Source organism: Alteraurantiacibacter buctensis, from assembly GCF_009827655.1.
Classification (GTDB): domain Bacteria; phylum Pseudomonadota; class Alphaproteobacteria; order Sphingomonadales; family Sphingomonadaceae; genus Alteraurantiacibacter; species Alteraurantiacibacter buctensis.
Genome location: NZ_WTYV01000008.1, coordinates 55,669 through 143,061, shown reverse-complemented (window position 1 = coordinate 143,061; position 87,393 = coordinate 55,669). Strand labels below are relative to the sequence as shown.

At 67.6% G+C, this 87,393-nt stretch carries 83 protein-coding genes, 2 tRNA genes, 1 other RNA gene and 1 pseudogene; 37 read left to right on the top strand and 50 right to left on the bottom strand.

Annotated elements, in window-relative coordinates:
• Positions 1–523: pseudogene (locus GRI99_RS16885) on the bottom strand (hypothetical protein); the annotation flags it as partial.
• Positions 520–2,016 carry a glycosyl transferase family protein gene (locus GRI99_RS16880; protein WP_160773234.1) on the bottom strand — a complete coding sequence of 499 codons (1,497 nt, stop codon included), beginning with the start codon at positions 2,014–2,016 and terminating at the stop codon, positions 520–522. The gene GRI99_RS16880 and the pseudogene GRI99_RS16885, both read right to left, overlap by 4 nt.
• A gap of 111 nt (positions 2,017–2,127) precedes the next feature.
• On the opposite strand from GRI99_RS16880, the gene nhaA reads away from it, so the two are divergent.
• A complete protein-coding gene (gene nhaA, locus GRI99_RS16875; RefSeq protein ID WP_160773233.1) occupies positions 2,128–3,342 on the top strand; it encodes a Na+/H+ antiporter NhaA in 1,215 nt (404 codons plus the stop codon).
• On the opposite strand, the gene GRI99_RS16870 is transcribed toward nhaA, so the two are convergent.
• Together GRI99_RS16870 and GRI99_RS16865 are read right to left on the bottom strand one after the other, a co-directional pair.
• Complete coding sequence (locus GRI99_RS16870; protein ID WP_160773232.1) at positions 3,324–4,805, bottom strand: hypothetical protein; 1,482 nt, start codon at positions 4,803–4,805, stop codon at positions 3,324–3,326. The genes nhaA and GRI99_RS16870 overlap by 19 nt on opposite strands.
• An 88-nt stretch (positions 4,806–4,893) precedes the next feature.
• Positions 4,894–5,190, bottom strand: a complete 297-nt coding sequence (locus tag GRI99_RS16865) for a DUF3297 family protein (RefSeq protein ID WP_160773231.1) — start codon at positions 5,188–5,190, stop codon at positions 4,894–4,896.
• A gap of 167 nt (positions 5,191–5,357) precedes the next feature.
• On the opposite strand from GRI99_RS16865, the gene GRI99_RS16860 reads away from it, so the two are divergent.
• Both GRI99_RS16860 and tig read left to right on the top strand, forming a co-directional pair.
• Positions 5,358–5,442, top strand: a tRNA-Leu gene (locus GRI99_RS16860).
• A 59-nt stretch (positions 5,443–5,501) separates the two neighbouring features.
• Positions 5,502–7,067: a trigger factor gene (tig, locus tag GRI99_RS16855; protein WP_160773230.1), complete on the top strand. Its 1,566-nt coding sequence runs from the start codon at positions 5,502–5,504 to the stop codon at positions 7,065–7,067.
• A 118-nt stretch (positions 7,068–7,185) separates the two neighbouring features.
• Here tig and GRI99_RS16850 read toward each other — a convergent pair whose 3' ends face one another.
• Together GRI99_RS16850 and GRI99_RS16845 are read right to left on the bottom strand one after the other, a co-directional pair.
• Positions 7,186–9,309 carry a TonB-dependent receptor plug domain-containing protein gene (locus GRI99_RS16850; RefSeq protein WP_160773229.1) on the bottom strand — a complete coding sequence of 708 codons (2,124 nt, stop codon included), beginning with the start codon at positions 9,307–9,309 and terminating at the stop codon, positions 7,186–7,188.
• A gap of 117 nt (positions 9,310–9,426) precedes the next feature.
• Positions 9,427–10,947, bottom strand: a complete 1,521-nt coding sequence (locus GRI99_RS16845; RefSeq protein ID WP_160773228.1) for an amidase — start codon at positions 10,945–10,947, stop codon at positions 9,427–9,429.
• A 393-nt stretch (positions 10,948–11,340) separates the two neighbouring features.
• Between GRI99_RS16845 and GRI99_RS16840 the strand changes: the two genes are divergently transcribed.
• On the top strand, positions 11,341–11,847 hold the full coding sequence (locus tag GRI99_RS16840) for a winged helix DNA-binding protein (RefSeq protein ID WP_160773227.1): 507 nt from the start codon (positions 11,341–11,343) through the stop codon (positions 11,845–11,847).
• 15 nt (positions 11,848–11,862) lie between these two features.
• Here the strand turns inward: GRI99_RS16840 and GRI99_RS16835 are convergent, their stop codons facing one another.
• Positions 11,863–13,965, bottom strand: coding sequence for a TonB-dependent receptor plug domain-containing protein (locus GRI99_RS16835; protein WP_160773226.1), 2,103 nt, complete (start codon positions 13,963–13,965; stop codon positions 11,863–11,865).
• A 218-nt stretch (positions 13,966–14,183) separates the two neighbouring features.
• Here GRI99_RS16835 and GRI99_RS16830 point away from each other — a divergent pair, with 218 nt between their 5' ends.
• Positions 14,184–14,867, top strand: a complete 684-nt coding sequence (locus tag GRI99_RS16830; protein WP_160773225.1) for an ATP-dependent Clp protease proteolytic subunit — start codon at positions 14,184–14,186, stop codon at positions 14,865–14,867.
• 214 nt (positions 14,868–15,081) lie between these two features.
• The gene (gene clpX / locus GRI99_RS16825) at positions 15,082–16,350 is read left to right on the top strand and encodes an ATP-dependent Clp protease ATP-binding subunit ClpX (protein ID WP_160773224.1); all 1,269 of its coding nucleotides are present in this window, start codon (positions 15,082–15,084) and stop codon (positions 16,348–16,350) included.
• Between the two features lie 495 nt (positions 16,351–16,845).
• On the opposite strand, the gene GRI99_RS16820 is transcribed toward clpX, so the two are convergent.
• The 5 genes from GRI99_RS16820 to mtgA all read right to left on the bottom strand — a co-directional run bounded on the left by GRI99_RS16820 (position 16,846) and on the right by mtgA (position 21,195).
• Entirely contained in the window at positions 16,846–17,847 is a 1,002-nt protein-coding gene (locus GRI99_RS16820) for an inorganic phosphate transporter (RefSeq protein ID WP_160773223.1), read from the bottom strand.
• Between the two features lie 16 nt (positions 17,848–17,863).
• Positions 17,864–18,988 (bottom strand): DUF47 family protein, encoded by a 1,125-nt coding sequence (locus tag GRI99_RS16815; RefSeq protein ID WP_160773248.1) that lies wholly within the window; start codon positions 18,986–18,988, stop codon positions 17,864–17,866.
• A gap of 109 nt (positions 18,989–19,097) precedes the next feature.
• Positions 19,098–19,595: a GFA family protein gene (locus GRI99_RS16810; protein WP_160773222.1), complete on the bottom strand. Its 498-nt coding sequence runs from the start codon at positions 19,593–19,595 to the stop codon at positions 19,098–19,100.
• Positions 19,592–20,518: a cation diffusion facilitator family transporter gene (locus GRI99_RS16805; protein ID WP_160773221.1), complete on the bottom strand. Its 927-nt coding sequence runs from the start codon at positions 20,516–20,518 to the stop codon at positions 19,592–19,594. The genes GRI99_RS16810 and GRI99_RS16805 overlap by 4 nt, the downstream gene beginning before the upstream one ends.
• 5 nt (positions 20,519–20,523) lie before the next feature.
• Complete coding sequence (gene mtgA / locus GRI99_RS16800) at positions 20,524–21,195, bottom strand: monofunctional biosynthetic peptidoglycan transglycosylase (protein ID WP_160773220.1); 672 nt, start codon at positions 21,193–21,195, stop codon at positions 20,524–20,526.
• Between the two features lie 105 nt (positions 21,196–21,300).
• On the opposite strand from mtgA, the gene GRI99_RS16795 reads away from it, so the two are divergent.
• Positions 21,301–22,047, top strand: coding sequence for an SDR family oxidoreductase (locus tag GRI99_RS16795; protein WP_160773219.1), 747 nt, complete (start codon positions 21,301–21,303; stop codon positions 22,045–22,047).
• Between the two features lie 62 nt (positions 22,048–22,109).
• On the opposite strand, the gene rpoH is transcribed toward GRI99_RS16795, so the two are convergent.
• Together rpoH and GRI99_RS16785 are read right to left on the bottom strand one after the other, a co-directional pair.
• Complete coding sequence (rpoH, locus tag GRI99_RS16790) at positions 22,110–22,991, bottom strand: RNA polymerase sigma factor RpoH (RefSeq protein ID WP_160773247.1); 882 nt, start codon at positions 22,989–22,991, stop codon at positions 22,110–22,112.
• 144 nt (positions 22,992–23,135) lie between these two features.
• On the bottom strand, positions 23,136–24,089 hold the full coding sequence (locus tag GRI99_RS16785; protein ID WP_160773218.1) for an RluA family pseudouridine synthase: 954 nt from the start codon (positions 24,087–24,089) through the stop codon (positions 23,136–23,138).
• 82 nt (positions 24,090–24,171) lie between these two features.
• Here GRI99_RS16785 and GRI99_RS16780 point away from each other — a divergent pair, with 82 nt between their 5' ends.
• Entirely contained in the window at positions 24,172–24,840 is a 669-nt protein-coding gene (locus tag GRI99_RS16780) for a histidine phosphotransferase family protein (protein WP_160773217.1), read from the top strand.
• 9 nt (positions 24,841–24,849) lie between these two features.
• Entirely contained in the window at positions 24,850–25,572 is a 723-nt protein-coding gene (locus GRI99_RS16775; protein WP_160773216.1) for an N-acetylmuramoyl-L-alanine amidase, read from the top strand.
• Between the two features lie 18 nt (positions 25,573–25,590).
• Here the strand turns inward: GRI99_RS16775 and GRI99_RS16770 are convergent, their stop codons facing one another.
• Complete coding sequence (locus GRI99_RS16770; RefSeq protein WP_160773215.1) at positions 25,591–25,869, bottom strand: hypothetical protein; 279 nt, start codon at positions 25,867–25,869, stop codon at positions 25,591–25,593.
• 45 nt (positions 25,870–25,914) lie between these two features.
• Entirely contained in the window at positions 25,915–26,550 is a 636-nt protein-coding gene (locus GRI99_RS16765) for a hypothetical protein (protein ID WP_160773214.1), read from the bottom strand.
• A gap of 101 nt (positions 26,551–26,651) precedes the next feature.
• Between GRI99_RS16765 and rnpB the strand changes: the two genes are divergently transcribed.
• An RNA gene (gene rnpB / locus GRI99_RS16760) (RNase P RNA component class A) lies at positions 26,652–27,054 on the top strand.
• 19 nt (positions 27,055–27,073) lie between these two features.
• Here rnpB and GRI99_RS16755 read toward each other — a convergent pair.
• The gene (locus tag GRI99_RS16755) at positions 27,074–27,874 is read right to left on the bottom strand and encodes a metallophosphoesterase family protein (RefSeq protein ID WP_160773213.1); all 801 of its coding nucleotides are present in this window, start codon (positions 27,872–27,874) and stop codon (positions 27,074–27,076) included.
• A 296-nt stretch (positions 27,875–28,170) separates the two neighbouring features.
• Here GRI99_RS16755 and GRI99_RS16750 point away from each other — a divergent pair, with 296 nt between their 5' ends.
• The gene (locus GRI99_RS16750; RefSeq protein ID WP_160773212.1) at positions 28,171–28,902 is read left to right on the top strand and encodes a TorF family putative porin; all 732 of its coding nucleotides are present in this window, start codon (positions 28,171–28,173) and stop codon (positions 28,900–28,902) included.
• A 79-nt stretch (positions 28,903–28,981) separates the two neighbouring features.
• Here the strand turns inward: GRI99_RS16750 and GRI99_RS16745 are convergent, their stop codons facing one another.
• Positions 28,982–29,632, bottom strand: coding sequence for an SIMPL domain-containing protein (locus GRI99_RS16745; RefSeq protein WP_237438426.1), 651 nt, complete (start codon positions 29,630–29,632; stop codon positions 28,982–28,984).
• A gap of 223 nt (positions 29,633–29,855) precedes the next feature.
• Here GRI99_RS16745 and GRI99_RS16740 point away from each other — a divergent pair, with 223 nt between their 5' ends.
• The 3 genes from GRI99_RS16740 (at position 29,856) to GRI99_RS16730 (ending at position 32,151) form a co-directional block, all read left to right on the top strand.
• On the top strand, positions 29,856–30,275 hold the full coding sequence (locus tag GRI99_RS16740; RefSeq protein ID WP_160773246.1) for a VOC family protein: 420 nt from the start codon (positions 29,856–29,858) through the stop codon (positions 30,273–30,275).
• Positions 30,276–30,343: 68 nt separating this feature from the next.
• On the top strand, positions 30,344–31,867 hold the full coding sequence (gene der / locus GRI99_RS16735; RefSeq protein WP_160773210.1) for a ribosome biogenesis GTPase Der: 1,524 nt from the start codon (positions 30,344–30,346) through the stop codon (positions 31,865–31,867).
• Positions 31,868–31,944: 77 nt separating this feature from the next.
• The gene (locus tag GRI99_RS16730) at positions 31,945–32,151 is read left to right on the top strand and encodes a hypothetical protein (RefSeq protein WP_160773209.1); all 207 of its coding nucleotides are present in this window, start codon (positions 31,945–31,947) and stop codon (positions 32,149–32,151) included.
• A 16-nt stretch (positions 32,152–32,167) separates the two neighbouring features.
• Here GRI99_RS16730 and bfr read toward each other — a convergent pair whose 3' ends face one another.
• The 4 genes from bfr to GRI99_RS16710 form a co-directional block, all read right to left on the bottom strand.
• Positions 32,168–32,650 carry a bacterioferritin gene (gene bfr, locus GRI99_RS16725; RefSeq protein ID WP_160773208.1) on the bottom strand — a complete coding sequence of 161 codons (483 nt, stop codon included), beginning with the start codon at positions 32,648–32,650 and terminating at the stop codon, positions 32,168–32,170.
• Positions 32,651–32,789: 139 nt separating this feature from the next.
• Positions 32,790–32,981 carry a (2Fe-2S)-binding protein gene (locus tag GRI99_RS16720; protein ID WP_160773207.1) on the bottom strand — a complete coding sequence of 64 codons (192 nt, stop codon included), beginning with the start codon at positions 32,979–32,981 and terminating at the stop codon, positions 32,790–32,792.
• Positions 32,982–33,074: 93 nt separating this feature from the next.
• The gene (locus tag GRI99_RS16715) at positions 33,075–34,379 is read right to left on the bottom strand and encodes a DUF418 domain-containing protein (protein WP_160773206.1); all 1,305 of its coding nucleotides are present in this window, start codon (positions 34,377–34,379) and stop codon (positions 33,075–33,077) included.
• A 19-nt stretch (positions 34,380–34,398) separates the two neighbouring features.
• Positions 34,399–35,565, bottom strand: a complete 1,167-nt coding sequence (locus tag GRI99_RS16710; RefSeq protein WP_237438420.1) for an SPOR domain-containing protein — start codon at positions 35,563–35,565, stop codon at positions 34,399–34,401.
• Between the two features lie 261 nt (positions 35,566–35,826).
• On the opposite strand from GRI99_RS16710, the gene GRI99_RS16705 reads away from it, so the two are divergent.
• Genes GRI99_RS16705 through GRI99_RS16695 form a run of 3 tightly spaced genes read left to right on the top strand, consistent with a single transcriptional unit; the run spans position 35,827 to position 38,552 of the window.
• The gene (locus GRI99_RS16705) at positions 35,827–36,552 is read left to right on the top strand and encodes an AAA family ATPase (RefSeq protein WP_160773205.1); all 726 of its coding nucleotides are present in this window, start codon (positions 35,827–35,829) and stop codon (positions 36,550–36,552) included.
• A gap of 1 nt (position 36,553) precedes the next feature.
• On the top strand, positions 36,554–37,006 hold the full coding sequence (locus GRI99_RS16700) for a hypothetical protein (protein WP_160773204.1): 453 nt from the start codon (positions 36,554–36,556) through the stop codon (positions 37,004–37,006).
• A gap of 19 nt (positions 37,007–37,025) precedes the next feature.
• Positions 37,026–38,552 (top strand): SPOR domain-containing protein, encoded by a 1,527-nt coding sequence (locus GRI99_RS16695; RefSeq protein ID WP_160773203.1) that lies wholly within the window; start codon positions 37,026–37,028, stop codon positions 38,550–38,552.
• Positions 38,553–38,607: 55 nt separating this feature from the next.
• Here GRI99_RS16695 and GRI99_RS16690 read toward each other — a convergent pair whose 3' ends face one another.
• Both GRI99_RS16690 and GRI99_RS16685 read right to left on the bottom strand, forming a co-directional pair.
• Positions 38,608–39,837: a dihydroorotase gene (locus GRI99_RS16690; protein ID WP_160773244.1), complete on the bottom strand. Its 1,230-nt coding sequence runs from the start codon at positions 39,835–39,837 to the stop codon at positions 38,608–38,610.
• A complete protein-coding gene (locus GRI99_RS16685; RefSeq protein ID WP_202393154.1) occupies positions 39,834–40,871 on the bottom strand; it encodes an aspartate carbamoyltransferase catalytic subunit in 1,038 nt (345 codons plus the stop codon). Before GRI99_RS16685 ends, GRI99_RS16690 begins: the two co-directional genes overlap by 4 nt.
• Positions 40,872–40,958: 87 nt before the next feature.
• On the opposite strand from GRI99_RS16685, the gene sppA reads away from it, so the two are divergent.
• The 3 genes from sppA (at position 40,959) to GRI99_RS16670 (ending at position 43,388) form a co-directional block, all read left to right on the top strand.
• Positions 40,959–42,911 carry a signal peptide peptidase SppA gene (gene sppA / locus GRI99_RS16680; RefSeq protein ID WP_160773202.1) on the top strand — a complete coding sequence of 651 codons (1,953 nt, stop codon included), beginning with the start codon at positions 40,959–40,961 and terminating at the stop codon, positions 42,909–42,911.
• Positions 42,912–42,976: 65 nt separating this feature from the next.
• Positions 42,977–43,051: transfer RNA gene (locus tag GRI99_RS16675), tRNA-Val, on the top strand.
• 148 nt (positions 43,052–43,199) lie between these two features.
• Entirely contained in the window at positions 43,200–43,388 is a 189-nt protein-coding gene (locus tag GRI99_RS16670) for a YgaP family membrane protein (protein ID WP_160773201.1), read from the top strand.
• Positions 43,389–43,406: 18 nt separating this feature from the next.
• On the opposite strand, the gene GRI99_RS16665 is transcribed toward GRI99_RS16670, so the two are convergent.
• Genes GRI99_RS16665 through GRI99_RS16655 form a run of 3 tightly spaced genes read right to left on the bottom strand, consistent with a single transcriptional unit; the run spans position 43,407 to position 47,592 of the window.
• The gene (locus tag GRI99_RS16665) at positions 43,407–44,984 is read right to left on the bottom strand and encodes a DHA2 family efflux MFS transporter permease subunit (RefSeq protein WP_160773200.1); all 1,578 of its coding nucleotides are present in this window, start codon (positions 44,982–44,984) and stop codon (positions 43,407–43,409) included.
• An 11-nt stretch (positions 44,985–44,995) separates the two neighbouring features.
• Positions 44,996–46,150 carry an HlyD family secretion protein gene (locus tag GRI99_RS16660; RefSeq protein WP_160773199.1) on the bottom strand — a complete coding sequence of 385 codons (1,155 nt, stop codon included), beginning with the start codon at positions 46,148–46,150 and terminating at the stop codon, positions 44,996–44,998.
• Complete coding sequence (locus GRI99_RS16655; RefSeq protein WP_160773198.1) at positions 46,150–47,592, bottom strand: efflux transporter outer membrane subunit; 1,443 nt, start codon at positions 47,590–47,592, stop codon at positions 46,150–46,152. The genes GRI99_RS16660 and GRI99_RS16655 overlap by 1 nt, the downstream gene beginning before the upstream one ends.
• A gap of 96 nt (positions 47,593–47,688) precedes the next feature.
• On the opposite strand from GRI99_RS16655, the gene GRI99_RS16650 reads away from it, so the two are divergent.
• The gene (locus GRI99_RS16650) at positions 47,689–48,336 is read left to right on the top strand and encodes a TetR/AcrR family transcriptional regulator (protein ID WP_160773197.1); all 648 of its coding nucleotides are present in this window, start codon (positions 47,689–47,691) and stop codon (positions 48,334–48,336) included.
• Here the strand turns inward: GRI99_RS16650 and GRI99_RS16645 are convergent.
• From GRI99_RS16645 to GRI99_RS16605, 9 genes are all read right to left on the bottom strand, one after another.
• A complete protein-coding gene (locus tag GRI99_RS16645) occupies positions 48,312–49,742 on the bottom strand; it encodes an LVIVD repeat-containing protein (RefSeq protein WP_237438419.1) in 1,431 nt (476 codons plus the stop codon). The genes GRI99_RS16650 and GRI99_RS16645 overlap by 25 nt on opposite strands.
• A 71-nt stretch (positions 49,743–49,813) precedes the next feature.
• Positions 49,814–50,293, bottom strand: a complete 480-nt coding sequence (locus GRI99_RS16640; protein WP_160773195.1) for a DUF6644 family protein — start codon at positions 50,291–50,293, stop codon at positions 49,814–49,816.
• 13 nt (positions 50,294–50,306) lie between these two features.
• Positions 50,307–50,801, bottom strand: a complete 495-nt coding sequence (locus tag GRI99_RS16635; RefSeq protein ID WP_160773194.1) for a hypothetical protein — start codon at positions 50,799–50,801, stop codon at positions 50,307–50,309.
• Between the two features lie 34 nt (positions 50,802–50,835).
• Positions 50,836–51,240 carry a DUF6152 family protein gene (locus GRI99_RS16630; RefSeq protein WP_160773193.1) on the bottom strand — a complete coding sequence of 135 codons (405 nt, stop codon included), beginning with the start codon at positions 51,238–51,240 and terminating at the stop codon, positions 50,836–50,838.
• 69 nt (positions 51,241–51,309) lie between these two features.
• Positions 51,310–52,146 carry a hypothetical protein gene (locus GRI99_RS16625; protein ID WP_160773192.1) on the bottom strand — a complete coding sequence of 279 codons (837 nt, stop codon included), beginning with the start codon at positions 52,144–52,146 and terminating at the stop codon, positions 51,310–51,312.
• Positions 52,143–53,183 (bottom strand): MBL fold metallo-hydrolase, encoded by a 1,041-nt coding sequence (locus GRI99_RS16620; RefSeq protein ID WP_160773191.1) that lies wholly within the window; start codon positions 53,181–53,183, stop codon positions 52,143–52,145. Before GRI99_RS16620 ends, GRI99_RS16625 begins: the two co-directional genes overlap by 4 nt.
• On the bottom strand, positions 53,180–54,034 hold the full coding sequence (locus GRI99_RS16615) for a hypothetical protein (protein WP_160773190.1): 855 nt from the start codon (positions 54,032–54,034) through the stop codon (positions 53,180–53,182). Before GRI99_RS16615 ends, GRI99_RS16620 begins: the two co-directional genes overlap by 4 nt.
• Positions 53,961–54,242 (bottom strand): FecR/PupR family sigma factor regulator, encoded by a 282-nt coding sequence (locus GRI99_RS16610; protein WP_160773189.1) that lies wholly within the window; start codon positions 54,240–54,242, stop codon positions 53,961–53,963. Before GRI99_RS16610 ends, GRI99_RS16615 begins: the two co-directional genes overlap by 74 nt.
• The gene (locus tag GRI99_RS16605; protein WP_160773188.1) at positions 54,211–54,756 is read right to left on the bottom strand and encodes an RNA polymerase sigma factor; all 546 of its coding nucleotides are present in this window, start codon (positions 54,754–54,756) and stop codon (positions 54,211–54,213) included. Before GRI99_RS16605 ends, GRI99_RS16610 begins: the two co-directional genes overlap by 32 nt.
• A 95-nt stretch (positions 54,757–54,851) precedes the next feature.
• Here GRI99_RS16605 and GRI99_RS16600 point away from each other — a divergent pair, with 95 nt between their 5' ends.
• Positions 54,852–55,220, top strand: a complete 369-nt coding sequence (locus GRI99_RS16600) for a Rieske (2Fe-2S) protein (RefSeq protein ID WP_160773187.1) — start codon at positions 54,852–54,854, stop codon at positions 55,218–55,220.
• Positions 55,221–55,251: 31 nt separating this feature from the next.
• Here the strand turns inward: GRI99_RS16600 and GRI99_RS16595 are convergent, their stop codons facing one another.
• The 10 genes from GRI99_RS16595 to GRI99_RS16550 form a co-directional block, all read right to left on the bottom strand.
• Positions 55,252–56,745 carry an aldehyde dehydrogenase family protein gene (locus tag GRI99_RS16595; protein ID WP_202393153.1) on the bottom strand — a complete coding sequence of 498 codons (1,494 nt, stop codon included), beginning with the start codon at positions 56,743–56,745 and terminating at the stop codon, positions 55,252–55,254.
• Positions 56,746–56,752: 7 nt separating this feature from the next.
• Positions 56,753–57,790 carry a hydroxyquinol 1,2-dioxygenase gene (locus GRI99_RS16590; RefSeq protein WP_160773186.1) on the bottom strand — a complete coding sequence of 346 codons (1,038 nt, stop codon included), beginning with the start codon at positions 57,788–57,790 and terminating at the stop codon, positions 56,753–56,755.
• A gap of 26 nt (positions 57,791–57,816) precedes the next feature.
• Positions 57,817–58,311: a cupin domain-containing protein gene (locus tag GRI99_RS16585; RefSeq protein WP_160773185.1), complete on the bottom strand. Its 495-nt coding sequence runs from the start codon at positions 58,309–58,311 to the stop codon at positions 57,817–57,819.
• A gap of 148 nt (positions 58,312–58,459) precedes the next feature.
• Entirely contained in the window at positions 58,460–59,365 is a 906-nt protein-coding gene (locus GRI99_RS16580) for a helix-turn-helix transcriptional regulator (RefSeq protein WP_160773184.1), read from the bottom strand.
• 94 nt (positions 59,366–59,459) lie between these two features.
• The gene (locus tag GRI99_RS16575; protein ID WP_160773183.1) at positions 59,460–60,287 is read right to left on the bottom strand and encodes a dioxygenase family protein; all 828 of its coding nucleotides are present in this window, start codon (positions 60,285–60,287) and stop codon (positions 59,460–59,462) included.
• 5 nt (positions 60,288–60,292) lie between these two features.
• On the bottom strand, positions 60,293–61,357 hold the full coding sequence (locus GRI99_RS16570) for a maleylacetate reductase (protein WP_160773182.1): 1,065 nt from the start codon (positions 61,355–61,357) through the stop codon (positions 60,293–60,295).
• 22 nt (positions 61,358–61,379) lie between these two features.
• On the bottom strand, positions 61,380–62,633 hold the full coding sequence (locus GRI99_RS16565; protein ID WP_160773181.1) for an MFS transporter: 1,254 nt from the start codon (positions 62,631–62,633) through the stop codon (positions 61,380–61,382).
• Between the two features lie 138 nt (positions 62,634–62,771).
• Positions 62,772–63,980 (bottom strand): 3-oxoadipyl-CoA thiolase, encoded by a 1,209-nt coding sequence (gene pcaF, locus GRI99_RS16560; protein ID WP_160773180.1) that lies wholly within the window; start codon positions 63,978–63,980, stop codon positions 62,772–62,774.
• Position 63,981: 1 nt separating this feature from the next.
• Positions 63,982–64,629 (bottom strand): 3-oxoacid CoA-transferase subunit B, encoded by a 648-nt coding sequence (locus tag GRI99_RS16555; RefSeq protein WP_160773179.1) that lies wholly within the window; start codon positions 64,627–64,629, stop codon positions 63,982–63,984.
• The gene (locus tag GRI99_RS16550; protein ID WP_160773178.1) at positions 64,626–65,315 is read right to left on the bottom strand and encodes a 3-oxoacid CoA-transferase subunit A; all 690 of its coding nucleotides are present in this window, start codon (positions 65,313–65,315) and stop codon (positions 64,626–64,628) included. The genes GRI99_RS16555 and GRI99_RS16550 overlap by 4 nt, the downstream gene beginning before the upstream one ends.
• A 111-nt stretch (positions 65,316–65,426) precedes the next feature.
• Between GRI99_RS16550 and GRI99_RS16545 the strand changes: the two genes are divergently transcribed.
• Positions 65,427–67,067 carry an MBL fold metallo-hydrolase gene (locus GRI99_RS16545; RefSeq protein ID WP_160773177.1) on the top strand — a complete coding sequence of 547 codons (1,641 nt, stop codon included), beginning with the start codon at positions 65,427–65,429 and terminating at the stop codon, positions 67,065–67,067.
• Here GRI99_RS16545 and GRI99_RS16540 read toward each other — a convergent pair.
• Positions 67,064–68,161 (bottom strand): amidohydrolase family protein, encoded by a 1,098-nt coding sequence (locus GRI99_RS16540; protein ID WP_160773176.1) that lies wholly within the window; start codon positions 68,159–68,161, stop codon positions 67,064–67,066. The genes GRI99_RS16545 and GRI99_RS16540 overlap by 4 nt on opposite strands.
• A 96-nt stretch (positions 68,162–68,257) precedes the next feature.
• Between GRI99_RS16540 and GRI99_RS16535 the strand changes: the two genes are divergently transcribed.
• From GRI99_RS16535 to GRI99_RS16515, 5 genes are read left to right on the top strand one after another with little or no spacing between them, the layout of a single operon-like run.
• Positions 68,258–69,280, top strand: coding sequence for an amidohydrolase family protein (locus tag GRI99_RS16535; RefSeq protein ID WP_160773175.1), 1,023 nt, complete (start codon positions 68,258–68,260; stop codon positions 69,278–69,280).
• A gap of 49 nt (positions 69,281–69,329) precedes the next feature.
• Positions 69,330–70,604, top strand: a complete 1,275-nt coding sequence (gene serS, locus GRI99_RS16530) for a serine--tRNA ligase (protein ID WP_160773174.1) — start codon at positions 69,330–69,332, stop codon at positions 70,602–70,604.
• Positions 70,605–70,628: 24 nt separating this feature from the next.
• Positions 70,629–71,459 (top strand): TIGR00266 family protein, encoded by an 831-nt coding sequence (locus GRI99_RS16525; protein ID WP_160773173.1) that lies wholly within the window; start codon positions 70,629–70,631, stop codon positions 71,457–71,459.
• Between the two features lie 8 nt (positions 71,460–71,467).
• Positions 71,468–72,223, top strand: coding sequence for a 5'/3'-nucleotidase SurE (gene surE / locus GRI99_RS16520; protein ID WP_160773172.1), 756 nt, complete (start codon positions 71,468–71,470; stop codon positions 72,221–72,223).
• Positions 72,223–73,290 carry a potassium channel family protein gene (locus tag GRI99_RS16515; protein WP_160773171.1) on the top strand — a complete coding sequence of 356 codons (1,068 nt, stop codon included), beginning with the start codon at positions 72,223–72,225 and terminating at the stop codon, positions 73,288–73,290. Before surE ends, GRI99_RS16515 begins: the two co-directional genes overlap by 1 nt.
• Here GRI99_RS16515 and GRI99_RS16510 read toward each other — a convergent pair.
• Positions 73,283–73,693 (bottom strand): DUF1761 domain-containing protein, encoded by a 411-nt coding sequence (locus GRI99_RS16510; RefSeq protein ID WP_160773170.1) that lies wholly within the window; start codon positions 73,691–73,693, stop codon positions 73,283–73,285. The genes GRI99_RS16515 and GRI99_RS16510 overlap by 8 nt on opposite strands.
• Positions 73,694–73,765: 72 nt before the next feature.
• Between GRI99_RS16510 and rimO the strand changes: the two genes are divergently transcribed.
• The 9 genes from rimO (at position 73,766) to GRI99_RS16465 (ending at position 85,416) form a co-directional block, all read left to right on the top strand.
• A complete protein-coding gene (gene rimO, locus GRI99_RS16505) occupies positions 73,766–75,148 on the top strand; it encodes a 30S ribosomal protein S12 methylthiotransferase RimO (protein WP_160773169.1) in 1,383 nt (460 codons plus the stop codon).
• 228 nt (positions 75,149–75,376) lie between these two features.
• Positions 75,377–75,793, top strand: coding sequence for a secondary thiamine-phosphate synthase enzyme YjbQ (locus GRI99_RS16500; RefSeq protein WP_160773168.1), 417 nt, complete (start codon positions 75,377–75,379; stop codon positions 75,791–75,793).
• Positions 75,794–75,859: 66 nt separating this feature from the next.
• The gene (locus tag GRI99_RS16495; protein ID WP_160773167.1) at positions 75,860–76,678 is read left to right on the top strand and encodes a transglutaminase-like domain-containing protein; all 819 of its coding nucleotides are present in this window, start codon (positions 75,860–75,862) and stop codon (positions 76,676–76,678) included.
• A 164-nt stretch (positions 76,679–76,842) separates the two neighbouring features.
• Positions 76,843–78,273, top strand: a complete 1,431-nt coding sequence (gene zwf / locus GRI99_RS16490) for a glucose-6-phosphate dehydrogenase (protein ID WP_160773166.1) — start codon at positions 76,843–76,845, stop codon at positions 78,271–78,273.
• Positions 78,266–80,083 (top strand): phosphogluconate dehydratase, encoded by a 1,818-nt coding sequence (edd, locus tag GRI99_RS16485; protein ID WP_160773165.1) that lies wholly within the window; start codon positions 78,266–78,268, stop codon positions 80,081–80,083. Before zwf ends, edd begins: the two co-directional genes overlap by 8 nt.
• On the top strand, positions 80,080–81,066 hold the full coding sequence (locus GRI99_RS16480) for a glucokinase (RefSeq protein WP_337192946.1): 987 nt from the start codon (positions 80,080–80,082) through the stop codon (positions 81,064–81,066). Before edd ends, GRI99_RS16480 begins: the two co-directional genes overlap by 4 nt.
• 17 nt (positions 81,067–81,083) lie before the next feature.
• A complete protein-coding gene (gene eda, locus GRI99_RS16475; protein WP_160773164.1) occupies positions 81,084–81,683 on the top strand; it encodes a bifunctional 4-hydroxy-2-oxoglutarate aldolase/2-dehydro-3-deoxy-phosphogluconate aldolase in 600 nt (199 codons plus the stop codon).
• Positions 81,680–84,457: a phosphoenolpyruvate carboxylase gene (locus GRI99_RS16470; protein ID WP_160773163.1), complete on the top strand. Its 2,778-nt coding sequence runs from the start codon at positions 81,680–81,682 to the stop codon at positions 84,455–84,457. Before eda ends, GRI99_RS16470 begins: the two co-directional genes overlap by 4 nt.
• Positions 84,458–84,705: 248 nt before the next feature.
• Positions 84,706–85,416, top strand: a complete 711-nt coding sequence (locus GRI99_RS16465; RefSeq protein ID WP_160773162.1) for a L,D-transpeptidase family protein — start codon at positions 84,706–84,708, stop codon at positions 85,414–85,416.
• Here GRI99_RS16465 and tilS read toward each other — a convergent pair.
• Entirely contained in the window at positions 85,413–86,360 is a 948-nt protein-coding gene (gene tilS / locus GRI99_RS16460; RefSeq protein WP_160773161.1) for a tRNA lysidine(34) synthetase TilS, read from the bottom strand. The two genes, GRI99_RS16465 and tilS, sit on opposite strands and share 4 nt — an antisense overlap.
• The gene (locus tag GRI99_RS16455) at positions 86,344–87,327 is read right to left on the bottom strand and encodes a tetratricopeptide repeat protein (RefSeq protein ID WP_237438418.1); all 984 of its coding nucleotides are present in this window, start codon (positions 87,325–87,327) and stop codon (positions 86,344–86,346) included. The genes tilS and GRI99_RS16455 overlap by 17 nt, the downstream gene beginning before the upstream one ends.
• Between the last annotated feature and the right edge of the window lie 66 nt (positions 87,328–87,393).

The following is an 87,393-nucleotide window of genomic DNA, read 5'->3' as shown; positions in this document are numbered from 1 at the left end:
CGCCGCGCGCGGCGGCCAGCGCGGGTCCGCGCGGCGGCGGTGCAGCAGGGGCACCGGGCGTGCGGGGAGTGAAGTAGGCTGCCAGCTCGGCCGGCAATTGCATCGACCCGAAGCCCGCCGCCAGCAGCAGGGCGTGGCCCACGGCCATGCGCGGCGAGGCAGGTTGTCCGGTGCCGGTTGCTGCGCCAGACGCGGCGCTCGGGGCAATCGGCGCGGTGGCGGGAGCGACCGGCGGGGCCGAGGGTGCGGCCCCCAACGGTTCCAGTGTCGAGGGTGGCGCGGCCAGCGGCTCCCCCGGCTGGCGCTGCAACGGCAGCGCGTGCGGCGGCGCAGGCGAAGCTGTCACCGACGGCACAGCCGATGAGGATAGCGCGGCGGGGCCGGGCTGGTCCGGCACAGCCGCGCCTTCCCAGGTGGCCGCGCGCAGCAGGCTCCACCCGCCGACCACCAGCGCCAGCATGATTACCGGGCGGCCGCGCCTGCCGGTGTGCCGCGGTCCGGCGGCGGGCGGGCGCGGGCTCACTGCGACGACCCCAGGGCAATGTTAGCCGGCACGTCGAACGGCAGGTCCGCCAGCGAAACTCTGGCCACCAGCGGCACTTCCGGCAGCGGCTGCGCCGCCGGGTGACGGTCATGCCGGGTCTTTTCCCAGCGCGGGCGGCCACCCGCCAGCGTGTGGCAATAGGCCACAAAGGCGCGCCGGCCGGCCATGATGGCGATCACGTTGGTTACCGGAATGCGCAGCACGGCCAGCAGCCCTTGCCCCCAGCCATGTTCGCAGGCGGTGAAGCCGGCACGCCATACGGCCCGCCAGGCAAAGGCCAGCAGGTTGACCGTCACCAGCGCGCTCAGCAGTGGATCGGTTTGCCACGGGCGCGCCAGGCCAAGCTGGCCGATTAGCATCAGCACGCCGGAAAGTAAGAAGAAGCCGTAACCGCAGGCCAGCACCAGTGCCGCCAGCGGCCCGCGCCGGTCGCGCAGGCGCATCCAGCCTTCTGCCAGGCGATGGAGCCAGCCACGACCGCGCCGCTCGCCATCGGCCGCCCAGCCCAGCCGGTCCCACCCCTGAAGGGCGATCCCGTGGACCCAGCGCGCCTTCTGCCGCACGGCTTCGTCCAGCCGGGCGGGGAAATAGGCGCGGGTGGCGATCAGCGAACCGTCCTCGCCGCGCACCGGCAGGAAGCGCGAACGCCCTCCGAACTGCTGCATGCGCATGCCCAGCTCGTAATCCTCGGTCAGCGAATCGACCGCAAACGGCGTGCCGCCGCCGGCCACGGCAATCCGGCGCAGCATGTCGCGGGCCAGCGCGCAGCCCACGCCGGCGGCGGGCAGGCAGGTGCCCAGCCAGTCGCGCACCACCATGGTCTTGCCATGGGCCTCGGCAAATTCCTCGCAATAGTGGCTGCCCAGCCAGCGGCGGCCATGCTGCGGCAGCGGGACCACCGGCAGTTGCACGAATTCCGCCCGGTCCAGCGCCTTGTCCAGCAGGGCCAGGGCCGCCGGATCGACCATGTCCTCGGCATCGTGCAGCACCACCATGCGATGGGGCGCGCGCATCCGCTGCTCGTCCACCTCCATCGCGCGGTAGAGCCGGTTGAGGCAATCGGCCTTGGTGCTGGGGCCGTCGCAATCGTGGACCACCAGCCGCACCCGCCGGTCCATCCCCGCCCCGCGCATGGCCGCTTCCAGCGTCTTCATGTCATTGCGGTAAACGCCGACATAGATCACGAAATCGTCGTGCGGCCAGCTTGCCAGGGCGTGCTGCAGGGTGTGGGCGATCACGGCATCTTCATGCCAGGCGGGAATGAACACCGCCGCCCGGCCGCCCAGCCGGCGGGCCCGCACCTCGGTCCGGTCGAGCGACAGGCGCGGAGCCCGCCCGCTCAGCCGCAGCCACGACCACAGGCCATCGACCAGCAGCTCGTCCAGCGTACCGATCAGGAAGAAGACGCCGGCGAACAGCAGCAGCTCGCGCTCAACCAGCGCCAGCCATGACATGACTGTTCCCCCGTCCATGTGCCCCGTGCGTCCCCCGCGTATTAGTACCGAGGATTTACTTGGCATTTTGCAAAAGGCAACTGGCCGGTTTTGATTGCATTGCAGCGGGATATGCGTTTGGATCGATCCATGCCTGCCGTTCCTGTTTTCCGCGCGCTGAGCCGCCAGTTCCGCTCGCTCTTCGTCAGCGATGCCTTTGCGGGCGTATTGCTGATTGTCGTCGCTGTATCGGCAATGCTGGCCGCCAATTCCCCTTGGGCAGAAACGTATCACCACGTTTTCCACAGCGAATGGTTCAGCGCCGATACGTTCAAGCTCAACACCGCCCACCTGTGGATCAACGACGCGCTGATGGTGGTGTTCTTCTTCGTGGTGGGACTCGAGGTGAAGCGCGAGCTGGTCAGCGGCAACCTGGCGGATCCGGCACAGCGCAAGCTGCCCGTGCTGGCGGCGGCAGCCGGCATGGCGGTGCCCGCCGCCGTCTATCTGGCGATTGCCGGCACTGCGGCACCCCTGGGTGAAGGCTGGGCCATCCCGGCGGCCACCGATATCGCCTTTGCGATGGGCGTGGTTGGCCTGCTGGGCACCCGCGTGCCGTCGGTGCTCCGCCTGTTCCTGCTGACCGTGGCGATCGTGGACGATATCGGAGCGGTGCTGGTCATCGCGGTGGCCTATACCCCGGTGATCTATACCGAGTGGCTGCTGGCGGCTGTCGGCGTCGCGGCAGGGCTGCTTGCCTGCAACCGCGCCGGGGTCAGCCGCGGCTGGCCCTATGTGCTGGGGGCGGTAATGCTGTGGTATTGCGTGCTCCACTCCGGTGTCCATGCCACTATCGCCGGGGTGGTGGCCGCGCTGACCGTGCCGGTTACCCGCCGCGATGGATCCAAGCTGCTGGAGGATTTCGAACATGCCCTGGTGGGCTGGAACGCCTACCTGGTGGTGCCGCTGTTCGGCTTTGCCAATGCCGGCGTTGCGCTTGCCGGGCTGGGGTTGGGGGCCGTGCTGGACCCGCTGCCGCTGGCCGTGGGTGCGGGCCTGGTGCTGGGCAAGCAGGTGGGCATCTTCGGCTGCCTGTTCGCGGCCGACAAGCTGGGCATCGCCCCGCGCCCACCGGGCTGTTCGTGGGCCGAGATCTGGGGCGTATCGATCCTTACCGGCATCGGCTTCACGATGAGCCTGTTCATCGGCGAGCTGGCCTTCCCCGGCAACCGCGAACTGATCGACGAGGCGAAGATCGGCATCCTGGTCGGGTCGCTCGTTTCGGCCGTGCTGGGCTATACCGTGCTGCGGCTGGTCACGCGCGAGCGGACCGAGGCGGACGACCCTTACGACCCTGTGCTCTGAGCGGGCCGCGGCTGCGGCGGGCCCAGCTTCAGCAGCAGGCTGGCGGGCGTCCGGTGCAGCACCTGTGCCCCCGGCGGCAGGGCCGAAACCGGGTTGGTGCCGAAGTACCACAGGTAATCCGCCCGCCGCGCCGGGGCGAAGGCGGCAAGGTCGATCGTCTCGCCCCGCTTGGCCATGATCGTCTGCGATGGGCCGGTGAAGCCCTCCGCCGCCACCCGCAAACGCAGCATGTGCACCCCGGCAATAGCGAAATGGCTGTTGACCAGCGCATCGCGGTAGACGGTGGCATAGCTGGGGGCATGGGCGAGCGCGTGGCTGCCCCACTGGCCGGGATCGAGCGCCACGGCCCCGGCCACTCGGGCCCCTTCGGGGATCTGCTCCAGCCCCGCGAGGGCGGACTGCAATTGCGCCGATTCCTCGTGCCAGGCCACGCTGGTGACAGCCAGCCGCGCCAAGAACAGCACGGGTGCCAGGTAGAGCACCCAGCGCGGGGCCTTGAGGTCGATCGCCAGGCAGCCCAGCAGCAGGCCCACCGGCACCAGCCGCAGGTCGGCCAGATCACCCCCGCCAAAATGGCGCGGCAGCACCAGCGACAGCAGCGCCACGAACAGCGCCGCCCAGCCCAGCCGCCCGTCCAGCTTGCCTGCGCGCCAGGCGATCGCGATCACCGCGACAATCGCAATCACCGAAAGCATGTCCAGCCCCTGATGATGATCGGCTAGCGCCTTCAGCCAGATCGACAGCTTGTAGGCCAGCACGCTGTCGCCATAGCCGTTGCCGCTTGCCCCCTGCAGAGTGGCCGCGGTGATCGCGAATGGCAGCCACAGTGGCCAGGTGCGCAAGCCGGCTCGCCAGCCCTTGCTGCGGTGCCATTCATAACCGAAGACCATGACCCCCAGCACGCCCCAGCCCGCGCTGTGGCACAGCCACACCACCGCGCCGATCAGGATGAACAGCGGCGCACGCCAGCCCTTCCCCTCCAGCCGCACCCACAGGGCAAAGGCAAACAAGGCCGGCGCCAGCGCCAGGCAGAAGTTGGCAAAGCCCATCAGCTTGGCGGGCGACCAGACCAGCGTCAGGGCCAGCAGGGCCCCGGGGCCCACCTTGCGGCGCAGGGTCCATTCCACGCTGATGATGGCAAGGCCGGTGAAGGGTGGCAGCAGCAGGGCGATCAGCCAGGACGCCCGCTCCACCCCCAGCAGGGTGCCAAGGGGGACCATCAGCAGGTCCACGCCCAGGTTGCCGGTCAGGGCCCATCGGAAGTCGTAATAGCGGGCCAGGAAAGCACTGTCCGCCCCGTGCAGCATCACGTGATAGCGCGCCAGGTGGGCGGCATAGTCGGCCTGCTGCGGATGCACCGCCACCAGCACGGGCAGGGCCGCAAGCAGGGCCAGGACCAGGCCCAGCGCCAGCCCTTCGCGCGGGGCCGGCTGGCGTTTCAGCATGGCTATGGCTTGCGGCACCTGGAACCCCTTTGCGGGAAGTGTCCCGGCCACTAGCCAAAGATGGTTAACAAACCCGGTCCGTTGCCCGGCTTGCCAGCGGGCCTGCTCAGGCCTTCTTCGCCACCGGCGCGTCTTCGCCCAGGTCCTCAAACCAGGCTTCCACCGGGCCGGTCAGCTTGATCGTCAGCGGGCGGCCGCGGCGGTCCATCGCCTTGCCGGCCTGCACCCGCACCCATCCCTCGGAGATCGAGTATTCCTCGATATCGGTGCGCACCCGGTCCTTGAAGCGGATGCCGATGCCCCGACGCAGCTTCTCCTCGTCGAAGAAGGGGCTGGAGGGATCGACCGACAGGTGATCGGGCGGGGTGTCGGCAGCAGGTGCGGGGGTGTTGTCTTCGCTCATGGGCCAAGCGCTTAGCCGCAGCTTGCCCGCTGAATCAATCGGGCAATCGCCGGGGGCCGCCCAAATGCCGCTTGTCGCCCCCTTCCCCGCTTGCCCTTTCGGCCCTGCCACTCTAAGGGCGGCTCCCTGTTTGTCAGGCGCAGGCCTGGGAGAAGAAGTCACAGCTTGCGGGCGTGGCGGAACTGGTAGACGCAGCAGGTTTAGGTCCTGCCATCGCAAGATGTGGGGGTTCGAGTCCCTTCGCCCGCACCAGTGACCGCCGCCTGCTCCCGGGCTTGCCGCATAGAACCGTTTGAAAAGAAGGCAGTAGCATGCAGATTGTCGAGACCAGCAACGAAGGCCTGAAGCGCGCCTACACGCTGACCATTCCGGCCAAGGACATCGAGGCGCGGATCGATTCGGAAGTGAAGAAGATCGCTCCGCAGATCCGCATGCCGGGCTTCCGCCCGGGCAAGGTGCCGGCCAACCTGATCCGCAAGATGCACGGCGAGGCACTGCACGCCGATGCGTTGAACGTGGCCCTGCGCGAATCGGTCGAAGGCCTGATCCGCGAGAAGGCCCTGCGCCCTGCCCTGCAGCCGCGCGTGGACATGGCTGACGGCTATGCCCAGGGCAAGGATGCCGAGCTGACCGTGGAAGTGGAAGTGCTGCCCGAGATCAAGGCTCCGTCGATCGACGGCCTGGCGCTGGAAAAGCTGACCGTGCCGGTGTCCGACGCCGCGATGGACGAGGCGCTGGCCCGCATCGCCGAAGGGCAGAAGAGCTACAAGGACGCGCCCAAGAGCAAGAAGGCTGCCGCTGGCGACCAGCTGATCATCGACTTCGTCGGCTCCATCGATGGCGTGGAATTCGAAGGCGGCAAGGCCGAAGGCGCCCCGCTGGTAATCGGCTCCGGCCAGTTCATTCCCGGCTTCGAGGACCAGCTCACCGGCGTGAAGGCGGGTGAGGAAAAGACCATCACCGTCACCTTCCCGGCCGACTATCCCGCCGCCCACCTGGCCGGCAAGGACGCCCAGTTCGCCATCACCGTGCAGGCGGTGAAGGTGGAAGGCGAAACCAAGATCGACGACGACTTCGCCAAGAGCCTGGGCCTGGAAAGCCTGGAGAAGCTGCGCGACGTGCTGAAGATCCAGCTGGAGCAGGAAACTGCCGGCCTCACCCGCACGCAGATGAAGCGCCAGCTGCTCGACAAGCTGGCCGCCGACCACGATTTCGACGTGCCGCCGACCATGGTGGAAGCCGAGTTCGAGCAGATCTGGCAGCAGCTCCAGGCCGAAGCCGCCCGCGAGGCTGATCCCGAAGCCGCCCGCGCCGAGATCGAGGCCGAGAAGGACGACTATCGCCGCATCGCCGAGCGCCGCGTGCGCCTGGGCCTGCTGCTCAGCGAGATCGGCCAGGCCAACGGCGTGGAAGTGACCCAGCAGGAGATGTCCATGCTGATCACCCAGGCCGCCCAGCAGTATCGCCCGGAAGACCGCCAGCGCTTCGTCGACTATGTGCGCCAGGATGCCATGGCCCAGGCCCAGATCCGCGCCCCGCTGTACGAGGACAAGGTGGTCGACTTCCTGTTCGACAAGGCCGAAGTGACCGAACGGGAAGTGACCCGCGAGGAGCTGGAAGCCGCGATTGAGGCCGAGGAAACCCCGGCTGCTGACGCCAAGCCGGCCAAGAAGGCTGCGGCGAAGAAGGCCCCGGCCAAGAAGGCCAAGGCTGACGAGGCTCCCGCTGCCGAGGTAGAAGCAGAAGCCAAGCCCGCCAAGAAGGCCGCCGCCAAGAAGCCGGCAGCCGAGAAGGCCCCCGCCGCCGAAAAGGCTGCCGAGGACAAGCCGGCCGCTGCCAAGAAGGCTCCGGCCAAGAAGGCTGCCGCCAAGAAGTAAGGCCCGCGCCCCACTCGGGGCCCGGCACACGAAAAGGGCGGCCCTGCCACACGGCGGGGCCGCCCTTTTCGCGTCTGCACCTTCCCCGCATGCGGGAGAGGCCGGGGCGTGGGTGCGCCTAGAAGCTGCCCTTGATCGTCACGTTTGCCACCGGCCCCACGTAGCGGCGGCGGTGTTCGCTGAACAGCAGCGGGCTCGATCCGCGCGGGCCGGTGAACACGTAGCGGTCCAGTCCCAGCGGGCGGTCGAGCAGGTTGCTGAGGCGGAACTGCGCGGTCAGGCCGAACACGTCCTTGTGCTCGATGAAGAAGCCGGGGTTGTGGCGGAAGAACCGCTCGTGCCCGTATTCCGCCACGCGGTAATAGGGGTGCGCCGTCTGGTACTTGTATTCCGCCCCCAGCGCCCAGTCGCTGCCGGGAATGTCATAGCGGAAATCGATCTCCGCCCCGCGCGGCTGGGCGAACTGCACCGGCAGGAATCCCGGCTCCACCGGATCGGGAAAGCGCGAGCTGCGCCGGTCGAGCTGGAAGTCGATCTTGGCCCCGGGCACACCCAGCGGCGCGAGTTGCAGCGTGCCGGTGATGTCCAGCCCCATGATCCGCGACCACGGCACGTTGCCCCGCGCCTCGCCCCCGTTGGCGGTGGGAATGATCGTGATGTAGTCCTGGAACCGGCGGTAGAAGCCGCGCACGGTCAGGCTGCCCCAGGCACCGAAATCATGCGCCACGCGCACCTCGCCGCCCAGGCTCTGGTCCGGGCGCAGGTCGTTGTTGGTGGCGTTCTGGTTGTTGTCGTTGAGGTTCACCGCCGCCAGGAAGTCGGCAAAGTTCAACTGCCCCACCCGCTGTTCGATCTTGAACGAGATGTTCCAGCGCGGCCCCGGCACCCAGCCGATGGTGAGCGAGCCCTTGGGCCGCACGAAAGTGCGCGCGCGCGGATCGGTGCCGGTCTGGCGGATATTCGAATATTCGCCGCCCAGGATCAGCTGCATGGTCCAGCCGGGAGCCAGCGGGCGGCCATAGGAGACGAGCGATTCATACCGCTCCTCTCGTACGCCGCCGGTGCCGGCGGGGAACGGCAGGGGCACGAAGCTGCCGCCGCTCAGCCGGGCCAGTTCGCCCACCTGGTCCAGCCGGTTGAAGGCCCCTTCAACCGACCACTGCCAATCACCGCCCAGCATGGCCCACGAATATTCGCTGCGCCCGATCCGCTCGCCCTTGGTGCTCGCCAGGTTGAAGCGGCTGCCGAAGGGGGCCGTGCCGTCGGCGGGGTCAATCACCGTCTGGCTGGTCACGTCCAGCCGCGCCGAACTGTCGAGCACGATCAGCTTCAGGCGTCCGCCAGCCAGGGCAAAGTCGATATCGCCGCCCACCTCGCGGTCGTGCCCGCGGTTGCGCTGGTCGAAATCGTCGGTCAGCGGCGGGGTGCCGGCCGGGCCGGTGACGAATTCGTACTCGAACGACTTGAAACGGCGCAGCAGGTACGAGGCGTTGAAGTTGAGCAGCGTGCCGCCATGGGTGGTATAGGACACCGCGGTCGAGGCGCGCTTGTCATCGCCGTGGCTGCCGAATTCGTTGAAGCGCGTATCGAAGCTGCCATCGCCGAAGGTGACCACGTTGGGCCCGGCGTTGCCGTTGCGCACCGGGCGGCCTTCCAATGCCACGGTCCAGTCCAGCGCGCCCGAGGTGCCGGTGAGCGAGACGATGCCTTCCGCCCAGCGATCATCGGCATAGCGGGCGCCGAACTGCGGGCGCCATTCGAACTGGCCCTGCAGGCCATTCACGCTCTCGGCAATCACGTTGGCCACGCGGCCGGACAGGCCTGGAATATTGAGGGTGGATCCTTCCACCAGCTCAATCCGCACCACGCTGTCGGCGGGGATGCGGGCCAGCTCGTCACTGATGGAGCCCGCCTTGGTGACGATGCGCACACCGTTCAGCAGCACGTTGCCGCTGGCCTGGCCCAGGCCGCGGGCGGTGTTTGCGGTGTTGTTGTTGTTATTGCCGCCGCCACCGAAGCCCCCGTCGATGGAAAAGCCCGGGATCTGCCGCACCATGTCGAGCGCGGTGCGCGGGGCGAAGGCGGCGAAATCCTGCGGCACGAAGATGCGCGGGTCTTCCGCATGGGTGACCATTTCCGCCGGGTCCAGCGGGGCCGCCTCCTGCGCCAGCAGTGGGCAGGGCGCAAGCGCCGCCAGCCAGGCCGCAGCCAGAGCCTGTCGTCCTGCTCCGCGCAGGGCCATGTGCCGGTTAATCCGCAAGAAAATCAAGCCCACCCATTATCGGCGCTTAGATCGGCGCGCGTCCCGCGCTAGACGGCGGGGCCGGTCAGGACAACCGGGCAAGTGTATCCAATTGTCTTAGTCAACAGCCCAGGGGGCCAGGCGCGGCTGTGGCACCTGGGCACTGCGGGCACGCTCGTACGCGGCGCCGGCCTGCAACACGGCGTGATCCTGCCACCTGGCGCCAATCAGGGACAGGCCCACCGGCAGCCTTTCCACCGCGCCCATCGGCACCGACAGGTGCGGATAGCCGGCAATCGCCGCCAGGCTGCCCGCGCCCACCGAGGGGCTGACAAAGCGGTCACCCGCGATCAGGTCGATCGGCCAGGCCGGCCCTTCGGTTGGTGCGACCAGCAGCGACACGCCGTAATCGGCCAGCAGCCGGTCGATCCCCTCCGCTCCCGCCAGCCGCAGCGATGTGGCGCGCGCCTCGCGGTAGGCCGCCATATCGGTGGCTGCCAGGGATGCCTCGAAGATGTCCTGCCCGAACCAACGCAGCTCCGCAGCGGCATTGGCGCTGTTGAAAGCGATGACCTGTTCCAGCGAGCGCACGGGGATATCGGCGGGAGAGCCTTGAAGGTAGGCATCCAACCCCTCGCGCAGTTCGTAGAGCAGCACGGCATATTCAGCCTCACCCATGGCGGGATCGGGGGTGTAGTCGATCTCCACCAGCTCAGCCCCGGCGGCGCGCATGTCGGCCAGCGCCTGGTCGAACAGGGCGATCACGCGCGGGTCCCCGCCCGCCTGCCGCCGCAGCACGCCCACCCGCACGCCCTGCAATGAGGCGCTGGCCAGCCCGGCGGTAAAGTCGGTCACATGGGCCGCACCTTCGGCCGTGGCGGGATCGAGCGGGTCTGGCCCGGCCATGGCGGTCAGCAGCATGGCCGCATCGCGCACGCTGCGCGCCATCGGCCCGGCGGTATCCTGGCTGGAACTGATGGGCACCACGTGGGTGCGGCTGACCAGCCCCACGGATGGCTTGAAGCCGACAATGCCGTTGAGGCTGGCGGGGCAGGTGATGCTGCCATCGGTCTCGGTGCCGATCGCCGCCCACGCCAGGCCCGCCGCCACCGCCGCGCCGCTGCCGCTGGACGATCCGCAGGGGCTGCGGTCGGTCGCATGCGGGTTGCGCGCCTGACCGCCCACCGCGCTCCACCCGCTGGAACTGCGGCTGCCACGGATATTGGCCCATTCACTGAGGTTGGTCTTGCCCACGATCCGCGCCCCGTTGGCCCGAAGGCGGGCGACCAACGGCGCATCGCGGCCCGTTTCGTTATCCGCCAGCGCCAGGCTGCCTGCCGTGGTCGGGAACTCGCGGGTCTCGATGTTGTCCTTGATCAGCACGGTCCGGTCGGAAAGGATGCGTGCGGCAACGTGGGAATCGCTCAGCGCAAGGCGGTTGTAGGCAATGATCGCGTTGATCTGCGCATTGATCGCGGCAATGTCATCCTCGTGCATTCCGGTCGAGGGATCTGTCAGGCCGGGCCGCTGTGACGGGCCGACCTCCATCATCGGCGCCGCGTTTGCCTGGCCCTCCTGCGCCACGGCGGGCACGGCCAGTAGCAGGGCAAGGGCGGCAGAGGCGGGAATGCGTTTCATCGCCGTATCCTGTCGCTGCAAGGGGCTGCTGGCAAGAGCCGGCGGGCGCGGCGGTAACATGGCAGACATGTTCGGGCCGCGGGCACCCCTGCGGCGATTGATCGGGAAATGCATCCATTTCGGCAGCAGTTGTTGAACCGTCGATTTTGACAAAATGTTTGCCGAAATAAGTCGTTGATTCGGCAACATTCATCCCGCCTCAGGCATAGGAATTTTCCTACAATGCGAAGTCCCGTTACAAAAAATGTCCTGAAAAGCGACGGTTAGGGCACGTATCGATCCTGCGACCCGTTTGACAGGCACGGCCTTTTCCTGAGTATTGTCAGGCATAACTAGAACAGCGGTGCGCTTCGGGAAACACTCTTGGACAGTGGAGAAGAACGCGTGGGGCATATGTCGTCAAGCCGACAGGAGATCATCGACCGGCTGGCCACCGAGTGGAAGCCGGAAGCCATGCGCGACCTTGCCGCCATGCTGCTGCGGCTGGCGGATTCGATCGACCAGAACTGGCAACCTTCCAACGTTCGGTCGATCTACCGCTGGCCTTCCTCGCTTGCCCGGATAGAGCGCAACTCGGTGAACCTGGCGATGAAAGCCCGGGTGATCAGCACCCAGCGCGCCCGTCGCCGCGATTACGTCAGCACCAACCTGCTGGGCGAGCCGGCGTGGGACATGATGCTGGACCTGTTCGTGCAATATGCCGGCGGGGCCAAGGTCTCCACCACCAGCCTGTGCATCGCCTCGCAGGTGCCCACCTCCACCGCGCTGCGTTACATCGCGCTACTGGAGGAGACAGGATATGTCCAGCGCAGCCAGTCCGAGACGGACAAGCGGGTGACCTTCGTCAGCCTGACCGAACTGGGGGTGATGAGCATGGGCAACTACCTTGAGCAGTACTGAAAGCCGCCCCCTCGCTCAGAAATCGCCCTTCAGGCTGAACTGCACGATCGGCTGCACGCCCAGGTTGCGCCGTTCGGTGAACAGCAGCGGGCTGCGGTCGCGATAGCCGGCAAAGACGTTGCGATAGTACAGCGCGCGCCCGTTGGTGAGGTTGAACACGTTGAGGTTGGCGGTCATGCCCAGCACGTTCTTGTGCTCGATGAAGCCGAAAGTGTAGACCGGCCCTTCCCAGTCCTTGCTCACCTCGCCCGTGCGGTAGAACGGCCGGTTGTGGTTGTACTGCGCCCCCAGTCCCCAGGCCCACTGGCTGCCGGGCACATCGTGCCGCAAACTGACCTCGATATAGGTATCGTTGTCCCCGCTGATCTGGCGCCGCTCGCCGGTCAGCGGATCGCGCAGGCGGCTGGTGTTGTGGTTGACAGTGCTTTCCAGCCGCGCGCCGTTGAAGCCGATGCGGGCCAGTTCCAGTGTGCTGGTCCATTCCAGCCCCAGGATCGAGGCGCGCGGCACGTTGCCGTTGGTCTCCAGCCCGCCGGCCACGGGGATGATCTCGATCAGGTCTTCGATCCGGCGGCCATAGAGCTTCAGCCGGGTGGAGCCCCAGGGGCCCAGGCTCTCGCTCAGTTCCAGGTCCGCCTCCCAGCTTTGCGGGGGGACGAGCTGGACGTTGCCGGCATTCTCGTTGTCGCGGGCGAGCGAGACGCTGGCGAGGAAATCGCCGAACGAGAGCTGGCCCACGGTGCGCGCCACCTTCAGCGACAGGTCGGTGCCCTGGTGCGGGGTCCAGGCCAGCGACAGGCTGCCCTTGGGCCGCTGGAACCGGCGGGTGAGGCCGTTCGCCCCGGTCTGCGCCAGGGTGGAGAACTCCGCCCCGCCGCTGGCCTGCAGGGTGAAGCCGGTGGCCAGTTGCCGGTTGTGGCTGGCGATCACCTCGTAGCGGTCCTCGGTCACCCCGCCGGTGGCATCGGGAAAGGGCACGGGATCGAGCGAGCCCGAGGGCGTGAGCACGAACAGCGCGGCGCTCTGCCGCAGGCGGTTGAAGGCGGCCTCGCCATCCACCTGCCAGCCGCCGCCCAGCATGGTCCAGCTATATTCTGCCCGGCCGATCCGCTCCCCGGACCTGGTGGTGGCGGTGAAGCGGCTGCCCGCGTCGGGATCGCCATTGGCAAAGTCCAGCACACTGTCGGCCCGGCCAAAATTGTGGTTGAACCGCTCCTGCCCCACCAGCTTCAGGCTGCCGCCCGCCAGCGGCAGGGTCAGGTCGCCACCGACCTCGTAGTTGTAGCCCCGGTCGCGGTTGTCAAAATTGCGGAACAGGTCCGGGCCGGTCACCAGGTCGCGCAGCTCGTCATCGGAGAAACGCTCGTAGTGGCGGCCGTAGACCGCGTTGAGGTTGGCCGCCACGCCGTCCGGCCCCGTCCAGCCCACGCGGCCCGACAGGCGCGGAAACTCGCCGCGGAAGAACAGCCGCACGTCGCGGTTCTCGGTAATTGTGCCTGTCGCGTCCTCGATGGTCGCGCGCGGGCCGCCCGCCCCGCCGCGCCCGGTGCCGTGGCCGTAGGCCAGGCTCCATTCAAGATTGCCGCCCAGCCCGGGGCGGGAGCCGGACAGCGACACCTCACCGCCAACATAGCTGGGCGGGGCATAACGCGGGCGCATGCTGGCGCGGTATTCGAACCGGCCGCTGACCCCGCCGGGCTTCGTGATCACGTTGGCCACCTGGCCCGACAGGCCCGGAATGCCCAGCGTGGCCCCGTCGACGATCTCGATCCGCTCCACCCGGTCAGTGCTCAGGCGGCGCAGGCGGTCGAACAGGTTTTCCGACTTGCTGGACACCCGCGCGCCATCGATCAGCACGTTGGCCGTGGCCTGGCCCAGCCCGCGCTGGCCGTCCTCGCCGCGAATGGTGAATCCGGGCACGCGATTGACCATGTCCAGCGCGTTGCGCGGGTTGAAGCGGGCAAAATCGGCCACGGTATAGGCGGTCACGACAAGCTCGGCGGCCTCGGCGGCGATCAGCGCCGGATCAGCAGCGGTGGTGTCTTCCTGCGCTGCGGCAGGCGCCATGACAAGGCCCGCCCCCACGGCAGCCGAAACAAGCCACATGGCCTGGCGCATATACGGTAATCCCCTCATCCTGTTTGTCGACATGTGTAGTCGGAGGGCAGCCATAGGCCCCGTGCTGCCCGCCACCCGTGACAATCGACGCGGGGGCAATTGCCATCGACGAACCGTTTTTCGGTGGAGGAAGCCGTGCAGGCCGGCCCTGCCCCCCTTGAACATCGCCGCCCGGCGCGCGACATAGGCTGGCGCAAACCTACCTCGAGGGGAATTCAATGCTCGACCTGTTCGGCGACAATCGTGACCGTTTCAACATCGATCCCGTAACCGGTGCCCTGGTGCCGGTGGTGGTGGAATCGACCAGCCGGGGCGAGCGCAGCTTCGACATCTTCAGCCGCCTGCTGCGCGAACGGATCGTGTTCGTCACCGGCGGGGTGGAAGACAACATGGCCAGCCTGATCGTGGCCCAGCTCCTGTTCCTGGAAAGCGAGAACAGCCAGGACATCTCGATGTACATCAACAGCCCGGGCGGCGTGGTGACGGCCGGCATGGCGATCCACGACACCATGCAGTACATCAAGCCCAAGGTGCGCACCGTGTGCATCGGCCAGGCGGCATCGATGGGCAGCTTCCTGCTGGCTGCGGGTGAGCCGGGGATGCGCGTGGCCCTGCCCAATGCCCGCATCATGATCCACCAGCCCAGCGGCGGCGCGCGCGGCATGGCCAGCGATATCGAGATCCAGGCCAAGGAAATCCTGCGCATCCGCGCCCGGATGAACGACCTTTACACCAAGTACACCGGCCAGCCGCTGGACGTGATCGAGAAGGCGATGGACCGCGATACCTTCCTGGAAGCGGACGAGGCCAAGGCCTTCGGCCTGGTCGATGCCGTGTTCGCCCACCGGCCCAAGGGCGAGGCACACGACGAGGCCACCGGCAGCGGCGGTGCACCGGAATAACCCTGTTCCCGGCCCCCCGCAGGCGTAAACCAACGGGGGGCCGGTTGTAGCATTTTGGCAACCTTGCTCCTTCAGCCTAGGGCAAGCCGGGGATGCTAGGGTACCTCAAGATTGATATTACGCGGCACGGGCTTACATTGGGCCCTGTCGACTCTACGCGTCTGCGGACGTGACTACAGCATTCTGGCACAGTGCCCCGGCACAGATAGGGACCATGACCAAGTTGAGCGGAACCGATAGCAAGAGCACCCTTTACTGCAGCTTCTGCGGCAAGTCGCAGCACGAGGTGCGCAAGCTGATCGCCGGTCCTACCGTGTTCATCTGCGATGAATGCGTGGAGCTGTGCAACGACATCATTCGCGAGGAAACCAAGGGCGCCATCGGCGGCCGCAAGGATGGCGAGATCGCCACCCCGCGCGAAATCTGCGAGACGCTGAACGATTACGTGATCGGCCAGGAACGCGCCAAGCGCGTGCTGTCCGTCGCCGTGCACAACCACTACAAGCGGCTGAAGCACTCCGGCAAGGGCAACGATGTTGAACTGGCCAAGAGCAACATCCTGCTGGTGGGCCCCACCGGCAGCGGCAAGACGCTGCTGGCGCAGACGCTGGCCCGCACCTTTGACGTGCCTTTCACCATGGCCGATGCCACCACGCTGACCGAAGCCGGTTACGTGGGCGAGGACGTGGAGAACATCATCCTCAAGCTGCTCCAAGCCTCCGACTACAACGTCGAGAAGGCCCAGCAGGGCATCGTCTACATCGACGAGATCGACAAGATCACCCGCAAGGCGGAAAATCCCTCCATCACCCGTGACGTTTCGGGCGAAGGCGTGCAGCAGGCGCTGCTCAAGCTGATGGAAGGGACCACGGCATCCGTGCCGCCGCAGGGCGGCCGCAAGCATCCGCAGCAGGAATTCCTGCAGGTCGACACCACCAACATCCTGTTCATCTGCGGCGGTGCGTTCGCGGGCCTGGAAAAGGTTATCGCTGACCGGCTGCAGAAGCGCAGCATCGGCTTCGGCGCCAACGTTTCGGACCCCAGCAAGGCGCGGATCGGCGCGATGCTGGAGAAGTGCGAGCCGGAGGATCTGCTCAAGTTCGGCCTGATCCCCGAATTCGTCGGCCGCCTGCCGGTGATCGCCACCCTGCACGACCTGGACGTAGAAGCGCTGGTGACGATCCTGAAGGAGCCGAAGAACGCGCTGGTCAAGCAGTATGCCAAGCTGTTCGAGCTGGAAGATGTTGCCCTGACCTTCACCGACGAGGCCCTGCAGGAGATCGCCAAGAAGGCCATCAAGCGCAAGACCGGCGCGCGCGGCTTGCGCTCCATCGTGGAGGCACTGCTGCTCGACACCATGTTTGACCTGCCCAGCCTGGACGACGTGACCGAAGTAGTTGTGGATGCCGACGTGGTCCACGGACGCAAGGAACCGGTCCGCGTGATGGAAGGCAAGAAGGCCAAGAAGGAAGAGGCGGCGTAAGCGTCCTTCTCCCTCCCCTCACCCTCCCTTGAGGGAGGGGTCGGGGGGCGGGTGAGCAGGCTTAAGCGCCGCTTGCGTTGGCACACCCTCACCCAACCCTCTCCCAAGGGGAGAGGGCTTTTGCAGAAATCACTTTCCTACAGCACCTAATTTAGTGCAGCCCGATTCGCGTCCGCAGTATCCGGCCGGTGCAGCGGATGGGCCATCCTCCGGTTCTTCGGAATGCGGAGGAAATGACCGGCGCGGGCGTCCCGGCATTATGTCGAACGTTCGCACCAGGCATGGCCGCCACGCGAGTGCTGCCCTCCGTCGCGTCAATAGCTGGAGGATGGCCGCGGGCCGGCGGCAACAAATCTCGACGCGAATGCTGAGTACCTAAACTACCCAAAAGCGTCGTCGAGTCCGGGCACAGAATGCGGCAACCCCGCGCCGGTCATTTGCTCTCCCCGTCCACCCCGGCAGCCAAAGGCTGGCCGGGCCACGGGCGCATTCCCCTCAGAACAGACGCGTCAGCAGGTAGGCCAGCGCGCCCACGATCCCGCTGGCGGGAATGGTGATGAACCAGGCCACGATCACGCGGCTGGCAACGCTCCAGCGCACCGCACTGGCCCGCCGCGCCGCGCCGGTGCCCACCACGCTGCCGGTGATCGCGTGGGTGGTGGAGATGGGAATGCCCATCGCGCTGGCCCCGAACACCACCACCGAACCCGCCGTGCTGGCGCAGAAGCCGGAATGGTGGTTCAGCTTGGTCAGCTTGTTGCCCATCGTCTTGATGATCTTCCACCCGCCGGACAGGGTGCCCAGCGCAATCGCGGCATAGCAGCTCAGCACCACCCAGCCCGGCACGTGGAATTCCCCCTGCAGGTGGCCGGTGGAATAAAGCAGCACGGTGATGATCCCCATCGTCTTCTGGGCATCGTTGCCGCCGTGGCTGATGGCATAGGCCCCCGAGGAAACCAGGTGCAGCACCTTGAACGTGCTGTTGGCCGGGCGCGGCCCCATGCCCCTGAACAGCCAGCTGGTCAGCAGCATCAGGCTCATCGCCAGGAAAAAGCCGATCATCGGCGACAGGAAGATCGCCACGATGGTCTTGATCGTTCCCTCGCTCTCCACCGCGCCGAAGCTGGCGTGGGTGATACCCGCCCCCAGCAGCCCGCCGATCAGCGCGTGGCTGGAGCTGGACGGGATGCCTTTGAGCCAGGTGACCACGTTCCAGAACATCGCCCCGATCAGCGCGCCGAAGACCACGGCCGGAGTGACGATGTCCTTGTCGACGATGCCCTTGCCCACCGTCTCGGCCACGTGCAGGCCCACGAACCAGTAGGCGGCAAAGTTGCCCACGGCGGCAAACAGCACCGCGTTGAACGGCGAGAGCAGCCGCGTGGCCACCACCGTGGCGATGGCGTTGGCGGCATCGTGCAGGCCGTTGAGGAAGTCGAACGCCAGCGCCAGGGCGATCAGCCCGATCAGCAGCGGCATGGCAAGCGTGGTGTCCATCGCTGGCAGGCCCGCGTCAGGAGTGGTCGATCACGAGACCGTCGATCTCGTTGGCCACGTCCTCGAACCGGTCAACCACCCGCTCCAGCCGCTTGAACATCTCCTGCAGCACCACGAAGCGTAAGGGGTCTTTCGGCCCCACGTCCTTGAAGATGCGCTTGAGGCCGGCGGAATGGATCTCGTCGGCGTGGCCCTCCATGCGCACGATCCGCTCGGTCAGCTCGTGCAGCCGCACGCCGTTATCGGCCACGCGGCGCAGCAGGGGGATGGCCTCCGCGGTCAGCCGCGCGGCGTCGACGATGATCGCTGCCATGTCGCGCATTTCCGGCTCGAACCCGTCGATCCCGTACAGCTCCACCGCCCCGGCGGTGGCCTGCATCTCGTCGATCGCATCGTCCATGCTGGCGATCAGGCTGGTGATGGCCGAGCGGTCGAACGGCAGCAGGAAGCTGCGGCGAACGCTCTGCAGCACCTCGCGGATGATCTGGTCGGCATCGTGCTCGCGCTCGTTGATCTCGCGGATGTGGCCATCCTGGCCCGGCCCGCCCTGCGCCAGCCGGGCCAGGGCATCGGCCCCGGCCACCAGCGTGGCGGCGTGGCGCTCGAACTGGTCGAAGAAATCGCTCTGCTGCGGCAGCAGCCGCTGGAACCAGGAAAACATCAGGCTGACCCCTGTCTTGTCGACGACCGTGTCGATGATGGTGGACATTTGCGTGGCGGCGCGGAATTCCCGCGCGCCGAAACTGCGGATCAGGGCGCGCAGGTCCGGCTCGTCCACCGCCTCGGCCGCCTCGGCCATGGTGAACCAGCGGCGCTCGCGCTCGTGCTGCTCCTTCCACCTGGGCAGCTCCTCGGTTACGGCGAAGGGGAATACTTCGACATCGGCCCACACCGTGGCGCCGGACCCTTGCGTCTTGCGATAGCGATAGGTGCCCAGCGGCACGGGGCAGGCGGCCCCGCGCACGCCCGCCTCCTCCTCGGCCTCCACGGCAGCGGCGGCGTGGGGCGACAGCTTGGGATCGGTGTTACCCTTGGGGATCACCCAGCGCCCCGTGCCGCGCGAGGTGACGAGCATGATCTGCACCGGTGCATCGATCGCCGCGGACACCGCGCGATAGGGCAGGACGGCGATCTGCCTCAATGCCATGTGCGTTCAAACCCCTCGATTGCCTGCCGCTGCTAGGCGAAAGGGCTGGTTGTGACAAATATGTGACCGGCGCTTATCCACCGGGCACTGGGCGGTCACCTGCCTAACCCTCGCCGGCCCTGCGCCGTTCCAGCATGGCCTGCAGCCGGGCAACCCGATCAGGCGGCAGCAGTTCGAAGGGGTTGTAGGTGGCGGGAAAGGCCGGGATGCCCTGCGGCAGGGTGACCCACGGCATCATGCTGTCGGTGAAGATTACCGCATCGGGCGTGACGCTGCCGGGTTCGTCCAGCGTGCCCGCACGCACCCCCAGGCCCAGCCGGCCGAGGCGCGGATAGACGCTCCACACGGCGGTGCCGCAGGCGGCGCAGCGGCAGATCACGTGCGGCCCGCCGCTGCCGCCCTTCACCGTATGCTCGGTCAGCGCGCCCGCCAGCAGCTCCACCCGCCCGGCTTCCAGGAACAGGTTGACCACGCTGGTGGAGCCGGTCTGCTGCTGGCACAGGCGGCAATGGCAGTTGTTGACGAAGATCGGCTCGCCCGTCAGGCGATAGCGCACCTGGCCGCAACCGCAGCCACCCTCGCGCACGGTCTCTTCGGTCATGCACAACCTCCGCAATGCCCGCCCGATCCGGTTTCCACCTGCAAGGTGGCGTGGCCGATGCCGAAGCGGTGCTCCAGTTCGTGCGCGGCGTGGTGCAGGAAGTCATCGCCAGGATGCCCGTCCGGCATGTGCAGGTGGGCGATCAGGGCAGTCTCGGTGGTGCTCATCGGCCAGATGTGCAGGTCGTGCACCGACGCCACCCCCGGCAGGCCCGCCAGCAGGCTGCGCACGGCCCCCTCGTCGATCCCTTCGGGCACGGCGTTGAGGCCCAGCTTCACGCTGTCGTGCAACAGCCCCCAGGTACCCCAGCCGATCACCGCCACGATCGCCAGGCTGACCAGCGGATCGACCAGCACCCAGCCCGTCGCCAGCACCACCAGCCCGGCCACCACCACGCCCGCACTCACCAGCGCGTCGGCGGCCATGTGCAGGAAGGCCCCGCGCACGTTCAGGTCATGCTTGCGTCCGGCCATGAACATCAGCGCCGTGCCGGTGTTGATGGCGATGCCGATGGCGGCCACCCACACCATGGTCAGGCCGTCCGGCTCCACCGGCCAGATCAGGCGGTGAACGGTCTCGAACAGGATCGCCCCCAGCGCCAGCAGCAGCAGCATGGCATTGGCCAGGGCCGCCAGGATGGTGGAGCTTTTCAGGCCCCAGGTGAACCGCGCCGAAGCCGGCCGGCGCGCCGCCACGCTGGCGCCCCAGGCGATCAGCAGCGACAGGACATCGCTGAGGTTGTGCCCGGCATCGGCCACCAGCGCCATCGATCCGGAAAGGAAACCGAAGGTCGCCTCCACCACCACGAACACGCTGTTGAGCACAACGCCCATGGCAAAGGCGCGGCCATGATCGCGCGGGCCGTGGTGGTGGTGATGGTCATGGTCGTGCCCATGCCCGTGGTGAGAATGGCCTGCGCCCATGCCGCTCAGTCGTAGACGCAGGCGTCCAGCGCATCACGCCGGACCACGCCGATGCGCGCCTCGATGGTGTTGCCATAGCGGCGGGTGAAGCCTCCGGGGCTGACCACTTCGCGCGTCTTCGGGCTGGGCAGCGCGGCGGCCATGCGGCTGGCCTCGTCCCGCGTCAGCCGCGCGGCAGAGTGCTGGAAATAGCGCTGGCTGCCCGCCTCCACGCCATAGGTGCCGATGCCGGTCTCGGCCACGTTGAGGTAGACTTCCATGATCCGCCGCTTGTCCCACAGCGTCTCGATCAGGAAGGTGAACCAGGCCTCCAGCCCCTTGCGGAACCAGCCGCCGCCCTGCCACAGGAACACGTTCTTGGCGGTCTGCTGGCTGATGGTGGAAGCACCACGCTGGCGCCCGCCTTCGGCCGCCTCCTCCAGCGCCTGCTCGATCGCCTCGGTATCGAACCCGTTGTGGCTGCAGAACTTGCCGTCCTCCGCCGCGATCACCGCGCTCACCATGTTGCGGTCGATGCGGGAGAGCGGCTCCCAGTCACGGGTGACGGGGTTCTCGTCGAACAGCATGGTCAGGGTATAGGTAACCGGCACGAAGCGAAACAGCACCACCAGCATCAGGCTGAGCGCGATCCAGACAAGCGCGGCCTTGCCGGCCCAGGTGACGATGCGGGAAGCCATTGGCCCAGCGCTTAGCGCGGAAGAGCGGCGGTTGGAAGCGGGTGCTTGCCCCAATCGGCTCTCGCCCTATCTTCGGGCTACCTGACCCATCCGGAGCGCAATCCCATGAAACCCAGCGGCAATACCATCCTCGTCACGGGCGGCGGCAGCGGCATTGGCCGGGGCATGGCGCGCTGGTGGGCGCAGAACGGCAACACGGTGATTGTGGCCGGGCGCAAGGCAGAAGCACTGGCCGGAACGGCGGAAGGCCACCCGTCAATCCACGCGATGACGCTGGATGCCGCCAGCGCGCGAGACATCGCGCGCTTCGCCGCCGAGGTAACTGCCCGCTTCCCCGCGCTCAACGTGCTGGTCAACAACGCCGGGGTGATGATGCACGAGGACGTGACCGCCGCGCGCGACCTGTCTGCGGCGGAGGCGATGGTGGAAACCAACCTGCTGGGCCCCATCCGCCTGATCGACGCGCTGATCGGCCACCTGTCCGCCCAGCCGAACGCCGCCATCGTCAATGTAACCAGCGGCCTCGCCTTCGTGCCGCTGCCCGCCACGGCCACCTATTCTGCCACCAAGGCGGCGCTGCACAGCTACACCGTTTCGCTGCGCGCGAAGCTGGCCGGCAGGGTTGAGGTGATCGAAGTGGCCCCGCCCGGCGTCCGGACCGAGCTGACCCCGGGCCAGAGCGAGGAGCAATCGTTCATGCCGCTGGACGCTTTCATCGCCGAAACGATGGCCCAGTTCGCGGCAGAGCCCACCCCGCCCGAAGTGCTGACGCAGAATGTCAGGTTCCTGCGTGATGCCGAAGCCGAGGGGCGGTTCGATCAGGTGGTGGCGATATTGGCGAAGGCTTACTGATCGCAAAGCAAAGGGGCCGGACATCGCTGCCCGGCCCCCTTGTTATCTGCTCAAGCTGGCGCTTACGCCGCCGCCGGCAGCAGCCGTTCCCCGGCAATCCGCTGCATCGCCTTTTGCAGCTTTTCGAAGGCGCGTACCTCGATCTGGCGGATGCGTTCGCGGCTGACGTCGTAGGTCTGGCTCAGCTCCTCCAGCGTCTGCGGTTCGTCCACCAGGCGGCGCTGGGTGAGGATGTGCTTCTCGCGGTCGTTCAGGCTGTCCATCGCCTCCACCAGCATTTCGCGGCGCAGGTCGGCCTCTTCGGCCTCGGCCACCACCACGTCCTGCAGGGGGCGGTCGTCGGCCAGGAAATCCTGCCACTCGCCGCTGCCTTCCTCGCCGTTGCGCATGGCGACGTTGAGCGAGCCGTCGCCGCCCATCATCATGCGCCGGTTCATGTTGATCACTTCCTGCTCGGGCACGCCCAGGTCGGTCGCGATCTTGGCCAGGTTCTCCGGCGAAAGGTCGGCATCCTCATAGGCTTCGAGCTGCTTCTTCATCCGGCGAAGGTTGAAGAACAGCTTCTTCTGCGCCGCCGTGGTGCCCATCTTGACGAGGCTCCACGAGCGCAGGATGAATTCCTGGATGCTGGCCTTGATCCACCACATGGCATAGGTCGCCAGGCGGAAACCGCGATCGGGCTCGAACTTCTTCACGCCCTGCATCAGGCCCACGTTGCCTTCGGAAATCAGGTCGCTGACCGGCAGGCCATAGCCGCGGTAGCCCATGGCGATCTTGGCCACCAGGCGCAGGTGGCTGGTCACCAGCTGCGCGGCGGCTTCCGGGTCTTCGTGTTCGCGATAGCGCTTGGCCAGCATGTATTCCTGCTCGGCCGTCAGCACGGGGAATTTCTTGATCTCTGCCAGATAGCGGTTGAGGCTCTGCTCGCCCCCCAGCACCGGCATCGAAGTACGCTTGTTGCTCACTAGGTCCCTAACCTTTCTTCGCGTCGACTGCACTTCGCAGGCCCCTGCCGGGCACCTGAATCACTCTGCAGCCACATTATTGGCCCGTCACTATAGACGAACGGCGTACAGATAGTGCGCATTTCATCGATTTGAATGGCCGGTTTTGTCGATCAGTTCCCGCATATCGGCGGGCAGTGCGGATTCGCAGCGGACCCGTTCGCCGGTGACAGGGTGGATGAATCCCAGCACTGCGGCATGGAGGGCCTGGCGGTGAAATCCCAGCTCCCTGAGAAGCGGGCGGAGTGCTGATGACGGTCGGCCATAGACAGGATCCCCCACTAGCGGATGGCCGATTGATGCAAGGTGAACGCGCACCTGGTGGGTGCGCCCGGTTTCCAGCCGGCATTCCACCAGCGCGCAATGGTCCAGCCGCTCCAGCGTGCGGTAATGGGTAACGGCATGCTTGCCCCGGCTGCTGGTGTCAGGGAGAACGGCCATCTTCTTGCGGTCAGCGTCAGACCGGCCCAGGCGGGCGCGGATCGTGCCGGCGGGGGGCATCGGGTGGCCTTGCGTCACCGCCAGGTAGGCCCGTTCCAGCGAGTGGTCGGCGAACTGGCGGGCGAGGCCTTCGTGCGCCACGTCGCTCTTGGCCACCACCAGCAGGCCGCTGGTATCCTTGTCAATGCGGTGGACGATGCCCGGCCGCGCCACCCCGCCGATGCCGGACAGCCCGCCCGCGCAGTGGTGCAGCAGGGCGTTGACCAGCGTGCCATCGGGGTTGCCCGCCGCCGGGTGGACCACCATGCCGGCCGGCTTGTCGACCACGATCAGGTGTTCATCCTCCCAGGCCACCACGATGGGGATATCCTGTGGACGGGCCTGTGGATCATCCGGGGGCGGAAGGTGGATTGAATAGCTGGAGTTAACTTGAGCCTTGCCCGATGCGCTGCCGGCGGGCCTGCCGTCCACCAGCACCTTTCCGTCCTGAATCAGCGCCTTGACCCGCTCTCGTGACAAACCGGTGCAATCGGCCAGCACCTTGTCCAGCCGGCCGGCTTCGGGAATGGTGCCGGAAAGGGTCTGCTCAGCGGTCATCGGCCCTGTGGTAGCGCCAAATGGCGATGCGACAAGCGTCTGGGCGCTTCCCACCCGTGCCCCACATGGCTAAAGCGCTGGCATGACATCGCAACTCGATCTTGCCGCCCTCCTCTGCTCGCGCCTGTGCCATGACCTGCTGAGCCCCGTGGGGGCGATCAGCAACGGGCTGGAGCTGCTGGCGGACGAGCGTGATCCCGAGATGCGGGCCCGCTGCATGGAACTGCTGGAACAGAGCGCCAAGGCCAGTGCCGACAAGCTCAAGTTCTTCCGCCTGGCCTTTGGCGCCGCGGGTGGCTTCGGCGAGATGGTCCCCACCGAGGAACCGCGCAGCCTGATCGCCTCGCTGGTCTCCGCCAACGAACGGCTGAGCCTGGAATGGGTGGTGGCCGAACCCAAGCTGGCCAAGCCGGCGGTGAAAGCCCTGCTGAACCTGGCGGCCATCGGCATGGACGCGCTGGTGCGCGGCGGCGTGCTGCTGGTGGGGGCGGAAACGCGCGCCAATAAGGATGGGGCGGGCATGACCGAGATCGTGATCCGCGCCACCGGCCCGCGCATCGCCTTCGACGCCACTATCGGCCAGGCACTGGAAGGGGTCCTGCCCACCGGCGACCTGTCCGGCCGCACGGCCCCCGCCCACATGCTGCACCTGCTGGCCAAGGAACAAGGCGGCAAGCTACAGGCGGTCCACGGCCCGGACATGCTGGTGCTGGGGGCTACCATGCCCGCCCCCACCGACCTGATCGGGTAACGCCCGGAGATGCCCAGCCCGTTCCCGCGCGAGCCGGTGATCCATCGGGACCACCCATCGCCCAACTGGAACGAGCGCAAATGCCCCATCGACATGGTGGTGCTGCATTATACCGAGATGAAGCCGGTGGAGACCGCGCTGGAGCGGATGTGCGATCCGGCGGCCGAAGTTTCCGCCCACTATTGCATTACCGAAGAGGGCGAGGTGATCCGGCTGGTGCCGGAAGACAAGCGCGCCTGGCATGCGGGCAAGAGCTTCTGGCGCGGGCAGGCAGACGTGAACAGCGCCTCCATCGGCATCGAGCTGGACCATCCAGGCCACGCGCTGGGCTATCGCCCCTTTGCCGAGGCGCAGATCGAAGCGCTGATCCCGCTGCTCGATTCCATCGTGCGGCGCTACAAGATCCCCTATGCCAACGTGGTCGCCCACTCGGACATTGCCCCGGCCCGCAAGGTGGACCCCGGAGAGCTTTTCCCGTGGGATCGCCTCGCCCGCTGGAAACTGTGCCTGCCGCGCCCGGAAAAGCTGAACCTGGGCGATCCCTTCGGCAATGATGGCGCCTTCCTGCTGGCACTGGAACGCTATGGCTATGACATTTCCGATGCCGGGAAAGCCATCGAAGCCTTCCAGCGCCGCTGGCGGCCCGAGACGATCGACGGCATGGCCGATGGCGAATGCCGGGCGATCCTGTTCCAGTTGCTGCTGGACCGCGATGAGGGGCGGGCGCGGTAGTGATCCGGGGTTGGCCGGTTATTCCAGTTCGCGGTGTCTGCGATACCTTCCCGGGAGCGAACGCAATTCATGAAACAACACGTAGACGAACCAAATCGCACCCGGTCCGCACAGGGCCGCAACCAACCAGATTCTTACCGGCTTTCCGATGGGGCCAAAGAGGTAAGCAACCACTATCACCAAGCCCATTCCTACGAGGAATGGAGCCATATGCTCCAGCTTGTCTGGGCCGCTGAACAGGTTGCCGTGGTAAAGCCGATCCATCAGGCGGCGGTGATAGGCAAAAAACCAGCGCATCAGCCTGCATACCATTCGGCTGTTCGGTGATGCAACGCCGGCAGCCTAGTCGACCCGCAGCCCCAGCAGCGTAAAGCTCGCCCGCCCGTCCGCATGGACACCGTGGCTGCGACGGCTGAGTGAGCCGAAGGCGAGGCCCAGGGTGGCGGCTTCGGCGCGGGCGGCGGCGAAGCCGGCGGGGTCATCGCTCACCGGCTTGCCGTTGACGTTGGTCCAACCGGCATCCAGCCGCACGGTCACGGTCCGCTCGCCCGGTTCCAGCGGGATCACCGCCTCGCCCGGCGCATACCAGCGGTACGAGCCATAGCGGCCGCGACCGGTCCAGGTGTCGCCCGCGCGCTGGAAATAGAGCGAGACGGTGGCTGGCATCTCCGGCGTCTCCACCGCCGCGAAGCGGGTGCCGGGGGCGGCATCTACCCGGTAACGGATGGTGATGCTGCGCGCGCCGTCCAGCGGGCCGATGGCGGTGGTCATCGCGTCCACCTGCCCGCGCGAGCCTTGCGGAAAGGCAAAGCGCACGCCGCCACCGGGAACAGGGTCAGGATTGGCGGGCATCCCTTCGGAATAGTTGCGACCGCGCACCCAGGGGCCGATCTCCCACTGGCTGGCAGCGGGCATGGCGGCCAGGCCCACTGGGGCGAGGACAAGGGCGGCGAGCAGGGCAAGGCGAATCGGTTTCATGCTGATCCTTCTCTACCACCGGCGCTGCGGCGGGGCTGAATCGGGCGTGCAGCCCGCAGCAAGGTTGCCTACCTGCCTGCCCTGCCCTACATCGGCGCTCGCCAGGGGGCCGGGCAGCCGCGATGGGGGCAACTCCACCGAGGAAAGTCCGGGCTCCACGAAACAAGGGTGGCGGGTAACGCCCGCCGGGGGTGACCCCAGGGAAAGTGCCACAGAGAGCATACCGCCGATGGGTTTTCGGACCACAGGCAAGGGTGAAAGGGTGCGGTAAGAGCGCACCGGGGTTCTGGTAACAGCGCCCGCATGGCAAACCCCACCCGGAGCAAGACCAAATAGGGGTCTCGCGCTGAAAGGCAGGGGTGTTTCGCCCCGATGAGACCCGGGTTGGTTGCTGGAGCGGTGCCGCAAGGCCCCGCCGAGATGAATGGCTGCCGTTCCGGATACGGTGCGTTTCGGCGCATACCGTCCGGATCACAGAACCCGGCTTACAGGCCCCCTGGCTCTATCCTGCCCGCTTTCGCCCTCAGGCCGCGCGCTTCGCCACGCTGACCTGGCCATCCTCGTCGGAGCGCACCTCGATCAGGCGGCGGGTGGAGCCTTCCAGCACCAGGCCGGTCAGGCGGTTGCTGGCGTAGGCACCTGTATCGATGCCGATGCGGTTGCCGCGCAGTTCGGGCTCCTCGCTGATCGTGTGGCCGTGCACCACCACCTGGTCATAGGGTTCGGAGTGCGACAGGAACGGCTCGCGGATCCACCGGAGATCCGCCGCGCGCTGCTCGTGGATCGGCACCTGCGGATCGATCCCGGCGTGGACGAAGACATAGTCGCCCAGCACGATCATGTCCTCGAACCCCGCCATGAACTCGCGGTCGGCTTGCGGCACGGCCTGGTGCATCATGGCCTGGATTTCCTCCACCTCGGCGGCGGAAATGGCCCGCATGCTAACCCCATAGCTGGCCACCGTCTGGCGACCGCCGTGGCGCATGAAGTGGCGCAGCATGTCGGTGCTGTCGAAGCTCTTGAGGAACATCTCCTCGTGGTTGCCGCACAGGATGCGCACCTCGCGCTCCTGCTGCCAGCGGCGGGCACGGGCCAGCACGCCAGCCGAATCGGGGCCGCGATCCACCAAGTCGCCCAGCAGGATCACCGTGCTGCGCGCGGGCGTGGCTTGCGCATCGTCTTCCTCGATCGCGGCAACCATCGCCTCGAACAGGTCGCGCCGGCCGTGGACATCGCCCACGGCATAGATGCGCTGGCCTGCGGGTACGGCAGGCAGGTTGGCCTGTTCCGACCGGGATAGCAGGGATCGCAGCAATTTCAGCATGGGAGTGAGGAATGTGGTCCTTCGTTCACCGTCACCTAGGCGTTGCAGCGCAGCAATTCCACCGCTGGTTGCATCCATTGTGGCAGTTTGGCCTGACCCGTAGATGAATGTGATGCAGAAAATCCACACTTCCTGTCGGAATGTGGCAACGCAGCGCAATATCCTTGTGCGATGCAACATGGCGCGCCAGTTATGTTGCGTTCTCGTGAATATCGGCCCGCAACAAAGAGGCCGGATCGCGGAGACGCAGGTGGGACGAGGCATAAAAGTTCAACCAGCAATTGAGGAAATTGCCCATGCTTACGTCCGTCCGCAGCCTGATGGCTGCTACTCTCATCGGTTCCGCTCTCCTGGCCGCTCCCGCCTTCGCCCAGGAAGAAAGCGAAATCACCTTCACCGGCACTGCCGCTCTCGTCAGCGAATACCGCTTCCGCGGCGTCGACCTGTCGGGCGGCGACATCGCTGCCCAGGCCGGTATCACCGCCAAGCACTCCAGCGGCATCTATGTCGGCACCTGGGGCTCGTCGCTGGACGAGAACTCGGTCGGCTATGGCCACACCGAACTGGACCTGTTCGCAGGCTGGTCGGGTGAAGTCGCCAGCGGCGTTACCGCCGACGTCGGCGTGATCTACTACGCCTACCCGAACGCTCCGGCCGGCGATTTCGATTATGTCGAACTCTACGGCAAGACCGGCTTCGGCGTGGGCCCCGCCACCCTGACCCTGGGCGTGGCCTATGCTCCCGAGCAGGACTCGCTGGGCGGCACCGACAACCTGTACCTGTCGACCGATCTGGGCGTGGGCATCCCCGACACCCCGATCTCGCTGAGCGCCCACCTGGGCTACACCGATGGCTTCCTGACCTACACCCCCAACGGCAAGGCCTGGGACTGGGCCCTGGGTGGCAGCGTGGCTGTGGGCGGCGGCGTGTCGGTGGGTGCGTCCTACATCGGCGCCGAAGGCACCGGCACCCCGGCTTACGACTTCGTGGACGATGCCTTCGTCGTCACGCTGAGCGCCAGCTTCTAAGGTTTTTACCTTCAGCAGGAGAAGGGGCCCGGTCCGGCAAGGACCGGGCCCCTTTTCTGTGTGGCTTCGCGGAGGCGAGCTATTCCAGGTAGAAATCCACCGTGGTCACCACCCGCACGGTCTTGAACGGGGTATCGGCGCTGCCCCAGCCACCGGTGTCGCCATCGCGCGCGGCAATCTCGAAATAGCCTTGCGTGGCGGAACGGATGCCGCCCACTTCGGTGGCGGAATCCTCGGCAAACTGCTCGGCCGATGCGCGGGCATCGCGGGTCGCCTCGGCCACCATCTCGGGCTTGATGTCGTTGAGCCTGGTGAAGGTGTAGCTCATCCCGCTACCCTCCTCCAGCAACACCCCGCGCCGCACCAGGTCGGCCTGCTGGCGCACGGCCCGCTGGGCGCGCTCGATATCGGTGGTGCGCAGGGCCATGCGCTGACGCACGGTGTAGGTCATCACCCCGTTGTTCGAATAGCTGGAGACGTTGGCCCCGGTCGGCTGGATCGCATCTTCCGGAAATCCCAGCCCGTCAAAGAAGGTGCGGATGGCGGCGGTGTTGGCGTCGACACTGGCCTGGGCACTGGCCATGTCGGTCGCCGTGGCGGAATAGGAAATGGTCCAGGTGGCAAGGTCCGCCGTAACCTCGCGCTCGGCAAGGCCGCGCACGGTGACGCTGCGTTCGGCCATCTTCATGCGGGTGAGGCCATCGCCCAGCAGGTAGCCGCCAGCCACCATGCCCACCGCGAGTATGCCCGCTGCGCCCAGGGTGATCGCCCCCAGCGGTGCTTTCCAGAAAGGGGTGGCGGGGACGGGGGTCTCTTCGCTAAGTTGGGCCATGAACGGTCTCCCTGTAGGGCGCAGTATTCTGCTGCGGCCACTTGTGCCTTACCGGCGATGAACCGTGCCTGACCAGCGATGAACGGAGTTTCCCCGCGTGACGATTTCCTACCTTCACACCATGATCCGCGTGACCGACCTCGACGCCACGCTGAAGTTCTTCAGCCTGCTGGGGCTGGAGGAAACCACCCGCAAGGAAAGCGAGAAGGGCCGCTTCACCCTCGTCTTCCTCGCCGCGCCGGGCCAGAAGGACGTGGCCGAGGTGGAGCTGACCTACAACTGGCCGCCGGAAGACGGCAGCCCGGCAGAAGTCTACACTGGCGGCCGCAACTTCGGCCACCTGGCCTATGCGGTGGATGACATCTACGGCCTGTGCCAGCACCTGATGGACTACGGCATCACCATCAACCGCCCCCCGCGCGATGGCCACATGGCCTTCGTCCGCACCCCCGACGGCATCTCCATCGAACTGCTGCAGAAGGGCGGCGCGCTGGAGCCGCGGGAGCCGTGGGCGAGCATGGGGAATACGGGGGCCTGGTGAGGCAACGGCCGCACCCGAATCACGCTTCCCCTTGCCTTCCGCGCCCGTAACGGCCACCTGCGGGCCCTATGGCACAGCGCAAGTATCCCCAGGTGGTCATCATCGGCCGGCCCAACGTGGGCAAGTCCACGCTGTTCAACCGGCTGGTGGGCAAGCGCATCGCGCTGGTCGATGACCAGCCCGGCGTCACGCGTGACCGGCGCTTCGGCCTGGCGGGCCTGCTTGGGCTGGAGTTCGAGGCGGTCGATACCGCCGGGTGGGAGGACGAGGATCCCGAGACCCTGCCCGGCCGCATGCGCGCCCAGACCGAGGTGTCGCTGAAGGGTGCCGATGCCGCCCTTTTCGTGTTCGATGCCCGCGTAGGCATCACCCCGCTGGACGAGGAAGTGGCCCGCTGGCTGCGCGGCCAGAACGTGCCCGTGGTGGTGCTGGCCAACAAGGCCGAAGGCCGCGCCGGGGATACCGGCATCATCGAAGCCTATTCGCTTGGTCTGGGCGAACCCATCGGCGTGTCAGCCGAGCACGGCGAAGGCATGGCCGAGGTCTATTCCGCGCTGATCCCGATCCTGAAGGACAAGGCCGAGAAGCTCGAGATCGACTTCGAGGCCGAACAGGCCATCGCCGCCGACGAGGCGAAGAAGCGTGCCGCCCGCAATGCGCTGCGCGCCGAACGTGCCGCCGCCCGCGCCGCCGCGCTGGAGGGCGACGAGGAATGGGACGACGACGAGGACTATGACGACGAGGAGGAGGCCGACCCCAAGGCCCCGCTCAGCCTCGCCATTGTCGGCCGGCCCAACGCCGGCAAGTCCACCCTCATCAACCGCCTGCTGGACGAGGACCGGCTGCTGACCGGCCCGGAAGCGGGCATCACCCGCGATTCCATCGCCATCGACTGGCAGTGGACCGACCCCAAGAGCGGCGAGGTGCGCGACATCAAGCTGGTCGACACGGCGGGAATGAGGAAGCGCGCCAAGGTGCAGGACAAGCTGGAGCGCCTGTCGGTGGGCGATGCCAAGCGCGCGATCGACTATGCCGAGGTGGTCGTGCTGCTGCTGGATGCCACCCGCGGGCTGGAAGTGCAAGACCTGAAGATCGCCAACCTGGCGCTGGAGGAAGGCCGCGCGTTGATGATCGCCATCAACAAGTGGGACGTGGCCGAGGAACCCAGCGCCCTGTTCAACGGCATCCGCGCCGCGCTGGAAGAAGGACTGGCGCAACTGAAGGGAGTGCCGCTGATTGCCGTCTCGGCCATGACCGGCAAGGGGCTGGACCAGATGCTGAGCGCCGCCTTCGATCTGCGCGATGCGTGGAGCCGCCGCGTGCCCACCTCCGCACTCAACCGCTGGTTTGACGAGGCGCTGGCCGCCAATCCGCCGCCCGCGCCCGGTGGCCGCCGCATCAAGCTGCGCTACATCACCCAGTCGAGCATCCGCCCACCGCGCTTCGTGATTTTCGGCACCCGGCTGGACGCCCTGCCCACCAGCTACGAACGCTATCTGGTCAACGGCATCCGCCGCGAACTGGGCTTTGGCGCGGTGCCGGTGCGTCTGGTCCTGAAAAGCCCGAAAAATCCTTACGCCAGCGGGAACTGACATCTGCCGTTCATGTTGTGAGAGCAGGTTCGGACCCGCCGCGAAGGCCAAGAAGCGGGACCGCTGGAGAGGACGAAATGGGCAATCTGCGCATCGAATATCTAGCGCATGACGCGGGGGTGCCCCAGCGCCATGCCATCGACGTGCCCAGCGTGCAGATCGCCCTGATCGTGGCGCAGATCAACAACCCCGAAGGCGAGGTGGAGCTGTGGGACGGCGATCGCCAGCTTGCCCGCCTGAAACGGCAAGAGGGCGACCTGTCCCCGCTGTGGAAGGTGGGCTGAGGCCGCGGTTGACGCCCTAGTCCTCGCCGGCTGCCTTGCTCTGCAACTGGACGTAGTTTTCCAGCCCCATCCGGGCGATCATGTCGAACTGCTTTTCCAGGAAGTCGACGTGCTCCTCCTCGCTTTCGAGGATCTCGGCAAACAACTCGCGGCTGGTGAAATCGCGCACGCTTTCGCAGTGGGCGATGGCATCCTTGAGGAGGGGGATGGCCTCCATTTCCAGCGCCAGATCCGCGCGCAGGATCTCCTCCACCGTCTCACCCACCTTCAGCTTGTGGATCGCCTGGAAGTTGGGCAGCCCTTCCAGGAACAGCACGCGATCGGCCAGCTTGTCGGCGTGCTTCATCTCGTCGATCGATTCGTGCCGCTCGTATGCGGCCAGCCTGGCCACGCCCCAGTTGGCCAGCACGCGATAGTGCAGCCAGTACTGGTTGATCGCGGTCAGCTCGTTGGTCAGCGCGCGGTTGAGAAAGTCGATAACCTGGGGGTCGCCCTGCATGGCCATTGCTCCATTCCTTGATGGTGCAAGTGTCGGACATGGGGCAGCGCTTGGCAAGCGAAAGCAGGCCCCAAAGCGGCGAAAAATGGCGGAATTCTGCGGTTTTGCGAATGCGTATCAGGAACCGGGAACTGGCCCGTCAGGCGGCGACCATGGCCACCACGTCGGCCTCGCGCGCCTCCGCGATCAGCAGTTCGGCATCCACCAGGCATTGCCCGCAATTGGGCTTCTTACCCATCGCGGCGTAGACCGCCTCCGCATCGCCGGACGTGCAGCGCGCGGCCACCTTCAGGTCACTTTCGCGGATCGCATTGCAGATACAGATATACATGCCCAAATCCATTCTACCGGCGCGAGTCTCCGGGCTGATACGGGGATATTTACTGCGAATGGATTGCAATAGCAAGGCTATTGCGAGTGATTATCACGCGAGGGGCAGGCGATTGGGAAACAGCCGCCCATAGGTGAGGCAGCGCCACAGCCATTCCAGCGGGCCATAGCGGAACCGGCCCAGCCACACTCGCGAGAAGGCGATCATCACGGCCCAGCCAAACAGCACCACAAGCAGCAGGTCCAGCCGATGCATGGTGCCGAACAGCCCCCCTGCCCAGCCCTGGAACAGCAGCATCATCACGGCCGAGGTGCCGATGTAGTTGCTGAAGGCCATCCTCCCCGCCAGCACCAGCCGCTCCACCAGCCAGCCCTGCTCTGCCCGCGCGGTTGCCCGCACGGCCCAGCGGGCCAGCAGAAGCACCAGCCCGGCGATCAGCGGCAGGTTGGTAAGCGGCGCCGTGCCGAACACCACCGCCTGCGTGATGTAGGGGGCAAAGTGATAGTCCATCGCCAGCAGGCCGGTGGCCAGGTTCAGGGCCAGCCCCAGCGCCACCAGCACCCACGGCAGCGGCCCTCCCGAAGGGTCTTCGTCTGACGGCGCGAACAGCTTCATCCGCATCGCCGCCATGCCCAGCATGATCAGGGGCACAGTCTCGAACAGGGCCCAGGAGGCATAGCTGGCCAGGTCCCCCGCCTGGTTATCGAGCCGATACCCAATCACTGCGGCGTAGCTGTCCCCCGCCATCACGCGCGCCTGTTCGGCCGCCTCGGCAAGCTGGTCCTGCCAGGACCTGTCCAGGATTTCGGCAAAAGTCCCGGATTGCAGGCCGGGCGAACTTACCCCCGCCTCGGCCATGGCGGGGCCGATCCACGGCAGCAACTGGATCACGCCCGATGCGACCAGCCAGACCACCCCGATACCCACCAGCCGTTCGGTCGACATGCGCAGGGCGAACAGCGCCAGCAACCCGCCCACGGCATAGCTGAACAGGATGTCGCCTTCGAACAGCAAGAAGAAGTGCAGCACCCCGAACAGGCCCAGCCAGGCCAGCCGCCGCGCCTGCATGGCCATGGCCTGCCCATCGGTGCGCCCGTGCCGCTCGCGCTGGTTGTGGTCGAACAGCACGAGGCCCGCCCCGAACAGCAGGGTAAACAAAGCCCGCAGCTTGCCGTCGATCGCCATGAACTGCGCCAGCCACACCCAGCCATCGGCCGCATTGCCCCCGCCCGGCAGGGCACCCGGCCACCAATAGGCAAGGTCGGGATGGGCGAAGGCGGTGATGTTGGCCAGCAGGATGCCCAGCACCGCGATGCCCCGGATCAGGTCGAGCGCGCCCAGCCGGTCTTCACCGGAAACGGGCCGGGCGAAATCTGTCTGTAGCGGCGCGGACCCCATCAGCGCCGGTCTTAGCCGATCAGTTGCGCGTCACAAGGCAATCGTGGCCAGCGCGTTGCAGCGCGCTGCACGCGGCCTGGGCATCGGCCTGGGTGGCAAAGCCATCGGCGAGGAGGCGGCTGGCGCGGCCCGCGGCCACATTGCGCCGAGGATGACCGGCCAGCGCCGGCTGGCGCGAGACCGTGGCCCACAACCGGTCCGCATTGGCGGGCACCGAGAACGCACCCAGTTGCACCTTCCAGTTGCCCCCTGCCGCCGGGCGCGGGGCAGGAGCAGCGGGCGGCGGCGGCGGCGGCGGGGCGGCGGCCACCTGCACCGGCTGTGGAGCGGACGGTTGCGGTGACCCGGCCACGCGCGGCTCGACAGCAGCGGGGCGGGCATAGTCGGCACCGGCTGCACCCGGGCTGCCCGTGCCGGTAGCGCCGCGAGCCTGCGCCACGGCATCGCGCGCGGCAGCGACGGAGGGCGAGACGGCCACGGTGGGCACGGGCTGGGGCACGCGGGGCGAAGCGGAGGCTTGCGCCGGCGCTTCCGGCCGGGCCGGTGCTGCGGCCCCCGCAGAGCCCCCTCCCGCAGAACCAAGGTCGGCCGCTGCCAGTTCCGCCGCGCGGGCCGCATCGGCGGCCTCGCGCATTTCTACCGCCAGGCCAGCCGCGCGCTGCCGGTCGGCTATGGCAATGTGCTGGTCCATCTCGGCAATAGCGGGGGCAGCCTGCGGCAGGCCGGCACCGTTGGCCAGCGTCAGCAGGGCATAGGCGCGCACCCAGTCGCGCGGCACGTTGTCGCCATTGAAGTGGGCGATGCCCAGCAGATACTGGCTGCGCGGATCGCCCCGGCGGGCGGCACCCTCAACGTAAGGCAGCGCCTCTGCATGGCGGCCTGCCTGGAACAGCATCAGGCCATAGGTATCAGCGGCCTGCAGGTGACCGCCCTGCGCGGCGCGGAAATAGAGCTGCTCGGCCCGGGCGCCATCCTGCGCCACGCCGCGCCCCAGGCGATAGGCCTGCGCCAGGTTGAACATGGCATCGGCATCCCCGGCGGCGGCGGGACCTTCCCACTCGGCAACGGCGGCGGCATAATCGCCCCGGCTCCACGCTTCCACCCCGGCGCGCACATCGGCCAGGGCGGGCGCTGCCACCAGCACGGCCGCCGCACCGGTCAGCATGATCCACCGTGATCGCATCATCGTTCCACCTTCTGCCAGCCAGGCCCGTTACGGACAGAACATAGTAAACCGCGCCTTAGCAAAAGATTTATGCCGCCGCGATTATTCTCCCGCCGGCCAAGCAACCGCGCGGGCCAATCAAGCCTCCGCGCTTTTTTCGCCTGGGGGCGTGAAAGTAAGGTACCCCTTTAACTCAAAATAAACGGTGATCTGCGAACTCCCTTGCTGTGAAGAACCGGGAAAGCCTCTCTCCCTGGTTCGCTTATCGAGGGGGAACGGCCCGTGCGGGTATTGGCATTGGCATCTCAAAAGGGCGGTTCGGGCAAGACCACGCTGAGTGGTCACCTGGCCGTGCAGGCCCAGCGCGCCGGCGCGGGGCCGGTCGTGCTGATCGACATCGATCCGCAGGGCTCGCTGGCCGATTGGTGGAACGAGCGCGAGGCGGAATATCCCGCCTTTGCCCAGACCACCGTGGCGCGCCTGGCAAACGACCTGGCGATCCTGCGCCAGCAGGGCTTCAAGCTGGCGGTGATCGACACGCCGCCGGCCATCACCATGGCGATCCAGTCGGTCATCTCGGTGGCCGAGCTGATCGTGGTCCCCACCCGCCCCAGCCCGCATGACCTGCGCGCCGTGGGGGCAACGGTGGACTTGTGCGAACGCGCGGGCAAGCCGCTGATTTTCGTGGTCAACGCAGCCACCCCCAAGGCGAAGATCACCTCCGAGGCAGCGGTGGCCCTCAGCCAGCACGGCACCGTGGCCCCGATCACCCTGCACCACCGCACCGATTTTGCCGCCTCGATGATCGATGGCCGCACGGTGATGGAAGTGGAGCCCGAAGGGCGCAGCGCGCAGGAAGTGGTGGCTCTGTGGCACTATATCTCCGACCGGCTGGAAAAGAACTTCCGCCGCACGGTCTTCGCCGCTCCGGGCAGCCGGGTGGTCCAGGGCACGCCGGTCAACCGCGTGCAGCAGCAGGGCGGCTTCGGCCGCCGGGTAGCACAGTAACATGGGCGCCGGGGTGCGCGGCGAGCACGGCGGCGGCGGCAAGGTCGCCTCGCTTGGGCCGTACCTGCTGGCCCGCAAGGGCGGCGCGCGTCCGGCCATGCGCCACGCGCAACTGGGCGAATCGGCCGCAACCGACGAAGATCTGGGCTGGAACGACCTGGGCGAGGAAGGCCCGGTGATGTTCCCCGAACCCGAAGTGAAGCGCCAGCAGACCCGCCTTGTGCATCACGTTGCCGACAGCAACCAGGCGGCGCTGGAACAGGCTGAAGCCACCACCGCCCGCCGGGCTGCCTTCACCCTGCGGCTGGACGAGGAGCGCCACCTGCGCCTGCGCCTGGCCAGCACCGTGGCCGGGGAAAGCGCGCAGCACCTGGTGACCCGCGCCCTCGACGAATTTCTCGCCCGCCATCCGCATATCGAACACCTCGCCGCGCAAGTCCGCAAGCCGGCCTGACGCAGCCCTGGAGATGATCATGGACAAGCCCGATCCCACCATCAGCATGAAGACTCTGGCTGTCTCCACGGCCATGGCCGGTGCCCTGCTGTCCGGCTGCGCCGCCTCGCCTGCGCCGCGCGCCGATATCAGCGCCACCCAGGCCCAGGCTGCGCTGGCCGAAGGGCGCGTGGATCGTGGCCTGCGGCTGGCGGAACAGGCCGTCCAGGCCGATCCGCGCAACGCCGCCTATCGCGCAATGCTGGGCAAGGCCTACCTCGATGCCGGGCGCTTTGCCTCGGCCGAAACCAGCTTCAACGATGCCATGGCGCTGGGCGACAACAGCCCGCGCACGGCGCTGAGCCTGGCGCTCAGCCTCAACGCGCAGGCCCGATATGGCGAGGCTGCCGCCCTGCTGAACGACTGGGAAGGCCAGATCGCCACGGCGGACCTGGGCCTGGCCCTGGCCCTGTCCGGCCAGCCGGAACGCGGCATCCACCTGATGGGCAACGCCATCCGCGGCGGCGAAAACACGGTCAAGATGCGCCAGAACCTGGCCTATGCCTATGCCGTGGCCGGCCGCTGGCGCGAGGCGCGCCTGATGGCCGCGCAGGACGTGCCGGCCGACCAGGTCGGCGCGCGCATGGCGCAATGGGCCGAGATGGCCAGCCCCGATGCCTACCAGTTGCGCATTGCCCGCCTGCTGGGCGTGCCCGCCGGGGTGCGCGACATGGGTCAACCCGCCGCGCTGGCGCTGAACAACACGCCTGGCCTGGAACAGCTCGCCGCCGAGGCAAGCGGCTATGCCGTGGCCGCCGCGCCGCGTGCCCAGGGTGAACTGCCGGCCGCAGGCGTGGCGCCTGCTCCCGTGGCCCCGGCCCTGCCGGAACGTCGCGTGGCGATCCCTGCCACCGCCTCGGAATTGCCGGCCGTAGGTCGCCCAGCGATGGACGTGGCCGCCGGCGACGCCGCAGCCGCCAGCCAGCCGACCGACTTTGCCACCGCCTTCGCCACCGCCGCCCCGTCCGGCGGATCGCTGGCCCAGGTGACGCAGGACGCCATCCGCTTTGTCAACCAGCCGGTGGTGCAGAGCACCCCCACCCGCTATGGCGCCACGCCCGAACAGCCCGCCGCCGAAGTCCCTACCCTGGCCCAGCGCGAGGCTGCCAGTGCCGGTGCCCGTCAGGTCGCCGCCCGCGCCATGCCGCTGCAGTCTGCCAGCGAGGACGCAGCCGTGGCCGCGCTGTCCTCTGCCGACGGCTCGCATCTGGTGCAGCTTGGCAGCTTCTCGTCCGAACAGGGCGCGCGCCGCGCCTGGGGCATCTACGTCAGCCGCTATCCGGAGCTGGCCAGCCACGACATGGTGATCACCGAGGCGGTGGTGCGCGGCAAGCGCTACTTCCGCGTCTCTGCCGCCGGGTTCGACCGCACGGCCAGCCGCGCCATGTGCAACGCGATCGACGCGCGCGGCGGTGAAGGATGCATCAGCTGGGCCGCCAACGCCCCGTTGCCCGGTGCCCTGCCCAGCCGCCGCGAGGACTCGGTGCGTCTGGCCCGTCGCAACTGAGCCAAGCCGACAGCTAACACAAGCGGCCTGCCGGAAACGGCGGGCCGTTTTGCGTTCAGCCCCTGATCGCCACGCCGCCCTTCCACAGGGCCGTCACCCGGCCCTGGACCGGCTGGCGATCGAACGGCGTGTTGCCGGCCTGGGCCTCCATCCGGCGGGCATCGACCACCCACGGCTTCTCCGGGTCGACCAATGCCACGTCAGCCTCGGCCCCAGGTGCCAACACACCCGCATTCACGCCCAGCAGCCGCGCGGGCGCGCCGGCCATCAGGTCGAAGGCGCGGGACAGGTCGATCACGCCGTCGCGCACCAGCGAAAGGACCATCGGCAGCAGCGTCTCGGCCCCGGCCATGCCCGGCGCGGCATCGGCAAAGGGCAGGCGCTTGTCTTCCGGCCCGCGCGGATCGTGGCCGCTGGCGACCACGTCGATCGTACCATCGGCCAGGGCCTCGATCACCGCCTGCCGGTCATCCTCGGGCCGCAGCGGCGGCGAAAGGCGGGCAAAGGTACGGAACCCCGCCAGCGCCAGGTCGCTCAGCATGAAATGGGCCGGGGTCACGCCGGCGGTCACCGCCACGCCCCGTGCCTTCGCCGCGCGCACCAGCGCCAGCGCGCCGCGCGTGGTCACCTGCCGCAGGTGCAGGCGCGCGCCGGTCATCTCGGCCAGGGCAATGTCACGCGCCACGGCGAGGGCCTCGGCCTCGGCTGGAGCGGAAGGCAGGCCGAGCCTTGTGGCCATTTCGCCCGCCGTGGCCACGGCCTTGCCGGCCAGTCCCCCGTCCTCGGCATGAGTGATGACCACCAGGCCCAGCATCGCGGCATATTGCATCAGCCGCAGCATCACGCCCGAATCGGCAATCCACGCACGGCCCGTCGCTACGGCCTTGGCCCCGGCATCGCGCATCATCGCGATCTCCGCCAGTTGCTCGCCCGCCAGCCCCTGCGTGGCGGCAGCCAGCGGGTGCACCCACATGTCCGGCTTGCCGCTGCTGGCCGCAAACCGCACCCGCGCCGGATGGTCCAGCGGCGGGTTCTGGTCGGGCATCAGGCCAGCCCGCGTGATCCCCCCGAAGTGGAACGCGGGCTTGTCCACGGTGAAGACACAGCAATCGACCAGGCCGGGTGCAACCAGTTGCCCGCGCGCGTCGATCACCTGGTCGCCCTCGGCCGGGCTTTCCCCCAGAGCCGCGATCAGGCCATCGGCCAGCCGCAGCGTTTTCTCCACAACCCCTGCGGGCGTCACCAGCCGCCCGCCGGTGATGGTGATGGGCCGCTGCTGCTTCATACCCATTCTCCATCGCCCCAGCCGGCAATGCCGCGCGCACGCCGGGTCAGCACTTCCAGGCAGGCCATGCGCATGGCCACGCCCATTTCCACCTGCTGGGTGATAATCGAGCGGCCGGGCATGTCGGCCACGTCGCTGTCGATCTCCACCCCGCGGTTCATCGGACCCGGGTGCATGACGATGGCATTGCCGCCCGCCAGCGCCAGCCGCGCCTGGGTGAGGCCGTATAGGTGGCGATATTCGCGGGGGGACGGGATGAACTGGCCGTCCATCCGTTCGTTCTGCAGGCGCAGCATCATCACCACGTCGGCGCCCGCCAGCGCGGCGTCGAAATCGGTGAAGGCCTCGGCCCCGATCATGTCCAGCCCCATCGGCAGCAACGCCGGCGGCGCACAAACGCGCACCACGGCCCCCAGCGCCTGCAGGCACAGCATGTTCGAGCGCGCCACCCGGCTGTGCAGCACATCGCCGCAGATCGTCACCTTCAGGCCGGTCAGCGTGCCGTCGCTGGCCAGTTCGCCGCGCGCGCGCAGTGTCTGGCGCAGGGCCAGCGCATCGAGCAGCGCCTGGGTGGGGTGTTCGTGCTGCCCGTCCCCCGCGTTGAGCACCGGGCAATCCACCTTGCCGGCGATCAGCCCCACCGCCCCGCTGGATTGGTGGCGAATCACGATGGCATCGGCGCGCATGGCGTTCAGCGTCATCGCCGTGTCGATCAGCGTTTCGCCCTTCTTCACGCTGGACTGGGCGGCGTGCATGTTGACCACATCCGCCCCCAGCCGCTTGCCGGCGATCTCGAAGCTCAGCAGCGTGCGGGTGGAGTTTTCGAAGAAGGCGTTGATGATGGTCAGGCCGGCCAGCGCCTCGGCGCGCTTCTGCGGCTGGCGGTTGAAGGCCACCCAGCGTTCCGCCTCGTCCAGCAGGAACAGGATTTCGTGTGTGGCCAGCGCGCCGATGGCGATCAGGTCACGGTGCGGGAAGGCCCTTCTCCCCGCCGGATAGCGGGACGATGCAGGGGGTGTTGTCACGGATGTCATTAAAGCTAAGCCCCTAGTCGAGCGGGGTAATACACTCAAGCGCTTTCCCGCTGGCGCAAGCGCCGCCGTCCCCCTACCTAATGCCCCATGCAATCGACACGGGGCACCAATATGAGTTTTGCGGGCAAGGTCTGGCGGCTGCTGGTGGGCATCAAGGATGGCCTGGCGCTGTGCTTCTTCCTGCTGTTCTTCACCCTGCTGTTTGCCGCCCTGCGCGCCGCCCCCGCCCCCGCCCAGGTGCGCGATGGCGCGCTGCTGCTTGAGCTGGACGGTTCGCTGGCCGAGGAAGTGGCCCCGGCTGACCCGCTGGAAGGCCTCCTCTCCAGCGCCATTCCCACCCGCCAGTATGCCGCGCGCGACCTGGTGCGCGCGATCGACGATGCAGCTACCGACGAGCGGATCAAGGCCATCGCGCTCGATCTGACCAGCTTCACCGGCGGCCCCCACGTATCGGTGCAGGAAGTAGCCGAGGCGCTGGGCCGGTTCCGCGCGGCGGACAAGCCGGTGCTGGCCTTCGGCGTGGCCTATGCCGACGATGCGGTGGCCCTGGCCGGCCATGCCAGCGAGGTATGGGTGGATCCGCTGGGCGGCGCCGCCATCCTTGGCCCTGGCGGCAGCAATCTCTATTTCGGCGAGGCGCTGCAACGCTATGGCGTGACCGCGCACATCTTCAAGGTGGGCACCTTCAAGAGCGCGGTGGAACCCTATTCGGGCAGCGGCATGTCCGAGCCCGCGCGCGAGAACGCCACCCAGTATATCACCGCGATCTGGGAAGAATGGCAGGCGCACCTGCGCCAGGCCCGCCCGCAGGTGAAGATCGACCAGGCGACCACCGGCCTTGTCGACCTGATGGCCGCGCAGGGCAGCCTGGCACGCGCTTCGCTGGCCGCCGGACTGGTCGACAAGATCGGCACCCGCGACCAGTGGGCCGCCCGCGTGGCCGAAGTGGCGGGCGAGGATGCCTGGGACGATCGCCCGGGCACTTTCGCCAGCACCGACTTTGACACCTACTTCGCCAACCTCGAGCCGGAAAACGGCAGCGGCCTGCGCAGCCTGACCGGCGGCGGCAGCAAGGCGATCGGCGTGATCACCATCGCCGGCGAGATTTCCGACGGCAGCGCCGGCCCGGGCGAGGCAGGCGCGGAACGGATCGTCGGCCTGCTCGACGATGCGCTGAACGATGACCTGGCGGCGCTGGTGGTGCGGGTCGATTCGCCAGGCGGCTCGGTCACCGGTTCGGAAGCGATCCGCCGCGCGATCATGCGCTTCAAGGACAAGGACATTCCGATCGCGGTCAGCATGGGCAACTATGCGGCCAGTGGCGGCTACTGGGTGGCGACGCCCGCCGACCGGATCTTTGCCCAGCCGGAAACGATCACCGGCTCGATCGGGGTCTTCTCGGTGATCCCCACCTTCGAGACCGTGCTGGCCGAGTACGGCGTGCGGTCCGACGGGGTGAAAACCACCCCGCTGTCCGGCCAGCCTGACCTGCTGGGCGGCCTCACTCCCGAAGCCCAGGCTCTGCTGCAGGCCGAGACCGCCGCGATCTATGACACCTTCCTGGGCCTGGTGGCGCAAAGCCGCCAGATCACCCGCGCCCGCGCCGACGAGCTGGGCCAGGGCCGCGTCTGGACCGGCGGTACCGCCCGCCAGCTGGGCCTGGTCGACCAGTTCGGCGGCCTCGACGATGCCCTGGCCTGGGCTGCTGCCGAGGCGGACCTGGCCGAAGGATCGTGGCACGCAAAGTACCTCGTCAGCCCGCCGGACCCGTGGGACGAGATGATCGCCGGCCTGGTCGGCGGCGGCACCGCGCCGGCCGGCAGCGGGCCGGACCTCGTCTCCGTCAGCGGCCTGATGGCCTCGCGCCAGCAGCAGGCCCTTGCCCGCGCGGTGGGTGACATGGAGCGCCTGATCGCCCGGCCGGGGGCCCGCGTGCTGTGCCTTGAGTGTCTTGCCACCGATGCCAGCCGCCCCGCCCCGCAGGCAATCGCTGGCGGCAGCTGGTGGCAGATGCTGGCCACGCGAATTTTCGCGCATTGAGCGCTTGCCAAGGGGCTTTTGCCGTGGCAATGGCCCGCCCCTGCACGGACCTTACCGGTCCCGGCGGGCGCGTAGCTCAGCGGTAGAGCACACCCTTCACACGGGTGGGGTCACAGGTTCAATCCCTGTCGCGCCCACCATCTTCCTTCCGATATGGACAGATGGTGCCAGTTGGCCAAAGGCGGCCTGCGGCAAGCCCCTTCTGTAGCGTTCGCCAGCGCTTGATCGCCGTCAATGCCGGCTATGTCCCCTTGTGCCATTGGCACGGCAACAAGGGAGAACCATGCCATGTTCAAGACCAATGTCGGTTCGCTAGATCGCCTGGTGCGGGTGGTCCTGGGAGTGTTCCTGATCGCGCTTGTCTTTGTGGGCCCGCAGACCCCCTGGGGCTGGATCGGGCTGGTGCCGCTCGCCACCGGGCTGCTGCGGACCTGCCCGCTCTATTCGCTGGTCGGGATCAACACCTGCAGTCGCTGACCGCCGCAGTCCCCGAGCCTAGTGCGCAACCCCGGGCTTCAGGCTGCCCGTGGGCTTGGGGGCCAGCCAGATCAGAAAGGCGCTGGCCAGCAACAGGACCGTGGCCAGAGCAAAAATGAACAGCGCAGAGTTGGTCATCGCCTGCATTTCCACCAGCATCGACAGCGTGCCCACGGCCTGCTGATGGCCCAGTCCTGCGCCTTCCATGGTCGCCACGGCCTGATCCACCCCGTTCATCGCCGGTACCAGTTCGGCCCGCTGGACCTGGGCGTGATCCAGCCACAGGGTTGAGGCAACGGCCGTTGCCACCGCGCCTGCCATCGTGCGCGCGAAGGTGACGATCCCCGCCGCCGAGGCGACGTTTTCCGGCCGGACGCCCGACAGCGAAAAGGTGGTCAGGGCCACGAAGAAGAACGGCATGCCCAGCCCCTGCAGCAGTTGCGGGGTGATGAGACCCCACCAGGTCGTGTCGGTGCTCCACTGGATGCGCAGCAGGCTGGCAAAGGCCAGCCAGACCACGCCCAGGCAGATCGGGATGCGCACATCCACCTTGGCCATCAGCATGGCCGCCAGCGGGGCCATCAGCACGGCAAAAACGCCCTGCGCGCCGGTGATGTGACCTGCCTCTGTGGCAGTGTAACCCATCACCTGCTGCAGCCACAAAGGCACCAGCACCACGCCGGCGAACATGGCCGCATAGCCCATCGACATGGCCACGGTGGACACCCACAGCGTGCGGTTGCGCAGCAGCCGCAGGTTCACGATCGGGTGTTCCTCGTACCACTCCCAGATCAGGAAGGCGAACAGGCCGATCACCGCCACGATGGCCATGGTCACCACGAAGGGGGAATTGAACCAGTCATGCTCGCGCCCGGTGTCCAGCATCAGCTGGAAGGCACCGACCCAAACGATCAGCAGCGCCAGCCCGACCAGGTCGATCGGCATCTTGCGGCGCGGGGTCTCGAACTTCGGCAGCAACTGCATCACCGCGAACAGCGACAGGGCCAGCACCGGCGCGTTGATGAAAAAGATCCACGGCCACGACCAGTTGTCCGAAATCCACCCCCCAAGGATCGGCCCGAAGATCGGCGCGGTGATCGTGGTGGTGGCCCACAGGCCCATGGCCATCGGGATCTTCTCCGGAGGGAACACGCGGGTCAGCATTGCCTGGGTCAGCGGCATGATCGGCCCGCCGAACAGGCCCTGCAACACCCGGAAGGCAATCAGCAGCTCGATCGAACGGGCCGCCCCGCACAGGGCGGAAAAGATGCCGAAGCCCGCCAGCGATACCAGTAGCCAGCGATAGGTGCCGAAGCGGTATGCCAGCCACCCGGTTAGCGGCACCACGATCGCCTCGGCCACGGCGTAGGAGGTGATCACCCAGGTCCCCTGGCTGGGCGACACGGCCAGTCCGCCGGCAATGTGCGGCACGGAAACGTTAGCAATGGTGATGTCCAGCACCACCACGAAGTTGGACAGCGCCAGGGCAAAGGCCGCCAGGATCAGCTTGTAGCCGGTCAGGTACTCCGGCGCTTGCGCCTCCCCCGGTCGCGGGGGCGGTGGCGGGGATCTGCCGACGGTTGCTGCCCTGGCCACGGTGCGGTGCCTCAGTTGCCGCGCGTGTCGATTTCGGCTTCCATCGACGCGCCAACCGGCAGCGGATGGGCCGCAAGCTCGCGGGCATCAAGCGCTATGCGCACCGGGATGCGCTGCACCACCTTGACCCAGTTGCCCGACGCGTTCTGTGCCGGAATCAGCGAGGATGCCGCACCCGAAGCCGCCCCGATGCCGCTGACACGGCCATGATAGACCACATCACTGCCGTGAAAGTCGCTGGTCAGCTCCACCGGCTGGCCCACGCGCACGGGGCCAAGCTGGGTTTCGCGGAAGTTCGCTTCCACGAAAGCCTGGGCCAGCGGCACCACATGCAGCAACGGCGTGCCCGGGGCCACCTGCTGGCCGGGCTGGACGGTGCGCTGGGCGACGGTGCCGGCGACGGGGGCGCGGATCACGGTCCTCTCCAGCATCAGGCGTGCGGCGTCCACGCGGGCCTGCGCTGCGCGAACGTCAGGATCGCCCGCCATGTCGCCCACGCGGGTGATCACGGCATTGGCATCGGCCGAGCCACTGGCGGCGGCGCGGTTGGCCTGGGCAGATGCGAGCGCGGCGCGCGCGGCATCCACGGCGGCGCGGGCCTGAGCCTGCGTGGCGCGGGCCTGGCTGAGCTCTTCTCCCGCCACGGCACCGCTCTCGGCTAGTCCGCTGCGGCGCGACACGGCATCGTTGGCGCGCGCCAGGTCGGCCTCGGCTGAAACCAGCCGGGCTTGCGCTGCGGCGATATCGGCGCTGGCCCCGGCCACTCGGGCACCAAGCTGGCGATCGTTGGCCCGCGCCTGCGAGAAGCGCTGCTGGGCCTGGCGCAGCGCGGCTTCGGCAGCGGCCAGTTCCACGCGGGCATCGGCATCGTCGAGCACCACCAGCACGTCACCCGCCTTCACCACCTGGGTATCGGCCACGCGCACTTCGCGCACGGCTGCGGCCAGGCGCGGCGTGACGACCGCGCTTTCAGCGGCGACATAGGCATTGTCCGTGCCCACGAACCCGCGCTGGAAGAACCAGTAATAGGCGCCCCAGCCAATTGCGGCTGCAAGCACGACCAGGCCCAGGATGCGGAACAACTTGCCGCGCCGGTCAACCTTGGGTGCGGCGCCTTCGACCTCGACTTCGGCCCCGGCGGGTGCGGGGGGCTGCACGCTATCCATCACTGCGATCCTTCATCGGTCGTCATCTCGTCAAATCCGCCGCCCAGCGCCACGGCCAGGGCCACATCGGCTTGCCTGTCACGCGCCACCAGCGCGGCTACGGAACGCTCTGCCGCGATCACGTCGCGCTGCTCGCTCAGCACGGCACGGCTGTCGGCCAGCCCCGCATCCGTACGCTGGCGGGCCAGGGCAAGCTGCGCGCGGGCGGCGTTGTAGGCTTCGGTTGCCTCTGCAAGCTGAGTGGCAATCGCCCGCTTCTGCGCGGCGGCATCGGCCACCTGCCGCACGGCGGTGAGCAGGGCCGCGTCATAGGCCGCTACCGCCTCGTCATACTGGGCTCGCGCTCCTTCGTAACGTGCGGCGATGGCCCCGCCTTCGAAGATCGGCAGGCGCAGCGCCGGGCCGAACTGGGTGGTCAGCGAGGATTGGCGGAACAGCAGGTCCAGCGGCACGGCTTGCAAGCCGATCACTGCAGCCAGGTTCACGCTGGGGTAGAAATCGGCCCGCGCCACGCCGATGCGGGCGGCGGCGGCTTCTGCCCTGAGGCGCGCGGCGACCAGATCGGGACGGCGGCCCACCAGGTCGGCCGGCAGGTTTTGCGGCAGGGCCAGCGCGAAGGGATCGGCCATCTGCGGGCGGGCGATGGCAAGGCCGCGATCCGGCCCCTGGCCCACCAGTGCCGCAAGCATGTTGCGGGCAAGGGCAATTTCCTCGTCGGCCAGGGCCAGCGAGCCCTCGGCACGATCGAGCGCTTCTTCCGCCGCGCGCAGCGGCATGGCACTGTCGAGCCCGCGCGCATTGCGTTCCCGGGCGACGCCCAGATCAGCCTCGGCATTGGCGATCGTCTCAAGCGCGCGGTCGCGCCGGGCGAAGGCGCCCATCAGGTCGGCATAGGTGCGCACGACCGAGGAGGCGAGGAGCAACCGCGCCTGGGCTGCGTCAACCTCCGCCGCGCGGGCGCCTGACGTGGCCGCAGCAAGCTGGGCACGCTGGCGGCCCCACAGGTCGGGATCGAAGGCAAAGTTCAGGCCCAGATAGCCCTGGCTGCGCACGTTTTCCGGCAGGAAACCGCGCGGGAATCCCTGGTTCAGGCTGGGGCGCACACCGCCGACGCTGGCTTCCAGATCCACCTGCGGCTCTCCGGCTGCCCGGGCCTGGCCGACCATCGCCTGCGCCTGGGCCAGTCGCGCGGTGGCCAGCGCCACATCGGGTGACCCGGCCAGCGCCTCGGCCACCAGGGCATCGAGCTGCGGATCCTGCCAGCGGGTCCACCAGCGGTCATCCGGAAAGGCTGCGGGCGCTGCGGCCAGCGCCTGGTCCGCCGCCAGCGATTCGGGCGCGCGCAATTGCGGTGCCGCGCCCAGATCGGGCACGCTGGCGCAGGCTGACAGCGCCATTGCGGCAAGGCCTGCCGCTAGCCAGTTCTGTGACCTGATCCTCATGCCGGGGTGACCGTACCGTGCAGTATCATACGGCAGGCCAGATGCTCCCGGCCAAGCGGCTTGTCAACAGAAATGATACTGCCTAGTATCATGCTCATGGGAGAGTGTTCCACCGATGCCGCCGTGCTGCCGGGAGTCAGCGAGGAACGCCGCCGCGCGATGCTGGCGGTGGCCCGCGCACTCTTCCTTGAGCAGGGCTATGCCCGTACCTCGATGTCGGCTGTGGCGGCGCGGATCGGCGGCTCCAAGACCACGCTGTGGACCTATTTCCCCAGCAAGGAAGCGCTGTTCCTGGCCGTGGCGAGCGACCTGATCGAGGAATATGCCGGCCACATCGCTGCCCAACTGGTGTTCGACGGACCTCTCGACAAATGCCTGCAGCGCTTTGGCCGCAACCTGCTGACTGCCCTCACCTCGCCGCCTATTACCGCCCTGATGCGGGTGGTCACGGCCGAAGCGAAAGCCATACCGGGGCTGGGGATCCGGTTTCACGAACAGGGGCTGGCCCACGGCTGGCAGCGGATGGCCAGTTTCCTGACCGAAGCCCAGGCGCGCGGTCTGGTGCGGGCCGATGCCGATTGCTTCCGCGCCGCGCAGCACCTGATCGGCATGTTCCAGTCCGGCAGCTACCAGCGCCACCTGATGAGCGATTCGGGTTCGCCCGGCGCACAGACCATTGAGGCTGACGTGGATGCCGCTGTGGATGCCTTCTGCCGCGCCTACGGCACCCAAGCCGCGGCCTGACCTTCGTTCACGATGGCTGCCAGGTCGCCGGTGATGCGCAGGATATACAGCCCGTTGTGCGGCCGGTCCGCCATGAACAGGTAGCCACCCCGCTCGTCCACCTCCACCGTGTTGGCTACAGGCCAGGCCACGGCGTCGGCCGGCGGGTTAGGCGGATAGATCACCCGGCTGTTGGGCGTGATCGCATGCAGGAAGTGCCCCGCCTCCACCGGCTGGAACGGATCGCGCATGTCGATCGCCCGCACTCCGCCGGTGAAATAGGCGAGGAACAGGATGCGCCCTTCATACAGCGGACTGTGCGAGGCATGCGGACCATGCGGGCCGAACACACCGCGCTCGCAGAAGTTCGGGTCACCCTCCTCCTGGGGCAAGGCAGGCACCTGGTAGTTCGACACCGGCCAGGGATGGGCCACGTCGGTGATGTCGAGGAAGAATGACAGGTGGCGCGGCGTGCGGCACAGGAAGTCGATCCCCTCGCTGGTCACGAACAGGAAGTCGCGGGTGGAGCCCACGGCGTTGCGGGCATAATCCGCGATGGGCACGCCAAGGATCGGCTTGGCGGAATGGGCCCCCCAGAAATCGGGCATGTCGAGACGCGAGAGCTGCGGATATGCCAGGGCCGCGCTGTCCGTTCCCAGCGGATCGGCGCTGGCCGGATCGCCGTGCAGCAGCCGCTGCCGGTCAAGGATCTGCACGGTCCCCGTACGGTCGGTGCCATAGGCAAGGTACACCCTGTCCCGATAGACGGTCGCCTCGTGCAGCGAATAGCCCTCCTCGACCTCGCGCGCGAAAGCGCTGCCGGGCTGCATCCCGTCCAGCGCAAAGTCGCGGATGTGTCGCGGGTGCGCCGGGTCCGCCAGGTCAACCACCTGCAGCACCTGCCCGCTCCAGCCGTCCAGCGTGGAGACGAGGTAGGCCTCGCCGGTTTCGCAATCCCAGAAGTTCTTGTGCGTGCTTTGTCCCCCATGGCGGCTCACGCCCGTGCGGCTGACCGGGCCCACCAGGGCGGGGTTAAGCGGATCGGTCACGTCGAGCACCTCGTGCCCCACCCAGCCCTGGTTGCGCAGCAGGTAGTGGCGCCCCGGCACGCCATGCGGAAGGTCATCACCCGCGCAGGCCTGGACATGCTGCCCACCCGACCGCGCCTCGGCCGACGCGTTGCTCCACGGCGCGGGCGTGGGCGGAATGTGGCGCAGGTAAACCGGGTTTTTCGGATCGGTCACGTCCACCACCGACACGCCGTTTTCCTCAATCTCCCCGGTCTGCGGGTTCAACTCGGATCCGCGCAGGTGACCAAGGTAGAGATACCAGCGATCCCCCTGCCGGTGTGGTTCGATCTGGTAGGTCTGCCGCGCCTGTAGCGGATCGTGCGCGGCCAGTTCGAAGTTCTCGGCACTTTCGGTCAACGCGGGGTCCGCCTCGGCCATAGCCGGACCGGCGAGAACGGCCGCAAGGGCCAGCGGAAGTGCCGCGCGGATCATACGAAGGGGATCAGCCGGCCGGCGATCAGCACCCCGCTCCACAGCAGCAGGGACAGCGCCGCCAGCACCTTGATCAGCATGCCGCGCTCGATTGCCGCGTCGCCTGCCACCAACGGGCGGAACACCGCAAACTCGAAGGCCAGCGCGTTGACACCCGCCAGGCCCACCAGCACCATCTTCCACAAGAAGGCGTTGTTCTCGAAGTAGGTCGGCGGGTCATAGGCGACGAACAGTACGCCGGTGACGAGATTGATGGCAAAGCCCGCAATGGCCAGCGGCACCAACCGGTGCAGGGCGATCAGCGGCAGGGCGCGGAAGAAGCCCATCGCGCGCAGGTCCACCAGCAGGAGCGAGCCGAACAGCAGCGACAGGCCGATGAAGTGCAGCGTCTCGCAGGCGGGGAAAGCCGGACCAACCGAAACCATGAAGGTGTTGAGCGGGGAACTGCCGAGGACATTGCCGAGTGCGTCAAGCATGCCAGTTCCCCTTTCAGAACAACGCGGGCGCAAGGTAGGCGATCAGCCGGCCCGAAACGATCACCGCCCCGCACCAGAACAGGATCGCCAGCACGGCCAGCAGTTTTTCGCCACCAGTAGCGACAAACGCGCGTCCTTCGGCCTCTGCCGCCACGGCCCTACGCAGCGGACCCCGGCCCAGCAGCCACAGGACCACAAGGCCGATGGCAATCGACACGAGCTTGATCTGGAAACTGGGGTTGGGCCACAGCGTCACCGCGTCGGCGGCAAACAGCAGCACGCCCGAAAGCGCGTTGATCGCGAATGCAGCGATGCCCAGCGGGATCGTGCTGCGGTAGGGGGTTACCGGCACGTTGCCCGGAAAGCCCAGCACGCGCAGGGCGATCATCAGCGTCAGGCCGACCACGAAGGCCATGCCCAGGCCGTGCGTGGTCAGCAAGGCGGGGTAGGCCCATGGGGAGACCACCATCCACATCGCGTAATCGCTGTTGGCGAGCGCTTCCAGCATGGCAGCCTACCCCCTGTTCCCCCGCGCGCAGGCGCTATTCGACGGCGCCCGACCAGTTCCACCCATCGGCCGGACGGCGAATCGAGTTCATCCGCAGGCGGTGATCGGCCACGTTGCGGCCCGGATTGCCCACGATGGTCACCACGTCGCCCACGCTGAGCGTGCGGGCATTGACGTTCTGCGAGGCAAGCGCCGCTCCCGCGCTCCACTCCACGGCCCAGCGCTGCATGGTGCCATCGGCATCGGGCGCCATAACCTGCACGAACGAGTGCGGATTGCGGAACAGGAAGGCGACCACGCGCCCGCGGATCGTCTGCGTGCGATCGACGTGATAGGTCGCCGGGAACGAGTGATGCGCGGTGACGCTGGTCAGCGCCCCGCCTGCCACCACGCTGCCAGCCGCGGCAACGGCCAGTGCCGTTTTAAGAATCGGTTTCATCTCAGCCTCTCACCAAAACTAGAATATGCATACTATTTTGTCGCTATGCGAATGAATTCGCCCTGAACGTCATTCCCCTTCGCGATGAATTGCGGCGGGAGGCGCCGTGTAGCAGGGCGTTGGCGCCCAACGGCTGGCATCGGCCTCCTTGCGGAAGTTGCTGCTGGTCACGAAGGGCTGCATCAGGTTTTCCGGGTCCTCGACGATCGTGGTCACCACCAGCCACGTCGTGCCGCCGGCCTCGAACAGGTTGAAGTGTTCGGTCACCGTGGCGTTACCGCTGTAGGGCACACCGTTCAGCCGCAGGTATCCGGGCCGCAGGTTCTGCGTGAAGGCGCGCAGCGATCCCCCCGGCGAGGGCGGCGGGCCGCCAAAGCCCAGCCCGCGCGACTGCGCCTGGTGGAACCACTGGGCCCTGGTATGCCCTTGCCAGCTCGGCGCTTCAGGGGCGTCCAGCGGGTCATCCAGTTGCGGCAGCAGGTTCTGCCGGCCGGTGGCAATGAAGCGGAGCAGGCGCGTCTGCTGGCCCCGGTCGGTCTCCACCTTCAGCGTGTTGTCGTCCTGCCAGCCGATCCGCAGGCGGCCCGGCATGCGCATGATGCCGCCCGCGCCGAATGCACGGCACTGTTCGCCCGCCGCATTGTCCGCTGCCAGGTCCCACGCCTGCGCCGCAGCGAGGCCGGCGGCAGTCAGCGGCACGCTGGCGGTATCGCCCACCGGCGGGGTGACCATGCGCCAGCGCCAGTCCTCGGTGACCACAGCAACCCACTGCCCGGTCAGGTCGACCGGCGCGCCTTCGCGGGCCGAAGCCGGCGGCGGTGGTGCCCCGCGCTGCGCGGCAGCAGGGCTGGCCGCTGCCAGCGCCAGAAGGGCCAGCGTGGTGGCGAAAAGACCCTTGCGGCTCATTCGGGCACCTCCAGCGTGGCTTCATCGGCCAGTGGCGGCTGGGTCAGGCTGGTGTAGATCTGGGCCACGAACCGGTCCCCCGCCTCACGGCTGTAGCGCACGTCATAGTCCTGCGAGGGGCGTGCCGCCTGCACCTGCTCCAGACTCATCCCGCGGTCCACCATCGCCTTCACCCGGTCATGGATGAAGGTCACCATGTCACGATAGTCCTGGATGTCGCCCTCGTCGCTCAGGCGGCCGTGGCCGGGCACCACGAAGGTGCCACCCTGCTGGTTGAATTCCGGAATTGTCAGCGCAATCAGGTGGTTGAGCGATGCCAGATAGGCAGCGATCGAGCCGCCCTTGTCCAGCGCCAGCTCGGGGTAGCGATCGGGCGTGTAGATGTCGCCCGCAGCGATCACGTCGCTCCGCCGCAGCATCACCAGCGAATCCCCACCGGTATGGCCGGGTGCATAAATCAGCGAGACCGGCTCGCCATTGAAGAAGATGTCCTTCTGGGCCACGAAATAGGTCAGCGTGGGCAGCCCCTCGCTGGCCCCTTCCTCCAGCAGGCGGAACATCACCTGCTCGTGCGCCAGCGTAGGGGTGGCGCCATAGCCCTGCACTCCATCGGGCCGCTCGTTACCGCTGCCGATATCCTGGCCAATGCCCGACAGGCCGACATTGCCGCCCACGTGATCGGCATCGGCGTTCGTGTTCAGAATATAGCGGATCGGCCGGGGGCTGAGGCGGCGGATTTCGCGCAGCAGGCCGGCGGCATCCCCGGCCGGGCCGGTGTCCACCACCAGCACGCCGTCCAGCCCCACCTGAACCAGCACATTGGCCGAGGGGCCGGAAATCATGAAGGTCCCGCCACGGACAGGATAGATGACGTAGGGCGAACCCTCCAGAACCGGCAGCGGCGGGGGCGGCAATACCGGCGCTTGCGGCGGCAGGCGCTGGCCGTCGTCGTACGGCACCCCGATCACCTGCGCCTGGGCAGCCAGTGGCATGGCCAGGGCCAGGACGCTGCCAAAGAACCATCGCGAGCCGATCATTCGCCGCCCTCCTGCGCCGGGGCCACCTGGCCCATTGTGGCGATAAATTCGGGGTACATGGTGGCCGCCCCGCCCTGCACTGCTTCCCACGGCAGCGCGTATTCCTCGGCATATTGCCTGATGTCGGGGTTGCCATCGACATAGCTCGGCACCTCGCCAGCCGGGCGTGGCACCTCGACATCGATCGAGCAGGGGTAGAGCTCCACCTGGTAGCCGGGGTTGAGATGGAAATCGCGACTGCGGATGATCGGCTCGGTCAGGTAGACCGGATCCACGATCACGCTGACCCACGTAAGGAAATCGCCGGTACGGATGAAGTATTCGGTCAAGACCGCCGTTTCGCTGCGGGGCAAGCCGTTACGCCGCAGGTAGGCAGGCTTCATATGGGTGGTGGTCACCACCAGCCGGTCGCCGTCCCAGCGGCCGGTCGAGAATCCTTCCCAGGTGTGCAGGGCATTGGCCGGCGGATGCGGACGGCCGTCCATCCAGATCGTGCGGACCGGGTTATTCCAGGCAATGTTGGTGTGATAGGCCACCACTTCTTGCGTCAGCGGGTTCACGTCCTTCCAGATGCGCACGCTGGAAAAGTTGGGGCCGTAATCGGCCGGATGCGGGATGCACTGGTGCTCGGGCACGGTCCACAACGACGGGCTCCACCGCTCGGCATGGTAGCGGGCGGCCCCGTTGATCGGCAGCCCTTCGTATTCGCCGATGTCGGGGCCCGCCCCGCGCTCGTTGCGGTCCTCGTGCTGGCGGTGCTCCCATTCGCCGACGATGTCACTCTGCGCCCAGGCCGGGTTCGCGCCGAGGCCTGCCAGGGGAAGACACAGCAGCAGGATCAGCCGGCGCAAACTGCGGGTAGAGCGGTGCCAGCCCGCCGACGATGTCCCATCCGTCGAGCACGCGGGCAAAGGCGCGTGCGTTGGCGCAGTCCCGGTCCAGCCAGGCACCAAAGGCCGGGCTGTCGCCTTGTCCGGAACGCAGGCGCGCGAACCAGACCGCCGCCTCGCGTGAGGGTGCGTCGCGGTCATCGCCCGGTTCCTTCGTTCTCGTGTTCAACACTTCTCGCCAGGGCTTGCGCGGCCTTTGCAATGTGCTTTTCGACCGCGCTTACGCTCACACCAAATTGCTCGGCGATCTCGCGATACTTGGTCCGGGTGAACCGGTGCATCAGGAAGATCGTCCGCGTGCGCTCGGGCAGAGCATCCAGCACTTCGCGCGCCCGGTTGAGACGTTCACGCACCACCAAAACCTCATCCGCCGGCAGTTGCGTGCCATGTGTGTCCTCGATCATGCTGCGCACGTCGGGGGCCATGTCGGACCGCACGCGGCGCTTGCGGGCCTCGTCGATGGCGATGTTGCGCGCGGCCCGGGCCAGGAAGCGGACATCGGACTGTACCTCCTGCGTGCGGCGATATTCCTCCAGCCGGACAAAGGCCGACTGGAAACAGTCCTCGGCCACGTCGGCATCGCGGGTAAAACGGCGCAGGCTGCGGATCAGGTCATCCCTCTCGCGCGCGGTGATGGCGACGGGCTGGACCCGTTCTGCGGTGACTGCGGTGGCGAAGTTCATGGTCAGCTTCTCCCCTGCCCGGCCTGCGCGGCTGATGATTTCTGCTGGCGGCGCGTCAGTGCGGCGAATGACCCGGCCCGAGGACCGCCCCCAGAATGCATGACTGGCAGAACCTGCCCAACGCCCCTGCCCCCGGCACGACGCTGGGCCTGTTGGCAGAGGTGGGCGATGGCGGGCGCGAATTCGTTTTCGGCCAGGGGCTTGCCGCCTTCCGCCTGTTCGTGATCGCCCTGCCGGATGGCGGGGTGCGCGCCTTCGTCAACCGCTGCCCGCACTACTCGCTTCCGCTGAACGTGCGGCCCGGCCAGTTCCTGACCAGGGACGGCGCGCACATCATGTGCCGCCAGCACCTGGCCCTGTTCGACCGCGAGAGCGGGGTCTGCCGCAGCGGCGCCGCCGAGGGCACGACGCTGCCCCTGGTGCCGGTCATTGTGGACGCGCAGGGCTGCATCGCGATCGCCTGACCGCCCTGCACCGCTTGCAGCAGAACGGCACCTAGCGCCGGTAGAACGGCGGCAACTGGGCATCGACATTGATCCATACAGACTTGGGCTGGGTGTATTCGCGCATCGCCTCGAACCCCATCTCGCGGCCATAGCCGGACTGGCCGAAGCCGCCGAAGGGCGAGGCGGGATGCACACGCTTGTAGGAATTGACCCACACCATCCCGGCATGGATCGCATTTGCCACGCGGTGGGCGCGGGAAAGGTTCTGGGTCCACAGGCCGGCACCGAGGCCATAGGCAGTGCCGTTGGCGATGGCGATGGCCTCCTCCTCGTCGGCAAAGGTGGTTACCGACATGAAGGGGCCGAACACTTCCTCGTTCTGGACGCGGGCCTTGCGGTCGGCGCGCACGATGGTGGGTTCCACGAAATAGCCTTGCGCCAGTGCCGGATCGGCCGGGCGCTGGCCGCCGGAGAGGATTGTGCCGCCATCGTCCCTTGCCACCTGGACGTAGGCCATCACCCGCTCGTGATGGACCCGGCTGGTCAGCGGGCCCATTTCCGTCTCGCTGTCCAGCGGATCGCCCAGCCGGATCGAGCGGGCCAGCGCGGTGAATTTGTCGAGAAACTCGTCGGCCACATTCTCGTGCACGATCAGGCGGCTGGCGGCGATGCAGGCCTGCCCCTGGTTGTGGAAGATGCCGAAGGCGGTGCCGCCGATGGCTGCGGGCAGCACGGCATCGTCGAACACGATGTTCGGCCCCTTGCCGCCCAGTTCGAGCTGCACCTTCTTGAGGTTGCCGGCCGAAGCCTTGACAATCTCGCGCCCTACGTTGGTCGATCCGGTAAAGCTGACCTTGCCAATGCCGGGATGTTCGGCAATCGCCTGCCCGGCGGTGTGGCCGTAACCCGGCACAATGTTGATCACGCCATCGGGGATGCCCACGGCCTGCGCCAGCTCGGCCACGCGCAGGGTGGATAGCGGGGTGATCTCGCTGGGCTTCATCACCACTGTATTGCCCGCCGCCAGCGCCGGACCCAGCTTCCAGCTGACAAACATCAGCGGGAAGTTCCACGGCACGATCTGGCCGACTACGCCGATCGGCTCGCGCTGGACGTAGTTGAGGAAGCCCGCGTCGACCGGGATCACGCTGCCTTCGAACTTGTCGGCCATGCCGCCGAAGTAGCGGAAGCACAGCACGGTGCGCGGCACGTCCAGGCTCAGGCAATCGCGGATCGGGTGGCCGGTGTCGGTCGCTTCCAGCCGCGCCAGGTATTCGGTATCGGCCTCGATTGCGTCGGCCAGCTTCAGCAGCAGGCGGCCACGCTCATGCGCCGCCAGCCGCGCCCATCCAGGTGCCGCGGCCTGCGCGGCGGCCACGGCCAGATCCACGTCCTGCGCCGTCGCCTCGGCAATGTGGCAGATGGTCTCCCCGGTGAAGGGATTCTCCACGGCGATTTCCTGCCCGCGCACGCCATCGACCCACTGCCCGCCGATGAACAGGCGGGTCTTCAGCGCGGCAGGATCGATCGGGGCATAGCGCATGGCGATGTTACCAGGTGACCGAGACGTTGGGGGCCTCGCCCGCCGCGATCATTTCGGGGATGCGGTTGGAGGCGTTTTCCCACACCAGCAGCATGGCGCGCTTGTCGGCATAGCCCTTGTGGCGGATGTCCGCCGGCATGCACGAGACGTCGCCCGCCTTCGCCACCAGCTTGGCGCGCGGGCGGCCGGTCACCTTGTCGCGAATGTCCCACACGATCTCGTCCGACAGGGTGATGAACCATTCGCAGCGGTCGTTGCCGTGATCGACCGGCAGGCTGAATTCCTCCGAGGTCGGGCAGAATAGGCTTTCGCCCACCACCGAGCAGACCGAGGGGTTCCACGTCACGTCGGAGCGCGAGAGATAGCCGAACAGGTTATAGGCGCTTACCTCGCCCTCGAAGCCGGGCTCGGCCTCCACCAGCGGCTGGCGCTGGTCGACATCGGCGAACATGCGGTTGACCGGAAAGCCGTTGTCGTCGGTCCGCACCGGCGTATCGCCCGGCAGGCCGACCATGCGCCGGGCGGCCACGCGCACGCGGTTGACCGCCTCTAGGTTGCTGCCGTTTTTCGCCCCCCACGGCACGCCCGTTTCCATCGGTGCGGCAAAGGGATCGTAACCGGCATTGGTCCAGTCGGTGATCATTTCCTTGAACAGCGGGCCCAGCACCTCGCTGGGAAAGCGCTGGCTGAAATCGCGGCCCGCATCGCGGTAGGCATCGTTGTAGGTGCCGGCGAACAGCGTCACCTCGCCATAGTGGTTCACCGTGCCCACCACGTCATCGAAGTTGACCGTGCCGTAGAAGAAACCCCAGGCCACATCGCGCATCAGAGCGCGCAGGAAGGCGTCGATCGGGGCCACGTGGCTGCCACCGGCGGGCCAGGTGATGCGCGCGAAATACTCGTCGCGGCGGAAGTGGAAGTCTCCGGCGGTGAAAGTGCGATAGCCGGTGGCATTGTCGATCGGCCCTACTTCGGCATGGGTGACGACATTGTCCGACAGCGGTTTGGCAGCGGCAGCAGCGGTGGCAGATTCCAGGATGGCCATGGTCTTGGTTCCTTCCGGCTGGGTAATCAGGACTGGCAGATGTCCGCCCACTTCTGGACGGTCACCGGGCCTGCGATGGTCTGGATGAGCACGCACGAGACGTTGTCGGCGTGCAGGCGATAGGCGCTGCCGGCGGGCAGCAGGCCCTGGTGGCCGCGTTCGAGCACCAGGCGGCCCATCTTGGCTCCATCGGGCATGTCAGCGAGTTCAACTGCGCCCTGTTGGCCCGCATCGACCAGCGGCGTGGCGGGCTTCAACAAGTGCACTTCCACCTGCCCGTCCATCACCAGCACGAATTCGTCGTGGGCGCAGGCGTACCAGGGGCTGGTTCCTTCCGCCCGCGCAGCCTCGATCACGTATTCGAAGTTCTTGGCCACGGCCACGCGTTCCCAAGGGGCGGACTTTTCGGCCACCTCGAACACGTTGGAAAAGACATAGTTCTTGGGATCATCGTTGATGATCGCCACCCCGCCCTTGGCATAGTCGGCCATGCTGCCGAACCGGGTCTGGTACTGTCCCATGTTTCCACCTCCCAGGGCCGACAAGGATCACCGCCGCGGCCAGTGCGCCGGCTTGGTCCGGCGCTGTTGTTGGCAGGCATCATTGGCCAATCGCGGCGGCCAATCCTGCACGATGCCGCACATCGCCCTGCAAATTTTGCGCGTCGCTTCAGAATTGAACCGCGCGGCGATAGGCAGCGGGCGTCTGCCCGGTGGCACGGCGGAACACGTTGGTCAGGTGTTCCTGGTGCGAGAAGCCACAGTCCAGTGCCACTTCCACGATCGGCGTGGTGCCGCGCAGCAGCCGCTTGGCCCGGTCCACCCGCTTGCGGATCAGGTACTGGTGCGGCGGCATGCCCATGCTCACCTTGAACCGGCGGGCGAAATAGCTGGGGCTGAGGTCGCAGGCCCGCGCCAGGTCATCCAGCGACAGCGAGGAACACAGGTGCTCCTCGATGAAATCCTCCACCAGCGCCATCTGGATGCGGGTCAGGCCGCCGCATTCGCCCATTTCCGGCACGGCGCGCCATGAATAGCGGCGCAGCAGGCGGGCAGCCAGCACGCGGCTGAGATAGTCGACATAGACAGAGGTGCCGGGGGTCGCATCGCACATCGCCTCGCGCACTGCCAGGGCGAGGCTTTCGGCCAGCGGGTCCGGCTCGCCCAGGCTGGGGCGCAGGGCCAGGTCGTCATCCTCGATGCCCAGTTCGCCGGCCACCTCGCGCACGATCTGGTTGCGCAGGTAGATGTGCAGCGTGTCCAGCTCGCCTTCGAGCCGCACCCCGAAATCCAGGCCGCCGGGCAGGATGAACAGGCCTCCCGGCGGCACCACGCGCCGTTCCACCTTGGCCCCCAGCCGCCGTTCCACGGCCACCGGGCCATTGAGGTGCAGAATCATCAGGTGATCCTCCACCGCGTTGAAGCTGGCTTCGTAAGGGGCCTCGTGTTGGACAGAGGCGTAGAGCGACTGCCACCCCAGCCCGTCAGACCGGTCGCGAATGCGGTGCTCCGGCCGCATCAGGATGCCGTGCGTATCCCGCACGCGGAATTCGCTCCCCAGGAGTGCCTGGCCCATATGATCCTCTCCCGCGTCGCTTCGGGTCGACTGCGAGACCCGATATTATAATATAGATTCGCATTTGGCGAGGGGCGAAATTGTCGCTCACGCCCTATTCGAGCACGAAGGTGTAGCTGAGCGTTCGGCCGCCCCCTGCTTCCGGCATGTCGATCACCAGCGCCGGTTTCACCCCGAACACGGCATCGCCGCCCAGGTAGGGATCGCCGGTGGGGAACAGGTGCGTGGTAAGCGGTGGGTGGCCATCGGCGGCGATGCGGAAATGGACGTGCGCCGGACGCCATGGATGGCGCTGGCTGACCCGCAGCAGATCGCCCACTGGGCCGTTAGTCGGCACCTGGTAGGGAATCGGCATGACCGAGCGGCAGCGGACCCGGCCCTCCCCATCCGCCTTGAAGCGGGCGCGCAGTTCGAACTCGCCTTCGGGCAGGCCGCGCTGCACGTCGTACAGCCCGTCGGCCGCGCTTTGCCAGATATCGACCTGCGCGAGCGGGATCGGTTGGCCCTGCCGGTCGACGATAGCTATGTCGATGGCCAGCGGGGTTGCCCCCTCGGTACGACCGGCCGCGATATCGGCGCCTTGCTCGGCCAGCGGCATGTTGTCGATGAAGAACGGCCCCAGCACAGTGCCTTGCGTGGTGTCGTCATAGGGGCTGTCGTTGATCGTCTCGACCAGCATGGACACGCCCAGCACATCGGACAGCAGGATGAATTCCTCCAGCGCGCCATTCGGGCTCTGGCCCACGGCGGCAAGGAATTGCACGCCGGCCATCCATTCCTCGCGGGTCGGTTCCACCTCGGCCACGAATGCGTGGAGGTGGCGCACCAATGCGTCGTTGATCTGCTTCATCCGCGCGTCGGGCGTGCCGGCATAGGCCTTGCGGCAGGCGGCGGTGTGATCGGTGCAGGCCTGTTGGGTCATCTCTCTCACTCTCCCAGCGGCGGGCGGCCCTCGTAGGCTGCCTCGAGCAGTTGGCGCAGCCGGGTTTCCTCCAGCGGCGCGGGGTTCCAGTATGGATTGGCGAGCGCCAGTTGCAAGGCACGCTCCAGCCCTTCGCGGGGCATGCCCACCTCGGCCAGGGTCATGGGCGCACCCAGCCGCTTCGCCAGGTCCCACATCCCTTGCGGTGCATCGGCCACGCCCATCGCGCGGGCCACCCGGGCCAGCGCCTCGGGAGCGGCAGCGGCGTTGTAGGCCATTGCATGCGGCAGGATCACCGTGTGCGTTTCGGCATGCGGCAGGTCGAAGGTGCCGCCCAGCGTGTGGCACAGCTTGTGGTGCAGGCTCATCCCCATGACTCCCAGCGTGACGCCGCAGGCCCAGGCGCCATAGAGCGCGTCCGAGCGCGCCTCCACGTTGCACGGATCGGCCACGATCCGCGGGATGGCGGAAACGAGCGCGCGGATGCCGTCCTCCGCCACCAGCGAGATGACCGGGTTGGCATCCTTCGAGTACAACCCCTCCACGGCATGGGCGATCGCGTTGATCCCGCTGGTAACGGTCAGCGCGGGCGGCAGGCTGAGCGTCAGGTCCACGTCATAGACGATGACCTCGGGCAGGATTTCCGGCCCCTTCTGCGTGGTCTTCACCCCGTTTTCGGTCTGCCCCAGGATCGGCGTCGCTTCGGACCCGGCATAGGTGGTGGGCACCACGACCTGCGGCAGTCCGGTACGCAGGGCCAGGGCCTTGCCAAGGCCGGTGGTGGAGCCGCCCCCCACCGCCACCACGCTGTCCGCCCCAACCTGCCTGGCATGGGAAAGCGCCTGCTCGGTCACCTCCACCGGGGTATGCATCGTCGCGCCGCTGAACAGCCCTGCCCCGGCAGCGCCCAGCAGGGCCAGCATCTGCTCGCCCGCAGCGGCCTGTTGCGGGGTGGTGAGCACCAGGGCGCGCTTGCCGCCAAGGTCTGCCAGGGCACCCGGCACCCGGGCAATCGTGCCGGAACCGAAGATCACCCGGCCGGGCAGCGCGGTATAGTCGAATGGCTGCATGGCCCCTCCCTGCCCTCCTTGTTCAGCGGCCCGTCCGGCGCGGCGCGGTTTCGCGCAGGAACGGAGTCAGCACGCACCCTGCCAGCAAGCCGCCCAGCGCCAGGTACAGCATCGAATCGATACCGTAGGCCGCAATCACGGCGCCCGCCACCACCAGCGCCAGGCCGCCACCGAAGATCTCACCGCTGCCGATGATGATCCCCGCCGTGGTCGAGATGCGACCGGGAGGGGCGGCCTCGGTGGCGATCGGCCCGGTGATCAGTGCCAGCAGGCCGAAGCTGAAGGCGCAGCTGAGGAACAGCAGCACGAACAGCATGCCCGGCTCCGCCCCCACCTGCATGAAGAACCAAAGGAACACCGCCCCCAGCACAAACCCGGCGACGGCCATAGGGCGCCGTCCGAAGATGTCGGACAGCGCGGGCAGGCCCCACTGGCCGGCAAAACCGCCAAAACCGATGGCGGAGGTGACCAGGCCCATGTCGGTCGGCGACAGGCCCAGGCTCTCGGTCAGGTAGAGCGGGATATTGGCGCTGAGCACGAAGATGCCGCACATGGCGCACAGCAGGCTGGCCATTCCCAGGCCCACGTTGCGATGGGCGAACAGTTCGCCCAGCGAGGCGGCCGGCACCGGTTCGGCATCTGCCGCCCGGGCCGCCTTTTCGGCAATGAAGCGGGGCTCGCGGATCACCAGCCACAACAGCAAGGCTACGATCAGGCCGGGTATGGCCACCAGCAGGAAAACCTCGCGCCAGCCCACGTGCTGCAGCAACTGGGTGGCGATGATCGGGCCGAAACCCAGGCCGAACAGGGCAAAGGTGGCCTGCTGCAACCCCTGGTTAAAGCCGCGCCGGCTGGGCTTCGATGCCTCGGCCGTGGCGGCAAAACTGGTGGGGCAGAAGGCCCCTTCGGCCACCCCCATCATCGCGCGCACGGCAAACAGCGCCAGGAAGCCGGTCGCCATGCCTGAAAAGCCAGACATCAGGCTGAAGAACACGATCGACGGGATCAGCACGCGTCGGCGCCCGATCCGGTCGCTGAGGCCGCCCATCAGCACTGCGGAGACACCCCAGGCCACGCCCAGCACCGCCACCAGGTTGTTCACGTCCTGCGGGGTCATCCCCAGGTCGCCGATCATGGCCGGAGCTAACGGGGCGATGATCCAGCGGTCCAGCCCCACCAGGCCAAAGCCCAGCGTCAGCAGCAGGACAGCCTTCCATTCATAGCTGGGGGTCCAGCCTGGTACGGTAACGTCGTTGTCGGGTGCAGGTGCAGCCATGTGATCCCCTCCGCTCCGCGCGGGTTCTGTGGCGACCCGATCCGCGTGAATGCCGCAATTGGCCCCAGCGGAGGCCTTAGCGTCCTGCAAGAAGCCGCCCCGGCAATGCACGAAAGATGCGCCACGGTGAGGCCGAGGTCAGACCCGCTCCACCGCCAGCGCCAGTCCCATGCCCACGCCCACACACAGCGTGGCCAGGCCATAGCGCCCGCCGCTGGCCTCCAGTTGCCGCACCAGCGTCAAGGCCAGCCGCGCACCGGACATGCCCAGCGGATGGCCCAGCGCAATCGCTCCGCCATGTGCGTTCACGTGCGGCGCATCGTCAGCCACGCCCAGGGCGCGCAACACGGCGAGCGCCTGGCTGGCGAAAGCCTCGTTCAGTTCGATCGCGTCGAACCGGTCGATGGTGAGGTCCAGCCGGGAAAGCAGCTTCTGTACGGCGGGCACGGGCCCCAGGCCCATCACGCGCGGTTCCACCCCCGCCGCCGCCATGCCGATGATGCGGGCACGCGGGGTCAGGCCGTGGGCCTTTGCCGCTGCCTCGCTGGCGATCAGCATGGCCGCAGCGCCATCGTTGATGCCCGAAGCATTGCCGGCAGTGACCGTGCCGGTTGGGCCGAAGAGCGGCTTGAGCGCGGCAAGCCTGTCCAGAGTGGTATCGGCGCGAGGGTGCTCGTCGGTGTCGAACAGCACTGTTTCGCCGCGCTTGCGGCCAGGCACCTCCACCGCCACGATCTCGCCCGCGAACCAGCCGCTGGCCTGCGCGGCAGCTGCCCTTTGCTGGCTGCGCCACGCAAAGGCATCCTGGTCCGCGCGGCTGATGCCATGATCCTGCGCCACGTTCTCGCCGGTGCGCGGCATGGGTTCGGTGCCATAGAGCGCATCCAGCGCCGGATTGACGAAGCGCCACCCCATCGTGGTGTCTTCCAGTTTCTGCCCGCGGCCGAAAGCCCCGTCGGCCTTGCCCATCACGAAGGGGGCGCGGGTCATGCTTTCCACCCCGCCCGCGATAGCCAGGTCCATCTCGCCCAGCCGCACCGCGCGCGCGGCCTGGCCGACAGCCTCAAGGCCGCTGGCGCAGAGGCGGTTGATCGTGACGCCGGGCACCTGCGGCCGCAGGCCCGCCAGCAGCAGGCTCATGCGTGCCACGTTGCGGTTGTCTTCGCCCGACTGGTTGGCGCAGCCGTAGAACACCTCCTCGATCGGCCCCGGATCGAGGGAGGGGTTGCGCGCCAGCAGCGCCTTCAGCGGCAGCGCGCCAAGGTCATCGGCCCGAATGGATGCCAGCAAGCCGCCATAGCGCCCGATGGGGCTGCGGATGGCATCGCAGATGAAAGCTTCGGCCATTTTACCCCTCTCCCAGCGTCACGCCGGTCACGCGGCGCAGGTCGTCGATGGTTACGCCGGGAGCCAGTTCGACCACCCGCGCCCCGGCGGGTGACAGGTCGATCACTGCCAGGTCCGAATAGAGCCGCGAGACGCAGCCGATGCCGGTGAGCGGATAGGTGCAGTGCTCCACCAGCTTGCTCTCGCCCGAGCGCGTCAGCAGGTCCATCATCACGAAGGTGCGCTTGGCCCCGATGGCCAGGTCCATCGCCCCGCCCACGGCGGGAATCGCATCCGGCTCCCCGGTGTGCCAGTTGGCCAGATCGCCCGTCACGCTCACCTGGAAGGCCCCCAGCACGCAAATGTCGATATGCCCGCCGCGCATCATCGCAAAGCTGTCGGCATGATGGAAAAAGGCCCCGCCGGTCCGCAGCGTTACCGCCTGCTTGCCGGCATTGATCAGTTCCCAATCCTCTTCGCCGGGTGCCGGCGCGGGGCCCATGCCGATGAGGCCGTTCTCGCTCTGCAGGATCACATCCTTTTCCGGCGGCAGGTAGTTGGCGATCAGCGTGGGCAGACCGATGCCGAGGTTGACGTAAGCCCCTTCGGGGATGTCCTGCGCCACGCGTGCGGCAAGCTGCTGGCGGGTCAGGCGGGGAAGGTCGTTCATGCCGCAAGCCCCTGCCGCTGGGTGGAGGTGACCGGAACCACGGCCTGCACGAAGATGCCGGGCGTCACCACGCATTCGGGATCCAGCGCGCCCAGTTCCACCACCTCGCTCACCTGGGCGATGGCGTGCTTTGCAGCCATCGCCATGATCGGGCCGAAATTGCGTGCAGTCTTGCGATAGACCAGGTTGCCCCAGCGATCGCCCCGGTAGGCCTTGATCAGCGCTACGTCGGCATGGATCGGGTATTCCAGCACATAGTCGCGCCCGTCGATCCGGCGGGTTTCCTTGCCCTCAGCCAGCAGGGTGCCAAAGCCCGTGGGGGTGAAGATCGCCCCCAGCCCCGCACCAGCCGCCTGGATGCGCGCAGCAAGGTTGCCTTGTGGCACCAGTTCCAGCTCGATTGCTCCGGCACGCCAGGCGGCATCGAAATGGTGGCTGTCGGGCTGCCGGGGGAAGGAACAGACGATCTTGCGCACCCGCCCCTCGCGGATCAGCGCGGCGATCCCGGCATCGCCGTTGCCGGCATTGTTGCTGATGATCGTCAGGTCGCGTGCGCCATGCTCGATCAGCGCGTCGATCAGCTCGTCCGGGCTGCCCGCCGTGCCGAAGCCGCCGATCATCACCGCTGCCCCGTCGTTGACGGCACGTACGGCAGTGGCGCAATTGGTAACTTTCTTGTCGATCATGCCCTCACCCTCGTCCTGCCCGCACTGACGGACGGCACTGGCAATCCCTCAATTGAGGTTTGGCCCGCGCTGCACGTCTGGCTGGCAAAGACTGCGGCGGGAGAATGGGTGATGGCAGGCAGGTTCAAGCGGTTGATGGCGGTGGCGCTGGTATCGTCAATGATGCCCGCAGCCCCTCCCGTGCTGGCGCAGGACCAGGCGGCGCAGGCCCCCGCCGCAACGGCGCAGCAGGTGGTGGCGGCCGCGGTCGCCGCGCTGGGCGGGGCCGAGAAGCTGGCCGCGATCCGCACCATCACCGCGCACGGCTATGCCCAGTATGCCTACATGTGGGGCGGCGGGCGGATCGACGGTTCGGACCATGCGCCGGGCAAATACCTGGCCGCCAATGACCTGACCCGCACTTATGACCTGGAGAACGACCGCTTCCGGATGCGCGAGCGGCGCAACATGCTGTTCCCCTTCCTGGCCCAGTTCGGCCACTCCTTCGCGCTCAACGACATGCGGCTGGATGGCGCCGTGGCTTTTGACATGCAGGGTGACAACGCCGTGCGCCAGGCGGTGCGGACCGAGGGCGCGCTGCTGAATGACGGGGTGCACATGCGGCGCATGTGGATGCTCAACAACCCCGCCGTGCTATTGCGGCGGATGCAGGCGGCAGGCACGCGGCTTTCAGCGCCCTACATGGACGGCGACAATACCGTCATCGAAATCACGCTGGCCGAGGGTGATCGTCTGTCCGCCGGCTTCGCGCCCGATGGCAAGCCCGCCTTCGTGCGCTGGGGCAACTGGCACGCCAACCTGGGACAGGTGCAGTTCACGACCTGGTTCTCCGGCTGGGTGGCGTGGGACGGCCAGGGCGGGCTGCTGCTGCCGCTGGGCTACGAGACGCGGCTGGACTGGCGCAACATCGACTATTTCAAGATGTACGTCGACGCCTACACGGTGAACACGCCAATCGAGGGCCTGGCCGCACCTGCCGCCGTGCGCGATGCGCCGGTCCCGCCGGACAATGCCACCCGCCCGCTGACCCATGTCGCGATCGGCCGGGGCCTATGGCGCCTGTCCACCGGCACCACCGTGGTGGAATTTGCCGACCACCTGGTGTTGTTCGAACTGGGGGTAAACCCCGATGCCGCGCGCAGCGTGCTGGCCTATGCACGCAACCTCGCCCCCGGCAAGCCGATCCGCTACCTGGTCGCCAGCCACAACCACTTCGATCACGCCGCCGGCGTGCGCCAGGCCGTCGCCGAAGGCATCACCATCATCCAGCGGCCCTCCACCCTTCAACAGCTGCGCGAAATGGCCGAGCGGCCCGCGCCCGACTATCCGGATGACCTGGCGCGCAATCCGCAGCCGTTCCGCTCGATCACGATGGACGAGCACCTGCGATTGCAGGATGCCACCCGCACGCTCGATCTCTACTGGGGCCGCAACAACGGCCACATGGCGGATGTGGTGTTCGGCTATGTCCCCGAGGCGCGGCTGATGATGGAGGGGGACATGGTCTCCGCCGCCTACCAATGGGCACACTGGCCCGATGCCTTCCGCGATACCATCGCCCATTACGGGCTGGAGGTGGATGTGGTGTCGCCCGCCCACACCATGGCCGAAGTCTCGCCCGACGTAATGACCCATGCCCAGGTGGAGGAGTTGCTGTCCGGCGGCGTCGCGCGGGCGCGCCAGCACTGTGCCCAGCGGCTGGAACAGGGCATCTACTGGCCCGGTTGCCCGATCCAGTCGAAGTATTACTAAGCCGGCGCGATGCGGAACAGCCGTTCCGCATTGCCGTGGAAGAAGGCCTCCGCCGCCACCTGTTCCATCGGGATGGCCGCAGCCTGCTGCACGCTGGAGACCTCCTCCTCGAACGGATAGTCGACCGCGAACAGCACCCGGTCCACCCCCAGCACCTCCTGGCTGAAGCGCACGGCGGGGGACCAGTTCGCCCCGCTCGACGTGACCCAGAAGTTCTCGCGGAACACGGTTGCCGGGCTGCGCGTCAGCGGCCCCAGCCCGCCCTGGTGGAGCGAGCGATAGCGGTTATCGATCCGATCGAGGTAGAACGGTATGGCCTCGCCATCGTGGCCCAGCACGATCTTGAGGCGCGGGAATTGTTCGAACACCCCGCCCGCGATCATCCTGAGAGCATGGAGCGAAGTTTCCGCAGCATACCCCCACATGGCGCCTTCCAGCCGCTGCGCGGCGTAGAGCGGCAGGGCGGCGGGCGCAGGTTCACGCGGATGGATATAGATCGGCATGTCCAGCGCCTGCGCCGCTTCCAGGATCGGCCAGAATTTCTGCTGGTCCAGGTATTCGCCCTTGGTGTGCGAATTGATCACCGCGCCGCGCATACCCAGCGTGGTCACGGCGCGCTCCAGTTCCTGCGCGGCGGCTTGCGGGTCCTGCGGAGCAATGGCGGCCAGGGCCACGAACCGGTCCGGCCAGCGCTGGCACCAGTCCCGGGCGCGATCATTGATCAGGCGGGCCAGCGCCGTGGCCTCAACCGCCTCGAAAATCTGCACGCCGGGCGAATTGACCATGATCACCTGCATGTCCACGCCGGATCGCTCCATGTCGGCAATCCGCAGCTCGGGATCCAGCAGGCGGGGAAAGCGTGGGTACTTGTCGTTGCCGATCAGCGCCCGCATCCCGGGTTCGTCCTCTGCCCCGGCCTCCATGTAGCGGTCGACCGCATCGATCAGCTCGGGGATCGAGAAGCCCTCCTCGCAGGCGATGCGGCGGGTGCGCGCGGGCACGCCGGGGGCCGTGCCTTGCGCCCCCGCCAACACGGGGGCGGCAGCAGCAGCGGCAGCAGCAGCCAGGAACGTGCGACGGTGCAGCTTGCTCATGCTTTCAGGTCCTCTTTCATCGCTTGCGCTTGTCCTGCCCTGCGGTAGGCTCGCAAATTGGAACAGCCATAATCATTCTCGCCGGGAGAGCGACCGATGCAACCACTGATTTCCCGCCGCCAGGCGCTGGCTGGCACGGCAGGCCTCGCTGCCGCCTGTGCCTGCGGCGTAAACGCGCAGGACACCGCCCGCCCGCTGATTGACGTGCATCACCACATTTTCCCCCCGGCCTATCTCAGTGCCCGCTCGGGCGAAGTGGCGGCGCGCAGCCGGGGCTATACCCAGGTGCTGGAATGGACGCCGGCAAAGTCGCTGGCCGATATGGACGCGGGCGGCACGCAGACCGCCATGCTGTCGATGTCCGCGCCGGTCTGGTTCGGCGAGGTTGACGAAGCGCGCGGCCTCGCCCGCATGGCCAACGAATATGCCGCCGGCATGGTGCGCGACCACCCCGGCCGGTTCGCATACTTCGCCACGCTGCCCCTGCCAGACGTGGAAGGGGCCGTGCCCGAGGCGGTCCACGCGCTCGATCGCCTGGGCGCCAACGGCGTGGGACTGCTGAGCAATTACGACAACCTGTACCTTGGCGATGCCCGCTTCCGCCCGCTGCTGGAGGAGCTGAACGGGCGCGGGGCCGTGGTCTATGTCCACCCGACGGTGGCCGGCTGCTGCCAGAACCTGGTGCCGGAGATTGCGCCAGCTTTCCTTGAACTGCCGTTCGATAGCAGCCGCACGATTACCAGCCTGCTCTATTCAGGCGCGCTCAGCGCCTACCCGCGCATCCGCTGGATCTTCAGCCACGGCGGCGGGACCATCCCGATGCTGGCCGACAGGGTCAGCCAGTGGGCGCTGGCCCGGCCGGACCTGGCGGCACGGCTGCCAAACGGAGCACTCGCGGAATTGCAGAGGCTCAATTTCGATACCGCCAGCGTCACCAATGCGCCGGCCCTTGCCGCCATGCTGGCGCTGGTGCCGCCAACGCAGGTGATGTTCGGCACCGATTACCCCTATGTCGCCACCCTGCCCCAGCGCGAGGAACTGCGCCGCAACCTTGCTGATCCGGGGGCGCTGGCGGCAATCGAGCACGGCAGCGCGCAGCGGCTCATTCCCGGCCTCTAGCTGAGCCGAGGCTGGACAACGGGCCGCTGACAAAGGCATAGCCCGCCCCATGCATGACCTTCGCCAGATCCGGGACAATCCCGCAGCCTTCGACGCCGCCCTCGCCCGGCGCGGGCTGGAGCCGCTTGCCGCCGCTATCCTTGCCCAGGACGAGGAACGCCGCGCCCTCTCCACCCGCCTGCAGGAAGCCAATGCCCGCCGCAACGAGGCCAGCAAGCTGATCGGCCAGGCCATGGGCAAGGGTGACAAGGAGACGGCCGAGGCGCTGAAGGCCGAGGTAGCGGACCTGAAAACCACCATGCCCGCGCTGGAGGAAGCCGAACGCGCCGCCGGCAAGGCGCTGGACGACAGGCTGGCAGCCATTCCCAACCTGCCGGCGGATGACGTGCCAGAGGGCGCGGACGAGCATGACAATGTGGAAAGCGCCCGCTGGGGCACTCCGCGCGTGTTCGACTTCACGCCGCTGGAACATGCCGACATGGGCCCGGCGCTGGGCATGGACTTCGAGACCGCCGCGAAGATGAGCGGCGCGCGCTTCACTTTCCTGCGCGGCCAGATGGCCCGCCTCAACCGCGCCCTCGCCCAGTTCATGCTCGACAAGCAGACGGCGGAGAACGGCTACACCGAATGCAACGTGCCGCTGCTGGTGAAGGACGAGGCGATGTTCGGCACCGGGCAGTTGCCCAAGTTCTTCGAGGACCAGTTCGGCACCACCGATGGCCGCTGGCTGATCCCCACTTCGGAAGTGTCCCTCACCAACTCGGTGCGCGAGCAGATCGTCGATGACCTGACCGCACCGCTGCGCCTCACTGCCCTCACCCCCTGCTTCCGCGCCGAAGCGGGTGCTGCGGGCCGCGATACGCGCGGGTTCATCCGCCAGCACCAGTTCGAGAAGGTGGAACTGGTCTCCATCTGCCGCCCGGAAGATGCCCAGGCCGAACACGCGCACATGGTGGCCAGCGCCGAAAGCATCCTGCAGGCGCTGGAGCTGCCCTATCGCAAGGTGTTGCTGTGCACGGGGGACATGGGCTTTGGCGCGCGGCGCACCTTTGATCTGGAGGTGTGGCTGCCTGGCCAGAACGCCTATCGCGAGATCAGCTCGATAAGCTGGTGCGGCGATTTCCAGGCCCGGCGGATGAACGCCCGCTACCGCGCGGAAAACGGCAAGCCCGCCTTCGTCCACACGCTCAACGGCAGCGGCCTCGCCGTGGGCCGCACGCTGGTGGCGGTGCTGGAGAATTACCAGCAGGCCGATGGCTCGGTCATCGTTCCGTCCGCCTTGGCCCCCTACATGGGCGGGATCGAGCGCCTGACCCCCGCCTGACCGCATACGAGAGGAGACCCGACGATGAGCAATCCCTGGCAGCACGCCCGTTCCAGCGGCACGGCCGACGATATCGACTTCGCCATCATCGGCGAGGACCTGCAGTTCGTGGAGATCGAGCTCGATCCGGGCGAAAGCGCCATTGCCGAAGCCGGGTCGATGGTGTGGAAAGACAGCGCCGTGGGCATGACCACCGTGTTCGGCGATGGCAGCGCGGCCAGCCAGCAGGGCGGCTTCATGGGCGCGCTGCTGGGTGCGGGCAAGCGGCTGATCACCGGCGAATCCCTGTTCACCACGGTCTTCACCCACAACGGGCACGGCAAGGCCAAGGTGGCATTCGCCTCGCCCACGCCCGGCACCATCCTGCCGATCAAGCTGGATACCGTGGGCGGCACGCTGATCTGCCAGAAGGACAGCTTCCTTGCCGCCGCCAAGGGCGTGCAGGTGGGCATGGCCTTCCAGCGCAAGATGCTGACCGGCCTGTTCGGCGGCGAAGGCTTCATCATGCAGAAGCTGGACGGCGATGGCTGGGTGTTCGTGCAGATGGGTGGAACGCTGGTTGAGCGCGAGCTGGCTGCGGGCGAGGAAATCCACGTCGATACCGGCTGCGTCGCCGCTTTCACCTCCACCGTGGACATGGACGTGGAACGGGTCGGCTCGGTCAAGTCGATGTTCTTTGCCGGCGAGGGCGTGTTCTTCGCCCGCCTGCGCGGCCCCGGCAAGGTGTGGATCCAGTCGCTGCCGTTCAGCCGCCTGGCCGCGCGGATGCTGGCCGCTGTCGGCCCCACCGGCGGCAACAAGGGCGAAGGCAGCGTGCTCGGCGGTCTGGGCGACATCGTGATGGGCAACAATTGACCCGGTCGATGCGCATTCTGCTGACCAACGATGACGGCATCCACGCCCCCGGCCTGCACCTGCTGGAGAAACTGGCGGCCAGCCTGTCGGACGATGTCTGGGTCTGCGCCCCGGCCGAGGAGCAATCGGGCGCAGGCCATTCGCTGACGCTGCACATGCCGGTGCGCTTGCGCGAGCATGGCCACCAGCGCTTTGCCGTTACCGGCACGCCCACCGACGCGGTGAACCTGGCGCTGCGCAAGCTGTTTGCCGACCGTAAGCCCGATCTGGTCATCTCCGGCATCAACGCGGGCGAGAACCTGGCGGACGACATCACCTATTCCGGCACCATTTCCGCCGCGATGGAAGGGGCACTGGCGGGCATCCCGGCCATTGCGCTGAGCCAGACGATGCGCGACGGCGAGCGGGATTACGCCGCCGCCGCAGGCTGGGGCGAGCGGGTGCTGCGCGTGCTGGCGGGCACCGCCATGGCCCGGCGCACCCTCGTCAACGTCAACTTCCCCGATGTGGCCGCCGACGCTGTCAAAGGCGTTCGCGTGGTGCGGCAGGGGTTCCACGACTATGACCGGGGCAGCCTGATCGAAAGCCTGGACCCGCGCGGGCGGCCCTACTTCTGGTTCGGCCTGCAGGATGCCGAGCATACGCTGGACCATGGCACCGACCTGGAAGCGGTGGAGGACGGCTATATCTCGGTCACCCCGCTGCACGTTGACCTGACCCACTACAGCGCGATGGACGCGCTGGCCGCGCGGTTCGCCCCCTGATGCCGCTCGACCGCCGCGACGAGGTCCGCGCGAGCCTGGCGCGCCGGTTCTCTCCGCTGCGGCGCGCCGTCAGGGTTCCCGTTTGGGGCGATCTGGGCATCCGCCTGGGCCTGGCGCTGTTCCTGATCATGCTGGTGGTGATGATCCACTACTGGGATCGCGCGGGGCTGGTAGACCATCACGACGGGGAAGTGAGCTTCCTCGACGTGGTCTATTTCACCATGATCTCCATCACCACCACCGGCTTTGGCGACATTGCCCCGATCAGCGACCGCGCCCGCCTGATCGAGGCGGTGATCGTTACCCCGGTGCGCTTCGCCGTGCTGTTCATCTTCGTGGGCACGGCGTACAATTTCATCATCAAGAGAAGCTGGGAGAAGTTCCGCATGGCCCGCATCCAGAAGCAGCTGTCAGGCCATCTGGTGGTGCTTGGCTTCGGCGTCTCCGGCTCCGAAGCCGTAGCCGAACTGATCGAGCGCGGCACCGATCCTGCTTCCATCGTGGTGATGGACCCGGACGAGGAACGGTTGCGGGTGGCCGAGAAGCTGGGCTGCAACGTGATCTGCGCCGATGCCACGCGCGATGAAAGCCTGATCTCGGTCCGCATCACCCAGGCCCGTAGCGTGCTTGTTTCCGCCGGGCGCGACGACACCTCGATCCTGATGGTGCTGACCGTGCGCCACCTGGCACCCGATGTGCCGATCAGCGTGGTCGTGCGCGCGGCGGACAACGAACTGCTGGCCCGCCAGGCGGGGGCCAACAACGTGATCAACCCGGTGCGCTTTACCGGCCTGCTGCTGGCCGGCAGCGCGCAAGGGGCGCACGTGGCCGATTACCTGGCAGACCTGGCCAGCGTGACCGGGCGGGTGCAACTGGTGGAGCGGCCGGTAACACCGGACGAGATCGGCCGCCCGCTTTCGGCGCTGCCCACCGGCGGCATGGGCCTCAGGATCTATCGCCAGGGCCACGCCATCGGCTTCTGGGAGCCGGAGGCCTGCGCCCTTGAGGCGGGCGATACCGTGGTGGAGATCAGGCCCACCGAAGCGACCGAGGGCGGCGTCAGCTAAGTGCCACGAACACGCCGCCCACGGCAGCCATGCCCACGATCATGTAGCCCGCATCGATGGCGAACAGTTTTCCGGGGCGCATCTGGAACAGGTAGTTGATGCCGATTGCCGGGGTCATGATCACCGCCCCGAAGCCCACCGCCATCATCATGATCACATGCGGCGCAGGGTTGCTGCGGGCGATATTGTGGCCCAGCATCAGCACCACCAGCATTTCCAGCGCGAAGGCCAGCAGCATCACCAGCCACACCGGCAGCTTCGCCGTGGGATAGGGCATCTTCTCGCCGTCGTAACCCACAAGCGCCTTCCAGGCCTTGCCAAACAGCGGCCCGTACCACAGCGCGCCGATGCCGAAAAATGCCAGGCTACCCAGCACCACCGCCAGCAGGTTCACATTGCCCATCGCCCGTCTCCCTCGCCCCGTTCGCGCCGCACTCTAGCGCAAGGGGCGCTGCGGGTGTAGGGGCGGCGCATCATGGCCTCCACCATCATCCCGGACCAGAAGCGCGTTGGCCTGGTCAGCCTCGGCTGCCCCAAGGCGCTGGTCGATTCCGAACGCATCATGACCGCGCTGCGCGCCGATGGCTATGCCATGTCCCCCGATTATGCCGGGGCCGACGTGGTGCTGGTCAACACCTGCGGCTTCCTCGATTCCGCCAAGGAGGAGAGCCTGGATGCGATCGGCGAGGCGATTGCCGAGAACGGCCGCGTGATCGTCACCGGCTGCATGGGCGACGAGGCCGAGGCAATCCGCGCCCGCTTCCCGCAAGTGCTAGCCATCACCGGCGCCCATCAGTACGAGGCCGTGGTCGAGGCCGTCCACCAGGCCGCCCCGCCCACGCAGGGACCATTCGTGGACCTGATCCCCGATACCGACCTGAAGCTGACCCCGCGCCACTACAGCTACCTGAAGATCAGCGAAGGCTGCAACCACGCGTGCAGCTTCTGCATCATCCCGTCCTTGCGCGGCAAGCTGGCCAGCCGGCGGATCGATGCCGTGCTGCGTGAGGCCGAGAAGCTGGTCGCCGCCGGCACGCGGGAACTGCTCGTCATCAGCCAGGACACCAGCGCCTACGGGGTGGATATCCGCCACGAGGAGCGCATGTGGAAGGGCCACCCGGTCCGCGCCCACATGACCGACCTTGCCCGCGAACTGGGCCAGTTGCGCACGCCGGATGGCCACACGCCGTGGGTGCGCCTGCACTATGTCTATCCCTATCCGCACGTGGACCAGGTGATCCCGCTGATGGCCGAAGGGCTGCTGACGCCCTACCTGGACATTCCCTTCCAGCACGCCAGCCCCAGCGTTCTGCGCGCCATGAAGCGCCCGGCCAACGAGGCGAAGGTGCTGGAACGCCTGGCCAACTGGCGCAGCATCTGCCCGGACATCGCCGTGCGCAGCAGCTTCGTGGTCGGCTTCCCGGGCGAGACCGAGGCCGATTTCCAGTACCTGCTGGACTGGCTGACCGAAGCCCGGCTGGACCGCGTGGGCGCCTTCCGCTTCGAACCCGTGCAGGGCGCGGCGGCCAATGCCCTGCCCGGCCACGTGCCGGACGAGGTGAAGGAGGAGCGCTTCGCCCGCATCATGGAACTTACCGCGCGCATCAGCGCCGAGAAGCTGGCCGCCAAGATCGGCCGCACGCTGCCGGTGATCATCGACGAGGTGGGCGAGCCCGACGAGGACGGCGACACGGGTGCCACCGGGCGCAGCCAGGCCGATGCGCCGGAGATCGACGGCCAGGTGTTCCTGCGCAACGTGCCCGCCAGCCTGAAGCCCGGCGACTTCGTCGAAGTCGAGGTGGAAGACGCCGACGAGCACGACCTGTTCGGAGTGATCAGCGCCCGCTCGCTTGCCTGATTCGTTCAGCCAGGCCGCGCACCCGGTGAACGGCGGGCGGGTTTAGTTGATGAAATACATGCGACAGGCGTCCCTTGGCGAACCAAAGGGGGCGGGAGGGGTCTCAGCGGGGTCAAGGAGCCGGCAGCCCGCCATGGAGGAAGGCCGCCGCGAAGCTAGGGTGGCCATGACGCTGTAGGAAAGCGTTTTTGTGCCCCGGCCCACGCGCAGCCTGCTAGGCTGCGCCCCATGCCCCACCATACCGCCCGGATCATCATCCCCACCCAGCCCCGCCGGCTGACCGAGATTACCGGCGAGGTTGCCGGCTGGCTCCCCTCCACCGGCATAACCACGGGCCTGGTCACCGTGTTCTGCCGCCACACCAGCGCCAGCCTGCTGATTACCGAGAACGCCAGCCCCGCCGTGTGGCGCGATGTGGTGGCGTGGCTGGACCGGGTGGCGCCCGAGGGGCCGCTGTACGAACACGATGACGAGGGAGCGGACGATATGCCCGCGCATCTCAAGGCCCTGCTTACCGGCGCATCGGTGCAGGTGCCCGTGGTTGGCGGACGCATGGCGCTGGGCACATGGCAGGGCATCTACCTGGCCGAGCACCGGGCCCAGCCGCACCGGCGGCAGGTGGTCTTGCATGTGGCGGGGGATTAGCGGGATACTCGCCGCGCCCAAAGCGTTCGCGCCTTCGTCTCATTTCCGGATTATAGCCCTGCCCCGATGACCGCTCCCGTGCCACCCACCGCCACCCTGTCCATCACCGTGGAGCTGGGCTTTGCCCTGCCCCAGGCAGGTGACGTGCTGCTGCAGTTCGAAGCGGCGGCGATCCCGGAGCAGGAGCTTGTCTCCACCGGCCTGTGGCTGACGCCGGTGGAACACTTCGCCCGCGTGGCGGCGCAGGATACCATCGGCGATCGGATCTGGCTGCGCGTGGCGGGCGATTGCAGCCTGACCTATCGCGCCACCGTGGCCGTGCAGCGCAAGCTGGCAGACCTGGCCACACTGGATGCCCTGCTGCCGCACGACCTGCCGGGCGAGGCGGTGCCCTACCTGCTGGATTCCCGCTATTGCCAGGCGATGCGCCTGCAATCGATGGTGGCGGACGAGTTCGGCCACCTGGCAGGCGGGGCCAAGGTGTTGGCCATGCGCGACTGGATTGCCGGCCACCTGACCTATGAAGGCGGGCGCTCCACCGCCGATACCACGGCCATCGATACGCTGGTGGACCGGCGCGGGGTGTGCCGCGATTATGCCCACCTGCTGGTGACCATGGCGCGCGCGGCGGCCATCCCGGCACGCTTCGTCTCGTGCTTTGCCCCCGGGGTGGACCCGCCCGATTTTCACGCCGTGGCCGAAGTGTTCCTGGCCGATCCATCGATCCCCGGCGGCGGGGCCTGGCACATGGTCGATGCGACAGGCATGGCCGATCCGGCGCAGACGGTGAAGATCGGCGTGGGCCGGGATGCGGCGGACGTCAGCTTCCTGTCCGCCTTCGACCCGTGCGATTTCGGCTGGCACAAGGTCACCGTTCTCGTCTAGGACGGGTTTGTTGAGAACGTTCACAACGACTCGACGCTTGGCATTCGTATGCGTGGGTGTTAGCGCTACCATAGCGGTCGACATTCTTGTGGGAGAGCCCTATTGCGGTGCAACAAGAGCAAGGCGTAAGAGGGGGAACAGGCTGCCATGCGCGAGGCTAATCGATGACAACCAAGGCCAAGACCCTGCTGCTGTTCGGGGCCACGGGTGACCTCTCGCGCCGGATGCTGCTGCCCAGCCTGGCCGCCCTCCATGCCGAAAAGCTGGTGTCCGAGGACCTGCGGATCGTTGGCACGGCCCGATCGGAGATGACCGACGCGGGCTTCCGCAATTTTGCCCGCGAGGCGCTGGAGAAGTTCCTGCCGGCCGAACGGCGCGGCGGCATGGCCGATTTCCTCAACCGCCTGCACTACCAGCAGCTCGATGTCACCGACCCCAAGGCCTTTGCCAAACTGGCCAAGAAGGTGGGCGATCCGCAGGGGCTGGCGATCTTCCTCAGCACCGCGCCGCAACTGTTCAAGGCCACCATCGAGGGGCTGGCCGGGGCCGGCCTGGCGGAAGAAGGCACCCGCATCAGCCTGGAAAAGCCGCTGGGCACCGATCTGGCCAGCTCGGCCGCGATCAACGATGCCGTGGCCGCCGCCTTCACCGAAGACCGGATCTTCCGCATCGACCATTACCTGGGCAAGGAAACGGTGCAGAACCTGCTGGCCCTGCGCTTTGCCAACCTGATGTTCGAGCCGCTGTGGCGCAGCCAGTATATCGACCACGTGCAGATCACCGTGGCCGAAACGGTGGGGCTGGAAAGCCGGGTGGATTTCTATGACGGCGCGGGTGCCCTGCGCGACATGGTGCAGAACCACATGCTCCAGTTGCTGGCCCTGGTGGCGATGGAGCCGCCGGGCAAGTTCGATGCCAATTCGGTGCGCGACGAAAAGGTGAAGGTGCTGCGCGCGCTGCGGCCGATCAGCGCGGACGAAGTGGTTACCGGCCAGTATCGCGGCGGGGCCAGCACCGGCCAGATCGTGCCGGGTTATGACGAGGAACTGGGCCGCGACAGCGATACCGAAACCTTCGTGGCGCTGAAGGCCCACGTGGACAACTGGCGCTGGCGCGGGGTGCCGTTCTACCTGCGCACCGGCAAGCGCCTGACCAGGCGCGTGACGGAGATCGTGGTGCAGTTCAAGGCCGTGCCGCATTCCATCTTCCCCGGCGCGCGGATGATGCCCAACCAGCTTGTCATCGGCATCCAGCCGGAAGAGAACATCAGCTTCACCCTGATGGCCAAGGTGCCCGGCATCGACCAGGATGGCATGGTGCTGCGGCCCGTGCCGCTGAACATCGCCATGCCTGATGCCTTTTCCGGCAAGGTCAAGCGCGTGGCCTATGAACGGCTGCTGCTGGACCTGATCGAGGGCGACCAGACGCTGTTCGTGCGGCGCGACGAGGTGGAAGCCCAATGGCAGTGGATCGACGGCATCCGCGCCACCTGGGCCCGCGAGGGCGTGCTGCCCAAGACCTATAACGCCGGCTCGTGGGGCCCCAGTGCCGCCATTGCCCTGGCCGAGCGTGACGGAGTAAGCTGGCATGAGTAACCTGCACCCTGCCATCCAGCGCGTGACCGACCGGGTGATCGAGCGCAGCCGCGACAGCCGCGCTGCCTACCTGTCGCTGATGGCCGAGGAGGCTGACCGGCACCGCGACCGCAATGCCGCCCTGCCCTGCTCCAACCTGGCCCACGGCTTTGCCGCGGCGGGCGAGGACAAGGCCAGCATCGCTGCCCGCAAGGGGCCGAACATCGGCATCATTTCCGCCTACAATGACAGCATTTCCGCCCACCAGCCCTATGGCGCCTATCCGCCCCGGCTGAAGGTCTATGCCCGCGAAGTGGGGGCTACGGCGCAGGTCGGCGGCTCTACCCCCGCCATGTGCGACGGGGTGACGCAAGGGGCGGACGGCATGGAAATGTCGCTGTTTTCCCGCGATGTGATCGCGCTCAGCACCACGGTGGGCCTCAGCCACCTGATGTATGACAGCGTGGCCCTGCTGGGCATTTGCGACAAGATCGTGCCCGGCCTGCTGATCGGCGCGCTTCGGTTCGGCTGGCTGCCGGCCATGTTCGTGCCCAGCGGCCCCATGCCCAGCGGCATTCCCAACAAGGAAAAGCAGGCCGTGCGCCAGCTCTATGCCGAAGGGAAAGTGGGCCGCGCCGAACTGCTGGAGAGCGAGAGCAAGAGCTATCACTCGGCCGGCACCTGCACCTTCTATGGCACGGCCAATTCCAACCAGATGATGATGGAGCTGATGGGCCTGCACATGCCCGGCGCGGCCTTCGTCCAGCCGGGCACGCCCTTGCGGCAGGAGCTTGACCGCGCCGCGATCCACCGGCTGGCGGCGATCACCCGCGAGGGGAACGACTATCGCCCGCTGTGGAAGTGCGTGGACGAGAAGGCCATCATCAACGCCGCCGTGGGCCTGCTGGCCACCGGCGGATCGACCAACCACGCGATCCACATCCCCGCCATGGCGCGCGCTGCCGGCGTGGTGTTCGACTGGACCGACCTGGACGAGCTTTCCGCCAACGTGCCGCTGCTGGCGCGGGTCTATCCCAACGGCTCGGGCGACGTGAACCATTTCCACGCCGCCGGTGGCATCGGCTTCGTGATCGGCGAACTGCTGAAGGCGGGCCTGGCCCATGCCGACGTGCTGACCGTGGGCGGCCAGCAGGGCCTCAATGACTATGCGCGAGAGCCGTGGCTGGATGGCGACAAGGTCGCCTGGCGCGAGGTTGGGGCCAACGGCGACCCCGAAATGCTGCGCACCGTGGACAACCCCTTCATGGCCGATGGCGGGATGCGCCTGGTCACCGGCAACCTGGGCCGCGCCTGCTTCAAGACCAGTGCAGTGGCGCCGGAGCGCTGGACGATCGAGGCCCCGTGCCGCGTGTTCGCCGACCAGCAGGAGGTGAAGGACGCCTTCACCGCCGGCGAGCTGGACCGCGACGTGGTGGTGGTGGTCCGCTTCCAGGGACCGCGCGCCAACGGGATGCCCGAACTCCATGCCCTCACCCCGATCCTGGGCGTGTTGCAGGATCGCGGCTACAAGGTGGCGCTGGTGACCGACGGGCGCATGTCCGGCGCATCGGGCAAGGTGCCCGCCGCCATCCACGTCAGCCCGGAAGCGCTGGGCGGCGGGCCGCTTGCCTTCCTGCAGGATGGCGATGTGGTGCGCCTGTGCGGACACGATGGCACCCTTTCCACCAGCGCCGATATCACCGGCCGCAATCCGGCCATGGCCCCGCCCGCCGCGCGCGGCACCGGGCGCGAGCTGTTCGCCATGTTCCGCCACTTTGCCGACGATGCCGAAAAGGGCGGCAGCGCCATGCTGGCCGAGGCCGGCCTGTGAGCGCGCCCGCCGCCCGGCTCGTCACCGTCGATATCGGCGGCACCCACGCCCGCTTCGCGCTGGCCGAAGTGATGGCTGACGGCAGCATCGCGCTGGGCGATCCGGTGACCCTGCACACCGACGAGCACGCCAGCTTCCAGACCGCGTGGGAGCATTTCTGCGAGATCGAGGGCGGGGTGCTGCCCCGCCAGGTGGCCATCGCCATTGCCGGGCCGGTGACGGGCGACGTGATCCGCTTCACCAACAACCCGTGGATCATCCGCCCGGCGCTGATCAACGAGAAGCTGGGGGTGGAGCGCTTCACCCTGGTCAACGATTTTGCCGCCGTGGCCCATGCCGTGGCCCGCGCGCCGGATGACCAGTTCCTGCACCTGGCCGGGCCGGACGTGCCGCTGCCGCGCGAGGGCACGATCAGCGTGCTCGGCCCGGGCACCGGCCTCGGCGTGGCCTGGCTGTGGCGCAACGGGCACGGCTTTACCCACGTGCAGGCGACCGAGGGCGGCCACGTGGATTTCGCCCCGCTGGACCAGGTGGAGGACGCGATCCTGGCCCGCCTGCGCAAAAGCCACAATCGCGTGTCCGTGGAACGCGTGGTCGCCGGCCCGGCCATTTCCGACATCTACCACACCCTTGCCGCGCTGGAGGGCAAGGCCGTTCACGAGCTGGACGATATTACCATCTGGACCGCCGCGCAGGACGGGACGGACAGCCTCGCCGCCGCCGCGATGGACCGGTTCTGCCTGTCGCTGGGTGCGGTGGCGGGCGATACCGCGCTGGCCCAGGGCGCGGTGGGCGTGGTGATTGCCGGCGGCCTTGGCTATCGCCTGCGCGAGCACCTGCCCCGGTCAGGCTTTGCCGAGCGGTTCTGCGCCAAGGGCCGGTTCCACAACCTGATGGCGCAATTGCCCGTCAAGCTCATCACCCATCCCCAGCCCGGCCTCTATGGCGCAGCGGCAGCCTTTGCAGCGGAGCACCTGTCTTGAACGCGATCGAAAAAATCATGCGCACCGCCCCGGTCATCCCGGTGCTGGTGATCGAGGATGCGGGCGAGGCGCGCGAAATTGCCGAGGCGCTGGTGGAAGGCGGCCTGTCCGTCCTCGAAGTCACCCTGCGCACCACGCATGCGCTGGATGTGCTGCGGCGGATGAACCTGGTGCGCGGCGCCACCGTGGGTGCGGGCACCGTCACCAACAAGGCCCAGCTTGACGAAGCGCTGAGCGCCGGGGCCGAGTTCATCGTCTCCCCCGGCCTCACCGAACCGCTGACGCTGGCGGCGCAGAAGGCCGGCGTGCCCTTCCTGCCCGGCGTGGCGACGGCGGGCGATATCATGCGCGGGATGGACCTGGGGCTGGAACACTTCAAGTTCTTCCCCGCCACGGCAGCGGGAGGCCTGCCCGCGCTGAAGGCGCTGGCCGCGCCGTTCTTTGCCGCCAAGTTCTGCCCCACCGGCGGCATCACCGCCGCCAGTGCGCCCGAATGGCTGGCCCATCCCGCCGTACTGTGCGTGGGCGGATCGTGGATCGTGCCGCCGGGGGCTGACCCGGCCGAGATCAACCGCCTGGCGCGTGAGGCTGCGGCCCTGGGAGGCCAGGCCCGGTGAAGTCGCTGGCGGACCTCGAGCAGCGCCTGGGCGACCTGCACCGCCGCACTTCCGAAACCCCGCTGTTCAACCCGGTCTTCCAGCTCAGCCTGGACCTGTCGCGCCTGCTGGAAAGCGGCGCCATGTCGCTGGACCAGTGCGCCGCGCTGGTGGCGGAAATCGAGTGCGAGGCGCTGGCAGCACGCGCCCGGCGCCTGCGCGGGCTGGTGGCTCCGGTGGCCCCTGCCGCCAATACCAGGGCGCTGAAGGCCACCCTTGGCACCGGCGATTTCGCCGCCTTTGCCGCACGGTGGGATCATCCGCTGGTCCACACCGTGTTTACCGCCCACCCCACCTTCCTGCTCACCCCCGCGCAGACTGCCGCCGTGGCGCAGGCCGCCAGCAGCGATGCGCCGGTCGATCCCGCCTGCCTGGCGGGGGCCCGCGCCGATGTGACGCTGGCCTATGAACATGCCGAGGCCATGCAGGCCATCGCCCATGCCGCCAGCGCGCGCGACACCATCGTGGCCACGGTGCTTGACCACGCCCGCGAACAGTGGCCGGACCAGTGGCTTGACCTGAACCCCCTGCCCTTCCGCTTCGCCAGCTGGGTAGGGTATGACATGGATGGCCGCACCGATATCGGCTGGTCAGCCTCGGTCGGCTTCCGCCTGGCCGAGAAGGCCCAGCGCCTGGCGTTCTACAGCCGCCAGCTTGCCGCCATCGACCCCAAGCATCCGCTGCTGGACGAGCTTGGCCCGGCGGCGGACTATGCCGCCGAACGGGCGCAGGATTTTGCCGGTGACCTGTCGGACCCCGCTGCCCTGTCGGTTGCCGCCAACCGCCTGACCGCAGGCGATCCGCGCAAGTTGCTGAGCCTGAAGCGCTATATTGCCGCGCTGGACGACGAGGCGCGCGCCACCCCCGATGCCGCCCGCGCCGTGGCGCTGAAGACGCTGGCCGCCGCCATGCGCGCCGATGGCCTTGGCATGGGCTGGATCCACTTCCGGGTAAACGCAAAGCAACTGCACAACGCCATCCGCCGCAAGCTGGACCCCAATGGCACGCTGGACCTGTCCAGCAAGGGAGCCATCGTCCACATCCGCCGCGCGATCAGCGAGGTGAAGCCGCACCGCTCCAACTTCGCGGCCCTCGCCATCGAAAGCAGCACCGCGATCCGCCAGTTCCTGGCGATGGCGCAGATCCTGGCGCACGTGGATGCCGATGCGCCGATCCGCATGCTGATCGCCGAGTGCGAGGAACCGGCGACGATCCTGGCCGCGCTCTACTTTGCCAGGCTGTTTGGCATCGACGACAAGGTGGACGTATCCCCGCTGTTTGAGACCGAGACGGCGCTGGAACACGGCGGCCGCTTTCTCGATGCCCTGCTGGCCGAAGAGGAATACCGCGCCTATGCCCGCCGCCGGGGCCGGGTGGCGATCCAGACCGGCTTTTCCGATGCCGGCCGCTTCGTCGGCCAGCTTCCCGCCAGCCTGGCCATCGAGCGCCTGCAGGGCCGGCTGGCGCAGGCCATGGCCGACAACGACCTGGCGGACCTGGCCGCGCTGATATTCGACACCCATGGTGAAAGCATGGGGCGCGGCGCCCATCCCTGCTCCATCGCCGACCGGCTGAGCTGGCCGCTGAGCCACTGGGCACGGCGGCGCTTTGCCCGCTCCGGCATCCGGCTGGAGCCGGAGGTGAGCTTCCAGGGCGGGGATGGCTACCTATGGTTCGCCACCCCGGAACTGGCGCTGGCCACCCTGACCCGCATGGTCGAAAACGCGCCGGGGGTGACGGACGAGAACGCACCCAAAGACCCGTTCTACCAGCGCACCGACCTGTCCCTCGATTTCTACCGCGCGATCCGCGATCACCAGCACGAACACCTGGAAAGCCGCACCTATTCGCGCGCCGTCACCGCCTTCGGGCTGGGGCTGCTGAATCCCACCGGCAGCCGCGTCAGCCGCCGGCAGAGCGACATCAGCGCCGACCGCGAGATGAGCCTGCGGCAAATCCGCGCCATCCCGCACAACGCCATCCTGCAACAGCTTGGCTATCCGGTGAACGTGATCGCCGGGGTGGGCCACGCGGCGGAAGGCAATTACGAGGAAATGGCCACTCTGCTGAAGGACAGCGCGCGCGGCCAGCAACTGATCAGGCTGGTGCGCGCTGCCAATGCGTTGGCATCGGTCAAGACCGTGGCCGCCTATGGCGAGCTGTTCAACTCCGCATATTGGGCCAGCCGCCCCTATCGCGGGACCGAGGAACACCTGAGCCACGCCTGCGAGGCGCTGGCCGAATATCTCGTCAAGGATGACCGCAACGGCGTGTTCCGCCGCCTGGCCAGCCGCCTGCGGGTGGACGCGCTGAAGCTGCACCGCCTGCTCTCGCTGCTGCCGCCTGCTGCCGATGGCGAAGTGACCGGCGAGGATACCCGCCGCACCATCGGCGTGCTGCAGGCGATCCGGCTGGCGCTGTTCCAGTACATGATGATCCGGGCGGTCAGCGTGCCGGTGTTCAGCCGCGCCAACGACGTGAGCCGCGATGACGTGCTGGAAATGGTTTTCACCCTGCGGATCGACGAGGCACTGGCCCAGCTCCGCCGCGCCTATCCCACCAGCTTCCCGCAGATCACCGACTTCAGGCTTAACGAGCCGACCGACTATCCCGAAGGCGAGGACCACGGCTACGAGGCGATTCGCACCCGATTCATCGACCCGATCGAGGCGGCGCAGGCACTGAACCTCAGGATCACCACGGCCATCGCCAACCTGTTCGGCGCGCATGGTTAGGAACTGCGGCCCACATGGCCCATCCCGGGCTGCAAATGGCACTGTTCTGCGCTTCCGGTGCTCACGACCATAGAGGTCGCTGCGCGCCGGTTCTCGAACAGCACCATTTTCGCCTCGGCCTGAGCCACGTGGACCACAGTTCCGGATACGAATCCGTCCGGAAGGAATTGCGGCCACCCCGTCCCTTTTCGGGACCGGGGCTGCCGATACACTGGATTTTCACTGTCCGAAGCGCATAATCCGCAGCCATGAGCACAGCCGTCAAATGGATCGGGGGAGCGACGCTGGCCGTGCTGGCCGGCTTTACCGTGATGGCCTTTGCCGGGGATGCGCTGGTCGCCCGCGATCCTGCGCCCGAACCGGCTGGCTGGATTGCCCCGGATGACGTGTTGGCCGAAGATGCCACCGTGACCAGCGTGGAACCCGCCGCTGTCGATCCCGACGCTGCCGATCCCTTCGTGGGCGAGCGGCCGCCGGTGCCGGAGATGGACACCAGCCCCTTCGTCATCAAGCGCGTGCTGCCCATCGAAGGCCCGATCCGCTATGGCGAGTGGCACTGGGACGATGAAGGCGTGCCGCCCGGCCCCCTGGTGATTACCGTGGACCTGCAGGCGCGCGTGATCAGCGTTTTCCGCAACGGCTATGAAATCGGCGCAGCCGCCGCGATGCTGGGCACCGACGAGCACCCCACCCCCGTGGGCCAGTTCCCGATCCTGACCAAAGAACGGCACAACGTGTCCGAGAAATACGGCAACGCCCCCATGCCCTGGACCCTGCGCCTTACCTGGGACGGCATCGCCATCCACGGCGGCAGCGAAGTGGAACGCGGCTATGCCAGCCACGGCTGCGTGGGCGTGCCCGACGAATTCGCCGACCGCCTGTTCCGCACAGCCAGCGTGGGCGACCGGGTGATCATCACCGACGGCGTGCGGACGGGGGTTGGCGGGCGGTTGGGCTAGCCGGTCCGACGGGGCGGTTCGGGGCGGAAAAGCCACTCCCCGTCTTTCACGCAAGCGAGCATTCCGCCAAGCGAGGCATTCTGCCCCTGAGACAGTCGCTCAACCATCCGTGCAATGTCGGATCGCACCGGCGCTGTTCCCGAGCGCTGCAGGATCATGCGCACCACTTCGATGCGTTCGAAGTTCGTCGCGCCCGGCCAATAGCGGAACTGGTCGCCATCAGGCGTCACCGCACCTTGCCAGAGGGAACTCAGAGTGTCCTGCACGAACTCCTGCGCCTCGGCGAGATAGGTGGCTGAAGTCGACAATCCGGCGGCATCGAGCCAGTCGCAAGCAGCGATCGCCTGACGGATCCGCACCCTGTCGAAATCGGTGTTCTCGTTAGACAGGTCGGCCACGGCCATTATCCCGGCCCCTTCGCAAGCAGCAGCCAATTCGCTGTGCCTGAAATTCAGCAAAGGACGGATGACGGTAATTCCCGCGATGAGAGAGCTGGATCGAACGCCAGTCAGTCCCACCAGCCCGCTGCCGCGCAAAAGCCGCATAAGGATGGTCTCAGCCTGATCGTCTGCGTGGTGAGCTGTTGCGACGGCCCGCAGATTTCGCGCAAACGCCCACTCCGCCAACGCCGCATAGCGCGCCTCACGCGCCCTAGCCTGCACGTTGCCCGGCCGAACGGTTACTTCCAGAACCGCACAGTCCACCCCCCGCTCCGCACAAGCCGCCGCCACCAGCGCGCACTCGTCCGCCGCTTCCGCGCGCAACCCGTGGTTGACCGTCGCCACCTCGAACCTGCCCGGAATGGCCACATGGGCCAGCAGCAGCATGGCCATCGAATCCGGCCCGCCGCTGACGGCCAGCCCGATCTTGCCGCCGCCCGGATTCAGCCGGTCGAGCGCCGCCTTGAAGCGCGCGACCAGTGCCGGATCAGGGGCAGGTGACACGGGCCCGCAGCGCATCGTACTGGCCCTTCAACCGACCCGCCATTTCGGTGGGATAGGTGGTGGCGAACTCGGCCAGGGCGATGCAGGCGCGGCTAGTGGATTGCGCGCTGTTCAGCGCCAGCGTGGCTTCCACGAGGTACAGCAGGCTGTCCGGCGCGCGGGCGCCCTGCTTGTTGTCGAGGTAGTTGGCCAGGAACTGGCGGCCTGCCGCCTCCGGCTCGCCATTGTCCAGATAGGCACGGCCCAGCAGGTTGCGGGCGAAGCTTTCGCGGGCGTGGTCGGGATAGCGTTCCAGGAACAGCGAGAGCTGCTGCTGCGCCTCGGGATAGAAATCGGCATCCCACAGGCGGAAGCCGTAGACGTATTCGTCATCCCCGGCATCAGCCGTCTGCGGCTTCAGGATCGCGCGCACCGCTGCCAGCCGCTCGGGCGTGGGGCCGGGTGCGGGGGTGGTGATCGCGGGGTTGCTGACCAGTTCCGCGGGGCCGCCGGCAGTGGCCGGAGCAGGGGTGCCGGTCGTCGTGCCGGGCGCAGGCGAAGGCACGGCGATGGCGGCGGTGCGGGCCGCTTCCAGCGCGTCCACCCGGCCCTGCAGCAGGGTGATGGCATTGCCGCTGATTTCGCTGGCGGCGGTCAGGCGGGCAAGCTGCTGCTCGATGGCATCCAGCCGGGCCAGCACGTCGGTCAGCGCGGTGGCATTAGGAAGGGTTGCGCCCTGCGGCTGGCCCTGCGGCGCGGTATCGGCGGTAATCTCCGGCTCGAAGAAGCGCTGGTCGCCGCCCGGGAACACGGCGCGCTGGAGGGCGCGAAGCTGGGTCTCGATCCGGTTCATCCGGTCATCGGTGGTGGCAGCGCCCTGCTGCTGGGCCGCCGCCGGCTGCACCAGCGCGACTTGCGGGCCAAGCGCGGTGACGAGGCTGGCCGCAATCACCAAACCGCGCGACTTGCGCCAGGGAAGAACTGCCATCTGCCAAAGATCCTTCTGTTCGCTGTGCCGCCAGCATGGGCGCGGCAAGTGGAATAGACGATTAAC

Coding starts and splice junctions, on each gene's coding strand:
- GRI99_RS16880 (WP_160773234.1), bottom strand. CDS start 2,016: ATGGACGGGGGAACAGTCATGTCATGGCTGGCGCTGGTTGAGCGCGAG.
- nhaA (WP_160773233.1), top strand. CDS start 2,128: ATGCCTGCCGTTCCTGTTTTCCGCGCGCTGAGCCGCCAGTTCCGCTCG.
- GRI99_RS16865 (WP_160773231.1), bottom strand. CDS start 5,190: ATGAGCGAAGACAACACCCCCGCACCTGCTGCCGACACCCCGCCCGAT.
- tig (WP_160773230.1), top strand. CDS start 5,502: ATGCAGATTGTCGAGACCAGCAACGAAGGCCTGAAGCGCGCCTACACG.
- GRI99_RS16850 (WP_160773229.1), bottom strand. CDS start 9,309: ATGGCCCTGCGCGGAGCAGGACGACAGGCTCTGGCTGCGGCCTGGCTG.
- GRI99_RS16845 (WP_160773228.1), bottom strand. CDS start 10,947: ATGAAACGCATTCCCGCCTCTGCCGCCCTTGCCCTGCTACTGGCCGTG.
- GRI99_RS16840 (WP_160773227.1), top strand. CDS start 11,341: ATGTCGTCAAGCCGACAGGAGATCATCGACCGGCTGGCCACCGAGTGG.
- GRI99_RS16835 (WP_160773226.1), bottom strand. CDS start 13,965: ATGCGCCAGGCCATGTGGCTTGTTTCGGCTGCCGTGGGGGCGGGCCTT.
- GRI99_RS16830 (WP_160773225.1), top strand. CDS start 14,184: ATGCTCGACCTGTTCGGCGACAATCGTGACCGTTTCAACATCGATCCC.
- clpX (WP_160773224.1), top strand. CDS start 15,082: ATGACCAAGTTGAGCGGAACCGATAGCAAGAGCACCCTTTACTGCAGC.
- GRI99_RS16820 (WP_160773223.1), bottom strand. CDS start 17,847: ATGGACACCACGCTTGCCATGCCGCTGCTGATCGGGCTGATCGCCCTG.
- GRI99_RS16810 (WP_160773222.1), bottom strand. CDS start 19,595: ATGACCGAAGAGACCGTGCGCGAGGGTGGCTGCGGTTGCGGCCAGGTG.
- GRI99_RS16805 (WP_160773221.1), bottom strand. CDS start 20,518: ATGGGCGCAGGCCATTCTCACCACGGGCATGGGCACGACCATGACCAT.
- mtgA (WP_160773220.1), bottom strand. CDS start 21,195: ATGGCTTCCCGCATCGTCACCTGGGCCGGCAAGGCCGCGCTTGTCTGG.
- GRI99_RS16795 (WP_160773219.1), top strand. CDS start 21,301: ATGAAACCCAGCGGCAATACCATCCTCGTCACGGGCGGCGGCAGCGGC.
- rpoH (WP_160773247.1), bottom strand. CDS start 22,991: ATGCCGGTGCTGGGGGGCGAGCAGAGCCTCAACCGCTATCTGGCAGAG.
- GRI99_RS16785 (WP_160773218.1), bottom strand. CDS start 24,089: ATGACCGCTGAGCAGACCCTTTCCGGCACCATTCCCGAAGCCGGCCGG.
- GRI99_RS16780 (WP_160773217.1), top strand. CDS start 24,172: ATGACATCGCAACTCGATCTTGCCGCCCTCCTCTGCTCGCGCCTGTGC.
- GRI99_RS16775 (WP_160773216.1), top strand. CDS start 24,850: ATGCCCAGCCCGTTCCCGCGCGAGCCGGTGATCCATCGGGACCACCCA.
- GRI99_RS16770 (WP_160773215.1), bottom strand. CDS start 25,869: ATGCGCTGGTTTTTTGCCTATCACCGCCGCCTGATGGATCGGCTTTAC.
- GRI99_RS16765 (WP_160773214.1), bottom strand. CDS start 26,550: ATGAAACCGATTCGCCTTGCCCTGCTCGCCGCCCTTGTCCTCGCCCCA.
- GRI99_RS16755 (WP_160773213.1), bottom strand. CDS start 27,874: ATGCTGAAATTGCTGCGATCCCTGCTATCCCGGTCGGAACAGGCCAAC.
- GRI99_RS16750 (WP_160773212.1), top strand. CDS start 28,171: ATGCTTACGTCCGTCCGCAGCCTGATGGCTGCTACTCTCATCGGTTCC.
- GRI99_RS16745 (WP_237438426.1), bottom strand. CDS start 29,632: ATGGTGGCTGGCGGCTACCTGCTGGGCGATGGCCTCACCCGCATGAAG.
- GRI99_RS16740 (WP_160773246.1), top strand. CDS start 29,856: ATGATCCGCGTGACCGACCTCGACGCCACGCTGAAGTTCTTCAGCCTG.
- der (WP_160773210.1), top strand. CDS start 30,344: ATGGCACAGCGCAAGTATCCCCAGGTGGTCATCATCGGCCGGCCCAAC.
- GRI99_RS16730 (WP_160773209.1), top strand. CDS start 31,945: ATGGGCAATCTGCGCATCGAATATCTAGCGCATGACGCGGGGGTGCCC.
- bfr (WP_160773208.1), bottom strand. CDS start 32,650: ATGCAGGGCGACCCCCAGGTTATCGACTTTCTCAACCGCGCGCTGACC.
- GRI99_RS16720 (WP_160773207.1), bottom strand. CDS start 32,981: ATGTATATCTGTATCTGCAATGCGATCCGCGAAAGTGACCTGAAGGTG.
- GRI99_RS16715 (WP_160773206.1), bottom strand. CDS start 34,379: ATGGGGTCCGCGCCGCTACAGACAGATTTCGCCCGGCCCGTTTCCGGT.
- GRI99_RS16710 (WP_237438420.1), bottom strand. CDS start 35,565: ATGATGCGATCACGGTGGATCATGCTGACCGGTGCGGCGGCCGTGCTG.
- GRI99_RS16700 (WP_160773204.1), top strand. CDS start 36,554: ATGGGCGCCGGGGTGCGCGGCGAGCACGGCGGCGGCGGCAAGGTCGCC.
- GRI99_RS16695 (WP_160773203.1), top strand. CDS start 37,026: ATGGACAAGCCCGATCCCACCATCAGCATGAAGACTCTGGCTGTCTCC.
- GRI99_RS16690 (WP_160773244.1), bottom strand. CDS start 39,837: ATGAAGCAGCAGCGGCCCATCACCATCACCGGCGGGCGGCTGGTGACG.
- GRI99_RS16685 (WP_202393154.1), bottom strand. CDS start 40,871: ATGACATCCGTGACAACACCCCCTGCATCGTCCCGCTATCCGGCGGGG.
- sppA (WP_160773202.1), top strand. CDS start 40,959: ATGCAATCGACACGGGGCACCAATATGAGTTTTGCGGGCAAGGTCTGG.
- GRI99_RS16670 (WP_160773201.1), top strand. CDS start 43,200: ATGTTCAAGACCAATGTCGGTTCGCTAGATCGCCTGGTGCGGGTGGTC.
- GRI99_RS16660 (WP_160773199.1), bottom strand. CDS start 46,150: ATGGATAGCGTGCAGCCCCCCGCACCCGCCGGGGCCGAAGTCGAGGTC.
- GRI99_RS16655 (WP_160773198.1), bottom strand. CDS start 47,592: ATGAGGATCAGGTCACAGAACTGGCTAGCGGCAGGCCTTGCCGCAATG.
- GRI99_RS16650 (WP_160773197.1), top strand. CDS start 47,689: ATGGGAGAGTGTTCCACCGATGCCGCCGTGCTGCCGGGAGTCAGCGAG.
- GRI99_RS16640 (WP_160773195.1), bottom strand. CDS start 50,293: ATGCTTGACGCACTCGGCAATGTCCTCGGCAGTTCCCCGCTCAACACC.
- GRI99_RS16635 (WP_160773194.1), bottom strand. CDS start 50,801: ATGCTGGAAGCGCTCGCCAACAGCGATTACGCGATGTGGATGGTGGTC.
- GRI99_RS16630 (WP_160773193.1), bottom strand. CDS start 51,240: ATGAAACCGATTCTTAAAACGGCACTGGCCGTTGCCGCGGCTGGCAGC.
- GRI99_RS16625 (WP_160773192.1), bottom strand. CDS start 52,146: ATGAGCCGCAAGGGTCTTTTCGCCACCACGCTGGCCCTTCTGGCGCTG.
- GRI99_RS16620 (WP_160773191.1), bottom strand. CDS start 53,183: ATGATCGGCTCGCGATGGTTCTTTGGCAGCGTCCTGGCCCTGGCCATG.
- GRI99_RS16605 (WP_160773188.1), bottom strand. CDS start 54,756: ATGAACTTCGCCACCGCAGTCACCGCAGAACGGGTCCAGCCCGTCGCC.
- GRI99_RS16600 (WP_160773187.1), top strand. CDS start 54,852: ATGCATGACTGGCAGAACCTGCCCAACGCCCCTGCCCCCGGCACGACG.
- GRI99_RS16595 (WP_202393153.1), bottom strand. CDS start 56,745: ATGCGCTATGCCCCGATCGATCCTGCCGCGCTGAAGACCCGCCTGTTC.
- GRI99_RS16590 (WP_160773186.1), bottom strand. CDS start 57,790: ATGGCCATCCTGGAATCTGCCACCGCTGCTGCCGCTGCCAAACCGCTG.
- GRI99_RS16585 (WP_160773185.1), bottom strand. CDS start 58,311: ATGGGACAGTACCAGACCCGGTTCGGCAGCATGGCCGACTATGCCAAG.
- GRI99_RS16580 (WP_160773184.1), bottom strand. CDS start 59,365: ATGGGCCAGGCACTCCTGGGGAGCGAATTCCGCGTGCGGGATACGCAC.
- GRI99_RS16575 (WP_160773183.1), bottom strand. CDS start 60,287: ATGACCCAACAGGCCTGCACCGATCACACCGCCGCCTGCCGCAAGGCC.
- GRI99_RS16570 (WP_160773182.1), bottom strand. CDS start 61,357: ATGCAGCCATTCGACTATACCGCGCTGCCCGGCCGGGTGATCTTCGGT.
- GRI99_RS16565 (WP_160773181.1), bottom strand. CDS start 62,633: ATGGCTGCACCTGCACCCGACAACGACGTTACCGTACCAGGCTGGACC.
- pcaF (WP_160773180.1), bottom strand. CDS start 63,980: ATGGCCGAAGCTTTCATCTGCGATGCCATCCGCAGCCCCATCGGGCGC.
- GRI99_RS16555 (WP_160773179.1), bottom strand. CDS start 64,629: ATGAACGACCTTCCCCGCCTGACCCGCCAGCAGCTTGCCGCACGCGTG.
- GRI99_RS16550 (WP_160773178.1), bottom strand. CDS start 65,315: ATGATCGACAAGAAAGTTACCAATTGCGCCACTGCCGTACGTGCCGTC.
- GRI99_RS16545 (WP_160773177.1), top strand. CDS start 65,427: ATGGCAGGCAGGTTCAAGCGGTTGATGGCGGTGGCGCTGGTATCGTCA.
- GRI99_RS16540 (WP_160773176.1), bottom strand. CDS start 68,161: ATGAGCAAGCTGCACCGTCGCACGTTCCTGGCTGCTGCTGCCGCTGCT.
- GRI99_RS16535 (WP_160773175.1), top strand. CDS start 68,258: ATGCAACCACTGATTTCCCGCCGCCAGGCGCTGGCTGGCACGGCAGGC.
- serS (WP_160773174.1), top strand. CDS start 69,330: ATGCATGACCTTCGCCAGATCCGGGACAATCCCGCAGCCTTCGACGCC.
- GRI99_RS16525 (WP_160773173.1), top strand. CDS start 70,629: ATGAGCAATCCCTGGCAGCACGCCCGTTCCAGCGGCACGGCCGACGAT.
- surE (WP_160773172.1), top strand. CDS start 71,468: ATGCGCATTCTGCTGACCAACGATGACGGCATCCACGCCCCCGGCCTG.
- GRI99_RS16515 (WP_160773171.1), top strand. CDS start 72,223: ATGCCGCTCGACCGCCGCGACGAGGTCCGCGCGAGCCTGGCGCGCCGG.
- GRI99_RS16510 (WP_160773170.1), bottom strand. CDS start 73,693: ATGGGCAATGTGAACCTGCTGGCGGTGGTGCTGGGTAGCCTGGCATTT.
- rimO (WP_160773169.1), top strand. CDS start 73,766: ATGGCCTCCACCATCATCCCGGACCAGAAGCGCGTTGGCCTGGTCAGC.
- GRI99_RS16500 (WP_160773168.1), top strand. CDS start 75,377: ATGCCCCACCATACCGCCCGGATCATCATCCCCACCCAGCCCCGCCGG.
- GRI99_RS16495 (WP_160773167.1), top strand. CDS start 75,860: ATGACCGCTCCCGTGCCACCCACCGCCACCCTGTCCATCACCGTGGAG.
- zwf (WP_160773166.1), top strand. CDS start 76,843: ATGACAACCAAGGCCAAGACCCTGCTGCTGTTCGGGGCCACGGGTGAC.
- edd (WP_160773165.1), top strand. CDS start 78,266: ATGAGTAACCTGCACCCTGCCATCCAGCGCGTGACCGACCGGGTGATC.
- eda (WP_160773164.1), top strand. CDS start 81,084: ATGCGCACCGCCCCGGTCATCCCGGTGCTGGTGATCGAGGATGCGGGC.
- GRI99_RS16465 (WP_160773162.1), top strand. CDS start 84,706: ATGAGCACAGCCGTCAAATGGATCGGGGGAGCGACGCTGGCCGTGCTG.
- GRI99_RS16455 (WP_237438418.1), bottom strand. CDS start 87,327: ATGGCAGTTCTTCCCTGGCGCAAGTCGCGCGGTTTGGTGATTGCGGCC.